Origin of the sequence: Vibrio rotiferianus CAIM 577 = LMG 21460, assembly GCF_002741985.1 — a bacterium.
GTDB classification, from domain to species: Bacteria; Pseudomonadota; Gammaproteobacteria; order Enterobacterales; family Vibrionaceae; genus Vibrio; species Vibrio rotiferianus.
The window spans coordinates 1-115,343 of the sequence record NZ_APHW01000020.1 but is presented as its reverse complement, the minus strand read 5'-3'; the positions used below and the strand labels follow the sequence as shown (position 1 = coordinate 115,343).

95 protein-coding genes, 4 tRNA genes, 5 pseudogenes and 1 other annotated feature (1 of these 105 running past the window's edge) are annotated in these 115,343 nt (G+C 45.2%); of the genes and pseudogenes, 58 read left to right on the top strand and 46 right to left on the bottom strand.

Annotation, left to right across the window (positions count from 1 at the left end):
• On the bottom strand, window positions 1–503 hold the beginning of the coding sequence (locus B853_RS09335) for a paraquat-inducible protein A (protein WP_038885083.1). The gene continues 829 nt to the left of window position 1, outside the view; only the first 503 of its 1,332 coding nucleotides appear in the window; it begins with the start codon at window positions 501–503; its stop codon lies beyond the left edge, outside the window.
• A 71-nt stretch (window positions 504–574) separates the two neighbouring features.
• Here B853_RS09335 and B853_RS25995 point away from each other — a divergent pair, with 71 nt between their 5' ends.
• Together B853_RS25995 and B853_RS09325 are read left to right on the top strand one after the other, a co-directional pair.
• Window positions 575–781 carry a hypothetical protein gene (locus B853_RS25995; RefSeq protein ID WP_038885082.1) on the top strand — a complete coding sequence of 69 codons (207 nt, stop codon included), beginning with the start codon at window positions 575–577 and terminating at the stop codon, window positions 779–781.
• Between the two features lie 178 nt (window positions 782–959).
• Window positions 960–4,094 (top strand): HD domain-containing phosphohydrolase, encoded by a 3,135-nt coding sequence (locus B853_RS09325; protein ID WP_038885110.1) that lies wholly within the window; start codon window positions 960–962, stop codon window positions 4,092–4,094.
• A 66-nt stretch (window positions 4,095–4,160) separates the two neighbouring features.
• Here the strand turns inward: B853_RS09325 and B853_RS09320 are convergent, their stop codons facing one another.
• Complete coding sequence (locus tag B853_RS09320) at window positions 4,161–5,066, bottom strand: LysR family transcriptional regulator (RefSeq protein WP_020197191.1); 906 nt, start codon at window positions 5,064–5,066, stop codon at window positions 4,161–4,163.
• Window positions 5,067–5,205: 139 nt separating this feature from the next.
• Between B853_RS09320 and B853_RS09315 the strand changes: the two genes are divergently transcribed.
• From B853_RS09315 to malE, 16 genes are all read left to right on the top strand, one after another.
• Window positions 5,206–5,604, top strand: a complete 399-nt coding sequence (locus B853_RS09315; protein WP_005431160.1) for a hypothetical protein — start codon at window positions 5,206–5,208, stop codon at window positions 5,602–5,604.
• A 62-nt stretch (window positions 5,605–5,666) separates the two neighbouring features.
• A complete protein-coding gene (locus B853_RS09310) occupies window positions 5,667–7,778 on the top strand; it encodes a protein-disulfide reductase DsbD family protein (RefSeq protein WP_038885081.1) in 2,112 nt (703 codons plus the stop codon).
• On the top strand, window positions 7,775–8,287 hold the full coding sequence (locus B853_RS09305; protein ID WP_038885079.1) for a protein disulfide oxidoreductase: 513 nt from the start codon (window positions 7,775–7,777) through the stop codon (window positions 8,285–8,287). The genes B853_RS09310 and B853_RS09305 overlap by 4 nt, the downstream gene beginning before the upstream one ends.
• Window positions 8,288–8,400: 113 nt before the next feature.
• A complete protein-coding gene (locus B853_RS09300) occupies window positions 8,401–9,156 on the top strand; it encodes a class I SAM-dependent methyltransferase (protein WP_038885109.1) in 756 nt (251 codons plus the stop codon).
• 17 nt (window positions 9,157–9,173) lie between these two features.
• Window positions 9,174–9,608, top strand: a complete 435-nt coding sequence (locus B853_RS09295; RefSeq protein ID WP_038885078.1) for a GNAT family N-acetyltransferase — start codon at window positions 9,174–9,176, stop codon at window positions 9,606–9,608.
• The gene (locus B853_RS09290; protein WP_038885077.1) at window positions 9,605–10,138 is read left to right on the top strand and encodes a GNAT family N-acetyltransferase; all 534 of its coding nucleotides are present in this window, start codon (window positions 9,605–9,607) and stop codon (window positions 10,136–10,138) included. The genes B853_RS09295 and B853_RS09290 overlap by 4 nt, the downstream gene beginning before the upstream one ends.
• Entirely contained in the window at window positions 10,135–10,548 is a 414-nt protein-coding gene (locus B853_RS09285) for a hypothetical protein (protein WP_038885076.1), read from the top strand. The genes B853_RS09290 and B853_RS09285 overlap by 4 nt, the downstream gene beginning before the upstream one ends.
• Window positions 10,549–10,822: 274 nt before the next feature.
• Complete coding sequence (locus B853_RS09275) at window positions 10,823–11,671, top strand: MBL fold metallo-hydrolase (protein WP_038885075.1); 849 nt, start codon at window positions 10,823–10,825, stop codon at window positions 11,669–11,671.
• 448 nt (window positions 11,672–12,119) lie between these two features.
• On the top strand, window positions 12,120–13,256 hold the full coding sequence (locus B853_RS09270) for an efflux RND transporter periplasmic adaptor subunit (protein WP_038885074.1): 1,137 nt from the start codon (window positions 12,120–12,122) through the stop codon (window positions 13,254–13,256).
• Window positions 13,249–14,520: a TolC family protein gene (locus tag B853_RS09265; protein WP_038885073.1), complete on the top strand. Its 1,272-nt coding sequence runs from the start codon at window positions 13,249–13,251 to the stop codon at window positions 14,518–14,520. Before B853_RS09270 ends, B853_RS09265 begins: the two co-directional genes overlap by 8 nt.
• Window positions 14,517–15,731 (top strand): ABC transporter permease, encoded by a 1,215-nt coding sequence (locus tag B853_RS09260; protein ID WP_038885072.1) that lies wholly within the window; start codon window positions 14,517–14,519, stop codon window positions 15,729–15,731. The genes B853_RS09265 and B853_RS09260 overlap by 4 nt, the downstream gene beginning before the upstream one ends.
• Window positions 15,732–15,733: 2 nt before the next feature.
• A complete protein-coding gene (locus tag B853_RS09255) occupies window positions 15,734–17,017 on the top strand; it encodes an ABC transporter permease (protein ID WP_038885071.1) in 1,284 nt (427 codons plus the stop codon).
• A gap of 22 nt (window positions 17,018–17,039) precedes the next feature.
• On the top strand, window positions 17,040–17,732 hold the full coding sequence (locus tag B853_RS09250; protein WP_038885069.1) for an ABC transporter ATP-binding protein: 693 nt from the start codon (window positions 17,040–17,042) through the stop codon (window positions 17,730–17,732).
• Window positions 17,733–18,013: 281 nt separating this feature from the next.
• Window positions 18,014–19,024: a substrate-binding domain-containing protein gene (locus tag B853_RS09245; protein WP_081641190.1), complete on the top strand. Its 1,011-nt coding sequence runs from the start codon at window positions 18,014–18,016 to the stop codon at window positions 19,022–19,024.
• A 29-nt stretch (window positions 19,025–19,053) separates the two neighbouring features.
• Window positions 19,054–20,301, top strand: a complete 1,248-nt coding sequence (locus B853_RS09240) for an alpha-amylase family glycosyl hydrolase (RefSeq protein WP_050568966.1) — start codon at window positions 19,054–19,056, stop codon at window positions 20,299–20,301.
• A 15-nt stretch (window positions 20,302–20,316) separates the two neighbouring features.
• Complete coding sequence (malE, locus tag B853_RS09235; protein WP_038885067.1) at window positions 20,317–21,498, top strand: maltose/maltodextrin ABC transporter substrate-binding protein MalE; 1,182 nt, start codon at window positions 20,317–20,319, stop codon at window positions 21,496–21,498.
• 192 nt (window positions 21,499–21,690) lie between these two features.
• On the opposite strand, the gene B853_RS09230 is transcribed toward malE, so the two are convergent.
• The 4 genes from B853_RS09230 to B853_RS09215 form a co-directional block, all read right to left on the bottom strand.
• Entirely contained in the window at window positions 21,691–22,305 is a 615-nt protein-coding gene (locus tag B853_RS09230) for a 3'-5' exonuclease (protein WP_038885066.1), read from the bottom strand.
• Between the two features lie 281 nt (window positions 22,306–22,586).
• Entirely contained in the window at window positions 22,587–23,540 is a 954-nt protein-coding gene (locus B853_RS09225; protein ID WP_038885065.1) for a DUF2860 family protein, read from the bottom strand.
• Window positions 23,541–23,669: 129 nt separating this feature from the next.
• On the bottom strand, window positions 23,670–24,605 hold the full coding sequence (locus B853_RS09220) for a LysR family transcriptional regulator (RefSeq protein WP_038885064.1): 936 nt from the start codon (window positions 24,603–24,605) through the stop codon (window positions 23,670–23,672).
• A 7-nt stretch (window positions 24,606–24,612) separates the two neighbouring features.
• The gene (locus B853_RS09215; protein ID WP_265101999.1) at window positions 24,613–25,530 is read right to left on the bottom strand and encodes a LysR family transcriptional regulator; all 918 of its coding nucleotides are present in this window, start codon (window positions 25,528–25,530) and stop codon (window positions 24,613–24,615) included.
• A 198-nt stretch (window positions 25,531–25,728) separates the two neighbouring features.
• Here B853_RS09215 and B853_RS09210 point away from each other — a divergent pair, with 198 nt between their 5' ends.
• The 7 genes and pseudogenes from B853_RS09210 (at window position 25,729) to B853_RS09180 (ending at window position 31,650) form a co-directional block, all read left to right on the top strand.
• The gene (locus tag B853_RS09210) at window positions 25,729–26,367 is read left to right on the top strand and encodes a hypothetical protein (RefSeq protein ID WP_128826865.1); all 639 of its coding nucleotides are present in this window, start codon (window positions 25,729–25,731) and stop codon (window positions 26,365–26,367) included.
• A 4-nt stretch (window positions 26,368–26,371) separates the two neighbouring features.
• Window positions 26,372–26,791: pseudogene (locus tag B853_RS09205) on the top strand (alpha/beta hydrolase fold domain-containing protein); the annotation flags it as partial.
• Between the two features lie 622 nt (window positions 26,792–27,413).
• Window positions 27,414–28,388: a DUF1852 domain-containing protein gene (locus B853_RS09200; RefSeq protein ID WP_005443333.1), complete on the top strand. Its 975-nt coding sequence runs from the start codon at window positions 27,414–27,416 to the stop codon at window positions 28,386–28,388.
• A gap of 30 nt (window positions 28,389–28,418) precedes the next feature.
• Window positions 28,419–29,447: a methionine synthase gene (locus tag B853_RS09195; RefSeq protein WP_038885061.1), complete on the top strand. Its 1,029-nt coding sequence runs from the start codon at window positions 28,419–28,421 to the stop codon at window positions 29,445–29,447.
• Between the two features lie 735 nt (window positions 29,448–30,182).
• Complete coding sequence (locus B853_RS09190; RefSeq protein WP_038885060.1) at window positions 30,183–30,536, top strand: hypothetical protein; 354 nt, start codon at window positions 30,183–30,185, stop codon at window positions 30,534–30,536.
• Window positions 30,537–30,832: 296 nt separating this feature from the next.
• Window positions 30,833–31,249 carry a GNAT family N-acetyltransferase gene (locus B853_RS09185; protein ID WP_038885059.1) on the top strand — a complete coding sequence of 139 codons (417 nt, stop codon included), beginning with the start codon at window positions 30,833–30,835 and terminating at the stop codon, window positions 31,247–31,249.
• A gap of 53 nt (window positions 31,250–31,302) precedes the next feature.
• The gene (locus B853_RS09180) at window positions 31,303–31,650 is read left to right on the top strand and encodes an SH3 domain-containing protein (protein ID WP_038885058.1); all 348 of its coding nucleotides are present in this window, start codon (window positions 31,303–31,305) and stop codon (window positions 31,648–31,650) included.
• 77 nt (window positions 31,651–31,727) lie between these two features.
• On the opposite strand, the gene B853_RS09175 is transcribed toward B853_RS09180, so the two are convergent.
• The 7 genes and pseudogenes from B853_RS09175 to B853_RS09145 all read right to left on the bottom strand — a co-directional run bounded on the left by B853_RS09175 (window position 31,728) and on the right by B853_RS09145 (window position 40,474).
• The gene (locus B853_RS09175) at window positions 31,728–33,362 is read right to left on the bottom strand and encodes an FGGY-family carbohydrate kinase (protein ID WP_010447431.1); all 1,635 of its coding nucleotides are present in this window, start codon (window positions 33,360–33,362) and stop codon (window positions 31,728–31,730) included.
• A gap of 11 nt (window positions 33,363–33,373) precedes the next feature.
• Window positions 33,374–34,334, bottom strand: a pseudogene (locus tag B853_RS09170) (ABC transporter permease).
• A 3-nt stretch (window positions 34,335–34,337) separates the two neighbouring features.
• Entirely contained in the window at window positions 34,338–35,336 is a 999-nt protein-coding gene (locus tag B853_RS09165) for an ABC transporter permease (RefSeq protein ID WP_038885056.1), read from the bottom strand.
• Window positions 35,329–36,822 (bottom strand): sugar ABC transporter ATP-binding protein, encoded by a 1,494-nt coding sequence (locus B853_RS09160; protein ID WP_038885055.1) that lies wholly within the window; start codon window positions 36,820–36,822, stop codon window positions 35,329–35,331. The genes B853_RS09165 and B853_RS09160 overlap by 8 nt, the downstream gene beginning before the upstream one ends.
• A gap of 62 nt (window positions 36,823–36,884) precedes the next feature.
• A complete protein-coding gene (locus B853_RS09155; protein WP_038885054.1) occupies window positions 36,885–37,859 on the bottom strand; it encodes an autoinducer 2 ABC transporter substrate-binding protein in 975 nt (324 codons plus the stop codon).
• A gap of 524 nt (window positions 37,860–38,383) precedes the next feature.
• Window positions 38,384–39,400: a DUF2955 domain-containing protein gene (locus B853_RS09150; RefSeq protein ID WP_038885053.1), complete on the bottom strand. Its 1,017-nt coding sequence runs from the start codon at window positions 39,398–39,400 to the stop codon at window positions 38,384–38,386.
• Window positions 39,401–39,409: 9 nt separating this feature from the next.
• Window positions 39,410–40,474: an HlyD family secretion protein gene (locus tag B853_RS09145; protein WP_038885051.1), complete on the bottom strand. Its 1,065-nt coding sequence runs from the start codon at window positions 40,472–40,474 to the stop codon at window positions 39,410–39,412.
• A gap of 114 nt (window positions 40,475–40,588) precedes the next feature.
• Between B853_RS09145 and B853_RS09140 the strand changes: the two genes are divergently transcribed.
• Both B853_RS09140 and B853_RS09135 read left to right on the top strand, forming a co-directional pair.
• A complete protein-coding gene (locus B853_RS09140; RefSeq protein WP_038885050.1) occupies window positions 40,589–41,449 on the top strand; it encodes a LysR family transcriptional regulator in 861 nt (286 codons plus the stop codon).
• 123 nt (window positions 41,450–41,572) lie between these two features.
• Window positions 41,573–42,115 carry a hydrolase gene (locus B853_RS09135; protein WP_038885049.1) on the top strand — a complete coding sequence of 181 codons (543 nt, stop codon included), beginning with the start codon at window positions 41,573–41,575 and terminating at the stop codon, window positions 42,113–42,115.
• A gap of 19 nt (window positions 42,116–42,134) precedes the next feature.
• Here B853_RS09135 and B853_RS09130 read toward each other — a convergent pair whose 3' ends face one another.
• Window positions 42,135–43,031: a 1-aminocyclopropane-1-carboxylate deaminase/D-cysteine desulfhydrase gene (locus B853_RS09130; protein WP_038885048.1), complete on the bottom strand. Its 897-nt coding sequence runs from the start codon at window positions 43,029–43,031 to the stop codon at window positions 42,135–42,137.
• Window positions 43,032–43,286: 255 nt separating this feature from the next.
• On the opposite strand from B853_RS09130, the gene B853_RS09125 reads away from it, so the two are divergent.
• Window positions 43,287–44,525 carry a leucine-rich repeat-containing protein kinase family protein gene (locus B853_RS09125; RefSeq protein WP_038885047.1) on the top strand — a complete coding sequence of 413 codons (1,239 nt, stop codon included), beginning with the start codon at window positions 43,287–43,289 and terminating at the stop codon, window positions 44,523–44,525.
• Between the two features lie 138 nt (window positions 44,526–44,663).
• Here the strand turns inward: B853_RS09125 and B853_RS09120 are convergent, their stop codons facing one another.
• Both B853_RS09120 and B853_RS09115 read right to left on the bottom strand, forming a co-directional pair.
• The gene (locus tag B853_RS09120) at window positions 44,664–45,941 is read right to left on the bottom strand and encodes a sensor histidine kinase (protein ID WP_038885046.1); all 1,278 of its coding nucleotides are present in this window, start codon (window positions 45,939–45,941) and stop codon (window positions 44,664–44,666) included.
• Window positions 45,938–46,615 (bottom strand): response regulator transcription factor, encoded by a 678-nt coding sequence (locus tag B853_RS09115; protein WP_010447445.1) that lies wholly within the window; start codon window positions 46,613–46,615, stop codon window positions 45,938–45,940. Before B853_RS09115 ends, B853_RS09120 begins: the two co-directional genes overlap by 4 nt.
• Before the next feature lie 153 nt (window positions 46,616–46,768).
• On the opposite strand from B853_RS09115, the gene B853_RS09110 reads away from it, so the two are divergent.
• The 7 genes from B853_RS09110 to B853_RS09080 all read left to right on the top strand — a co-directional run bounded on the left by B853_RS09110 (window position 46,769) and on the right by B853_RS09080 (window position 54,129).
• A complete protein-coding gene (locus B853_RS09110; RefSeq protein ID WP_038885045.1) occupies window positions 46,769–47,809 on the top strand; it encodes a glycosyltransferase family 2 protein in 1,041 nt (346 codons plus the stop codon).
• A gap of 2 nt (window positions 47,810–47,811) precedes the next feature.
• Window positions 47,812–49,230, top strand: a complete 1,419-nt coding sequence (locus B853_RS09105) for an ArnT family glycosyltransferase (RefSeq protein ID WP_038885044.1) — start codon at window positions 47,812–47,814, stop codon at window positions 49,228–49,230.
• Window positions 49,223–49,609 carry a GtrA family protein gene (locus B853_RS09100; protein WP_173399865.1) on the top strand — a complete coding sequence of 129 codons (387 nt, stop codon included), beginning with the start codon at window positions 49,223–49,225 and terminating at the stop codon, window positions 49,607–49,609. The genes B853_RS09105 and B853_RS09100 overlap by 8 nt, the downstream gene beginning before the upstream one ends.
• 597 nt (window positions 49,610–50,206) lie before the next feature.
• A complete protein-coding gene (locus B853_RS09095) occupies window positions 50,207–50,875 on the top strand; it encodes a helix-turn-helix transcriptional regulator (protein ID WP_038885041.1) in 669 nt (222 codons plus the stop codon).
• Between the two features lie 24 nt (window positions 50,876–50,899).
• Complete coding sequence (locus B853_RS09090; protein ID WP_010447452.1) at window positions 50,900–51,283, top strand: RidA family protein; 384 nt, start codon at window positions 50,900–50,902, stop codon at window positions 51,281–51,283.
• 40 nt (window positions 51,284–51,323) lie between these two features.
• On the top strand, window positions 51,324–52,730 hold the full coding sequence (locus B853_RS09085; RefSeq protein ID WP_038885039.1) for a cation:dicarboxylate symporter family transporter: 1,407 nt from the start codon (window positions 51,324–51,326) through the stop codon (window positions 52,728–52,730).
• A 76-nt stretch (window positions 52,731–52,806) separates the two neighbouring features.
• Window positions 52,807–54,129 (top strand): CoA-disulfide reductase, encoded by a 1,323-nt coding sequence (locus B853_RS09080; protein ID WP_038885038.1) that lies wholly within the window; start codon window positions 52,807–52,809, stop codon window positions 54,127–54,129.
• An 84-nt stretch (window positions 54,130–54,213) separates the two neighbouring features.
• Here the strand turns inward: B853_RS09080 and B853_RS09075 are convergent, their stop codons facing one another.
• Entirely contained in the window at window positions 54,214–56,577 is a 2,364-nt protein-coding gene (locus B853_RS09075; RefSeq protein ID WP_038885037.1) for a YgiQ family radical SAM protein, read from the bottom strand.
• A 282-nt stretch (window positions 56,578–56,859) separates the two neighbouring features.
• Here B853_RS09075 and B853_RS09070 point away from each other — a divergent pair.
• From B853_RS09070 to B853_RS09060, 3 genes and pseudogenes are all read left to right on the top strand, one after another.
• Window positions 56,860–59,318, top strand: a pseudogene (locus tag B853_RS09070) (EAL domain-containing protein).
• A 71-nt stretch (window positions 59,319–59,389) separates the two neighbouring features.
• Window positions 59,390–60,100, top strand: a complete 711-nt coding sequence (locus tag B853_RS09065; protein ID WP_029560957.1) for a hypothetical protein — start codon at window positions 59,390–59,392, stop codon at window positions 60,098–60,100.
• 184 nt (window positions 60,101–60,284) lie between these two features.
• On the top strand, window positions 60,285–60,485 hold the full coding sequence (locus B853_RS09060) for a DUF4250 domain-containing protein (protein ID WP_005445023.1): 201 nt from the start codon (window positions 60,285–60,287) through the stop codon (window positions 60,483–60,485).
• Window positions 60,486–60,507: 22 nt separating this feature from the next.
• On the opposite strand, the gene metR is transcribed toward B853_RS09060, so the two are convergent.
• Window positions 60,508–61,419, bottom strand: a complete 912-nt coding sequence (metR, locus tag B853_RS09055) for an HTH-type transcriptional regulator MetR (protein ID WP_038885034.1) — start codon at window positions 61,417–61,419, stop codon at window positions 60,508–60,510.
• Window positions 61,420–61,683: 264 nt separating this feature from the next.
• Between metR and metE the strand changes: the two genes are divergently transcribed.
• Window positions 61,684–63,966 carry a 5-methyltetrahydropteroyltriglutamate--homocysteine S-methyltransferase gene (gene metE, locus B853_RS09050; protein ID WP_038885033.1) on the top strand — a complete coding sequence of 761 codons (2,283 nt, stop codon included), beginning with the start codon at window positions 61,684–61,686 and terminating at the stop codon, window positions 63,964–63,966.
• Window positions 63,967–64,061: 95 nt separating this feature from the next.
• On the opposite strand, the gene B853_RS09045 is transcribed toward metE, so the two are convergent.
• The 15 genes from B853_RS09045 to trpL2 form a co-directional block, all read right to left on the bottom strand.
• Window positions 64,062–64,463 (bottom strand): GspS/AspS pilotin family protein, encoded by a 402-nt coding sequence (locus B853_RS09045; RefSeq protein WP_038885032.1) that lies wholly within the window; start codon window positions 64,461–64,463, stop codon window positions 64,062–64,064.
• 3 nt (window positions 64,464–64,466) lie between these two features.
• Window positions 64,467–64,763 (bottom strand): YciI family protein, encoded by a 297-nt coding sequence (locus tag B853_RS09040; protein ID WP_038885030.1) that lies wholly within the window; start codon window positions 64,761–64,763, stop codon window positions 64,467–64,469.
• Window positions 64,764–64,875: 112 nt separating this feature from the next.
• Window positions 64,876–65,271: an acyl-CoA thioester hydrolase YciA gene (gene yciA, locus B853_RS09035; RefSeq protein WP_010447478.1), complete on the bottom strand. Its 396-nt coding sequence runs from the start codon at window positions 65,269–65,271 to the stop codon at window positions 64,876–64,878.
• A gap of 110 nt (window positions 65,272–65,381) precedes the next feature.
• Window positions 65,382–65,945: a septation protein A gene (locus B853_RS09030; protein WP_038885028.1), complete on the bottom strand. Its 564-nt coding sequence runs from the start codon at window positions 65,943–65,945 to the stop codon at window positions 65,382–65,384.
• A gap of 120 nt (window positions 65,946–66,065) precedes the next feature.
• Window positions 66,066–66,308, bottom strand: coding sequence for a hypothetical protein (locus tag B853_RS09025; protein WP_010447482.1), 243 nt, complete (start codon window positions 66,306–66,308; stop codon window positions 66,066–66,068).
• Window positions 66,309–66,398: 90 nt separating this feature from the next.
• Window positions 66,399–68,954, bottom strand: a complete 2,556-nt coding sequence (locus tag B853_RS09020) for a hybrid sensor histidine kinase/response regulator (protein WP_038885027.1) — start codon at window positions 68,952–68,954, stop codon at window positions 66,399–66,401.
• Between the two features lies 1 nt (window position 68,955).
• Window positions 68,956–70,125, bottom strand: coding sequence for an acyl-homoserine-lactone synthase (locus B853_RS09015; protein ID WP_038885026.1), 1,170 nt, complete (start codon window positions 70,123–70,125; stop codon window positions 68,956–68,958).
• Between the two features lie 304 nt (window positions 70,126–70,429).
• The gene (locus B853_RS09010; RefSeq protein WP_038885024.1) at window positions 70,430–71,689 is read right to left on the bottom strand and encodes a dicarboxylate/amino acid:cation symporter; all 1,260 of its coding nucleotides are present in this window, start codon (window positions 71,687–71,689) and stop codon (window positions 70,430–70,432) included.
• Window positions 71,690–72,026: 337 nt separating this feature from the next.
• On the bottom strand, window positions 72,027–72,833 hold the full coding sequence (trpA, locus tag B853_RS09005; protein ID WP_038885022.1) for a tryptophan synthase subunit alpha: 807 nt from the start codon (window positions 72,831–72,833) through the stop codon (window positions 72,027–72,029).
• Complete coding sequence (gene trpB / locus B853_RS09000; protein WP_005376781.1) at window positions 72,833–74,023, bottom strand: tryptophan synthase subunit beta; 1,191 nt, start codon at window positions 74,021–74,023, stop codon at window positions 72,833–72,835. Before trpB ends, trpA begins: the two co-directional genes overlap by 1 nt.
• 64 nt (window positions 74,024–74,087) lie before the next feature.
• Window positions 74,088–75,527, bottom strand: a complete 1,440-nt coding sequence (trpCF, locus tag B853_RS08995) for a bifunctional indole-3-glycerol-phosphate synthase TrpC/phosphoribosylanthranilate isomerase TrpF (protein ID WP_038885020.1) — start codon at window positions 75,525–75,527, stop codon at window positions 74,088–74,090.
• 13 nt (window positions 75,528–75,540) lie between these two features.
• Window positions 75,541–76,551: an anthranilate phosphoribosyltransferase gene (gene trpD, locus B853_RS08990; protein WP_038885019.1), complete on the bottom strand. Its 1,011-nt coding sequence runs from the start codon at window positions 76,549–76,551 to the stop codon at window positions 75,541–75,543.
• 64 nt (window positions 76,552–76,615) lie between these two features.
• On the bottom strand, window positions 76,616–77,197 hold the full coding sequence (locus B853_RS08985; RefSeq protein ID WP_038885018.1) for an aminodeoxychorismate/anthranilate synthase component II: 582 nt from the start codon (window positions 77,195–77,197) through the stop codon (window positions 76,616–76,618).
• A gap of 16 nt (window positions 77,198–77,213) precedes the next feature.
• A complete protein-coding gene (locus B853_RS08980) occupies window positions 77,214–78,779 on the bottom strand; it encodes an anthranilate synthase component 1 (RefSeq protein WP_038885017.1) in 1,566 nt (521 codons plus the stop codon).
• Window positions 78,780–78,905: 126 nt separating this feature from the next.
• Window positions 78,906–79,009 (bottom strand) — a sequence feature (Trp leader region).
• A complete protein-coding gene (gene trpL2 / locus B853_RS08975) occupies window positions 78,956–79,081 on the bottom strand; it encodes a tryptophan operon leader peptide (RefSeq protein ID WP_010447500.1) in 126 nt (41 codons plus the stop codon). (Overlaps the previous feature by 54 nt.)
• A gap of 94 nt (window positions 79,082–79,175) precedes the next feature.
• Between trpL2 and rnm the strand changes: the two genes are divergently transcribed.
• A complete protein-coding gene (gene rnm / locus B853_RS08970; RefSeq protein ID WP_038885016.1) occupies window positions 79,176–80,054 on the top strand; it encodes an RNase RNM in 879 nt (292 codons plus the stop codon).
• A gap of 39 nt (window positions 80,055–80,093) precedes the next feature.
• On the top strand, window positions 80,094–80,714 hold the full coding sequence (locus B853_RS08965; protein ID WP_038885015.1) for an L-threonylcarbamoyladenylate synthase: 621 nt from the start codon (window positions 80,094–80,096) through the stop codon (window positions 80,712–80,714).
• 67 nt (window positions 80,715–80,781) lie between these two features.
• Here B853_RS08965 and B853_RS08960 read toward each other — a convergent pair whose 3' ends face one another.
• A complete protein-coding gene (locus tag B853_RS08960) occupies window positions 80,782–81,507 on the bottom strand; it encodes a calcium-binding protein (RefSeq protein ID WP_038885014.1) in 726 nt (241 codons plus the stop codon).
• A gap of 351 nt (window positions 81,508–81,858) precedes the next feature.
• On the opposite strand from B853_RS08960, the gene rluB reads away from it, so the two are divergent.
• The gene (gene rluB, locus B853_RS08955) at window positions 81,859–82,797 is read left to right on the top strand and encodes a 23S rRNA pseudouridine(2605) synthase RluB (RefSeq protein ID WP_010447509.1); all 939 of its coding nucleotides are present in this window, start codon (window positions 81,859–81,861) and stop codon (window positions 82,795–82,797) included.
• Window positions 82,798–82,943: 146 nt separating this feature from the next.
• Here rluB and B853_RS08950 read toward each other — a convergent pair whose 3' ends face one another.
• A complete protein-coding gene (locus B853_RS08950) occupies window positions 82,944–83,264 on the bottom strand; it encodes an HI1450 family dsDNA-mimic protein (RefSeq protein WP_005431208.1) in 321 nt (106 codons plus the stop codon).
• A gap of 2 nt (window positions 83,265–83,266) precedes the next feature.
• Window positions 83,267–83,833 (bottom strand): elongation factor P-like protein EfpL, encoded by a 567-nt coding sequence (gene efpL, locus B853_RS08945; protein WP_010447515.1) that lies wholly within the window; start codon window positions 83,831–83,833, stop codon window positions 83,267–83,269.
• Window positions 83,834–84,052: 219 nt separating this feature from the next.
• Between efpL and B853_RS08940 the strand changes: the two genes are divergently transcribed.
• Window positions 84,053–84,820, top strand: coding sequence for a nucleotidyltransferase family protein (locus B853_RS08940; protein ID WP_038885013.1), 768 nt, complete (start codon window positions 84,053–84,055; stop codon window positions 84,818–84,820).
• Between the two features lie 27 nt (window positions 84,821–84,847).
• Here the strand turns inward: B853_RS08940 and B853_RS08935 are convergent, their stop codons facing one another.
• The 3 genes from B853_RS08935 to B853_RS08925 all read right to left on the bottom strand — a co-directional run bounded on the left by B853_RS08935 (window position 84,848) and on the right by B853_RS08925 (window position 89,691).
• On the bottom strand, window positions 84,848–87,211 hold the full coding sequence (locus B853_RS08935; protein ID WP_038885012.1) for a DNA polymerase II: 2,364 nt from the start codon (window positions 87,209–87,211) through the stop codon (window positions 84,848–84,850).
• A gap of 75 nt (window positions 87,212–87,286) precedes the next feature.
• On the bottom strand, window positions 87,287–89,140 hold the full coding sequence (locus B853_RS08930) for an Lnb N-terminal periplasmic domain-containing protein (protein ID WP_038885010.1): 1,854 nt from the start codon (window positions 89,138–89,140) through the stop codon (window positions 87,287–87,289).
• 68 nt (window positions 89,141–89,208) lie between these two features.
• A complete protein-coding gene (locus B853_RS08925) occupies window positions 89,209–89,691 on the bottom strand; it encodes a DUF3015 domain-containing protein (protein ID WP_038885009.1) in 483 nt (160 codons plus the stop codon).
• 514 nt (window positions 89,692–90,205) lie between these two features.
• Between B853_RS08925 and uvrY the strand changes: the two genes are divergently transcribed.
• The 10 genes from uvrY (at window position 90,206) to nspC (ending at window position 100,349) form a co-directional block, all read left to right on the top strand.
• Entirely contained in the window at window positions 90,206–90,850 is a 645-nt protein-coding gene (gene uvrY, locus B853_RS08920; protein ID WP_010447546.1) for a UvrY/SirA/GacA family response regulator transcription factor, read from the top strand.
• Between the two features lies 1 nt (window position 90,851).
• Window positions 90,852–92,684: an excinuclease ABC subunit UvrC gene (gene uvrC / locus B853_RS08915; RefSeq protein ID WP_081641188.1), complete on the top strand. Its 1,833-nt coding sequence runs from the start codon at window positions 90,852–90,854 to the stop codon at window positions 92,682–92,684.
• Between the two features lie 46 nt (window positions 92,685–92,730).
• Complete coding sequence (gene pgsA / locus B853_RS08910) at window positions 92,731–93,288, top strand: CDP-diacylglycerol--glycerol-3-phosphate 3-phosphatidyltransferase (protein ID WP_005445072.1); 558 nt, start codon at window positions 92,731–92,733, stop codon at window positions 93,286–93,288.
• Window positions 93,289–93,689: 401 nt separating this feature from the next.
• Window positions 93,690–93,763, top strand: a tRNA-Cys gene (locus B853_RS08905).
• Window positions 93,764–93,800: 37 nt separating this feature from the next.
• A tRNA-Gly gene (locus tag B853_RS08900) sits at window positions 93,801–93,876 on the top strand.
• 78 nt (window positions 93,877–93,954) lie between these two features.
• Window positions 93,955–94,041, top strand: a tRNA-Leu gene (locus B853_RS08895).
• Window positions 94,042–94,052: 11 nt separating this feature from the next.
• Window positions 94,053–94,128, top strand: a tRNA-Gly gene (locus B853_RS08890).
• Window positions 94,129–94,815: 687 nt separating this feature from the next.
• Window positions 94,816–97,707: a pyridoxal phosphate-dependent class III aminotransferase gene (locus B853_RS08885; RefSeq protein WP_038886857.1), complete on the top strand. Its 2,892-nt coding sequence runs from the start codon at window positions 94,816–94,818 to the stop codon at window positions 97,705–97,707.
• 18 nt (window positions 97,708–97,725) lie between these two features.
• Window positions 97,726–98,979, top strand: coding sequence for a carboxynorspermidine synthase (locus B853_RS08880; protein ID WP_009706907.1), 1,254 nt, complete (start codon window positions 97,726–97,728; stop codon window positions 98,977–98,979).
• A 236-nt stretch (window positions 98,980–99,215) separates the two neighbouring features.
• On the top strand, window positions 99,216–100,349 hold the full coding sequence (gene nspC, locus B853_RS08875) for a carboxynorspermidine decarboxylase (protein ID WP_038886860.1): 1,134 nt from the start codon (window positions 99,216–99,218) through the stop codon (window positions 100,347–100,349).
• Between the two features lie 73 nt (window positions 100,350–100,422).
• Here nspC and B853_RS08870 read toward each other — a convergent pair whose 3' ends face one another.
• Window positions 100,423–100,935: a glycine cleavage system transcriptional repressor gene (locus B853_RS08870; RefSeq protein ID WP_010447563.1), complete on the bottom strand. Its 513-nt coding sequence runs from the start codon at window positions 100,933–100,935 to the stop codon at window positions 100,423–100,425.
• A gap of 240 nt (window positions 100,936–101,175) precedes the next feature.
• Window positions 101,176–102,078 (bottom strand): DUF3943 domain-containing protein, encoded by a 903-nt coding sequence (locus B853_RS08865; RefSeq protein ID WP_010447565.1) that lies wholly within the window; start codon window positions 102,076–102,078, stop codon window positions 101,176–101,178.
• 199 nt (window positions 102,079–102,277) lie between these two features.
• Between B853_RS08865 and B853_RS08860 the strand changes: the two are divergent.
• Window positions 102,278–103,512: pseudogene (locus B853_RS08860) on the top strand (CinA family nicotinamide mononucleotide deamidase-related protein).
• An 88-nt stretch (window positions 103,513–103,600) separates the two neighbouring features.
• Here B853_RS08860 and yfaE read toward each other — a convergent pair.
• The 4 genes from yfaE to ubiG all read right to left on the bottom strand — a co-directional run bounded on the left by yfaE (window position 103,601) and on the right by ubiG (window position 108,585).
• Window positions 103,601–103,879 (bottom strand): class I ribonucleotide reductase maintenance protein YfaE, encoded by a 279-nt coding sequence (yfaE, locus tag B853_RS08855; protein ID WP_038886855.1) that lies wholly within the window; start codon window positions 103,877–103,879, stop codon window positions 103,601–103,603.
• Window positions 103,879–105,012 (bottom strand): class Ia ribonucleoside-diphosphate reductase subunit beta, encoded by a 1,134-nt coding sequence (gene nrdB / locus B853_RS08850; RefSeq protein ID WP_010447569.1) that lies wholly within the window; start codon window positions 105,010–105,012, stop codon window positions 103,879–103,881. The genes yfaE and nrdB overlap by 1 nt, the downstream gene beginning before the upstream one ends.
• Before the next feature lie 80 nt (window positions 105,013–105,092).
• A complete protein-coding gene (gene nrdA, locus B853_RS08845) occupies window positions 105,093–107,375 on the bottom strand; it encodes a class 1a ribonucleoside-diphosphate reductase subunit alpha (RefSeq protein WP_038886854.1) in 2,283 nt (760 codons plus the stop codon).
• 502 nt (window positions 107,376–107,877) lie between these two features.
• Window positions 107,878–108,585 carry a bifunctional 2-polyprenyl-6-hydroxyphenol methylase/3-demethylubiquinol 3-O-methyltransferase UbiG gene (gene ubiG, locus B853_RS08835; RefSeq protein ID WP_010447571.1) on the bottom strand — a complete coding sequence of 236 codons (708 nt, stop codon included), beginning with the start codon at window positions 108,583–108,585 and terminating at the stop codon, window positions 107,878–107,880.
• Between the two features lie 309 nt (window positions 108,586–108,894).
• Between ubiG and gyrA the strand changes: the two genes are divergently transcribed.
• The 3 genes from gyrA to B853_RS08820 all read left to right on the top strand — a co-directional run bounded on the left by gyrA (window position 108,895) and on the right by B853_RS08820 (window position 112,875).
• The gene (gene gyrA, locus B853_RS08830) at window positions 108,895–111,534 is read left to right on the top strand and encodes a DNA topoisomerase (ATP-hydrolyzing) subunit A (RefSeq protein WP_038886852.1); all 2,640 of its coding nucleotides are present in this window, start codon (window positions 108,895–108,897) and stop codon (window positions 111,532–111,534) included.
• Between the two features lie 121 nt (window positions 111,535–111,655).
• Window positions 111,656–112,279: a TPR domain-containing protein gene (locus B853_RS08825; RefSeq protein WP_038886851.1), complete on the top strand. Its 624-nt coding sequence runs from the start codon at window positions 111,656–111,658 to the stop codon at window positions 112,277–112,279.
• A gap of 41 nt (window positions 112,280–112,320) precedes the next feature.
• Window positions 112,321–112,875, top strand: coding sequence for a hypothetical protein (locus tag B853_RS08820; protein WP_038886849.1), 555 nt, complete (start codon window positions 112,321–112,323; stop codon window positions 112,873–112,875).
• Between the two features lie 114 nt (window positions 112,876–112,989).
• Here the strand turns inward: B853_RS08820 and nrfA are convergent, their stop codons facing one another.
• Window positions 112,990–114,417, bottom strand: a complete 1,428-nt coding sequence (gene nrfA / locus B853_RS08815) for an ammonia-forming nitrite reductase cytochrome c552 subunit (protein WP_038886848.1) — start codon at window positions 114,415–114,417, stop codon at window positions 112,990–112,992.
• Between the two features lie 451 nt (window positions 114,418–114,868).
• Here nrfA and B853_RS08810 point away from each other — a divergent pair.
• A pseudogene (locus B853_RS08810) lies at window positions 114,869–115,343 on the top strand (multiheme c-type cytochrome); the annotation flags it as partial.

Here is a 115,343-nt window from a genome sequence, read left to right as displayed (position 1 = left end):
AGGCTAACCAATACACCAATGAGAAATACATCGACCATTAGCCAAGGTTCCACCCGGAATAAAATCCGGCACAGCACTTTTGCCATGCGCGTTTTCTTTTTGCTTAATGGGTGCTTCGTTGATTTCAATGCTTCCAAGTGAAGGAACAATATCAGACCGACATAAATGGCAGGTAACACGACTACGGTAGCCAGTAAAAGGACACCAAGTAAAACGTTGTGAAACTCAGCCAGCATTTTGGCTGCATGCATTAACGTTATTTCTTGTGTGAGCCCTTGAACGCTAAATGACATGAATGGAAATGAAATGCTCAAAACCAACATGATCAAACTAGCGATCGATACCGCCACTACACTTTGATAGGGTTTAGCGTTAACTTTTGTTAGTGAGTGCTCGCAGCGTGGACACTGTGCTTTTTGACCTTGCTGTATATCTGGAATACGGACAACTAGGCCGCATTCTTCACAGGCAATCAATTGGCGAGAATTAGGTTGAATGCTCATTCAATTATTATTTCGTACTTTTAATAACTAAGAATAACCCTTTTTATCGATATGCGCTTGTTTTAGCGGAGATGTTTTACAAGCTTCTAACCTGTTTAAATGAAAAAAACAGCCTCGGAGACTGGTTTGAGCTTTATTTGATGCTGCCAACGGAAGAGCGTCTGACCAAAATTGGCATGATTTACCAACGTTACTACCATCTACACGAAGGCTTCAACAAAGAAGAAGCAGAGCAACAAACTCAAGTTGAAAGCGAAAGCGTTCCAGCACAAGCATAATTGTTACGTTTTCACTTAAGTACCCCAACTCAATTTAGTCACTAAGATAAAGCGCCTCCCGATGGAGGCGTTTTCGTTTGCTTCGACAAAATTTAGTAATTGGCCGAAACTCAATTTTTAGACAATAATTTCAGTTGGTTAAAGGATTAAGGTGTTTGGGTTACTCCAAGATGAAACGATGAAAAAACGTAAACGCATTTCGTTAAGGACAGTGCTAGGGTTGATGTTTGTCTTCTGTACCCTAGTGACAGCAGGTGTGGCGATTACTTTGCAATACCATTTTGCAAGGAAAACTGAGCTGCAACACACCCTCACCCGATATCAAACCATCGCGACAGGTGTATCGAGTCATTTATCTAATCTACAAAATTTAGCTGAGAACGTGGCACGAAGCGGCGCGCAGCTAGTGTCGCTCATCGGGGTAGATACGCCCGAAGAGAGCATCATTATTCCTTTGTCTAAATTGTTGGTAAGAGAACCCGGCATTCATAGTATTTTTGTTGCCAAAGCGAACAATGACTTCTTCCAGCTGATCAACCTTTCCTCAGAGGACATTCGTTCACGCATAGATGCTCAACCAGGGGACAAGTGGTTGTTAATCGCGCATAGTGGAGTGAAGCGAGAGCGTCGTAAAGTCAGTATTTACTATGATGAAAACTTTGTATCACGCCATGCTTTAGATGAGTTTAGTAACTTCATCCCGACTCAACGCAGCTGGTTTGAAAATGCTGACCATGATGACATTTACAATACTTCTCCTTATTTGTTCAACACTCTAAAAGTATCTGGGGAAACCTTTTCCATTAAGGTGCCAGAATCCGATACTGTGGTGGGTGTAGACATTCTTCTCTCCTCGTTAGAGGCGCAACTCACCAACCGTTTTGTCGAAAACAAGAAAGCGCCAGAAGCGGAGGCGTTTATCTATCAAGCGAACGGTCGATTGATTGCGACCAACAAGATGATCGATATCGAAGAGCGCTTGCCCTTGGTTTCACCTGTGAACTTAACGGATGAGCAGCGAGCACTGGTCGCCCAAACGCCAGAGTTGAAAGTGTCGAACCAAAATAACTGGGCTCCGGTTGATTACACCGTTGGTGGTCGCCCTAACGGCTTCTCAGTTGATCTGTTTAAGATGATTTCGGAAATGACCGGCTTAAAGTTTAAGTTTGTGAACGGTCGAAGTTGGAATGAGCTCGTCAACGACTTTAAAAATGGCAATATCGATATTCTTCAATCGATTGCTGACCAAGATGACCTTTCGAGCATCGGTGTAGTGGGTGAACCTCTTTATCACGCAAAGTTTGCGTTGCTCACTACAGAAGAGAACAAGCACATCAATACCTTAGAGCAAGTGAAGAACGAAAGAATTGGCTTGCTGAAAGGTTGGAGCATTCAAGATGACTTGTTAGAGGCTTACCCGCAAATGACCATCGTCAATTACGCTTCTTTGCACGATGCGATCGACGGGGTATTGAATGGAGACATCGTCGCTGTGCTCGACATTCGTCAAATATTGGTCAACAAAATACGCGAAACATTTCGTCAGAACTTAGCCATCACTTTGGTTAAGGATTCAAACCTCTCCAACGCGTTTTACTACTTGGCGAATGAGGAACAAAGGCCTCTAGTTGAGATCATTAACCGAGCCATTGATGCGATTACGCCAGAGCAAAGAAAAGAGCTGCGCGAAAAATGGTTTGAGGGTAAGGCAGCAGTGTCGACCTATACCTTTACTCCATACGAAGAGCTGGTCAAATTTGCCAAAGATCCTGAGTTCATCAACTCCGTTCAACTAGTGACGATCAATGGGAAAGACAAGTATGTTTTTGTCTCCAAACTCACTCATAAGGAAGAGCGTTACTTTGCTGTCGTGATTCCACAGGCTTACGTCATGTCCGGCGTAAATGAAGTGACGCTATATGCTGTGGGCGCATCCTTGTTTGTTCTTGCGTTGTTGATTCCCGTTGCATGGGAGATGGCGAAACCAATCTCACAGCCAATCAATATGTTGAGAAAGCAAGTCAGATTTGTACGCGATCGCGAATACGACAAAGTGCAGCGTGTTCACTCTCGTATTGAAGAGATTCACCAACTTGGTCTTTCAGTGATGCGAGGCAGCAACTCGCTTAAGCAGTTTGAACAAAGGCAAAATGAGTTCTTTGAATCAGTCATTCAGCTTATCGCACGTGCGATCGATGAAAAGTCTCCGTACACGGCAGGGCACTGTAACCGCGTGCCGGAGATTGCTTTGATGCTGGCCGAAGAGGCCGAGAAGTCAGAGCAAGGGGCGTTTGAGTCGTTCGCTTTTGAAAGCGATGAAGAGCGTCGTGAGTTCCGCATCGCAGCTTGGCTTCATGATTGTGGCAAGATCGCGACGCCTGAGTATGTGGTTGATAAAGGCAGTAAGCTAGAAACCAACTACAACCGCATTCACGAAGTTCGCATGCGATTCGAAGTGCTGTGGCGAGATGCGCAGATTCAATATCTACTCAAAAAGCTAAAAACTATGGGTGTCGATGAGCAACCCGAGCAAGCACTGGAACAAGAATTTGCGTCGCTGAAAGAAGAGTTCGAATTTGTCGCCAATGCGAACGTGGGGGCGGAGTTTATGTCGGATCAAGACATCGAACGTCTACACAAGTTGGCTGAGAAAGAGTGGACGCGTTACTTCGATTGTGGACTTGGTTTATCGCCATTAGAAGAAACGCGCTACCAACCACAAACAACGCCAGCAACAGAGAAGCTGCTTTCTGATCGTCCTGAGCATGTGATTGAGCGTGAACAGCCGTTTGATCTCGACCCTGAGTTTGGCATCAATATGACGGTGCCAGAAAAGCTCTACAACCATGGTGAACTGTATAACTTGGCCGTGCAGCGCGGTACGTTGTCAGCAGAAGAGCGCTTTAAGATTAATGAGCACATGATCAGCGGCATTAAGATGCTCGAAAGCATACCGTTCCCACCTGAACTTGAGCGCGTTCCTCGTTACGCTACTACGCACCACGAGGCGATGGAAGGCTTCGGCTATCCGAGAGGTTTGATGGGAGAGGAATTATCGATCCCTGAACGCATTCTGGCAGTAGCAGACATTTTCGAAGCGTTAACCGCGGCTGATCGACCTTACAAGAAAGCCAAGTCCTTGAGTGAGGCAATCAGTATTATGTCGAAAATGGCACTCGGTGGGCACATTGATAAAGACGTATTTAAGCTGCTGTTAACCAGTGGCACTTATCTAAGTTACGCCAAGCGCTATCTGCCAAATGAGCTTATTGATGATGTCGATATTGAGGGCTACATAGAGAAGCTATCTTAACCCTCATCAAGTCTGAAAAATGTGCGTAAGCGCTTCGGTTCTTACGCACTTTTTTATGCGCTAAACTTAAACATCAAAGTCTTGTTCAAATTTGGTTTTGACGAAATCGATGAAGGTACGAAGGCGTTTAGGTTGGTAGCGATCACGATGGAAAATGGCGGACAGCGGCACAGACGGGATCTCCCATTCCGGCATCACTTTAACCAGTTGGCCTTGCTCGACTTCCTCGTCACAGTAACTCAATGGCACACGAATAATTCCGTTACCGTGTAGTGCGCCCATCACAAGTGCGCGGCCGTTCTTGCAACGCAGATTGCCTTTCACTATTACATCGCTGTGCTCTTTCGGGTTAGCAACGTTACGATAACTCCAACGAGTGACTGAGCCCGTTAGCGTGCGATGCTTGGCTAACTCTTTTGGTGTGACGGGTTCGCCATAAGTCTTCAAGTATTTCGGGCTTGCAAGCGTCACCATATCAATCATCATCAGCTTACGTGCGACAAAGCCTGCGTCTTCCAACTCGCCCATACGAATCGCAACGTCGAACTGATCTTCAATCAAATCAATCCGCGGTGAAGAGAAGTCGAGATCGACCGTAATGTTCGGGTATTCCAACATGAACTCATTGACGTATTTAGCAATGATGTCTTCACCGATATAACCACCCACGCAGTTTACGCGAATCAAACCGCGCACTTCTTGAGTGTCGTCGACCGCGGCGATCAACGCTTGGTCGATATCGTGCAGTGCCTTTTCACATTCTTGATAGAAACGTTCTCCGGCATGAGTCAGGCGCAGCGTCCTTGTCGTGCGGGTCAGTAAGGTCACGCCCATTTGCGCTTCGAGCCCACTGATTTGGCGAGACACATGAGAACGCGACACCGAAAGGGCTTCTGCCGCTTTGGTGAAGTTACCCAGTTGAGCGATCAAAACGAACGAGCGAATATCAGCAAGATTAACTTTATTGAGCATGTTGAATTATTTACAGAAACGGTAGTCATAAGACTATCACAGTTAGTTACGAAAACGCGCTGTTCAAAAAATCATACTACTTGAGGTTTATGCTAACTTGCGTATGATTTCCCGCGTTTCCACATTTATCGAAGTTAGAATGCACTCATCCACTTTACAATCTGCTGCGTCCCGACAACAGGGCAAATGGCTCCTAGCGCTAATAGGCTGGGTGATTGTGGTGTGCCTGATGAAAAATTCTGGTTTGATGTTCAGTTGTGCCATGCAATATGACGCAAGCTCGACTTCTGCGGTTGTCGGCGATGAAGTTAAAATCGTAAAAGCAGAAAGTGGGCATGACACGAGTAAATGTGAATTGTCTGAAAAGCTGATTCAATTTGCTCAACAACAACTGGAAACCTTGGTCGTTGTATTATTTGTTGGCATTTTCGCGCTTGTCGTGTGGCGCTGTTGTGCATTCGCCAGCAAAAGACAATGGACCGAACCGATAGTCCAAAAGTATCGAGTCCATCTCACCCTGTGTGTATTCCGCGAATGACAAGTGATTTCTGACGAGTTTCGTCAGCGATTTTCTACACTTGTTTTTAACTAGGAATAACTATGAACCACATGAAAAAAACGACTCAAGCCGCGTTGATGCTTATCATGACGCTGGCGCTGAGCTTATTCTCGCTAATTGCCCAAGCACAAACGACAGACACGGGATGGCTGACCAACCCGCAGCATCCACCTGTGCAAACGCGCTTTGTCTTAACGGGCCAGCAAGATCCAAATACCAACACACTCACTGGTTACCTTGATGTCAAACTGACCGGTGATTGGAAAACTTACTGGCGTTCGCCGGGTGAGGGTGGCGTTGCGCCATCTATTGATTGGGAAAAATCACAAAACCTAACCAAAGTGGATTGGCAATGGCCGTACCCGCAGAAATACGAGCTGCTTGGTATCGAGACGCTAGGCTACAAAGGTGACACCGTCTTCCCAATGACGCTGCACGTCGAAGACATGAACAAACCAGTGACGATTGATGCGACGCTGACCCTGTCTTCATGTACCACCATTTGTGTACTAACCGATTACCACATTCAACTGTCTTTCCTACCTTCCGACCTACAAGTTGATGAAGGAGTGATGTTCACTTACGCGCAAGCGGTCAGCAGTGTGCCTCAAGCGTCGCCATTTGTTGAGGTGACAGAAGCAAATTGGGATGCAAACCAATCTAAGCTACAAATCAAACTGACTAACTCACAAGGTTGGCAAAAACCAGAAGTGTTGGTTGATGGTGTCGATGAAGCAACCAGCGATTACAGCTTCAAATTAGAAGGGCTGCATCAAGAGGGCAACACGCTTACCGTAAACTACCTCGTGAATACTTGGTTGGGTGATGTAGAGCTGGATAACCAATCGGTTTACGTCTCAATCAAAGACAATAACTTACTGGCGCAAGAAACCGCGCAAGCAAAAGCAGGTGTGATCACAGAAGCCTTGCCAAGTACATCACTGGTGAACATTTTCTTGTTCGCGTTACTCGGTGGTTTGATTCTCAACATCATGCCTTGTGTATTGCCAGTTCTCGGCATGAAGTTAAGCAGCATCGTAGCGGCACAAGGCGTTGAGCGTCGTCAAATTCGCACTCAGTTCGTGGCTTCTTCGCTAGGTATTCTGACGTCGTTTTGGTTACTGGCTGGCTTTATCTTAGTGCTGAAGCTCACTGGTAACGCCATCGGTTGGGGCGTTCAATTCCAAAGCCCTTGGTTCTTAGGTCTAATGCTGTTGGTGACCGGATTGTTTGGTGCCAACATGCTTGGCTTGTTTGAAATTCGCTTGTCTTCGGGTACGAACACTTGGTTGGCTTCAAAAGGGGATAACTCACTACTTGGGCATTACGTTCAAGGTATGTTCGCGACTCTGCTAGCAACGCCTTGTTCTGCACCTTTCTTAGGCACTGCGGTGGCGTTTGCACTGGGTGCAGACGTGGTGACTCTGTTTGCTATCTTCACTGCGTTAGCGCTGGGTATGGCACTGCCTTGGATCTTAGTGGCTATCTTCCCGGGGATTGCACTCAAGCTACCAAAGCCAGGCCAATGGATGAATGTCGTGAAGATCGTATTCGGCATCATGATGTTGGCAACCAGTGCGTGGTTGTTGTCATTGATGGCGAATCACTTGCCGGTATTTTGGGTCATTCTGATTGGCCTAGTTGCGTTCATCGTCATTATGGCGCGTGTTAAGCGTATTTATGGCAATAAAGCGTTGGCGATTTCTGGCACGGTTTCGTTGATTCTGATTGCTGGTGGTCTGGTACTAGGCAGTGTGACTGCAAATCATTGGGCGACGCCATTGCCAGAAGATTTGGCTTGGGAAAAACTGTCAAACGAAGCGATTGCCGACCACGTGAAGAATGGCCGTGTGGTGTTCGTCGATGTGACCGCAGATTGGTGTGTGACTTGTAAAGCCAACAAGATCGGCGTGATCTGGCAAGATCCGGTTTACTCACTGTTGCAAAGCCCGAACGTGGCGACACTGAAAGGCGATTGGACACATCCGAATGGCTCAGTGACCGATTTCTTGCGTGCGCACGGTCGCTTTGGTGTGCCATTTAACATCGTGTATGGCCCAGCAGCACCAGAGGGGATTCCTCTGCCAGTGATCCTGACTGACGATGTAGTGGTGAAAGCAATCGAACAGGCAAGTGGAGGCGCAATTAAGTGAACACAGTAAAAAAGCGCAAGTCGCTCAAATACTGGCTCAGTCAAGCGCTACAACTCGTCCTTATGGTGACCGTGATTTCGGTCGCCATGGATTGGTATCGCACTAAAGACATCCCTAAAGAGCAAGCACCACCTCTGAGTGCGATCATGGCCGATGGCGAATTTGTCGATGTGATTGCCAAAAGCCATGAAGAACCCGTCGTGGTGTACTTTTGGGCAACGTGGTGTCCGGCATGCAAGTTTGTTAGCCCAAGCGTGAGTTGGTTGAGTGATTACTATGAGGTGGTTGCGGTATCTGGCGCGTCTGGCCCGCAAGAAAGGGTGCAAAAGTTCATGCAGTCTAAAGACTACCAGTTCGACAACATCAATGACCCGAAAAGCGCCATCATGCAAGAATGGAGCATTAGCGTGACCCCGACCATCTATGTGTTAAAAGATGGAGAAGTGAGCTCAATTACCACAGGCGTCACAACGCCAATGGGCATTCTGGCAAGGATCTGGATGGCTTAAACTAATGCGTAGCACGTCGACTTTTTTCACGCTTTTACAATGACATAAGTGTTCAGGTGAGTATGGCGTGCTACATTCGGGCTCTTGATGTAGATAATAAACAAGGACTGTTTTTGAAGACACAAGACCTGAGTGAGTTCGCATCGGGCATGGAATACGATGCACAGTATGATAAACATTACGATGATGATATCGCTCTGATACAAAGCCACATTACCGCGATGGGTGCTCGAAATTTGCTGGATGTGTGCTGTGGTACGGGTATTGTCACCATACCTGTCGCGAAGAAGCTCGATAATGCTGTCGGTATTGATATTGCCGAGGGGATGTTACAACAGGCTAAACGAAAAGCGCAGGAACTAGATAACCTTTCCTTCTTGCAACAGGATGCCACTCAATTCTCTCTCGATAAACGCTTCGACATGGCGATTATGACGGGCAACGCTTTCCAAGCTTTCCTCTCCGATGAGATGCTAGTTGGCGTCCTTAATTCGATTTCTAATCACCTTAACAAAGGTGGGCGTTTCATCTTTGATACCCGTTTACCAACGCCCGATAACTTGGAAACTGATGCTGAAATGTCGCTGTGGCAAACCTATGAATTGCCCGAAAAAAGCGAAGTGAAGTACATGGGGATGAGCGAACGTTATGACGCTGAAAGTGCAATCCTTTATTTGAAGAAAGAACGTCACTACCAAGATGGTTCAACAATTCACTCAAGCATTGATTTGAAGTATCGAAAGTTATCTGAAATTGAAGCGTTTCTTGCTAAGGCGGGTTTATGTACCACCGAAAAATACAGCTCTTGGGCAGAAGAGAAGTTTTCTGAAAATTCAAACAACCTAATTTGCGTCGCAGAGAAGCTTTGATTTATTGGGAGAACACCATGCAAGGATATCGTATTAGCACTGCCTTTGAGGATATGGATCTGGATTGCATCCATCAGTTCATTTCACAGAGCTATTGGGCGAAAGGCGTGCCGAGAGACACGCTAGATAAAGCGGTGCGAAACTCCTTTTGTTTCGGAGTGTTCTCTGAGTCGAATCAACAAGTCGCATTTGCTCGTCTAATCACAGACAAAACCACCTTCGCTTATCTTGCCGATGTTTTCGTGCTCCCAGAGTTCCGTGGGCAACGCATTAGTAAATGGTTAGTTTCTGAAATTGTGTCCCATCCAGATCTTCAAGGTCTACGTAGAATGATTCTCGCGACGCGTGATGCTCATGGCCTGTATGAACAGTTCGGCTTTAAGCCTATCGAGCCCGTCGAGAACTTTATGCAGATATGGAACCCAGACGTGTATCAAGGTGAGAGTCAGTGAGATTAGAAGCGCAAGATGTGGCAATCAGGTACCTTGAAGAATCGGACGCGGTGCCTTTGTTTGAAAACTACCTTGGTGATGAGCAAACGTGTTTGTATCTCAATCGACAAGCACATCAAAGCCCAATTCAAACGTTACAAGCGATCGGTCGATGGCGAGCTCAGTACGAGTTGGCTCACCCTAATATTTTGGTACTCGTAATCGAAGAAAGCGCGACTCAAATTCCTATCGGGTGCTTAGTCTTAATCCCTGAAAGCAATCATAGCGAAATTCACTTTGGGATCTCTAGAAATTATCAAGGTAAAGGGTATGCGACTCAGGCGTGTAAGCTTGGCACTGAATATCTGAAAAGCATCGGAGTCGAGCAGATTCATACAGCTCCACATATCGACCATCAGGCCAGTATTCGCGTGCTCGAAAAGTGTGGATTTAAGAAACAAGGCGTGTTGAAAGAGTATTCGGTATTTCCTGCCCTTAGCGACGAACTTCAGGATTGTTGGGATATGCGGCTAAAAGAGTTGAAAGCATGAAATGGCTAATATGTTTAATGGTGCTCATCGGATATGAAGCAGTAGCAAATGAGAGGCTTCAAACTGCGGTTGAAGAGACTCCATACTCGGCTGTTGTAGTACTAACTGGTTTTGAGGGATCGGGGAAAGACGGTGGAGATAACTACTATAAGGTTCAAGCTAAGGTGCTGGATGGAGTTCGAGGCCACATTACTACCAACATTACTTTCGATATGTACACAGAGGTTGGAGATAGCCCTAAAATTGGAATTGATCCAATAATCATCACTCTCTGTCATGATGAGCAAGGGTACTACTGGCCCGGAACAGGCTCTGAATTCAAAGCTACCCAAGAACAAGTTTTGATAGCGAAAGAAGCCGCTAAGAATCTATCTGACGAACAAATAGTTTTTGCACATTGTGAACAGTAGAATCTTATACACCTAAGCCCAAAATATGTGTTTTGGGCTTTTGTTATTTAGGCTTTATTGCACCTGCTCGTCTGGGTGACTCCACATCAATGGATCAGAAAAAGGTCCCTTGATGGGCTAAGTGGATTAAAAATAGAGTAAGAATCGAAGGTGATTGAAAACTGATGTCGCAAACCTCTGTCTAATCACACAATTAGCATTACTTTTTTCTAGAAGTATCAAATCTCGTTATTGTCCCTCCCACTAAAGCTGTTCAACGTCACTAGGAGACACCATGATCGTTACCACTCTCGTTGATAATTCTCGTGTTGAGGACAGAACCGATCTCTGTGTCGAACGCGGTTTATCACTGCATATCGAAACTTTAGGTACAAAGCTGCTCTTCGATATGGGCAGTGGTAGAACGTTTTGCGATAACGCGCCTTTACTAGATATTGATATTCAAGAAGTGGATCTCGCCGTTATTTCTCATCGACATCATGACCATTGCAACGGAGCGTCCCACTTCTTGAAGCAGAATGACACCGCTCGCATTTACTTGAAGGCATGTAAAGAACAGGATTACTACTTTCGCGCCTTTGGTTTTAAAAGCGATGTTGGCATCGACAAAGCTTTGTTAGACAAAACAAATGACCGCATAGTGCAAGTACGCGAAACGACGAAAGTTGCCCCGAATGTTCATGTTATTACCAAGATCAGCGACAAGTACCCACAACCTAAAGGCAATCAGTACCTTTATACCCAATCGAAAGTTGGCAGCTATGAGCAAGACGCTTTTGAACACGAGTTACTTTTGGTGATCAAGGAAGAAGATGGCTTGGTTGTGTTCACGGGATGTGCCCACAGCGGAGTACTGAACATGGTTGAAACCGCCATAGCGTTGTTTCCAAACTGCACAATTAAAGCGGTAGTTGGTGGCTTTCATCTCGTAGGCCTGCCCGTTTTGAATGGTATTGGTGGCACCAAAGACGATATTAGAGCATTGGGTAGAGCACTATCAGAGTATTCGATTGATAAGTTTTATACGGGGCATTGCACCGGTACGAAGGCGTACGGGCTGTTAAAAGAAGTGCTAGGGGATCGTCTAGAACATTTACCGACAGGTCGCAGTGTAAACCTATAAATTGTCATAGTGATTTACTAGGGTCTGTTGTTCTTTCGTGGTTAAACTTTGTTCGGATGGGGACGCCTAGTCAGAATCGTTTTAGGCGAGGCAAGGAGTGTGTAGCCTAGTCATTCTAAGCAAATACTCCTTAACAAAGCATGAAGCGATTTTAGCCGAACCCCTAGGGCTGCGCTTGTTGGCTATTTCTACTGCGTTATCGACTTCTCATGTAGGCTAGCTACACAGCAAAGTCTCTGCCTTGTATAAATAGCCAACAATTCGCTGCAAAAATCAGCACGAAAGGTCAACAGGCCCTAAATCCAGTTATTCATTTTGTTTATTGTCAATTCTGCCTTACATAGCCATACCAAATGCGACAAATTCAGAGCGTTAAAGCCGATATTATCCCAGAACTTTGTGTTCATCAGATGGTCACAAGACTACAAAACAATAATTGGTATCAATAATGGCAAAAACTTGGCTTATCGCTGCTGTGAGCGTTGCATTGCTTGGCGGCGGTGCGTATTTCTATCTGCAATCTTCGGCTCAACCAGAGCCGTTTCCGACTCTGGTAGTGGAAAAGGGAACCATTGAAAAACAAGCGGTGGCAGTTGGTAACATTGTCCCTGCACATTCGGTTTCTATTAAGTCACAAATTGATGGTATCGTCGGCGAGATATACGTCAAAATCGGCGATAAAGTGATGCAAGGCCAGCCATTGATTAAGGTTCGTCCAAATCCAACTCCGAAAGCATTGACTGAAGCGTCTACAGACTTAATGAGTAGTGAAGCGGATCTTGAGTCAGCTAAACAAAAACTCGCTAACCTAGAAAGCTTGGTTCAACAGGATATTATCCCTAAGAATTTTGACTCGTACGTAAGTGCGCGCTCATCAGTAAAAACTGCACAAGCCAATGTATTGCAAAAACGTCAGAACTTAGAGCTAATTCGCAGCGGTGAAGCGTCGATTGGCAACGCGCGTCTGACCTCTACCATTTACGCGCCAATTGATGGCACGGTACTAAATCGTAAAGTGGAAGTCGGTGAGCCAATTATCTCAACCGAATCGAGCCAAGCCGCGACAGAAATGATGTCTCTGGCCGACATGAACAGCCTGATCTTCAAAGGCAGCGTAAGCGAGCATGATGCCGCGCAGCTTTCTCCGGGCATGCCGGTATTGCTGACCGTTGCGCCGTATCCTGATGTGGAAATCTCTGGCGTGCTGACCAAAGTTGCGATTCAATCAGAGAACCTAAACTCGCCAGAAGGCAATGCATCGGCAAAAAGCTTTGATAACGGATTTGGGGTTGAAGTGGGTGAGTTGGAAATCCCTAAAGAAGTGATGCTGCGTTCGGGATTCTCATCGACAGCGCAAATCACGCTGAAGAAATCAGAGAACGTTTTAACGCTGCCAGAGCGAGCACTTCAGTTTGATGGTGATGCGCCGAGCGTGTTGGTTCCAGATAGCTCTGAGCAAGGCTTCCATACACAGAAAGTGAAGCTTGGTTTGTCAGACGGCATTAATGTAGAAGTATTGGATGGTGTTGAGCTGAACGAAGAGATCATCGATAACAGCATGATGATGGGAGCGGCGCATGGCTAAGCTGAATTTGTCCAAAATTGGCTGCGCGATATTAGCCGCAACACTCAGCTTACCAAGCTATGCGATTTCGATTGAGCAAGCGTGGCAACAAGCGAAACAGAGTGACCCAAATTACGAGAAAGCCAAGATTGGCGTGCAACTCGGTGAAGTCAGTGTAGATGCGAGCCGCAGTTCATTATTGCCAGGTTTAAGTGCGACTGCATCTATGAACTGGAGTGAGTCTGCGGATAATACTAATAGTTATAGCGCAACGCTTTCTCAAACAATATGGGACAGCAGTTTGTGGTCAAATTTGGATCAAGCCAATGCCAACTACATCAAGGCTCAGCTTGAACTGGTTCAATCACACAATGAATTAGCACAAAGACTGCTTTCGTCTTACTTAGACGTTGCCAGCGCGCAGGGTGACCTTAAGCTGGCGCAATCTAAGTTGGAAGAAGGCAATGAACTGCTGAAGATCATCGAGAAACGTTACCTTGCGGGTAAAGTGAAATCAGTGGACGTTGAAGAGATCCGTGCCACTCAAGTTGCAGACAAAGCTGGCATTTTGAGTGCGCGCTCTGATCTGGAAATCAAACGCGCCGCACTAGCTGCACTGATCAACCACATCCCACAAAGTGTTGATCAAATCCGTACCGATTCCCTTATTCAGCCGCCAATGATGGTGGACACTCAAGAAAAATGGTTAAAGCTCGCTAAAGACAGTAGCCCTGCGCTATTAGTGGCAGCGCAAAACATGAAAGCGAGTGAATTCGCTAAAGATTCAGCTCAAGGTGGTTACTATCCGACTATCAAAGGTGATTTTGGTTACAGTGATAGTGACCGACAGTCTAATGGTGAATTCAACGCGGGCATTACCCTAAGCGTGCCGATTGATTTGAATGGTGCAACGCGCGCAAGAGTCGATGAAGCATCACTGAATATTCTCAGTGCCAAGCAAGATTTTCGTAGAGTTGAAATTGATATTCAAAAGCGAGTTATTCAGCAGTTTACTCAAGTCGACATCAACTGGAACCAAGTCTTGATTGCGAGCGAACTCGTCACCTCGCGAGAGAAAATACTGCGTAGCAAAGAGAAGCTTTACGATGCCGGTATGTTAGAAGTATCGGAAGTCATCAGTGCACATAACAGCTTGTTTGAAGCGAAAAACAGCCTTCAAAACAACTTGTATAACTACTGGCGTCAGCGCATTGGTCTGCTGCAAACGGCAGGAAAATTGGACGACGACACTATCGCACTGATCTCCCGAGCTTTTAATTCATGACCAGTTTATTGCAACAAACATGGCAAACGCTGATGGCGCATCGCATGAAAAGCATGCTCGCCATCATTGCCATTGCTTGGGGCGTGATATCCGTGGTGGTGCTGATAGCGCTAGGTGAGGGCTTTTATCGCCATCAAACCCAGCAGCTGTCGTTTATGGTCAACAACGTGCAGATCGCGTTTCCGTCGAGCACCAGCAAACCATGGCACGGCTTACCCTCAAGGCGTCAAATTCAGATCCCGCAAGACAAAGTCGATATGATTAAGCAGTCCGGTTTTGTCGAAGCGGCATCGAGCGTTTATGCCAAATGGGATGCGAGCGTCACCAATGACAAAGGGCAGAACTTGACCAGTAACGTCAGCGGTATTGACCCGTCTTACTTCTCCCTTATTCAACGTAAGTTGGAGTCTGGCTCGCGCAACCTGTCACCAACTGATATCGCTAACCACACGCGTGTTGCCGTGCTTGGCGATCAAATTGCCAAGATGGGTGAAATCGGCATTGGGCAAATGGTTAAGGTTAACGGTATCCCTTTCTTGGTGATTGGCATCATTAAAGACGAAGATACAGGCATTTCATTCGGCGATAGCCGCAAAGTCTTCATCCCGCAAACCACTTATCTCGATTTGTGGGATGCCAAACCGTGGATGCTACTACTTAAGCCGACTGAAGGTATGGATGGTCCCGCTTTCCGACAAGCGATCGTGAACTTCTATGCTAAGCAATTGCACTTCGACCCAACCGATAAAGAAGCGATCAACCTACCAGATTTTAGTGAAGGTGCAGCGCTAATCACGGGTATTTTCCGAGGCATTCAAATCTTCCTTGGGGCAAGTGGCGCAATGACCATGGCTGTTGGGGCGCTCGGTGTCGCGAACATCATGTTCCTCTCAGTGACAGAGCGAACGCGAGAAATCGGCGTGCGCTTGGCAATAGGCGCGACACAAAAATCGATCCTCAGTCAGTTCATTCTTGAAGGCTTGTTCTTGGTGGCTGTCGGTACGGCACTTGGCCTGTTAGTCGCGTATATGGTGGTGGCGTTGTTAGGCTCCATCACCTTACCGGAGTGGTTAGGTTTTCCTGTAATCACACCGGATTCCATTGTTTGGTCACTGTTAGTCACGCTAGTGCTTGCATTGTTGGCGTCTTACTTCCCAGCGAGACGAGCATCGCGACTCACTCCAGTAATCGCTTTGAGCGCGAGGGCATAATCATGTTGCTACCAATGAGACAAATCTTTCAGGAAATGGCGGCAGAAAAGCTTCGTTTAGGCTTAACCATTCTTGCTGTGGCATGGGCGACCTTATGTATCGCGGCAATGCTGGCCGTGGGCGAGGGCATTCGTCAGGGGGTATTAAGAACCGCGCAAAATGGTAATGGGAACCTGATTTACCTAACGGGTGGTATGGCGACGGTCGATTATGGCGCTTTTCACCAAGGCAAGTTCTTAACCTTAAAAGTCGACGATACCGATGTGGTCAAAGCCCTTCCAGAAGTAAAGAACGTTGCACCCACCGCTATTTGGAATGAGCGCATTACCGTCGGCGACCGAGGTTCATGGCAAGAACCATTAGCCGTCACCACAGATTTTGCATCAATGACCAATCTAACGCCAATGGATGGCGGACGTTGGTTAAATCCACTCGACCAAAAGCAGATGCGCAAAGTGGTCGTATTAGGCTATTCGCTCGCGGCAGACTTGTTCAACCCTGTCGATGATTTTAACTGGTTCGCACCAGTGACACTGCAAACCGATCCCGTGGGGGAGAAGGTCAAGATTGGCAGCGAAGAATTCACCGTGATTGGTGTATTGAAGAAAAGCAGCGCCGAGATTGAGCAGGGCGACCAAATCAACTACTCCAGCTTTGTACCGTTAGCAACGTGGCAGCGCTTTCATACTAACGGCGATATTGGTGGCATCAACGTCGAGCCACAAGCTAACACTGACCGCAAAAAGCTCGCAGATACCATTCGCCAAGTCATAGCTCGCAAACATGGCGCTAGTGTAAGTGATGAGCAAGTGGTGCAAGTGGAAGACATGTTCCTCAAACAGAAAAGCATGCAGCAGTTTTTGATTGGCCTGCAAAGTTTCCTTGGCATCATCGGTTTTGTCACGCTTGCCGTAGCGGGTGTGGGGATCGCCAACGTTATGTACGCAACCGTGAAGCGTTCAACCCGAGACATCGGCGTGCGAATGGCGGTCGGTGCTACGCCAACGGCGATTCGCTTGCACTACTTGGTGCAATCACTGATGACCATGATGTTAGGTGGCGTGTTGGGGTTAGGGGTGACTTACGCATTGGTATCGGCAATCAGCGCCATCAACCTAGAAGGCAACGTATTCTATGAGCACCTTGGCAAACCTGTCCCAGAGCTGTCATGGATTGTGGTCGCGATTGTGATTACCACCTTAGTGATCATCGGTGTTGCATCCGCTTGGTTGCCTGCAAACCGAGCTGCTAAAGTGAGCCCGTTGGAGGCACTACAAAGTGAATAATAATAAGAATTCTGGAGAGAAGATGTCGAACAAACCACTTGTTGAGCTAACTAACATCTGCAAATACTACTCAAGCGGAGAGGCGGAAGTGCGCGCGCTAGACGGTGTTGACTTAACCATCAATCAAGGTGAGTTTCTTTCGATTCTTGGCCCGTCTGGTTCGGGTAAATCCACATTGATGAACATGCTCGGCTGCTTAGATAAACCGACCGATGGTGAGTACCAACTGGGTGGTCAAAACGTGGCAAGTCTAAGCGCGAACGAGCTAGCGGGTATTCGCAACCAAAAGATAGGGTTTGTCTTCCAAAGCTTTAACTTGTTGGAATACGCGACAGCATTGGATAACGTGGCGCTGCCATTGGTTTACTCTGGTATCAAAGCCAAAGAGCGCCGTCAACGTGCCGCGAAGTTGTTAGAACAAGTGGGGCTAGGAGACCGTCTCGACCACAAACCAAACCAGCTTTCTGGCGGTCAAAAACAGAGGGTCGCGATTGCAAGAGCCTTGGTCAACGATCCGCAAATCATCTTAGCGGATGAACCAACAGGGGCATTGGATTCGAAATCCGGCGCAGAGATTGAAGCCTTGTTCAATCAACTCCACGCCGAAGGCAGAACCTTGATCATCGTGACGCACGATAACGCCCTAGCAGAGCGCACTAAACGCATCATCACCATCAAAGATGGCAAGGTGATTTCAGATAGAGTTCCGACTTAAGGTCTTTCTACAGACTTGAGTTCCTCTAATAAATAGCTCTAAACAAGAAGCAATTTTGGTTGGTTAAATCAGAATTGCTTAACCCTTTCTTTCTATCCTTATCGCAAAGTTCATAAATTGTCGCCTAACTATCGGCTAATCATTTTTGTTCGAATACCTACAAATTAAACCGGTTTAAATTTCTTGCGCAGTTAGAGGTGGCGGTCACAATAAGTGATTGTTCTTATTGTCCTAAATTGTTCTTAGCTCTAAATTTAAACCGGTTTAAATATTTGGCGAAAATGATGACGACTATCAAAACACTTTCCGAACATCTTAAGTTATCAAAGGCGACAGTAAGTCGAGCTCTAAATGGTTACCCTGAAGTAGGAGCGAAAACTCGTGAACGCGTTCTTAAAGCAGCTAAAGAGCTTGGCTACTCAGCAAACGCAAGTGCAAAACAACTGGCTACTGGCCGTTCTGGGATGATTGGAATGATTTTGAAATCAACGAACGAACTAGTCGATGCTCCAACCTATGTTGAAGAGCTTGCCTCGATCAGTTCTTACCTTGCGGAATTAAATCACCATCTACTCATCGGTTCTTCTGTGAAAGGCGACGCGCTCTCTACCATTAAACAATTTGTCTCCAAAAAAACGGTTGACGGTTTGATTTTAAAAGCACCAGAAGTTGATGATCCGCGAATCAAATATTTACTGGAAAAAAACTACCCGTTTGTTGTTCATGGTCGCTCAGAGGCTAACCCTAACTATGCTTTTTACGATATTGATAATGAACAAGTCGCCACACTTGCAGTGGACCATCTCATAGAGCTTGGTCACGAGAAGATCGCGTTCATAAACGCACCAACACATTTAGCGTTTGCTCAGCAGCGTCAAGCGGCTTTTGAAAGAAGAGTCGCAAATATTGAAAGCAAGGTTGTCAACGTATCCGTTGTTGAACATGAAGGTTTTGAAGCCACAATGGCACTGCTTAACCCCAACAATCATTTCATTCCGACGGCAATCGTATGCTCAAGTGTCAGCTTGGCCTTGGGATGCTATCAAGCAATTAAACAAAGCGGACTGGAAGTTGGAAAAGACATATCTGTCGTTGCACATGATGACGTGCTAGCTCACCTTAACAGCGCCAAATTCAATCCTCCGCTCACAGTGACATTGTCTCCAATTAATGGCTCTTCAAAGCCATTAGCAGAAAAAATGAAATCTCTGCTTGATGGTAAACCGATCGAAGAGCTTCAAACCATATTACCCGTCGAGCTCATTAGACGTAGTTCGACACAGCAACGATAAAAATTTTAACGTTTACACGGAGAGTTAAATTGGCAACTGTAAATACAAGCTTTCAGCATCCTGAGTGGTCAAAATCGGCCAATATTTACCAGGTCAACCTTAGACAATATTCAGAAGCAGGAGACATTCAGTCATTTAGACAAGACCTTCCGCGTCTGAAAGAGTTGGGTGTAGATATTATATGGCTAATGCCCATTCATCCTATTGGTGAAAAAGAGCGTAAGGGGAGCTTGGGAAGCCCATATTCTGTAAAAGATTATTATGGAGTTTGTCCAACGCATGGCACTTTAGATGATTTCAAAGTTCTAGTGGATGCCGTTCATGAGTTAGGAATGTACATCATTATGGATTGGGTCGCTAACCATTCATCTTGGGATAACCGTTGGGTTACTGAGCATCCTGAATGGTACCTAAAGAATGCCCAAGGAGAGATCCATTCGTATGTCTATGATCACGGTGAAGAGCTTGAGTATTGGGATGATGTCGTGGGCTTCGATTACACTCAGAAGCCACTCTGGGACGAAATGGAAAACGCTCTTAAGTATTGGATTCAAGAGGCTAACATTGATGGGTATCGCTGTGATGTCGCGGGTCTTGTTCCAACCCCATTTTGGGAGCGCGTAAGAGCAACGTTGGATGAAATTAAGCCAGTCTTCATGCTTGCTGAATGGTCAACGGTGGAGCTACATGAAAAGTCGTTTGATATGACTTATAACTGGGATTTCTACGACGTGATGAAATCGGTGGCTGCCGGTAAACCGATCATCACATCCTTCCAAGAGTACCTATCAAAAGAGGTGTCTCGTTACCCATATGACGCCTATCGTATGGCTTTTACTACCAATCATGACAAAAATTCCTGGGATGAGTGCGATGTGAAAATCTTCGGCGATGCATTGAAAGCGTATTTGGCGCTGACGATGACATTCCACGGCATGCCATTGATCTATAACGGGCAAGAGTCGGGATTAGGCAAAAAGCTCGCTTTTTTCGAAAAAGATACCATCGATTGGAAGACATTCGCCTTTACACCGCTAATCAAAGAACTGTTTTTCCTAAAGAAAAACAACCCAGCATTATGGAACGGCCAATACGGTTCTGTACCAGAGATTCTAGAAGCTTCAAACGGTGAAGTTATTGTTTTTTCTCGTGAAAAAGAAAACAACAAAGTCATTATTTGCATTAATTTTTCATCGAAACAAGCTGCAGTTACGTTAAATAAAACAGTCATTACTTTGGAACCTTATGGATTTAAAGCAGTGGTTGAACAACAGTAATAATAAGGTGAAACAATGAACAAACTAAAAGCGCTTAGTATCGCTACATTATTGGCAATAACTTCTTCAAACGCTGTCGCTTTCTCAGAAGACACAATTACAGTGTGGGTGCCGAGTGACAAAGGCTACAACGGCATTATCGAAATTGGTAAGAAATTCACTGAAGAAACGGGTATTAACTTAGTTGTGGAATACCCTGACAAACTAGAAGTGAAATACGAGAGTCGTGCTGCGGTTGGTCAGGGGCCAGACATCATGATCTTTGCCCACGATCGATTTGGTGGTTACGCTCAAGCTGGCCTTGTTCGTGAAGTTAAGCCTAGCGAGGAATACAAAAGTAAATTTGAAGCCTTTACTTGGAGTGCAATGAACTTCAATGGTAAGTATTTCGGATACCCGATTTCGGCGGAAACGCTTTCACTCATTTATAACAAAGACATTATTTCAGAGCCAATTGAGAACTGGGAAGATGTTTACGCCCTAGATAAAGAGCTATCCAAACAAGGCAAGAAAGCCATTATGTGGGATATTAAATCTCCGTTCTTTACTTGGCCATTGTTAACCACTAATGGTGCTTATGCGTTTGGTATAAATGACAAAGGCTACAATGCAAAAGATGTAGGGGTAAACAACAAAGGTGCTCATAAGTCGATGGCATTTTTGAAAGAGCTCGTCGATAACAAGATCATCATCGCTGATGCCGATTATGCTAATGCTGAGTCTGCCTTCAATCAAGGCAAGGTAGCTATGACGATCAATGGCCCTTGGGCATGGGCTAACTTGGACAAAAACGGAACGAACTATGGGTTGGCTGTCCTTCCCAAACTCAACGGTAACCCATCCAAGCCATTTGTGGGGGTTCTGACCGCCGGCATTAGTTCTGCCACACCAAATGAAGATTTGGCAAGAGAGTTTATCGAAAGCTACCTTCTGACCAACGATGGTCTTCGCTACATGAATAACGACAAACCCATTGGTGTACCTGCATTGAAATCATTCAATGAAGAACTGAAGAAAGACTTTAGAGTGGCCGCAACCTATGAGAATGCGATTCAAGGTGAGGTAATGCCTAACATCCCTCAAATGATGCCATTCTGGTTTGGTCAACAAGCTGCAATTGCGGATGTACTTACGGACAGACAATCGATTGAGGATGCACTTGCAACCGTTGAAAAACGCATGTTGGCGAATAAGTAAGGCACTTATTCAATACTACATGAGCAGGTTCCAATCTGCTTAAGTGAGTTTGAATCATATAAGATGAACGCTTGATAACAAGACGAAAATCTCAATGTCGTTATCAAGCGTTATCAAAATTTGTCTGTCCAATAGGGCAGTATCAGAATGGACTAAATGGAGGCAAGTAGGGGCATACACCAAGAAGTCGAACTAAGCGCGGTTTTTAGCCAGTAGCTGATCCACTTTTCCTTTTGCTGTCTTACTTACCGTCTGCATAAACTTGAAGCTTGGCGCTGCAATACCGGATTGCTCAAGCTCTTTTACCATCAACAACCACAGTTTTGCCGTTACCTGTGCATCAGCTAACGCGCGGTGGAATACACCGTCGTTTTCGATGTTTTTGTAACGAACCAACTCACCCAACTTGTGTGACGGCGCATCTTGAATCAGGCGTCTTGCCACCAATAGAGAACACGCGAACTCGCCAGAGTAACCGCAGTCGATTCGCTCCAGTTCCGCATCCAGAAAGCGCTTATCAAAAGACGCGTTGTGCGCGATAAGATTCTCACCCGCAATAAACTCACTGAACGAAGCCATCACTTCATCGCAGCTCGGCGCGGTACGCAGCATGTTATTGGTAATGCCTGTGTAGCCCTCAATAAATGAGCTCACACGAAAGCCAGGATTCATAAGTTGTTGAAAACTATCGACCACCTCACCATCAACGATCTTAACCGCACCGATTTCTATTGCGCGATCCCCCATATTCGGAGACAGACCTGTGGTTTCAAAGTCGAGTACGACAACGGAGTTAGCTTGAGGCATGAAGTTTTCCAACTGAACAATAAGGCGCAAGAGTATCGTTGAAAGTATGGGAAAAGGGAAGGAGTGGGTTCTTCTCTGTTAAATATCCTATGTGATTTAGAAACTCAAAAGCTATGCAATCTCATATGGAACGTCCGTCAATTAATAGATCAGCCAAAATAAATAATATTCTAACAACAGGAAATTGAATTAATTTGTATTTATGGTCGGCGGGATTTGTTTGCTGTTTGTTGGAATAGTCTTTAGGCCCATCAGATTGATGGACCCGAACATAAGAAATATTAGAACTTGTAGTTCATACCAATAGACATCAGTAAGCTATCGCTACTATAGAAGTCGATGTTTGAATCATTGATAGTACCGCCAACAAATGATGTGACACTCCAGTTATCCCAACCTGAGATATTGCTATACTCGTAAGCGAGAAATAGTCGGTACACATCATCACTTCGCGTTTTGGAGAAAACAGGGTTTTCTGCTGAAAAGTCTCGTAGTGTATAGCTTCCTGTTAGCGCTAGCTTATAGTTGCTTGTTAGGTAGAAATAACTTAGTTCCCCCTTATAGGCGTTAAACGATGCAGCGCTACCATCAGCGTCATGGTCAGTGTAGCTAAAAGCGGTAATGTAGCCTGAGTTGGCGTTAAGCATTGTGCGGTACTGACCTTTTATGTAATAGGTTTCACTATCTCGTAATAATTCCGCGTGATTAATTCCTTCATTGTCAATCTCAGCAGTCGCATACGCCATATCAAATGACACTCCGCTGTTCCACAGATTAGAGAGCTTCAATCGATATGCGTTGCCTTGACGATCGGTTGTTTCCCTTTCTTGTTCAGTTAGGTATGGATTCGTCCATACTTCATCGGCGAGAACGGTAGGAAGATAACCGATGTCGAGTTTGGTGCCATTTAGGAAGTCATATTGATACCCAAGCTCAAATGCGAGCGTACCAACGGCCAAATCATCGCGAGAAGTACCAAGATATAGGCGCTGGTTATTTTGCTCGTTAAGCGCGTAGTAAAGGTTGCCCAGAGGAGCAATAAATGCACTGCTAGAGCTACCACCTTTACCTAAGTGGTTAATTTGTTCAGAGCCATTGGTATCTAGGTTTGAGTTCGTTGTGCTAAAACCAGAGTTTAAAGAGATTTCACCAGTGAAACGTGAAGAGTCAAATGCACTAGCTGAAGCGATAGAAATTGGTAATAGTGAGAATACAGAAAGTAGTGTTTTGTTCATTGGTCGTTCTCATCAACATAAGTTAAGCCTTTCCTATAGCAATAATTCCTTAAGTTGATGAGAAGCTTATAGCGAGTTATTTTTCCTTGCTATGAATTAGAGAAATGCATTTCTGAATTTTCTGATTCATTAAGTGACAATGGCAGTGACTAGCTCATCAAAATATGACTGGATAACTTGGTGTAGATGCTGATTAAGTGGGTAGCCACGCTTTGTTTGCAGGTAGCCACCACAGATTTTAATCTTCCTCATCTGTACTGGGAGCTCGGGTAGTGGGTAACTTGTCAGGCGTTCGTCAAGTAAACTCATATACTTGCTACCGTACATTATCGCATCTGATGTACTTAATTTGTTGGTAAGCACCCGAATGCTGTGGGTAACCAACGATACTCGCGGCTGAAAGCCTTTGGCTATATAGATCTCTTCTACAGGTGAACGTTTGGAGTTGATACCATCGATGATCACTCGGGCTAATGGTAAATGATAGATTGATTCCCAGTCAGAACTTTTTCTCAACACTGGGTGATCTTTACGTGCGACTAAGCAAAGATCTACTTCTTCGAGTGTATGGCTGTAAATCTCTTGCGGTAAAGGATAGCCTTCAAAGTGAATTAGATAGTCAATACTGCCATTTAAAACCTCAGATAATGACTGTTCCTGCCAATAAACCAAGCTGAAATTAGCGTTGGGAAAGGTATTGCTCAGAGCATTAAAAATGCCCTCACCGTGTAGCTCTAAGAAAAAGATATTCATGGCGATTTTAATCTGGCCATTAAACTCTATAGGGTCAAAGCTCTGGTAAGACTCTACCACTTTCATTAGTGGTGTGAACATCTGATCACTTGCTTCAGCTAACTTCTCGGCAAGCTCTGATGGCTCAACACCATGTGCTTTGCGGATAAAGAGCTGCTCTCCGAATACATCACGAAGTTTTGAAAGTCCACGGCTGACGCTTGTTTGTGAGATTCCTAATCTGTCAGCAGCAGCATGCGTGTTACGAGTCTCTACTACAGCTTTTAAAAGCTTTAATAAGTTCAAATCGAGATCTTGGAGTTTCTTTCTCATGCTACGCTCACTGGGTTAATAAGGTTTCATCAAAAAAGGATTGGATAGTTTGATGGAGATATTGGCTGAACGGGCTGCCACGCCGTGTTTGTAGATAAGAGCCATTAATGTCGAGAACATTATGTTGTTGGATATTGGGTGGTAGAGAGTAGCATTCAATCTCAGGTGCAATTTGTTTTACGAAGCTGCTCGAGTACATGATCGCGTTGCTATTTTTGACCAATTCAACCGCTGTCCTGACACTGTGTGTAGTCAGCAAGAAGTTTGCTTGGTAGCCCTGTCTTTCATACAGGTGTTCAAGGATTCCTTTTCTTGGGTTAATACCATCGAGATAGAGCCTGACTATTGGCAATGGGTGAATCGATCCCCAATCACTACCCTTGGATAGAATTGGGTGGTTCTTTTTAGCCAATATAACATTCTCAATTTTGGCCAAGTTTCGGCAGAACACATCTTGAGGCATGGAGTAAGACTCAAATTGAATTACATAGTCAACGCCACCTTGTAATACATCATAGAGAGAGTCTTTTTGCCATTGAGAAATATTGAAACTCGCGCTAGGTAAGCTGGTTCGTAAAGCAAGAATTAGACGTGGGCCAAAGAACTCGAGCAAAAAAGTATTGATCAATATGCTGATTTTTCCGGCATACTTTTTTGGATCAAAAGTAGAGTAGTCTTCAATCACCTTTTCGACCGGATGCAGCATTTCTACTGAAGCATCTGCCAACATTACGGCTAGCTCAGAAGGCTCAACGCCGTGAGCTTTGCGAATGAACAGCTGTTCTCCGAAACACTCTTTTAGCTTCATCAAAGCACGACTGACACTGGCTTGTGATATGCCTAGTTTTATCGCTGCTGCGTGAGTACTTTGAGTTTCAACTAACGCTCGTAGTATTCGAAGTAAATTAAGATCTAAATCTTTGATGTTAATAGTTAACTCTCCCTATCGTCCTTAGTTTAATCCTAGCAGGCAACCTGTGGCTGTGAAGTCTTTAAGTTCACTTTATTTGTAGTGGGTTGTAAAAATGAATTTCTCTAATTCATACACTTAGCAAATCGGTTTGTTTATCGTACTTCCATCGCGGCAAGGAGTGCTTTTGTATCAAACTGTATAGGTGACAAAATGAAACCACGTAATCTCTTCCTTTCTTTTATAGCAACAAGTTTTTTAAGTGCTGGCGTCATGGCTAATACAGGTAAAGAGGCATTATCACTTTCTTCACAGCCAGTACCTTTAACAACAGCCGTTAGCCCTGAGTTTTATGAGTTTTCGAAAAACTTTCCGGCAGCGAATGTAGCGGCATTGCAGAAAAACTTACCCAAAACAGAAAGCGAGTGGCGCGCTTTCGTTGATGCACGTGACACGCCGGCCATCGAACGTGCAGGATCGTTAGCTAAGATGTTAGAGGTAACCATTGAAAAAGATTCTATTGGTGGTGTTGATGTGTATTGGGTCACGCCAAAGACGATAGCGCCAGAGCTAAAAGACAAGCTCTATGTCGCGGTTCAGGGCGGTGCCTATATGTTGAATAGTGGTCTAGCATCAACCTCAGAAGCCTCTATCATCGCTGCTAAGATGCAAATTCCAGCACTAGCCATCGATTACACTAAATCGATAGATGCACCTGCACCAGCAAGCCGTAATGATATTGTTATGGTGTGGAATGAGTTACTAGAAACACGAACAGCAGACTCCATGGTTATGGGGGGGGACTTCTGCTGGCGGTGCTTTAACGTTAGCGGTTACACAAGAGCTCAATAGGAAGGTTTTACCTGTGCCAGCGGCACTCTACGTGGGGACGCCGGGGGTTGATATGACGATGACTGGAGACAGCCGTTATATCAATGAAGGACTAGACCATATTTTAGGTAGCTGGCGTGGAATGTCTTCTGAGTTAGTCAATGTCTATGTGGGTGAGCTAGAACTAACAGATCCTATCGTATCGCCAATTAACGGCAGCTTTGAGAACTTTCCGCCAACTTATTTGATCACTGGCACGCGCGATTTGTTATTGAGTGATACTGTACGAGTGCATCGCGAGCTTAAGCGTGCAGGGGGTGAAGCGGAACTTAATGTCTATGAAGGTCAATCTCATGCCGATTACGCTGTAGCTTTTGGTACCCCTGAATCTGAAGAGCATTATCAGGCACTGAGTGAGTTCTTTTATGGAAATTTGATGAAGTAGAACTGAGTTTGTACGGAACCGTAATCACCTTAGAAAAGAGGTAGGTGTGGATTTCATTGTTGTTACTTTTAAAAATCAGGCTACTCAAGTGGTCTGATTTATAGTAGTAAACTGTTATAGGAAGGAAAGGTGGAGCATTGTGGATGTCAGAACACAATACAACGGAGAGTCGTTAACTAAACTCCGCATCTGTGTTCTCGTATTTTAGAACACTAGCTGTATTCCGGATAATACCTTTCTACTTTCCATTTTATAAAACAATGAACTGCTAGAGTTAAATTCAATCTATTAGTAGCTCCTCTGATGGCTCTAGCAGTTGCTAGTAACGAGGCTTGAACATTCGTTCGCCTCGGAATTGTAACTCAGTCGGAGTTACGTACTCAAACCATGAAATTCCTTCATGTTCAACGTGAAGTATTACCAATGTTATTCAAGTAACGAAGCAAGTATAAAAAACAGACTGCTCTGGTGTTAGGCACTGTGACAGCTGTTTTTGAACTGAATTTTCGAAGTAAACGCTGCACACACTGACGATTGGGAAAATCAAAAAACACAACCATCCCCAAGAACAGAGTTAGGAATCAGTCAGCGTTTATCTAAGGAAATAGGATACCAACTCACCATGAATAACGATTTCAACTTTGCTATTAAGAGCATCCGTTTTGATGAGAACTACCAACCATCAGACAGCACGCGCATCACTACCAACTTTGCTAACCTAGCTCGTGGTGACAGCCGCCAAAATAACCTTCGCAATGCACTGCGCATGATCGACAATCGTTTTAATGCTTTGGCACATTGGGATAACCCAAATGGCGATCGTTACAGTGTCGAGTTGGAAATCATCTCTGTGGATATGGATATTCAAGGCAGTGGCGAAGCGTTCCCATCCATTGAAGTGCTTAAAACCAACATTATTGACCGCAAAACCAATGAACGCATCGAAGGCATTGTGGGTAACAACTTCTCTTCTTATGTGCGCGATTACGACTTTAGCGTTCTGCTGTTAGACCACAACAAAGACCAGCCTCAATTTAGCATTCCTGCCGATTTTGGTGAGTTGCACGGTAAGCTGTTTAAAGCGTTCGTGAAGTCGGAATCGTACCAACAACATTTCCAAAAGCCGCCAGTGATTTGCTTGAGTGTGTCGGACAACAAAGTTTACCGCCGTACTGACAACCAGCATCCAGTGTTGGGTTTTGAATATCAGCCAAACGAATCGTCATTGACTGAGCAGTACTTCAAAAAGATGGGCTTACAGGTGCGCTACTTTATGCCGCCAAACAGTGTCGCTCCGTTGGCGTTTTACTTCTTCGGTGACTTGTTGAATGACTACTCGAATCTAGAGCTGATCAGCACCATCAGTACCATGGAGACGTTCCAAAAGATTTATCGCCCAGAGATTTACAACGCGAACGCGGTAGCCGGCCAGTGCTACCAACCGAACTTGAAGAATCTTGATCACTCGTTAACCCAAATCGTTTATGACCGCGAAGAGCGCAGCCAGCTTGCAAAAGAGCAAGGGAAGTTTGCTGAGGAGCACTTCATCAAGCCTTATCAAGCGATCCTTGAGCAATGGTCTGCAAACTACGCGTAATCGAAAACGAGAATCTAGAAGGGAATGACGATGAAAACACTATTACCGACTTCAACGGCGGGCAGCTTACCTAAGCCTTCTTGGCTGGCTCAACCAGAGACGCTTTGGTCTCCGTGGAAACTGCAAGGCGACGAGCTTATTGATGGTAAACGCGATGCGCTGCGTGTCTCTTTGCAAGAGCAAGAACTGGCAGGGGTCGATATTGTCAGTGACGGTGAACAAACTCGCCAACACTTTGTGACGACCTTTATTGAACACCTTAGTGGCGTAGACTTTGAGAACCGCAAAACCGTGACCATTCGTAATCGTTATGACGCGAGTGTACCGACGGTTGTTGGCCCAGTAAGCCGAACCAAACCTGTGTTTGTGGAAGGTGCGAAGTTCTTGCGTCAGCAAACCAACCAACCGATCAAGTGGGCGCTGCCGGGGCCAATGACGATGATCGACACACTGTATGATGATCACTACGGTAGCCGTGAAAAACTCGCTTGGGAATTTGCAAAGATTCTTAACCAAGAAGCCAAAGAGCTTGAAGCGGCAGGTGTCGACATTATCCAATTTGATGAGCCCGCATTTAACGTCTTCTTTGATGATGTGAACGAGTGGGGCATTGCCTGTCTAGAGCGTGCTATCGAAGGGCTAAAATGCGAAACGGCTGTACATATCTGCTATGGCTACGGCATCAAAGCCAATACGGATTGGAAGAAGACGCTGGGCTCTGAGTGGCGACAATACGAAGAGGTGTTCCCAAAGCTACAAAAGTCCAATATCGATATTATCTCACTTGAATGTCATAACTCGCGTGTACCTATCGAACTACTTGAACTTATCCGCGGTAAGAAGGTGATGGTTGGTGCAATTGATGTAGCAACCAACGAGATTGAAACGCCAGAAGAGGTTGCAGAAACACTGCGCGAAGCACTTAAGTACGTCGACGCCGACAAACTTTACCCATGCACCAACTGCGGCATGGCGCCTCTATCTCGCGAAGTCTCAACTGCGAAGCTCAATGCACTCAGCGCAGGCGCAGAGATTATCCGCAGAGAGTTGGCTGATTAATATCAAAACTTAGGTTCGACACAATAAACTCAAGTTAGGGGCATTCCAGAGAGTCCAAGAGTCTGCTAACAACTCGCTGGGAAATGGCGATAACCTTCGAACTTCACAGCACTCTGCGGGTAGATCCTGAATCATGCTCGTCCCTCGCTGTTCAGGATGACGGACGTTGATAGATACGGTGCTCCCGATATTTTTATATTTGGTGTGTATCCAAAATTGGGTCATTCCAGCGAGTTTAAGCGAGACTAGGAATCCGCTAACAACTCGCTGGGACATGACGATAACCATAGAACTTCACAGCACTTGGTGGGTAGATCCTGAATCACGCTCGTCCCTCGCTGTTCAGGATGACGTAAGTTGGGAGATACGTTGCTCACCTACTCAACTATTCGCTTTGTACCCAAGGTCGGGTCATTCCAGCGAGTCTAAACGAGACTAGGAATCTGCTAACCACTCGCTTGGAAATGGCGATAACCCTTGAACTTCACAGCACTTGGTTTTTTTGTTTATTAAATCAACAGTATAGATTGGTTGTATTTTATGAAAGTTAGTATTAGATAAGGCATCTAATAAAATTTGGTCCCTTTGTGATTTTAATTCGGAAACAAAAAATGCCTATTTAATCAACTAGAGCTGAATATATAAAATCAGTATATTAATCACGATTCATATGTAGTGGCTAAATTATTTGTGATGAAGCCACTTGGATAGATAAGTGATTATATAGAGGAAACAATGAAAAAATTATCACTGTTGTTATCGCTTTGTTCGCTAGGTTTGGTTGCTAATGGCTGTTTTGCTGCTGAATGGTTGGAAGGGGTTTATGTTAACCAAGATGAGTCATCTTTGATGGATGAAGCTATCTTCTGTGATAGCGGTAAAGCATACGCTGGCATGGCTCCAAGATTGTACCAAATTGAGGAGAAAGACGACGGTAACTACGTCGTGTTGAACTCGAACGGCAAGTTCACTTTTAAGATCTCAGACGACAGAACAGAGTTATTTCCTGCTGATGGATTTACCTCACAGTGGTTCACTGAAACCAGCCTAAAGCTAGATCCAAAACGAAACGATACTTGTAACTGGTAATCGCGTTAACAGGTAAGTGCATCACGCTATGTTCTTACTTGCACTTGAGCCTATTGCGCTTGCAAAAAGACTTTCTGATTGCGCAAAAACAATAGCTTAATAGGCTCAAATATCTCATCTTTTATTCGACCGAATTCAAGCACCCTCAAGTTAAACCTGCATTTTCGACTCCTTCGTATTGATGCGTGACTATTGGCATTTTATACAAAACTGGCTGGTAAGCCGCTTGATGTGTCTATAGAGTAAAGAGCAATTGCATCATTTTGTTTTTAGGGAAGTTTACTGTGATAAGAGAAATGGAAATCTCAGACTATGATCAGGTTATTGCGTTGTGGTCTGAAACAGAAGCCATGCTGCTAAGGGATGCCGATTCCAAAGAAAATATCGCCAAATATCTAGAACGCAATCCTGGTTTGAGTTTTGTCGCGTTGGATGATGATGTGGTTGTCGGCGCCATTTTAGTCGGGACAGATGGGCGTAGAGGTTATGTTCAACATTTAGCGGTTAAGCCTGAGTACCGAGGCTTGGGTACTGGTGCTCGACTTATCTCAAGTGCAGTGGATGCGTTGTCACAAGTAGGGATTGCGAAAACTCACCTTTTTGTTGCTAATGAAAACCTTAATGCGCAAGCATTTTATGAGAAGTTGGGTTGGTTCCCACGTGATGAAGTCCGTATGTTTTCCTTCAATTCCTCTGAGCTAAGCAACGTTTAGGTTGCATTGCTAACCCAATCAACAGACGTTAAGAACCGATCAGGAATAAAACCATGAAATATAAGGTAATCAAAGAGTACACAGATGCACCAAAGGATCCGATACAGGTGTCTGAAGGTGAACAATTACAATTTATTGAAGAGTCCGACCCAAATGGGGATTGGGCCAATTGGGTATTCTGTAAAGGCGTCGGGAAAGAAGGCTGGGTGCCAAAGCAAATACTTACAATTGAAGGCCGCGATGTTCTGGTGCGCAAAGATTACTTTGCAAAAGAACACACGCTGTCAGTGGGCGATGAACTTGTCGAAGAATATGAGCTAAATGGCTGGATATGGTGCGAGAAGGTTGGGGCGTTAGGTGAATGGGGATGGGCTCCTTTAAATCATTTATCTAAGGGATGAGTGAGCCAATGTGATGGTATGGCTTATCTGTACCCAGAATTAGAAAACCCAAGGTGATGAGCCTTGGGTTTGGTGTTTTAAAACGCTTCCATTAGACGTTTGTATTGAGCATCGTCCTCATACATTTTGTGGAAAATTTTGTACTTCGCATCATAGAAGTGTTTTATTTTCTCTGTCTGAGGCATCACGCTTTTGCTTATCCGACTCATCGCATTCATCGCATCTGGAATATCACTGTAGAACCCTGCAGCCACGGAGCCTAACATTGCAGAGCCAAGAAGTACGGCTTCACTCTCTTCTGGCAGTAGGATCATACAGCCAGTCGCGTTGGCATGCTCTTGTAGAAAGACACTGTTTTTCGTACCACCGCCACAGGCCATAATGGTATCGATGTCATAGCCTGAGTCATTCATCACTTCGATAATATGGCGTGTGCCGAGTGCGATGCCTTGAATGGTTGCAAGGTACTGCAATGCCATATCATCCAACGTTTTTGACATTTTTAGTCCGGTGATTGTGCCAGTCAAATGAGCATTCGCTCTCGGTGAGCGGTTGCCATGGAAGTAAGGCAGAACATGGATGTCTTTTGTCAAAAATGCGATGTCTTCTTTATTGCCAGCAAGTTCCAACAAACGATCGTTTAATAGTTGATAAACGGTTTTGCCTTGTTTATCGGCTAGCTCCTTCGCGTTTTCATACAGTGGGTGAGAGGTGATGATGTGGTCGATCAAAGCACCGGTAGCTGATTGTCCACCTTCGTTGAGCCAGTAACCTGGGATCATTGCACTGTAGTACGCTCCCCAAACACCATCAATGAATCGAGCAGTCTTTGATGCTGCCATATGACAAGACGAGGTACCGCCGATCAAAGCGAGGCGTTTGTTAAAGTCGGCTTTCTCACCCGTCATCCCTGAGGCACCAAGAACACCAATACCACCGGCATGGGCGTCGATGATGGATGTGCCCACGGCTGTTCCTGGGGTTAAGCCTAAGTCATCGGCAGCGTGCACGGTTAGACCGTCACCGACAGGCTGACCCATAGGTAGAATTCTGTCACCAATGGTTTTTGCATTATCTTCCAATAGGTCTTCCAAACCAATCAGTTCGAAAAAGCCTCGATCCCATTTGTTTTCATGGCCAAGGTATGTCCATTTACATACGGTTGAGCAAAGGGAGCGACTGGCATCGAATGTTGCTTTCCAAGTTAAAAAGTCGGGCAGGTCGAAGAAGTAACCTGCTTTTGCCCATGTATTTGGCATGTTTTGCTTGAGCCAAAGCAGCTTAGGTGTTTGCATCTCTGGTGAGATACGGTTGCCCACATAAGCCAATACAGGATGCTGAGTTTTGTTGATCCGATCGGCTTGCGCAATAGCGCGATGGTCCATCCACATTACGACGTTTTGTTCGCTGCGCCCAGTAGGGCTCACCGTTAGCGGCTGGCCGCTTTTATCCAACACGACTAATGAACAAGTTGCATCGAAACCGATGCCTTTGACTTGGATAGGGTCGATGTTGGCTTGAGAAACCGCATCTTTAACCGCAAGACATACACATTGCCAGATGTCATCGGAAGATTGCTCAACGAAGTTAGCTTGAGGTTTGAACATCATGGTGTCGCGTTTGGCTTCGCCCACTTTACGACCTTCTGCGTTAAAGACACCCGCACGCGCGCTGCCACTGCCTACATCAACGCCGATAAAATAAATACTCATATACTGCTCCGTTAAGCCTTATTTTTTTGTAAGAAGATAAATAAGATCAAGATGCCGCCCCATAGCGCCATAGTGAGATAGCTGCTCACTCCCAGCAAATTAAAGCCACTTTCTAATGTTTGTAATACGATAAGCGCAAGACCAATTCCGATAATGCGTCCAAAACCACCGTCTGGGTTAATTCCCCCCCAGTACTGAAGCGAGAATGGCCGTCAAAAGATAGGATTCTCCGTAGCCAGCCTTCGCAGAGTTGAATTTTGCCATCATCACAATGGCTGCGACCCAGCAAAGCACAGAAGAGGTGACATAAACGTACAAGGTCGCTTTTTGTGTGTTGATACCAGAGAAACGAGTGGCTTTTTCATTGGACCCCATCAGGTAGATGGTTCGACCTAAACTGGTGTGTTCCAATAGTGCCCATAAGCCGATTGCAAAGCCAACGAACAAGATCAGCGGCATAGGTACACCAAAGATAGAGCCGTTGCCGAGTACCAAAAGGGCTTCTGGGAAACCAGAGATAACACTACCGCCAGAGATCAACACGTTCAGACCGTTAATCAGGGTCATTGTCCCTAAGGTCGCGAGTATTGGTGAAACGCCAACGTACGCGATCAATGCACCGTTGAGCAAACCGATAACCGTAGCGGTAATGAGGCCTCCGAAGAGCGCCAAGACAAGCATTGTTGAGCTATCAGGAGCTTGAGTAATGATGCTCGCCATTACCAAACCACACGCGTTGGTTGTTGCAATGATCGATAGGTTGATACCACCAGTCAGCATGCACACGGCCATTGCCAGTGCCAGTAGACCGAGCAGTGGCATTTGCGATGACATCGATTGTAAGTTATCAATGGAGAAGAATGCTTGCCCACTTGAGAACGCCATAACGGTGAGAATGCCAACTAAAATCACCAGTAAGTAACGAATGTTCTTGTCTGTCGGTAGCTTTAAACTATTTAGCACTTGTTCCATGGTTTATGCCTCTTGTAGCGCTTGTTTTTTCTCATTGATTGCCGTCATGCTGATGCTGCAAACAATGATTAAGCCAGTTACCACCGTGTGCCAATATGAAGGTACACCGAGCAACGTCAGGCCGTTCTTAGCAACGGCGAGCAAGATAACCCCAAGGACCACGCCAAGCAGCGTACCTTTGCCTCCTGTCATACTCGTGCCACCAAGTACAACTGCAGCCAGTACCGTAAGCTCAAACCCCATAAGAGAGTTAGGAGCGACTGATTGGGTAATTTGGGTTTGAACCACTGAAGCAATGCCTGCTAGTGCTCCCATGTAGCCATAAACGAACAGATTAATACCAAAGAGGTTAATACCAATACGACTCGCCGCGTCTGCATTGCCGCCTACCGCGTAAATCTGACGACCTAAGCGGGTTTTAGACATCAGGAATGAGGTGAGGGCAATCATTGCCACTAAGGTTAAGATTGGCAGTGATAAACCATAGTCATAGCCGTCACTACCGGTAAACGTGAACAGCTCAATACCATCCATAAACCAGTCAGGAAAACCGTACAACCATTCACCGTTACTAAAGTAAATCAGTAAGCCAAAGAACACGTTCAATGTTGAAATGGTAATGATGATCGCTGGCACCTTGAGTTTGTATACCAGTGTGGCGTTGATCATGCCAAGTAACACACCCACAACCGTTGCAATAGCAAACGCAATCATGAAGTTACCACCAATCGTCAAAATATACGTCGCGGTGATGTACTGCGCAATCGCAGCGGTTGCTGGGAATGAGATGTCGATGCCGCCAGCGATAAGCACGACAAACAAACCACAAGCCATGATGCCTAGCAATGCAGAGCTGACTGACATATCAAAGATGTTGCCAAGAGTGAGGAAATCTTCAGAGGTAAAAGTCAGCACTGCGACAATCAACACAATCATCAATGAGAGGTAGAACTCATGACGCTTGGTGAATGAAGATAAGGAACAACGAAACTGGTTAAGCATTGACTGCCTCCATGATTTGTTGCTCGGTAGAGTGAGCGGGTTGGAAGTCATGAGTAAAACGTCCTTCTTTCATCACAATCACGCGGTGACTGTTGTAGAACACTTCTGGGATTTCATCGCTGACCATGATGATTGCCATTCCTTTTGCGGCAAGGTCTTTTGCGATGGTGTAGATTGCTTCTTTGTTGGCAACGTCGACACCCACGGTCGGAGAGTCAAGGATGAGCACTTCTGGTTCTGCGGCAATCCATTTTGCGATAGAGATACGCTGCGCATTACCACCGGATAAACTGGTTACCGGGAGTTTTGGATCCGCGACTTTGATGGACAATGAATAAATCAATCTATCGACGAGCTTGTTTGCCTTTAGATGGTCAAGAAAACCTGAGGGCTTCTTCAGTCTGTGCATGACTGAGGCGGTAATGTTGTCTTGAATCGCTTGTTCCATCACCAACCCAGTCGACATGCGGTCTTCAGAGACATAACCGATGCCTTGAGAAATCGCGTCACGGTTAGATTTGAATGTAGTTGGTTGGCCGTTTATGCGGATAACGCCGCTGTCTGGTTGAGTCATGCCGAACAGTGCCATGCACAATTCGGTTCGGCCTGCGCCAAGTAAGCCGGTGATGGAGACGATCTCTCCCGCACGAACTTGAAATGAAATATCGTCAAACTGGCCACGTTTTGACAGCTTTTCGACTTCAAGTTTGACGGCACCTTGCTGGTGGTAATCGGCAAGAGGAGTGAATTCGAATCGTTGTCCGGTCATTAGAAAAGCCAATTCGTCACTGTCGACTTCATCAGCTTGATAGGTCCCGATGGTGCGGCCATCACGAATGACAGTGATTCGGTCGGAGATCTCCATTACTTCATCAAGCTTGTGGCTCACAAATACCACAGTGACGCCTTTGGATTTAAGGTCTGCGACCACTTCGATGAGGTGATTCACTTCGGTGCGAGTGAGTGAGGCGGTTGGCTCATCCATGATCATTAATTTGGCATCAGATGCCATGGCTCGGCAAATGGCGACGAGCTGACATTCGGCAATTGAAAGCTGCTCAACGCGTTTATCCAGTGGTAATTTGACACCGACTTTTGCCATTGCTTGAGTTGCAATGCTTTGGATACGCTTTTGTTGCACCAGCCCTTTTGTCCATTCAACATGATCCTGAATGGCAATATTCTCAGCGACAGTCAAGTTTGGGAATAGGGATAAGTCTTGATAGATAACTTGAATGCCGTGTTCTATTGATTGCTGTGGAGTGAGTCGAGAGTAGCGTTTGCCCGCTAATGTGATTTCAGCGCCTTTCTCTGGTGCGTGAACGCCAGATATCACTTTAAATAGTGTGCTTTTCCCACAGCCATTTTTGCCGGCTAAGCAGTGCACCTCACCCTGATTGAATGTTAGGTTTATCCCATCCAATGCCTTCACGGAACCAAAGTGCTTGGATACTTGCTTGAGGGTAATAAAAGGAGTTCCAGACATGATCATTTCCAATATGGTAGGGCGGCGTTGCACCGCCCAATTTAGAACAGAGTTTGTTTAGCTTAGAAACCAAGCTGACGTGCGTTGGTTTTATCCACTTCTAGAATCTTGTTAAACTTGATCACGCGGTTTTGCGTATCGATTTCTGCATCGCCCAGCCCTTGGACAGTGACCCCTTGAGATACGTCTTTGCCTTCGAGCATTTGCTTAGCAACGGCAACCATGGCGTAGCCTGCATCTGCTGGGTTCCACAAGAAGCCTTTATCAATCTCGCCACGAGCTAAGTACGGAGCAGCTTGGCTTGGCATCATAATACCCACGACGCTGATTTTGTCTTTTGCGCGTTTTTTCTTAATGGCTTCACCTGCGCCGATGCCACCTAATGAACCGTAAGAAACGATGCCTGCCATATCTGGGTGTGCTTTCATCAGGTCATTCGTTGCGGCATAAGATTGATCGATGCTTTCAGCAACTGGCATACGGCTAGTGACTTCATACATGTCTGGGTAGGTTTTCTTTTGGTAATCGATGGCTAGATTTGCCCAGTTGTTATGCAGTGGCACCGTTAATGAGCCAACATAAACCGCGTAACCACCTTGCTTGTCCATATTTTTTGCAAGCTCATCCATGGTTGCTTTCGCGTAGGCTTGGTTATCAATCGTTTCGATATCCCAATCCGCGCCATGTCCATCTGGTGACTCATGGGTTAATACGATAATCCCTTTCTCACGAGCTTTTTTAAATACTGGCTCCAATACAGTTACATCATTCGGTACCACAGTAATTGCATCAACGCCTTTGGCAATTAAGTCTTCAATAATTTTAACTTGTTGCGCTGGATCTGGAGTGGAAGGACCAAGCTGGCGAGCTGTCACGCCGAAATCCGTAGCTGCTTGCTCGATCCCTTTATTCATTTGGTTAAACCAAGGAATGCCAGACACTTTAACTACGTTTACGATTTCATAATCTTTAGCTTGAACGCCTGCAGCAGCAAGGGCTAGCGTTAAAGCTGCCGCTTTTAGTAAGACCTTTTTCATCTTCATCAATCCTTTATTCGTTATGTGTAGGGTAAGTTGAATCGATGAGGTGATCTTAAGGTGTATTTCAATAGAAGATTGAGCACCAGAGATTGAAGTGTGATTTACACACGTTAATGAAAAATTCTCTAGCGTTTTGTGTTAATAAATTGTGATCATGAAAGTATGACGTAATTTAAGGATCAGTTGTTGCCATCGTAGTTATCAAAAATATAACAACTAGATCACGTTGTTTACATATTTGTTGAGTTTTGAAAATGCAGGCAGATGGTGACGAGCAGAACTGGCTCTTAATGAGAGATTAATTGATAAATAGTGACGTTCAATCACAATAAATAGCAATCAAACAGTTTGTTACATGGCTTGCAGGTGATGGTCATCACCTGCGTTCATGATAAGAAAAAGAGAGAACGCAGGCAGTTTGTAATTATATAACGAATAATAGTGCGCAGTTTTCACAAGCGGCTACTGACGTAAACCGTCCAGAACCAGAACCAGAACCAGGTTCGGTTCACCATGCACAACTACATTTCCACATGTTGAATCTCTGGGTGCTTCAATAACATCACTCGAATCCAGTGGTGTACGACCCACATCACCATGGCAGTGAGCAACACCGCAATGAAGATAGAGCTAAAGCGGTACAAGATGGAAAAGAACGCGTCTTTTTGCTCGGGTACTAACGATGTTGTTAGTGGCACGGATAGAGCAGACATGGCCGAGAATGCAATGGCGGCTTTGGCTTGCCCCTTGGTGAGCCACAGACAAAATGGTCCCATCGCGATGGTAAATGCTAGCCAGAACAACAACCCGTGCCCAAACCAACTGCCCAAAATTAACTGTACTGTCATACCCGCAATACAGCCTAGTGCGGTGCCGATGATGCGTATCTTTGCCATTGCCAGTGAGCCAGCCAGTGTCATTGGCGTTAGGATAATGAGTATCGAAGCTTGTGCAGAGAGTGAGTCGTACAAATCACCCACTTGGAACACCACAAACGCTGCCATAGCGACGACCCAACCCATTGCAACTTGGCTAATGTAGTCGATATCGCTTTTCACTGGCGTGGTCATTTCTGTTTGCAGGATCTTTGATTCAGGCTCTGGGAACAGCCAGTAGGCAAGGGCGCAAACAAAGATATTGCTGAATGAGATCACCCAAAGGTTGACGTTGAACTCTTCAATATCCATGAAATCGTAGCTTGCAAAGTTAAGTACGATAGAGCCGACCAGCAATCCCATATAACCAAACAAGTAGGTTTTCTGGTTCATCATTGCAATGCATTTGAACATCATCATGATGCCAACAGCAGCAAACATCAGGGTGGGATGAAATTGCAGGTATTCAAGAATAAAGGTGGCTTGAACCGTGGTCCAAACCGCAGAGAACAGCACCATCAATACTAAGGGCAGACTGAAGTGATCCATGCGGCCGAGCACGAACAGTGGCAGCATGACGGCAAAGAAACCGTATGACCAACCAAAGATCATGCTCAATGCCAACCCCATTGAGCAGCCGAACCAAATACGTAAGGTTTTCATCGTAGCCGCCTAGTAGATAAAGTGGAACCAGCTAGCAAGATAGATTTGTACTTGTGCCATCAGCGCCCAGAACGGGCTGTTGTCTGGATAAAGCACGATGGTTGCTCGCGAGCCGACAAATAGCGATGAAGGCAGTGCTTCTTCACTGGTTAGATTCACGCGAGTGCGCTGTGCATCTCGTACCCAACGGTTGTTTACTTCGACTTTGGTTAGCGCGCCATTGGGTGTTTGTTGTGCTGCAGCGACACCGTAATCTCGGCTGGACAGATCGAAGTCGTAGACTGAGCCTGGATTAGCATCAAACGCGACCATTGCGTGATAGCTGTTATTGACGTTGGCAACCGATTTCTCGCGGAAATCAGCCACCACCCACATTGAACCTGTTGGAACGAATGTCAGTAGTGGCATGTTAGTGTTTGCCATGGTTCCCACTTCCAACTGCAGGTTAGTCACAACACCGTCACTTGGTGCAAGTACTGAGGTATTTGCAAGATCGAGCTGTGCTTTCTCGATACCATTTTTAGCAATGCGCACAGCGGTGCTTTGGCCTTTTTTATCGCCAAGTTGAGCTTCAATCACTTTCAGGTTTTGCTGCTCTGCCTTTAGGGCGGCACGCGATACTTGGTTTTGTGCGTAGGCGTTGTCTAAGTTCGATTGTGAAATGACTTTCTGTTGAGACAGCTTCTGCAGACGGGAGTATTCATTGTGCGCGTTGTTGTAAGTTGCTTGAGCGCGCGCAATGTTTGCCAGTGCAGCTTCACGTTGTGAGTAAAGGGTGGCTTCTTTCTCATAGGCCGATTGCAGTGACAACTCGGCTTGCTCTAGCGCTATTTTGTATTTTCGATCGTCAATCTTGAACAGTACATCGCCTTTGTGTACGGCTTGGTTGTTGTCGATCATAACATTGGTAACTTTCCCCGATACTTCCGGAGCAACCTGTACTACGTAGCCTTGAACTCGCCCTTCGGTGGTGATTGGCGCGTGTCGGTCAGCAATGATGATGTAGAAAAATAGTACAATGAACAGGACAATAAGTGTTCGCATCCAGTGTTTGAATTTATGATCCGCTGTCATAAGGAAATCCTGAATTTATGGGGCTATAAAGCAAATAAGATAACGAATTATAGAGAAGTTGATCACAATTCAGTAGAATGACAATAAGCGCACAAATGACCTAAAAGTAGGACAATGAACGTAAGTTTTGATGATCTTCATCTGTTTAGCCAAACTGTCGTGCACGGCGGCATCAGTGCTGCGGCAGAAGCTAACCAGCTGCAACGCTCTAAAGTGAGCCGTCGATTGCAAGAATTAGAGAAAGCCATGGGTTGCCAACTGCTGATTCGAACCACGCGAACTATTGAGCTTACCGAGCACGGCAAGCGTCTGTTTGAGCTGGTGGGGCAGCCAATTGAACATATTCAACAAGGGTTGAAGGTGATGCACGAGTATCAGCAAGAGCTGACGGGTAAAGTACGGGTTGCTATTCCTTCTGCGTTGATGAGCTCAGCGGCGTTCAATTGGATCATCAACGAATACACCACGCGCTACCCGGAGATGTCGGTGGAGATTGAAAACCATCAAGAGAGTGTCGATCTCAAACGCCAAGCATTCGACCTTCAGCTTCTTCCGAGCGTTGCGAAAGTCTCGGATGACAGTTATGTTCAGTTCAGTTTATTGCCGTATCGTAGTCATTTCGTGGCATCCCAAGCCTATCTTGATGCACATCCACCGCTGAAAAACATGGATGACTTAAAACATCATCGGTTGTTGACCAATAGATACAATGCAGATTTATTGGACCCAGAATTACACGTGGCGGTTAGGTCAGATGATTTGAACTTGCTGCGTCTAATGGCGATTGCAGGAAACGGCATCGCATTCATACCTCAAGTGCATTCAAAGCCTGCCTTGGAGGACGGGCAGTTGGTCGAAGTGTTGCCAGAGTTTACTCATCCTAAACAGCATCTGACTCTGATTTATCCATCCAACCTGTTTTTACCAAACAAGGTTAAAGCCCTGATTGAGCTGTTTAGAGAAAAATTTCAATAGCAATAGCGTGAGCGGGCAATAACTTTGCGAATTTGCTCATCTGATTATCTGGTAGATCTGGTAGATTTATCTTAATCAAACGCTTGAATATGTCGATTCTCAAGCGACTCATAGGAGATGAGAATGTTATCGAAAAATGCCACGGGTCTGATTGTTGTCGATGTACAAGGTAAATTGGCAACGCTCATGCATGAAAGCGAAGCGCTGATTGAAAGCACCACCAAACTAGTCAAAGGAGCGAAAGCACTCAACTTACCTATTATTTGGCTAGAGCAAAACCCAGAGCGCTTGGGGCCAACGGTAGAGCCTATTCGTGAAGTGTTAGCGAAAGATCATCTGCCGATCGCCAAGTACACGTTTGATGGTTGCAAAGAGCCGACATTCAAACTCGCTGTAGAAAATGCCAAAGTCGATACGTGGTTGGTTTGTGGCATCGAGGCACATATTTGCGTGTATCAAACAGCGGTCTCGCTGCGGCAGATGGGTTACCGAGTGGAACTTGTGACTGATTGTGTTTCTTCCCGAACACCAGCTAACAAAGCGCTGGCGCTAGCCAAACTGACCGCCAATGGTGTTGGTTTAACTGGTGTGGAGATGTGCTTGTATGAAATGGTTGAAGATTGCCGCGCGCCAGAATTTAAATCAATCCTAGCACTCATTAAGTAACCAGATTGCGCTACTAAGTTTATTCGAATTCTCGTTGATATCTTGGCAACATGGACTCGTTGCCAAGTAATCCACCTTGATGGATATAGATGAGAGTCTTGTCTTTATTTTCTGCCAACCACGGCTGTAAACACTGCCACATGTAAGGGTCATAAAGCAGGTCAAACTCAAGGTTAGTTTGGTCGTGCAACGCGTTCCATGTTTCGTAATCGCTTTGGTATAAACGGCCGAAGTGGTGCTTATCGCGCACGGATAAAATGGTCGGATGGTTATCCGTTTCTAGAGTATTGAATTGTTCAGTCAGGTATTGTGCGTCACCTACGCAAGCACAGGTTACTACGTCAATTCCGTGTGGTTTTAAATGCTTACTCAAATAGAGTGCGGTTGTGCCCGTTCCGGATGGTAAGGCGATGACAAACTGTCTACTGCCTTCAAAACGCGTCCACTCAAGGATTTCCATTGCTAGCTGTTTCACACCCGATTCGGCAATGGAAGCTCGTCCGCCTTCAGGCACCACAAGGGTGGTTTCGTCCATGCCACGCACTTGTTCAATATACTCCAGAGGGTGAAGAACAGAGCCAATGTTTTGCATTGCGGTGATGGTCATTCCCAGATCAAGTGCGCCACGATAGTTACCAATCGGCGCGTCTTGGAGCCAAGAAGGAATGTGGTGAACGTAGAACTCGAAGTTCCAGCCTTTGATTTGTGCCAGTGCAGCAAGGGAATACATCGCATTGGATTGGGCTGAACCATAACTGATAAGCGTTTTGATATCGCTATTCTGCGTTTCCATCAACGCCATAAACTTACGTGCTTTATTCCCAGAAAAGTGAGAGTGCAGCATGTCATCACGCTTTAGGAAAAAGGTATGACCGTTAAAGTTGTGTTGAGTTATCGGGCTTTCAGAGAGTTTCATGCTGCTGCTGACGTGTCCAACCACGTGACCTTGCCGTAAAAAAGGGCGCGTAGTGTAACGCTATTAAACTCAGATAAAAAGTCCGTGTTTCAATACAACCTTTTCGATTATTCCTGATGGTCATGGGAGTCTTAAAAGGTTTCATATCCAACAAGGTTTACAGCTTAAATGAACCAAGCGGTATCACGACTCGCGTTTCTTCTTCAAGCCACGTAAACTACGCCGCTTATTTTCATTCAATCAGAAGGCTTGGTTTTGCAGACTCTAGAACTATTACAAACAGGACAATTAGTAGGAATCAAACAACTGAAGTTGGCGGAAGGGCTAACTGAGTTTCCGATGGAAATTTTAGAGCTTGCAGAAACGCTTGAAGTATTGGATTTATCCGGCAACGCACTGTCAGATTTACCTCCAGAATTGGAACAACTGACCAAGCTGAAAATCATCTTTGCTTCGAATAACCAGTTCACCCATTTGCCAGAGGTTCTGGGCAAGCTACCAAACCTTGAGATGGTTGGGTTTAAAACCAATAAGATCAAAATGGTGAGTGAAGCCTCGCTGCCAAGCCAGTTACGTTGGTTGATTCTGACGGATAACGAGATTGAAGCTCTCCCAAACAGCCTTGGTGAAAGACCGCGCCTAAGAAAGCTGGCATTGGCGGGGAACCGTATCAAGCAACTGCCTAATAGCATGGAAAACTTGGTCAATTTGGAGTTGATTCGTTTATCTGCGAACCAGTTAGAGCAGTTCCCGGACGTATTGATGAAGCTGCCTAAGCTGGCGTGGTTTGCGTTCGCAGGTAACCCATTCTGCAAACATCTATCTTCTCTAGACAGTGTGCCGAAAGTGACGACAAACAGTTACTCGCTTAACCATGTTCTCGGCCAAGGAGCGAGTGGCGTGATTTCTCATGCTACCTGGACTGACACTCAATACGACTTCCCGAGTGAAGTGGCGGTGAAAGTGTTCAAGGGCGAAGTGACAAGTGACGGTTACCCACATGATGAACTTGAAGCGTGTCTGCAAGCGGGACATCACAACAACTTGGTGAAATCCATCGCTCAAGTGGATGACGGTAATGAGTTAGCGTTGGTGATGGAGCTGATCCCAAACAGCTACTACAACTTAGGTTTGCCGCCAACTTTGGAAACCTGCACACGAGACACCTTCCCACAAGGGTTTACCTTAACTGTCGAGCAAGTAAATGCCATTGTTGAACAGATGGTGGATGTGTTTAATCACTTGCATGACAACAAGGTGTGTCACGGTGATTTGTATGCACACAATACCTTGGTGAATGAACAAGGTGAGATGATCTTCGGTGATTTTGGTGCGGCGAGCATTTACGGCTATTTATCTGAAGAGCAACAAACTGCGATTAGAACCATTGAAACCAGAGCGTTGACGTACTTTATCGAAGACTTGTTTTCTGTGTGTGAAGAGTCGGCGCCTACGTCACAAGCATTCAAACGATTAGCAGCGCTCATCGCATAGGGTGTCAATTAAGCGAATCAGAAAGAGGTATCAGATTGCCTGTGTTGATACTAAGCAAGTAAGATACCTCTCTGATTGACTCTTTTTCTTAGCAAGTTACGCCTAAGCAATTCGCGTTACTTAGGGTGGAGCTATGATCTACTCTTTATACTCTGAAGCGAGATCAATCAGTGCTTCACATCCACCCTCTGGATGTGTGCCAATCTTAAATTGCCAGCCATAGCGTTGGCATAAGTCATCCACAATCATCAAGCCCAAGCCATGACCATCAGAATGAGGAATACTTGAGAAGCCTTCCCCTTCGTCACGGACTGAGATGGTGTTTTTATCCATGCTTATGTGAATCGACCCTGATGGTGTTGCCGCAATGCCGTTGCGAATTAGGTTGCCAAGAATAATAGTGAGCACCGCTTTGGTGGCTCGCGTTGTTGGATTACCGTTTACCTGAACATCAAATTTGAGCGCTTTTTCATCCGCTTGAGCTTGGCTTTGGGAGATGATTTGGCTGAGTTCCTCTTCGGTAATGCTTCGCATAGGAGAGTCATCTGCATTGCGCTCGTATCGCACTAAACCGAGTAGGGCATCCACCATGGTTGACATCTGTTGCGTGGCATCCTGAATTCGATTCACTTGGCGTGTTTGGAAATCTGTATTCGCACTTCTTGCCAATAAGCTGCTTGAACCTTTCATTACCGTTAGAGGAGTACGAAGCTCGTGACTCGCATATCGAGCAAACGCTTGTTCACGCTTGATGGTTTTATTAATTTCACTTCGGTATTCGTTTAGGTGCGAAGCCAGTTTCTGGAATTCTTGTGCTGATCCGGCTGGAACTAAAAAAATCTGCGTTGGGTCACCATGATGTTGATCCAACTGGCTTTTCAATGAATTTACAGGCTCGATTAGGCTTTGAGATAGTCGCAATAAGAGACTGCCAAACAAAAAAATGAGGACGGCAACGACACTGAGTACTAAAGCGACGACGAAGATAAATTCATCGTAGGTGATTTCAATTTCATCAATGAGCGAAATGAGGATGACTGGGTACTCAACACCATTATGTGTATAAGTACTCATGTAGACCATACGTGATGATATTTCGTCACCGACTTCATCGAGAAACTGTTTTTTTCCTACTAAGTATTCTTGATATTCGGCTGGAACTAACTCTATATCGTTGTACGCGGTGGTTAGCAGGTCGAGTTTAATGATCCCTTCATCAGGATAGAGTTGAAAATGCTCTATGGCTTCTTTTTTGTCTATCATGATGCGACGCTCACCGACACGATCTTCAGACCATAGTAGTGACGCTGTAACTAATAGGAAGCAAAATATACCGATGACGATTGAAACCAAAGAGAAAAACAGAGCTAACCGCCCAGTCATGCTCTGTGTGTTGTCAAGCAGTCGGCGTATCATTCACCACTCTCCAATCTAAAGCCGACTTTCGGTATTGTCTTTAACAGATGTGACTCGAACGGTTTATCGAGTTGATTTCTCAGCTGGTAAATATGGCTGCGTAACACATCATTATTCGGCTCATTTTCTTGCCACAAGCTAAATGCAATATCCTCACGCGTAACGATATCCGGGGCACTTTTTACCAGCATTTCTAAGATGGTGTATGTGGTTGGATTGAGCGCCAGTAACTTGTCTTGCCTGTAAGCTTTTCGTGTTTTCTGGTCAATCGACACTTCACCGTACTCGAGTTTGGCTGAAGCTACAGTCCCACGATAACGACGGATGAGTGCTTCCATTCGAGCTTCTAAGATATCCAAGTCAAATGGTTTGGTTAGGTAGTCGTCTGCGCCATGCTGGAAGCCTTTAAGCATATCGTCACGGCTATCAAGTGCGGTCAGCATCAATACTGGAGTATTGTTACCAGCATCTCTAAGTTTGTTGCATACCGTTAAGCCGTCCATTCGTGGAAGCATCAAATCGAGCAAAATAATGTCGAAGCTGTTTTCCATAGCAAGTTTCAATCCCAACTCACCATTATCTGCATAATCGAGATCCATTCCTGCACACTCGAAATAATCGAAAAGCATGCCGGCAATTTCTCGATTATCTTCGACTAAAAGTACGCGTTTCATGTATTGCTCTCCATTTTTTGCAGATTTTAGAAAATCGCTTTCTGTTTTAACCGAACATTATGCACTAAGGGCGTGAAAAAGATGTCGACAACAACTCTTTCACATTGCAACAAGTAGATTAGTGCAACTAAAAGATTCCAGTGGAAGAGTAGCATGTCGACTTTAAACATTCACGCCGCAACCTTTTCAAAGGTCAATCAAGACTCTGACCTTAAACCGGTTTTGTCTGTCATTGTGCCTTTTTACAATGAACAGGAAGTCCTTCCTGAGTTTCATCGCCGCCTAACTGATGTATTAGATGCTATGCCAGAGCATTGCGAAATTATCTACGTTGATGATGGTAGCCAAGATAGCAGTTTAATGATCGCGCAAAACTTTTCTCAATCCTCTAGCGTGGTTCGTTGTATTGCTCTTAGCCGTAATTTTGGAAAGGAATCTGCCATGAGTGCAGGCCTAGAGCATTGTAAAGGTGAGGCTGTCATCGTGATCGACGCCGACCTGCAGGATCCGCCAGAGTTGATTCCTAAGATGGTCTCCAAATGGCGTGAAGGCTATGACGTGGTGAACATGCAACGCAGTGAGCGTCATGGTGAGACGTGGTTTAAACGTTTCTCTGCGGCTTGCTTCTACAAACTCCTAAACAGTATGGCGAAGCTTGATGTGCCGGAGAACGTAGGTGATTTCCGTCTGTTGAGTGCAAAAGTGGTAAAACACATCAACGCCTTACCAGAGCGTAACCGTTACATGAAAGGTATTTTCTCTTGGCCTGGTTTCAAGCAAGTCACGGTTCAGTTTGAACGCGATGCTCGTCATTGCGGAGAAACTAAGTGGAACTATCTCAAGCTAATCGGGCTTGCTATGGATGGCATCACGTCCTTTTCAATCCGTCCTCTTCGCTTGGCGACGTTGGCGGGTGCTTTAGTTGCGTTTAGTGCATTTCTTTACGGTGCTTTCATAGTGATGAAAACCGTCGTATTCGGTGAGCCCGTCACCGGTTATCCATCCATGATGGTGGTTCAACTCGCATTGGGTGGCGTTCAACTTCTGTCTATTGGCCTTTTGGGCGAATACATCGGGCGTATTTTCGTCGAGACCAAGCAACGTCCTCTCTATCTTGTTCAGTCTGTTTACGAGCAGCCAGCAAAACATCAATCCATCCAATCTCTGAAATTTAAATTGGGAGAAACCGCGTAATCATGAGTATTAATAAAACCCACCTGTGGTTGTTATTGGCGTTTGCTCTTTTACTCCGTCTTATTTCACTAGCTACTTATCCTCTAATGGACACCACGGAAGCCCGTTATGGAGAAATGGCGCGCTTAATGGTGGAAACTGGGAATTGGTTAACCCCGCAATTTGACTACGGTGTGCCTTTCTGGGGTAAGCCACCTTTATTTACTTGGATGAGTGCATACGGTATTGAGCTATTTGGCTTGAATGAATTTGCAGTTCGTGCGCCCCATTGGTTAGCGGGTGTACTGACAATCGGCCTTATTGCGTTTATGGCTCATCGAGCAGGTTTCAGTGCGCTGATCGCTTCTCTCGTCTTGGCGACTTGTGGCATTTTTTCTATCGCAGCGGGAGCGGTCATGACAGACATGGCTCTTACCCTTGCGATGACAATAGCTATGATAGGTTTCTATTACTGCTGGCTTGGAAAAGATAAGTACAGCCGACTTTGGGGCTATTTAGGCTTCTTTGGTTTAGCGTGCGGTCTGCTAGCTAAGGGACCAGTGGCGATTGTGATCATGGGTATCGCTGTATTCCCCTGGCTTATCATCCAGCATGGTTTTTTGGGGGCTTTCAAAACGTTGTGGCAGCGTTTCCCAATTGTTTCCGGATTGGCACTGATGCTAGCAATTGCATTGCCATGGTACATCATGGCAGAGATGGCGACCCCTGGCTTTATTGATTACTTTATCGTTGGTGAACACTTTAAGCGCTTTGTGGTAAGTGGTTGGGAAGGGGACTTATATGGCTCTGCCCACGACCAACCTCGCGGTATGATTTGGTTATTCTGGCTACAATCAGCTGCGCCATGGTCTATCGTTTTACCCGTTTTAGCTTTGAAGCGTAGAAAAGCACTGAAGGAGATCGAAACCGATCATCAGGGTTTATTTACCTTTTTGCTTTGTTGGCTAATTTCCCCAATGATTTTGTTTACGATGGCAGGCAACATCTTACCTGCATATGTGCTTCCAGGAGTTCCCGCGCTTGGGTTAATCATCGCGATGCTAGTCGACAAGCAAGACCTCAAGTGGCTTTCTGGGACCGCAGCTGTTCTGCCGGTTCTTCTGATGATCGCGATGCTAGTTCTGAATCTTGGTAAGGCGGATAGCCGCAGCGATCGAGTGATCTTAGAGCAGGTAAAAGATGACGTTCCTGTCTTCTACGTTGGCAAGCGTCCATTCTCTGGACAGTTTTATAGCCAAGGCCAAGCGAAACAACTCGAAGATCTTGCCGTTCTAGAATCATTACCTCGTTACCATTTAGTTGGTAAAGATCATGAAGTTGATGTTCTCATCAAGAACAAATCATTAAGTTGCATGAACGAGTTTACTGCCAATTCTAAGCGCTCCCTATATAGCTGTATTACTAGTGAAGCGAATGGCTAAATTTGCTCGGTTTGCTTTTGTCGGTGGTGTTGGCTTTGTGGTCGACACCATTATCTTTGCGTTGCTATTCCATTTTATTGGCTTGGATCTAATGATTGCCCGTAGTATTGCCTTTTTGTTTGCGGCCACCACAACCTGGCTTGGTAATCGCTGGCTTACATTTTCCCAATCCAACAAAGCCAATCCTTTACGACAATGGCAAAAGTTTATGATGAGTGCTTGTATCAGTGCGTTACCAAATTTCATTGTTTTCAAAGGCGTCACTTTATTCTTAGGAACTCAAGGTTTCATGGTGTACGTTGCATTAGTTTTGGGAATACTGACAGGCATGGTGAGCAACTATTTGTTGAGTTCAAAGTGGGTATTTCGCCAGGGGTGAGGTTTCAGCACATTCCCAGCTCTGCCTAGAATTAACCAAGCGACTTATTCTCATCACAGTTCAAGCTTTCTTATTCTCTCTTTTACTGAGTTATCGATAAGCCGAGTGTGTAGTGCACTCGGTTTTTTTGTCTGTTCTCTTCCGTTTTTTTCTTTAATTTGCGTCTTTTTGAAATTTGCTACGTCCTACAAGTATGAATTGGGATTAATTCAATGATGCTTGGTGATGTTTTATGCACATTCAGTGGTTTGGTGAATGCTTTAATTGACTGGATTTTATAAATCAATTCGTGCTTCTAAGGAGTCATTACCGTATGAAGTGTTTACTGTGTTTTAGAACTTGCTCTAGATCATTAAAGTGTTCAAAATTGCAATCTTTGATTTTAAATATTTAAACTTTGATGTGGTTTAAGAAATTAAACCGGACTCATATGTTTTTGGTGATCTTGTTCAACTATTGCGCGTGATTTCGATCAATTCTTCGATTTTTGTTGGTGTTTTAGGCGTGAATTGATGGTTTACAGAAGTTTACTCTGTATTGCTCAACTAACCCGAAAGAAGTAATTTACAGTCATTGAGTTCAAAAATGTAAACCAAGATGAAGAGTGTAAAGCAAGTTCGATTCACCGATGAAGACAGAGAATGTTTAAGCAACTACTTTCGTTTGGCAGACACGATTGCCGATTTGATCGGACCGTACTGCGAAGTGGTTATTCATTCATTTGAAAGCTTAGAAAATTCAGTCGTGAAGATCGTGAATGGTCATCATACCGGCCGCGAAATTGGCTCGCCAATCACCGATTTGGGTCTACGTATGTGGAGCACATTCGAGAAAACGGGCGAGGTCTCTCCGAAGAGTTATTTCACCAATGCAGCCGATGGCTCGCTACTGAAATCGACCACGTGCATTTTGGCTGGTCCAGAGCAAAAGCCGATAGGCATGCTGTGCATCAACATGAACTTATCTTTCCCATTCCCTGAAATCGTTAAAACACTGATGCCGCAATGCAATGTATCGCAAACTCTAGTCAGCGAAACGTTCAGCAACAACGCGAATGATGTCATCAAGCAAGCGTTGAGTGCAGCGATGCAAGAAGTGGATCAAGACGAGACGATTTCAACAAAAGGTCGCAACAAAGCCATCATTCGTTGTCTGTTTGATAACGGCGTATTCGAGCTTAAAGAGACGACCACACAAGTATCAGAGCTACTTGGGATCAGCCGTCAGGCGGTTTACAAGTTTATCCGTGAATTTAAATCAGAATAAAATTAATAACTTAGGAGTTACATCGTGAAACAGATCATTGCCACTGAACAAGCACCAGCAGCTATCGGCCCTTACTCTCAAGGTACGGCTTATGGCGACATGGTTTACACATCAGGCCAACTACCACTGGTTCCAGAAACCATGCAGTTTGTTGAAGGCGGCATCAAAGAGCAAGCTCGTCAGTCTCTAGAGAACTTAAAAGCGGTTCTAGAAGCAAGCGGTGCGGGCCTAGACACAGTATTGAAGACAACATGCTTCCTATCAGATATGGAAAACTTCGCCGCATTTAACGAAGTGTACACAGAGGTATTTGGTACAGAAAACGCACCAGCTCGCTCTTGTGTTGAAGCAGCAAGACTACCAAAAGACGCATTGGTTGAAGTTGAAGCCATTGCATACAAAAAATAACCGATTTTCGGACATAAATGGGTATCAATAGGAGATTCTCATGAGCGTTTCATTTATTGGATTGAGCATCCTGTTCTTTGGGTTCTACGCATTACTTGCGAACTTCAAAAAACAAAAGAAAAGCTTTAACTTCCGCGTACTGAGTGCGCTTGCTGCTGGTCTGTTATTCGGCGGTGCGATTCAACTCGTATTCGGTGTTGGCAACGTGGCAACGGCAGGTTTTGCTGAACTGATTTCTGTGTTCGGTAAAGGCTACATCAAGCTTCTACAAATGATCGTAATCCCACTAGTATTTGTGGCGATGATCTCTTCGATCATGAACGTAGAGGGTGGCGGTGCACTTTCGCGTATCGCACCAAAAATCATCGGTATTCTACTTTTCACTTGTGCTATCTCTGCGGCAGTGGGCATCGCAAGTATTTACCTATTCGGTATCGATGCAAACGCGCTAGTGAGCACAATTGGTACCAACGGTGCGATTGAAGCTCGTGGTGATGCACTAGTAGCGACGCAAGATGCAATGGCGAGCAGCGGTCTGTCAGGTATGGCGCTGTCTATCATTCCAACCAACATCTTCGACATGCTAACGGGTTCTGAGCGTACATCGACACTATCGACAGTATTGTTCGGTATGTTCCTTGGCTACTGTATCCTGCAAGTGAAAAACCGTAAGCCTGAGAAAGTGCAAAACTTCGTTGATTTCATCAACTCTGCGAAAGAAGTAGTTCTTTCAATGGTACGTGAGATTCTTAAGCTGACGCCTTACGGTGTATTCGCTCTGATGACCACGTTCATGATGACAAACGATTTGTTCGCACTAGCAGAAATGGGTCGCTTCCTACTAGCAAGCTACGTGGCAATCGGTGTAATGTTCGCAATCCACTTCGTGATGGTGTCTATGTTCGGTCTGTCTCCTGCGAAGTTCATGAAGAAAATCTGGCCAGTGCTAGTATTCGGCTTCGGTTCTCGCTCAAGCATGGCGGCAATCCCACTAAACGTTGAAACTCAAACTCAACGTCTAGGTGTGGACGAAGAAACAGCAAACATGTCAGCAACATTCGGTACCAGTATCGGTCAGAACGGTTGTGCGGGTATCTACCCAGCAATGTTAGCTATCATGGCGGCTCAAGTAATGGGTATGCCAGTAGACCTAGGCTTCATCGTACAACTGATTGCTGTAATCGCGATTGCTTCATTCGGTATCGCAGGTGTTGGTGGCGGTGCAACGTTCGCGGCGGTAGCGGTGCTGACTATCATGGGTCTAGATATTACGGTTGTGGCGATTCTGGTTTCTATCGAAGCACTTATCGACATGGCTCGTACCGCGCTTAACATCTCTGGCTCAATGTTGTCAGGTGTACTAACCGCGAAGAAGAATGGCTCACTAAACACTGAGCAATACAATGCTGACGTTACTGCAACAGTAACAAAAGAAGCAGCAGTGTAATTTCCAAACTTAATAAAGAGCACCCAACGCGGGTGCTCTCCGTTTTTCCTGAGTTCAGGTTATTTAGGTAATAAATATGAAAGTTGTTGTCGTAGGCGGTAGCGCTGCAGGTATGAGTTTCGCAGCGAAATACAAACGTAATCAGCCATCAGATGAAGTGATTGTGCTGGATAAGCGCGATTACATCTCGTTCGGTGCGTGTGGTTTACCTTATTTTGCTGGTGGCATGTTTGATGACACTGAGCGCATGATTTCTCGTACGCCAGAGCAAGCGATTAAATCTGGCTTGGACGTGCGTATTGAAACCGAAATGGTGGCACTAGACCGCACAGAAAAGCAGATTAAAGTTCGTCACCAAGAGGAAGAAAGCACCATCGATTACGATATGTTGGTGATTGCCACGGGCGCACGTCCAATCGTGCCATCTTTCGGTGAGTTCAACCCAGAGCACGTATACACGCTAACCAGCATGGAAGATGGCTTGGCAGTAAAAGAAGCGCTTAAGGACAGCAACAAACAACGCGTTTGTGTGATTGGCGGCGGCTTTATCGGCCTTGAAGTGTTCGATGCCGCACACTTACTGGGTAAGCACGTCACCATCATTGAGCGTGAACAACACGTGATGAGTCGTCAGTTCAGCCCTGAGATGATTGAAGTGGTAGAAGGCGCGATTCGTGAATCTGGCGCTGAGCTTAAAACCGGTTGCAGCGTATCAGCCATTCGCGACGCAGAGCAGGGCGGTTACATCGTAGAAACCGACAACGGCAATGTTGAAGCAGACGTTGTGATCATGTCACTTGGCTTCAAACCAAACACAGAAGCGTTGGAGTTACCAAAAGCCGCGAACGGCGCATTGCTAGTCGATGAGTTTGGCGCAACAGAAGATGCGCACATTTACGCTGTTGGCGACTGTGCCGTGGTTCACCATATGGCGCTAGGCAAATCAGTGTATGTTCCACTGGCAACCACAGCGAATAAGCAAGCGCGCATGATGGCCGACAAACTTGCAGGCAAAGACACTTACATGAGTGGCTTCTTGGGCTCGTCTTGTTTAAAAGTGCTGGACTACGAACTGGCATGTACAGGCGTATCAGAACTTCTAGCTAAAGAACATGGTTTGGAAGTGAAGGTTTCAACCATTTCAGATAAGAACCAAACCGACTACTACCCAGGCCAAGAAGACATTAAAGTGAAGCTGGTTTACCACCCAGAAACTAATGTGCTGCTTGGTGGCGAAATCGTTGGCAAGAAGGGCGCAGTGGGCCGAATCAACGCACTCGCTGTTGCTATCACTGCGAAGATGACCACACAGCAACTAGGTTACATGGACTTCTGCTACGCACCACCATTCGCACGTACTTGGGATGCACTAAACGTTGCAGGTAACGTAGCGAAATAAGTTAGCTATCCGCGTAATTAAAACAAAACAAAAGGGCTCCAGAGTTATCTCTGGAGCCCTTTTTAGTATTCAAGTCATATTGAATTAACGGCGTTTCGGTTTGCGTTGACCAGCCGGTTTGCCTTGTCCTTGAGGACGACCTTGACCTTGTGAGCCCGCACCGTTTGAACGGTTTTGGTTGTTGCTACCAGGACGTGATCCCGTATTAGGACGCTGACCGTTTTGGTTGCCACGACCTTGGCCGTTTTGACCACCTTGCGCTTTACTTGAACCGTTGCGGTTGCCAGATGGCTTGCCATCACGCGAACCACCTTCAGAGCGTTTATTCAAGTGACCACCGAAGCCCGGTTGGTTCTTGGTGTGTTTGGTCGCAAAACGGTTTGCACCGTGACGACCAGACTTACGACGCTGTGCTGGAGTTTGCGCATCAATGTCTTCTGCTGGAACCAGACAGTTCGGCTTATCACCAATCAGGTGCTTCTTGCCCATGTTGATCAACGCTTCACGGATCATTGGCCAGTTATCTGGATCGTGGTAGCGAAGTAGCGCTTTATGTAGACGACGTTGACGTTCACCTTTTGCTACTGGCACATCTTCACGTTGTTTGTACTTCACGCGTTTCAGAGGGTTTGTCTCTGAGTAGTACATTGACGTTGCGTTACACATCGGCGATGGGTAGAAGTTCTGTACTTGGTCACACTCGAAGTTGTTTTTCTTCAACCACAGCGCCAAGTTCAGCATGTCTTCGTCTTCGGTACCTGGGTGTGCTGAGATGAAGTAAGGGATCAGGTATTGCTTCTTACCCGCTTCCGCGCTGTACTTCTCAAACATCTCTTTAAAGCGGTCGTAAGTGCCCATGCCCGGTTTCATCATCAGATCCAGTGGACCTTTCTCGGTATGCTCTGGAGCAATCTTCAGGTAACCGCCTACGTGGTGAGTTACAAGCTCTTTCACGTACTCTGGTGATTCAATCGCTAGGTCGTAACGTACGCCTGATGCGATCATGACTTTCTTCACGCCTTCCACTTTACGCGCGGCACGGTAAAGATCGATGGTGTGTTTGTGGTCCGTGTTTAGTTTGTTACAGATACCTGGGAACACACAAGAAGGGCGACGACAGTTTGCTTCTGCTTTTGGATCGCTACAGCCAAGACGGTACATGTTTGCTGTAGGGCCACCCAAGTCAGAGATTGTACCGGTAAAGCCCGGTACTTTGTCGCGGATCTCTTCCAGCTCATTGATGATTGAGTCTTGTGAGCGGTTTTGAATGATGCGGCCTTCGTGCTCGGTAATCGAACAGAAAGAACAGCCACCAAAACAGCCACGCATGATGTTAACCGAGGTCTTAATCATGTCGTAAGCAGGAATTTTTGCTTTGCCGTACATTGGGTGGGGAACACGTGCGTACGATAGGCCGAACACGTAGTCCATCTCTTCTGTGCTTAGCGGGATCGGAGCTTGGTTTACCCAAAGCTCACGGTCACCATGACGCTGAATCAGTGCGCGGCCAGAGTATGGGTTGGTTTCCAAGTGCATCACACGGCTCGCGTGCGCATAAAGAATACGGTCGTTGTTGAGTTTTTCAAAATGAGGCAGGCGGACAGCGGTCGTTGCTGCATCGTGACGCGATGGACGAATCGTGATCGGCTGTGCGACGGGCTCATCTTTTTTGGTATCGCACTGAGTTTCCACTTCGTAAGGGTTCTTAGGTACGAACGCTTCTTTACGAGGTTTCTCAATACGAGAAGAATCGATAATGGTGTAGCCTTCTGGCTCAGCCGCAAGGTTTACCGCAGTACCGCGAATGTTGGTCATGGTCGAAATGTCTTCGCCATCGGCAAGACGGTGCGCGACTTCCACTAGGGCACGTTCTGCGTTACCAAAAAGAAGGATGTCCGCTTTTGCATCGAACAGAACAGAGCGGCGAACTTTATCAGACCAGTAATCGTAGTGAGCCACACGACGCAAACTTGCTTCGATACCACCAAGAACGATAGGTGTGCCTTTATAGGCTTCACGACAACGCTGTGAATACACCAAGGTTGCACGATCAGGACGTTTACCGCCTTCGTTGTTTGGCGTGTACGCATCATCGTGACGAAGCTTTTTATCCGCCGTGTAACGGTTGATCATCGAGTCCATGTTACCCGCGGTGATCCCGAAGAACAGATTTGGCTTACCAAGCTGCATGAAAGCATCTTTGTTGTTCCATTCTGGTTGAGCAATGATACCAACACGGAAGCCTTGTGCTTCCAGAAGACGACCAATGATCGCCATACCAAAGCTCGGGTGGTCCACGTACGCGTCACCCGTGACAATGATAATGTCACAACTATCCCATCCTAGGGCGTCCATTTCTTTGCGGCTGGTCGGCAAGAAAGGTGCCGTACCAAAACACTCAGCCCAGTATTTTTTGTACTCATGAATAGGAGTAATGTCGTTGGTCATATTTTGCTCTCTGTTCCAGGGAGCGCGAATTATAGCGATTTGGTGATCAGGTATCTACAGGCAAGTGACATATCTCTCTTAGTTCTAATCGTATTGCCAATAGAGAATTGAGCAAGTTGGTTCTTAAGTGAGCGGTTCAGCAATTTTGTCCTTATTTCATATAGGGTTAAAGGTGTTGATCGAACTCAAACTTTAGCCAAAAGCTATGGTGTTCATGTTATGGAGTTTGTCTATACTCAAATTGACGCATAGTCTGTGCTAGGGAATAAGTGAGGTTAAGTGATGACAGAACTACTTAACGCGGTGTCGCAATCTGAGCCCACACTAAAAAGTGAAACAAAGGTCATAAACTGGTCGTTGAATATCGATACGCAAGTATTTGAGTGTGATCAGCAAGCCTTAATGAAAAGTTGCGAAATAATGGTGCCGTTGACCTGTTTTGAACAGTTGTTCGATTACATGTCGCCAGAACAAAAAGAAGAGGCGTCAATTCGGTTTAGTAGAGTGAAAGCATTAGGTGGGGAAGAGTTTTTTTCGTGCTGTATTACCCCCCCCAGCCTGATGTTTTTGTTCATATTGAATGTCGGTTCGAAAAGATAAATAGCGCTTATATTCAGGGGTCATTGATTCCTCAAATCAAAGTCAAAGGGCAACAAGAGCAAGCCAAAATTTTAGAGACGCTTTTCAATTTACCAAACGTGGGTGTTTTGGTTGCTGACTCCGAGACCAGAATACTGGGGTGTAATTCCGCATTTGAAAATCAGATGGGTTACCAAAACCTTGATATTGTTGGCTTAAAAACTCAAATCTTCAGTTCAGAGTTACACAGCAAAGAGTTTTACGAGAATATTTGGCGAGAGGTGGAAACAGAAGGGGTCTGGAGTGGTAATTTGCTCAGCCTGAATGCTTCCGGTGGCGATCAGGCTCACCATCTTTGTCTCTATAAACTTGCTTTATCGAATGAACGCGTTCTCTATATTGGCTTTTCAACAGATATATCCGCTGCTTTATTCAGGCTTACAAATGCTAAAGAAACCAACTCCCATTGGATCAGTTATCTACCAAATAAAAATGAGTTTGAGAAGAAACTCACCGCTTTGTGCACTGACGATATAAAGAACGATATTAAGATTGTTATGACTATCGCACCTAACTTTAGCTCTCAATTTATGGTTGAAGAGCAACTGGGTCTATCTGATTTCTTAATGCGTAGTAAACATGTCAGTCTAGCGAGTCAGCTTACTAAAAATGTCTTTTCTATTTGTATACAAACACCTAAATGTCGATGGCTTAGCCCTTTACGATTGATACAAATTGCAATTCGAGGATTCTTCGCTGAACTAAGGGCGGAAGTGGGTTCTGAAATGCACGATTCCGTTGTCGCAGGTCGTACTGGTGTTTCGGTCATCGGATATGATACAGACAGCCCAACCAAAGCGATTGTGCAAGCTGCACAAGCAATGGTTTCTGCTAAATCTGGGATTGAGAATTACTTCAATTTTTACAATAGTGATTTGCACACAGAGTTGGTAAAACGACTGCAATTAGAAAGTGTCTTGAGAGAGAAAATTGCCAGTAGGGAAGTTGATGTTTATTTCCAACCAATCATAGAGGCAAGAACTGGTCGAGTGGCTAAGTTTGAGGCGCTTGCTCGCTTTCATTTACAGACTCAGCAATGCAGTACTCAAGAGGTGATCGCCATCATTGAGGATTTAGAGCTGGTCTCTGCACTTGATGATCTTGTGTGTCAAATAGCCATTGAGAAGTTTCCACACTTGCAGCATGTTTACGGCGAGGACGTAGGCTTAACGATTAATCGTTCGTTGAATACGCGGTTGGATTCTCTCCAGGTAATACAAAATTCCTTTGAAATTATCCAATCTAGTAAGGTTGATCCTAGAGTGGTAACAGTGGAGTTGACCGAAACCGCATACTTTGAACAAGATGTTGAGCATAAGCTGGCTTTGGAGCAAATACGTCAGCACGGTATCAGTATTGCTATTGACGATTTCGGGACGGGTTATTCTTCTTTTTCATACTTAGAGGATGGTCAATTTGATGTCCTTAAAATTGATAGAAAATTTGTTCAGAACCTAACGGAAGGTAGTACCAAATACAATATTGTCAAAATGATCACTCAACTCGCTCATAACCTGAATGTAAAAGTGATAGCTGAAGGTGTTGAAACCGTGAGTGAGCTGAGGGCATTATCCAGAATTGGCGTGGACTATATGCAAGGTTTTGTGTTCTCAGAGGCATTACCTTTGTTGGCGTACGATAAAGCTATCAGTTATGAGCATCTGTTTGAGGATGTGCAATCAAAGCCAAACCCAAATGCAACATTGCTTTCGCTGTGTCATTCAAACGTTCACCACCTTGACCCGGGTGATCCGTTGTCTCTTGCGGTAGAGTTTATGAACTTGAACCCTGACTCTCCACTCGTGGTTGTGGACGAGAAGCAATGTGTAGGAGTGGTATTAAGAGAGCACATAAGTTTGCACTTGACGCCCTCTATGGGAACCGATTTAGAAACAGAGAGAGAAGCTAGAGTTTGGAAGAAACCTGTCAATCAAGTGATGAGTACCAAATTCCAGAGTGTAGAAGCAAGTACACAACTCAAAAATATTCCAGAGTTGCTGCAAGCAGACATTGCCTTTCCGTGGGTGGTATGTGACGAGAAGCATCACTATCGAGGTGTTATTACACAAGCTGACGTCTTACATTACTTAGCAAATAGTTAGCAAACCATTACTCGAAGGGTGGCGAAGCAGTAGTCTGAACAAAGGCTATTTGCTATTATCGCCACCCCAAAATGACTTTTGAGTTTGCATTCAACATGATTCAACAACTGCTGTTAACTTTTCCTCCTATGCTATTTGGCGCCCAAGCGCTGTTGACCTTGCTTTTGATTAAGGGCGATATCTGTCCGGGTCAACGTGGTCGTCTGCACAAGATGTTGCCATCAATTGGCATTCTTTGGTTAGCAGTAGCATCGCTTCGTATTGAAGCATTCATGATTGTGTTCGCTATCTTCTATTTTTACTCACAAGTTCAAACCAAAAAAACACGTGAAAAAGGTCCTTTATGGGCGCTGCATCTTGCGAACGGTTTGGCGTTTGCTTATGTGAGCATTCAAGTGATAGAACAACCGCACTGGGCTGCTTCCGCTTCTATGGCTCTGATGGTTTTCTTCTTAGGGGCAGTATTTGCTCAGCTTCTACTTGTAATAGCGCGTAGTCGTTTGCAAGCTTTCCATCGCATTCTTCCAGTGACAGGCGTGGTATCAGGTATGCTGTTGGTTGTGATGAGCCTGTTCTCTGCCTATCAATTAGATGAAGTGACGCTTAACTCTGTTACTCAACATATCTTGGCGTCATTGGCGATGCTGATTATGGCGATCGTGGTTTGGTGTTGGCATATCTTTACTCATAAAACACCAAACAAAGTTCAGGTTGCAGCGGCATTGTTACTTGCTCTTGCTTCAATGACCAGCCTTCAAGGTCTATTCCTGCTTAGCGCATAAGCCTATCTGTTTAACACTCCTATCAGAATTCTTATTGATGAGCTCGGGATTTAGACCGAGCTCACTTTCAAATCATTAGATTAAGTCTACGCTTTAGATATAGCCTCTATTGGTTTAGAGCGCGCCAAGACGTATTTGCTCAACAGAATTGAGGCAAAATACCTTGTTTTAGAGGAGTGTCGCTATGGACTTAAGCAATGTGAGTAACTGGGACAGCATTATCTTGCTGGGTATCGTGAATGAAAAGTTGCGCTTAGAGTGCGACAGCTTTGAAGAACTGGTTTCTATGTATGAGATGGACGTGGAATCGGTGGTGGGCAAGCTTGACATGCTTGGTTACCAATACGACCCACTTACCAATCAATTCAAATCCTACGAACGTTAATTTCGTTTCTATATCCCATATTTTAAGCCATCTTGATGCCGTCAAGGTGGCTTTTGCATTGTTGGCGCGCGGTGGCAAAGAAGGCTTGCAGGTAACGCTTATCCTTTTCTGAGTTGCGTGTTGCTGCAAACAAGCGACGCCACAACCCATCCCCAAATGGCTTGCTGGTGATGAGCCCTTGTCGCGAAAACTCCGAAATAGCCCAATTAGGCAACGCCGCGACGCCCAATCCTGCTGACACCATTTGCACTAGCATCAAGGTATTATCTGCCTGTTTCCATTTGGCTGGTTCCACACCTGCTGGTTGCAAAAAGTGTTTTACCACATCCAACCTCTGTTTCTGAACCGGGTAGGAGAGCATGGTTTGATCGGCAAGATCTTCTGGTTCAATGATCTCTTTATTGGCAAGCGGATGGCTGGTGGACGTGATCAAGCGCATTTCGAAATCAAACAGTGGCTCATAATGCACTTCAGAGCGTGGCTGAATATCGGAAGTGATGACTAAATCAAGTTCTCCAGCGAGTAAGGCGGGAAGCGGCTCAAAACCAAAGCCAGAGGAGAAATCGAGCGTGACACTTGGCCACGTCAACTGATATTCCTTTAGGGCCGGCATCAACCACTGGAAGCAAGAATGGCACTCAATCGCCATGTGCAAGCGACCGTTAACGTCCTCTTTTAGGCTGGCCAGCTCGTTCTCGGATCTGGCGATCTTTGGCAATATTTCATCAGCAAGACGCAGTAGGATCTCTCCTTCAGAAGTGAATTTTACTGGGCGAGTTTTTCGTAAAAACAGCTGACCACCAATGCGAGATTCTAGGTCTTTGATTTGGTGTGAAAGGGCGGATTGCGTTAAGTGCAATGCCGTCGCGGTCGCAGTGAGTGACCCAGTATCTCTTAACGAGGTGAGGGTACGTAAGTGTTTCAACTCTATCATGAATCCCTTTCATCCTTATGTGTCTTCCATGAGCCATATTAACTTACCGATAAAAAATGGATATGTAAACGTCTAGACGTCCATTTATATCAATCTAGTGCGAGTGAGATCGCTCACTATGAATTTTTTTAATAAACAAGTTGAATAATTGGATGTTGTTCAATTCATGCATGAGAGAGATAGTTTTAGCCATCCAGACATCTTGGTGAATTTCATTCCCGATGTGCTGACCTCAATATCAGAAAATGAATAAGGAGTACGGACATGGCTACGACAACGCATATTCTTGGCTACCCACGCATTGGCGAAAATCGCGAACTGAAGTTTGCACAGGAGGAATACTGGCGAGGTGAAATCGATCAAGCTGAGCTTAAAAGAGTCGGCGCGGCACTACGCGAGAAAAACTGGAACACCCAATCAGAGGCGGGACTGAGTTTCGCAACTGCCGGAGATTTTGCTTGGTACGATCACGTATTAACCACGACGCTGCTTTTGGGTCATGTTCCTAAGCGTCATGCAGCTGGCTTCCCAGATCTGGATACCTTATTCAAAGTGGGTCGTGGTCAGTCTCAATCGGGGTGTGGCTGTGCAGGTGCAGCGGCCTCTGACATGACTAAGTGGTTCAATACCAACTATCACTACATTGTTCCTGAATTCAGTAAGGACGATACATTTGAAGTCAGCTGGCCGCAGTTGTTTGAAGAAGTGAACGACGCAATCAAAGCGGGGCATAAAGTAAAGCCTGTGTTGCTTGGTCCGCTTAGCTATCTGTACTTGGGCAAAGAAGTAGAAGAAGACTTTGACCGCCTTACCTTACTGCCGAGATTACTAACAGCGTACCAAGCGATTTTGTCTAAGTTGGCAAGCCAAGGTGTGGAATGGGTACAAATTGATGAGCCAATTCTTTCACTTGAACTTGAAGATAAGTGGGCTGACGCGTTTAACTTGGCTTATCAAGTGATCCGAAGTGATGTGAAGGTGCTTCTCACGACCTATTTTGATTCTGTTACTGACACGATTGATAAGGTTATAGATCTGAAAGTCGATGGCTTGCATATTGATTTGTCAGCCGCTCCAGAGCAGCTAGAGGAAGTTGTCGCTAAACTACCACAAGGTTGGGTACTTTCTGCTGGTGTGATAAACGGCCGTAATGTTTGGCGCTCAGATTTAAGCTCCCAGTTAGAGCGCTTGCAGCCAATCAAAGACAAACTTGGTGATAGGCTTTGGGTCGCGAGTTCTTGTTCACTTCTGCATAGCCCTGTGGATTTGGAATTGGAATCAGCGCTAAGTGATGAGGTGAAAAGTTGGTTTGCGTTTGCAAAACAAAAAGTGACTGAAGTAGCGCTACTTGGACGTGCACTCGATGGTGACCGCAATGCGATCCTCGCTTGTGATACATATAGCCAGCCAATAAAAGCTCGTAAAACCGCGACTCACGTAAACAAGCCACATGTGCAAAATCGTTTGAAAGGGATTTCGGCTTCTTTGACGGAGCGCAGTGTTCCTTATGTCGAGCGTGCGGCGCATCAAGCCGAGGTGCTAGGTTTGCCATTGTTGCCTACTACGACTATCGGTTCTTTTCCCCAAACCGGTGAAATACGTGTTCAGCGCAGTGCGTTCAGAAGCGGTCAACTTTCAGAGGCTGAGTACCATCAAGCGCTGAAAGGTCACATTGCCGACGCGGTAAAGCGTCAAGAAGCGCTCGACCTTGATGTATTGGTACACGGTGAAGCTGAACGTAACGATATGGTGGAGTATTTTGCAGAAAACTTAGCTGGCTTCCAAACCACCAAGTTTGGGTGGGTACAAAGCTATGGATCCCGCTGCGTGAAACCTGCGATTGTGGTCGCTGACGTAGAACGTGAAAAGCCAATTACGGTAGAGTGGTCGACCTACGCGCAATCACTAACGAGTAAGCAAATGAAAGGTATGCTTACTGGCCCTGTGACGATTTTGTGTTGGACATTTCCTCGTGAAGATATCACTCGCAAAGAAATTGCAAACCAGCTCGCCCTTGCGTTGCGCGATGAAGTATCAGATTTACAAGATGCTGGTATCAATATTATTCAAATTGATGAACCTGCGATTCGTGAAGGCTTACCTCTGAAAAAACGCGATCATAATGAGTACCTCAACTGGGCCGTTGATGCATTTAAGATCTCGGCAGCTAGTGCGAAGCCAGAAACTCAAATTCATACCCATATGTGCTATAGCGAATTCAATGAAATTATTGACTCTGTTGCGGCAATGGATGCGGATGTCATTACTATTGAGACGTCTCGTTCTAACATGGAGCTACTCAAAGCGTTTGAGGATTTCAATTATCCAAATGAAATTGGACCTGGTGTGTACGACATTCATTCACCTAACATCCCTACAGAAGATTGGATTGAAGGCTTGATCAAAAAAGCGGCAGAGAAAATACCAGCGCAGCGCTTGTGGGTGAACCCAGACTGTGGCTTGAAAACTCGTAACTGGACAGAAACCGAAGCGGCATTGGCCAACTTAGTGTCAGCGACTAAAAAGTTGCGCGCAGAGTTAGCATAAACCAGTTATGTAAGTATCTTAGAGAAACAAAAAAGCGAGGACCGTTGTCCTCGCTTTTGTATCCCTGATTGGTTTTAGGTAAACCAATCCAGCAATTACTGTGGCTTTTGAGTCGCAGTACAAGTTTGTTCAGATACCAACTCATCTGCTATTAATTGGCCACGAGAGTTGCGGATCTTAATTCGGTACATCAATCCCATATCGATTTGCTTACGTACTGCAGGTGTATTGCAGTATGTGTAGATACTGGTGTTGAGTACTTGATTTAACGGCTTAGCACCTAGCGCATCGTCGTTATAGATCATCATCATCTCAACAACATTTTTATTGGATGAAACGCGCAAGATCTTCAGTGGGCCATACTCAACAGGCAGGCCTGCAGATAGAACGCCTGCTCGGTTTGATGCCATCAGTTCAAGCTGACGTTGTTGGTCATCGTTAGATGTACAACCGGCTAACGCACCAAATACAAGGAAGAGACACAGTAATTTTTTCATAACTTAAAATACTTTCTTAAACGGTTTTACGATCACGTTTTCGTAAACACCCGCCGCAATGTAAGGGTCAGCGTCTGCCCATGCTTGGGCATCTTCCAAACTAACAAACTCTGCTATCACGGTTGAGCCAGTAAAGCCTGCTTCACCGGGATTATCGGAATCGACCGCTGGCATTGGTCCTGCTGTAAGTAGGCGACCTTCATCTTGTAATTGTTGTAAGCGCTCAAGGTGTTGAGGGCGAACACTCAGACGTTTTTCCAACGAATTCTCAATATCCTGAGAAAAGATGACATACCACATAGCATAGTTCCTTAATTGGGAGGGTAAAGTGTTAATTTAACGCCTTTTTTATACCACGAACAAGTTTACATGCGAAATTGTGAAGCAATTCCTAGCATTTAAGTACAATAGATTACTTTTGAATCGGGCGTGGTTTACCGTCACTATCGATGGCTACGTAGTTGAATGTGGCATCACAAACCATGAAGCGGTCTTCAACACCGTGTACTTTGACTGGTTTTACCCAAACCTCTAGATCAACGCTCATTGAAGTACGACCAATTTTACTGCATACGCCGTAGCAACATACAACGTCTCCAACGCTAACCGGCTTTTTAAAGGTAATACTGGAAACTGAAACAGTAACAACGCGGCCGGAAGATATTTCTTTGGCCAAGATTGCACCAGCTAAATCCAATTGAGACATGATCCAACCGCCAAAGATATCGCCGTTGGCATTTGTGTCGGCTGGCATAGCCAAAGTACGAAGCAGTAATTGCCCTTTAGGTGAATGACCTTCTTCACTCATGATGACATCCTAATATTTCTAATATGCAAAAAATGGAGCAAACAACAAAACAGCGACCCAAGGGTCGCTGTGAATAATCAATGTGCGCGGATTATAGCAAAACTGAGTTTTTAATCATCAACCGATACATCGGATGAGTCTTCTTTCTGCTCTTTGGGCATGTGTTTGTAGATGTAGAAACCTGTCGCGATCATGTACGCAAACGTTGCAATCAACAAGCCAAATACTTTGAAGTTTACCCACACATCTAATGGAAGCTTAAAAGCAACATAAACGTTTAAGCCCGCACAGAGAGAGAAGAAGCCAACCCACGCCCAGTTGATCTTCGTCCAGACGGCTTCTGGTAAGGAGATCTCTTTACCCAACATGCCTTTGATTGCTGATTTACCCATCGCATGGCTAACTGCTAGACCAATGGCGAAGATCATATAAACGATGGTGACTTTCCACTTAATGAAGTTTTCATCGTGTAGGAAGATAGTCATGCCACCGAAGATTGCGACCATAGCAAACGTAATGAGCTGCATCTTTTCTACTTTTTTGTATAAAGCGAACGTCAACACAATCTGAATCGCGGTTGCGACGATAAGTGCCCCAGTCGCAACATATATATCGTACATCTTGTACAGGGCAAAGAAGACTATGAGGGGAATAAAATCAATGATTTGCTTCATATTGCAGAAAAACCGAGTTGTTGAGTTGAGGACAGTCTAGCGGAATCTCGGGCAATGTGAACACTTGAAGGTGTTTAGAGACAAAAATTGCCACGGTTACGCGGCAATTTTCTACTTTGGCTAAGCTACGTTTTGGTACTGGGAGACCAGTGATTTTACGTCTTCTAAGTAGCCTTCGTGCAATAAATTGTGGACCGTCATTTCAAGCTCTTCTTCAGACATTGTGAAGCAGGTTGATTTCCCTGTCATGATAGACAAATATTGATGGTATTCATCTTCAGTAAAGTGCCCAACTCTGTCTAACAACAGTGCTTTTATACCGTGGTGTATCAATCCGTAGTAAGTATGTCTCTGCATTAGCATATAGCCTCCTCACAGTACCAATAACTTAATGTATTAATTGGTACCGTAATGTTCCTATTGCTGACGATGTTGCATAACAAGTGCCATGTTTTATATCTTTTCTACTTCTTGTTCTCTTGTATGCTGATTATTGAGCCATCGATCAAGAATATTGTTGAGGGCAGTTATGGTCGTAGGTTTTGAAAGGCGATCATCCATCAACTCGTGAATCAGCTCTAGTTCACGAGCTCCTGACTCTCCTGATAAAGCAATAATAGGGGTGTTTGGAGATAACTCTTTGATTTTTTTGCTTGCTTCAAATCCATTCATGATTGGCATCTGTACATCCATCAATACCAAGTCAATATGATTTGATTTGAATATATTGACGGCAGTTTCACCGTTGTTTGCTTGAATAGTATTGACCTTAAGTTTATCAAGATACATCTGAACCAACGCACGTTGGACTTCTTTATCATCGACGACAAGAATCGTTGGGGCATTAATTTTGACGTTGTTAAATTGAAGCCCGTCACGACTCGTTATCGCTTTACTCGGTTGAGCTGACAGTGACTGTAGGTTGGTTATCTTCTTGGCGATAGGTTTGATAGCATTTGGTACCACTGGGAAATATAGATAAAACTCAGTGTATTGCCCTAAGACCGATTGACACTCGATTCGGCCTCCAAACGAGCGCATAACACGTTGACAGTAGCCAAGACCAAGTCCGCTACCACCGCTTTTTTGGTGGCTGAAAAAGTCCTCAAATACTCTGTGCAGAATATTTTCGTCAATGCCAGGCCCGGTATCACGAAAGACGAGAGTGTTTTCATACTGGCCAATCTCATATTGAATCTCAATTTGACTCTGAGGGTAAGAATCGAAGTAGTAAATCGCATTTCGCAAAAGATTGAAGATGACAAAGCTAAACAGTGTTTCGTTTAAGTTGGCAATAAAATCATTATTCTCAGATAAGTGAATACGTTGACTTGTTTCAGCACTTTCAAACCCATAGCGCTGTACCGCTTGCTGAACAGCCGCCTGAATGGAGACTTGTGAGCTTGGCTCATGCTCTTGAGCGTTGTCGCTCACTTCGCGCAGAATAATATCAATAAGCTGGCGACCTCTTTGAATTGCGCCTTGTCCTTTTTCTATATCAACTAACGTATCTGCTGTTTCTGATTTCTTTTCGATATTCTGCTTTAGCTTTTCAAACTGGAGCTGAACTTGCGCTAATGGATTTCGCATTTCATGGGCAATCGAATTCGCCAGAGCACGACTCTGTCTGATCTTCCTGTCGGCTTCAATGGTTGTCTGGACGCGGTTTAATAGCGTTTGCAGTGCCGAAATTTCTTCGTTGGAGAAGAGTGCATTATCGATTTTGTGAGGAGAGATAAGCAAGTGAGTCACTGACTTTCCTTTTCCAAAAAGCGGTAATACGAGTGCAGTCTTATTCGAGCTCATTTTCTCATGCAGCTGTTTTAGTTCGCGTTCAGTTGAATAGGACTGCTCCAGCCGTTCCACCAACTCGTCAAAAACCAGTGCAGATTTCTTATTAGGCAAGTAGTTTTCATAAACGGTTTCGGTATAACTGCTGGTCACTAGACGAAGCTTCTCACTTGATATATTCAGTAAAAAAGCTAATTGATGCATTGCATCATCGATTGAGTCTTTAAACTCACTTTCTAGAGAAAGAATTTGCTGGACGGGGGTTAGAACTTCCCCATAGATGAGGAAGGAGGTATAGCGACTTACCTGTTTGAATACAGCTTGCCAAGTTATGCCTATGAATGAACAGATGAAAGCAGCAGTGACCAATTGGTGACTTTCTGATAACGGGATGTATAAGGCAACGAGGGGAATAGAGTACATTGCTGCAGTAAACACCGCGGTGATTACCATGTATGTCAAATACCTAGCGCTGTAAAAACGTGATGTCAGCAATGCATATCCGACAAAGAGCATTTCGCTGATGGATAGGGCTGGTGGAAGCCAAGTTAGCGAAAAGTCATTAAGGAAAAAAGTCATTCCAACCTGAATTGTTAGCGTAGAAAGCATAAAGATAACAATCCCGGCAATCATGTAGTTAGAGCGGACTTTGATAAGCCTAAATTTACTTCCTTTAATATAAAACAGGTTTTTTAGCGTAAGGATGATCAACACAAAAACCAAGGTGAAAAATAAGCTAGTTAATGGGCCAAACTGAATTGAAAACTCACTAGGTGCTGCAAAAGCAACATCAATGACGGTAAGTCCTGGTACTAGATTTATTGCTATAGCGACTGTACTAAAGGCTAAGAGCACCAACTTTTGGCTGGACTTTAGCTCTGGTTTTGATATTCCGGCACTAAGTAAACACGAAAACGTATAAGCAAATGCAAATGCCGAGTAAGCAAACAAATTCGACAATACGGCTAAACCAATAGATAGTGTTTTTCCGAGCAATAACGGCAACTCGGTGTGAAAGTACACATTGGTTAGTATCCACAGGCATAGACTGAAAGAGTAGCCGATGTAATAGAGATAATACCCAGATTTAAAATCATAGTGCTTACGAACTAATGAGTTGATGAAGTATCCGATCCATGCCAATACAAAGCCAGCAGTCACGACCAGTGTTATTGCTTTTGGATACGTCATTACGTCAAAGAGATTCAAAATATCCATATCAATTTTGACTCCGTTTTTCTGCTAGGACTTTTGTTTTATAGCTTCGAAAGTCCGTTGTCTCGAAGTCTCTCCGGACATTGGGCAAATACCACATACCTTTATTGATTTGCTCTGTACCGGAACTGAAAAATGCCAAATTTGTGTAGCTTTTCTGCGACATCGATTGATAAAAATAGAGCATGGCCGGATTTTGCGTAATGATGAAAGCCGTGCAGAACTGATTCTCGTCTAGCACTTCAGCTAAACGTTTTTGGCTAAGGTACAAGAAATACAGCCCAAGTGAACGTGGGGCAGAAATTGCCAGTCTTATTATTTCGCAAATGGCATTTTTGTTCAGTGTGTGGTGATGTAATTGATGTTGTAAGGAAGCGTCAGAAGTCGTTGCTTCAGAGGTCACTTTTTGTTGAACAAGAAGCTGCCCCAATTCATTAGAGTTTTCAGAATGCCACAAAGGGTTATTGAAGTAATGAGAAAAGAACAACCATTCAGAAAGTGATTTCCCGCACTGAATTCGAGCGCTTGATATAAGATGCTTATGTTCTGAATCGATGCTCTGGGCAGTTAATACAAAATGTGTCTCATTTTGGGATAACTCCAAGTCCAACAAAATCTCATACCATTGCTCTTTGCGGACAAGGGTTTGTAAATTGCTCATTAGTATGGCATCAGCAAGTCTCATCGGTTGGCTGCAATATGGTGTGAAAACTAACTCGGTATTGCTGGAGACGTTTACGAGTTCAGATTTGTAATACCCATCGACTCGTGGCATGTAAGCGTAGGTTGGAGCTTGCTCTGGACAGCAATACCCTTGGTAACTCTTGCAAAGCTTATAGATGAGATAATCACACCAAAAATCGAGCCACGATGGGTAGTGTTGGTGAATTGTGCTTTCTAGCGCTTCGAGCTCAATGGCTATACTTCCAAGTGAACTCGAACGGCATGCTTTCTCATATGCATTGGAGGTGATTATTTTGAGCAAATTACCGCTTTCTAGCGATGGGTCTATTTTTCTTGCATCAGAAATACGTTTTCGACAAACCTCTTCAATTAGGTGTTTGCCTTGAATAGTTTCAAGCCTAATAAATGCTTCAAAAGCTCTTTCTTTTTTGACTCTTGAATCAAGATGAAATTCTAGGCTCGACTCTACTTCAGTCGAGTATTGCGCCATCCTAGCCTCGTTTGACGTTTCAATCAGGTGTTTGCCAAACCACCCTTATCATTATGTTTGTGTCGAATTGATTGAGCATACTGCTAGTTGTGTCTAACGCACACTCTAAAAAGCAGTTACTTAAGGTCTTGTTCTATATCGACTCTTATGCTGAATATACTAATCGTATTAAAACAGGTTTCATAGTGAGAAGGGGCATAGGGCTAGGACTCTTTTGCCATATTGTGAGAGGAGGCGAAGAATTAAGGCGATAAAAAACCGGGACGAATCCCGGTTTCAATTAAATACAAAATAAAGTAGGTAATTACGCTTCTTGTTTTTGAAGCTCTACTTGTTCTGCTTCTTCTTCCACTAGCGCATCAACGATAACAGCACATGCTGCGTCACCGGTGATGTTTAGTGCTGTACGGATCATGTCAAAGATACGGTCAAGAGCGAACAATAGTGGTAAGCCTTCGATTGGAATGCCCGCAGCAAGCAGTACAGCTACAACTAGGAATGAAGGGCCAGGGACACCAGCTTGGCCTACCGCACCTAGTGTAGATGTCACGATGATAGCGATGTAAGCGCCCATGCCTAGGTCAATGTTGAATAGCTGAGCAAAGAATATTGCCACTAGACCGTAGTAAATCGCGTTACCTGACATGTTGATGGTCGCGCCAAGAGGCAGAACAAACGACGCCGTCGAGTTCTTAACGCCTAGCTCTTTTTCACACGTATCCATCGTCACTGGCAGTGTTGCCATTGAAGATGCTGTAGACAGTGCAACCGCTTGTGGTTTCTTCATTGCAGATACGAACTTCTTCGCTGATGTTTTAGTGAAGATGTGTACCATTGCTGGGTAAACCACGAAACCAAATACTAGAATTGCAGCGACGTAAACGACGAACAGTTTGAACACCACCATTAGGGCACCAAAACCAAACGTACCTACCGCTTCTGCCATCAGACCAAATACGCCGATAGGTGCGATGATCATCACTTTGTTGATCATCCAAACCATCGCGTCAACGATGCAGTTAACACCATTGATGATTGGTTCGCGGCGAGCTTTCTCTTGCTTTGAAATCGCGATGCCGAAGAACATACAGAACACTAGGATTTGAAGGATATTTGCTTCGTTTAGTGATTGAAAAACGTTAGTTGGGATCATACCAGTGATGGTTGCCCAGAAAGTAGGTAGTTCACCTTTTGAAGCGTATTCTGCCGAGAACATGCCTTCAACGCCAGAAACGTCGATACCCATGCCTGGTTGGAATACTTCACCCATAAACAGTGCCAGTGCTACTGCCAGAGCTGATGTTAGACCGAAGTAACCTAGGGTTACTAAGCCCACTTTACCAGCAGATTGACTATTGCCCAGACCTGCCGCACCTGAAATCAATGCAACAGCGACCAATGGGATCACTAACATTTTGATTAGGTTGATAAAGATAGCACCTAGTGGCGCAAATACAGTTGCACTGTGACCCATGAAGGCACCAACGGCAGTACCGACGATCATTGCAATGACGACTTGCACGCCAATGTTGTTTAGCAAACTCTTTTGTTCTAACACTTCCATAACCTCTGTGCTAATAATATGTAAAATCCTAAAATTACCCACCAATCTAAAGTTGTTATTTGGATAATTATATCGCCTTGCTTTTTACACTTATCATTCACAATTAGCAATACAATTTCAGTACAAAATGACTAGCTAATAAGTAATTTATTGACTGGTGATAATTTTTTAACCAACAGCAAACGTTTGCTATTGGTGTTGATCATGTTCGAGCTTGGATGTGTTTATAAAATTAATGGTAAAGGAAGGGGCATTTTAGAAAGTGAATGTTAAAAAAAAGATCGATTCTTATCGCTTAATAAGGAATCGATCTCATATTGATTAAATTAGTGATACGTTATTTTTGTGTTGCAGCTTTCATTGCAGAAACGAACTCGCTTAGCTTGTCGAGCATGGTTTGTGGTTGCTCAACGTTCGCTTCGATAATTTTTACAACGGCTGAACCAGAAATTGCGCCTGCTGCTCCAGATTCTAGAGCTTGTTTTACCTGCGCTGGCTCGGAAATACCAAAACCAAGTAGCGCTGGTGGCGCGTCAAATTGATTCAGTCTATCGAGCATGTGACCAACAGGCATGTTTGCTTTGGTTTCCGCGCCAGTCACACCTGCACGAGATAGTAGGTACGTGTAGCCACCACCTAGCTCTGATACTTGCTTCAGTGTCTCGTCACTTGCCGTTGGTGGTGCGATGAAGATTGGGTGAATACCAAACTTCTCTGCAGCAGCAACAAACTCTGCACTTTCATTGGTTGGTACGTCTGCAATCAAAACCGAATCGATGCCCGCTTTTGCGCAGCGCTCATAGAAGTTTTCGATACCACGAGAGTATACAAGGTTCGCGTACATCAGAAGGCCAATAGGTAGCTCTGGGTACTTGGCTCGGATCTTACCAATTTGCTCGAAGCAGATATCAGGCGTAGCACCAGAATCTAGAGCACGAATGTTCGCACCTTGGATAGTCGGGCCATCCGCAAGAGGATCTGAGAATGGAATACCGAGTTCTAGGGCATCTGCGCCCGACTCAACCAATGTTTCCATGATCTTGTAAGACTGTTCTGCGTTTGGATCGCAAACCGTTACGAACGGTACAAACGCGCCTTGGTTTTTCTCGTTTAGGCGCTCAAACATCTTTGCATAACGGCTCATTAGATCGCTCCTTTTTCTTCTAGGATGGCATGTACAGTGAAGATATCTTTATCACCACGACCTGATAGGTTCACAACTAACAATTGTTCTTTTTCTGGATTCTCACGAGCCATACGCAGTGCATGTGCTACAGCGTGAGAGGACTCTAGAGCTGGGATGATGCCTTCGTGACGCGCAATTTCTTGGAATGCTTCTAGTGCTTCATCGTCCGTTACGTTGTCGTATTCAGCACGGCCGATTGCGTTCAGGTGTGCGTGCTGTGGACCAACTGAAGGGAAATCAAGACCAGCAGAAACAGAGTATGACTCTTCAACCTGACCATTTGGATCTTGCATCAATGGCGCTTTCATACCAAAGAAGATACCCGTTTTACCATGTTTAAGTGGCGCGCCGTGTTGGTCGGTATCGATACCTTTACCTGCTGGCTCAACACCAATTAGGCGAACGCTTTCTTCTTCGATGAAGTCAGCAAACATACCGATAGCGTTTGAACCACCGCCCACACATGCGATAACTGCGTCAGGAAGACGACCTTCACGTGCCAAAATCTGATTCTTCGTTTCTTCACCAATCATGCGTTGGAAATCGCGCACGATGGTTGGGAATGGGTGAGGACCTGCCGCTGTACCTAATAGGTAGTGCGCGTCTTCATAAGTTGCAGACCAGTCGCGTAGTGCTTCGTTACATGCGTCTTTAAGTGTTGCGGAACCAGAGTGGACAGGAATAACTTCTGCACCCATGAGCTTCATACGGAACACGTTCGGACTTTGACGCTCAACGTCTTTTGCACCCATGTAAACGCGGCACTTAAGGCCAAGCAGTGCACATGCTAGTGCGGTTGCAACACCGTGTTGGCCTGCGCCAGTTTCAGCGATGATTTCGTTTTTGCCCATGCGTTTCGCAAGTAGCGCTTGACCTAACACTTGGTTGGTCTTGTGCGCACCACCGTGAAGCAGGTCTTCACGTTTTAGGTACAATTTGGTTTTCGTACCTTTGGTTAGGTTACGAGTTAGAGTTAAAGCCGTTGGGCGGCCCGCATACTCTTGAAGAAGCGTCATGAATTCGCTGCGGAATTCTGGATCTTCTTGCGCGTCGATAAACGCTTGCTCTAGTTGCTCCAGTGCTGGAACTAGAATTTGCGGAACGTACTGACCGCCGTATTCGCCAAAGTAGGCATTCAGTTTTGCCATGGTGATATTCCTTCTCGTATTTTTCGCTACGAATAGCTTTAAATTTTTTAGCTGATATCCAGCTTTAGTAGTTGCGAATGGCGCTGAATGCCGCAAGCAACTTCTGTGAATCTTTTTTGCCTGGTGCGCTTTCTACACCAGAGTTTAAATCCAATCCCAAGCAACCTAGTGTCGCAGCTTGTTGAGCATTTTCTGGCGACAGTCCGCCCGCTAGCATAATTTGACTTGGGTCGCCGATCAGTGACCAGTCGAACACTTGACCGGTTCCACCTGTTTGAGAGCCAACTTGCGCATCTAACAGGTGGCGGTCAATGTTGTCCGAAAGCAGTTCTGGCTTCGCATCTGTCACACCGTAAGCTTTCCAGATTTCAACACATGCTGGCAGCTCTGCTTTTAGCTGCTTAACGTAAGCTTGGTCTTCTTGACCATGCAATTGCACCGCTTTCAAACCCAGAGAGGTCACAACGGAAGCAACAAAATCGATATCATGATTTTGGAACACGCCTACATAGTTCAGTGGAGCACCGCTCATGGTTAAGCGCGCACCTTCAAGATCAACGGCGCGTTTCGACTTTTCGACAAAAATCAGGCCACCGAACACTGCACCAGCTTGATACGCTTTCGCTGCGTCATCTGGATGAGTGAGACCACAGACTTTGTTTTCGCCCAGCGTAACTTTGCGCACTGCAAGCTCTAGGTTCTCTTCTGCCATCAGCGAACTACCAATCAAGAAGCCGTCTGCGTATTCGGCTAAATCACGGACTTGTTGATGCGTATAAATGCCAGACTCTGAAATCACGGTCGCGTTAGGTGCTAATTCGCGAATTGTCGGCGCCAGTTCTTTCGTACGATTCAAGTCGGTACTTAGGTCGCGTAGGTTACGGTTATTGATGCCGATAACGCGTGCGCCTAGATTAACGGCACGATGAAGCTCCTCTTCGTTGCTCACTTCGGTTAGGATGCCCATGTTCAGGCTGTGTGCTGCTTCTTCTAGCGCTTTGTACTCTTCGTCATTTAGGACAGACAGCATTAGCAAGACAGCATCAGCACTGTAATGACGCGCTAGGTAAACTTGGTAGGTGTCTACCATGAAGTCTTTACACAGAACGGGCTGTTTGACTTGGCCACGCACTTGAGGAAGAAAGTCAAAGTTACCTTGGAAGTATTTTTCGTCTGTTAATACCGAAATTGCATTAGCATGGTTGTTATAAACCGATGCAATGTAATCCAAGTCGAAATGATCACGAATCAAACCTTTAGAAGGAGATGCCTTCTTACATTCGGTGATGAACGCCGTCTTTTCGCCACTCAGTGCATCGTAGAAGCTGCGGTCCGATGGCAGCAAATCAGACTGAAATGTGCTTAGCGGTTGAGACACCTTACGGTCTGCTACCCACTGATATTTGTCGCGGACAATTTTCGCCAGTACTTCTGCCATTTCTGCTTCTTTCTTAGAAACGTGTTCAGACAGGTTGCCAGCTTGCTGAGTGTTGAAGTCAGTCATCTTCTTCAATTCCTTAAGCGTGTGCGGCAAGTTGTTGTACCAATTGGTACGCCTTGCCTGAATTCATTGCCTCAATCGCTTGTTGCGTATTGGCTTTTAAATCTTCGTGGCCGAATAGACGCATTAGCAGAGCAACGTTCACCGCTACAGCACCCAATTGTGCGTCTGTACCTTTACCCGTCAGGATATTGGTAATGATCGCTTTGTTTTCTTCAGGATCACCACCTTTGATCGCTTCTAACGGATGCGCTTGTAGACCGAAGTCTGCTGGTGTTAGCGTGTACTCAGTGATCTTGCCATCTTTGATTTCTGCAACCGTTGTTTCACCGTGAATCGCCACTTCATCCAAACCACTACCGTGTACTACTGCTGCGCGCTTCATACCCATTTGTAGCATGGTTTCTGCTATAGGACGAACCAGTTCTTCACTGTATACGCCCATCAATTCGATGTTAGGACGAGCAGGGTTAATCAGTGGGCCAAGAATGTTGAAGATGGTGCGTGTTTTCATGGTTTGACGCACTGGCATCGCATGGCGCACACCACCGTGGTATTGAGGTGCAAATAGGAAAGCAACACCTATATCGTCTACTGCTTTGCGCGTATCTTCAGCGCTCATGGCAAGGTTGATACCAAACGAGTCAAGAAGGTCAGAAGAGCCCGATTTGCTTGAAACGCTGCGGTTACCGTGTTTCGCCACTTTTAGACCACATGCTGCAGCAACAAACGCTGCTGTGGTTGAGATATTGATGGTGTTGTGACCGTCACCGCCAGTACCTACGATATCTGCGAAATCGTAATCTGGGCGAGGGAATGGGTTTGCATTTGCCAGCAGTGCTTTTGCCGCACCCGCAATTTCATCCGGCGTTTCGCCTTTGATTTTTAGTGCAGTCAGTGCTGATGCCATTAAAATTGGGTCTAGTTCACCACGGATAATGATGTCGAATAGCTGTTGGCTCTCTTCCTGAGTAAGCGACTCTTGCTCGTACAGTTTGGTAATAATAGGGTTGATGATTGCTTCCATATTTCCTCTCCTAAATTTCTTATGTGCCAAGTGCTTTTTAAGCAGTGAGTGGGTTTACTGAAGTTTATTCTTCAAGCGCCCATTCAATGGCATTGGCCAACAGTGTTGCTCCGTAGGTCGTCATAATAGATTCCGGGTGGAACTGGAACCCGCAAACTTTATCTTCTTCATGTACAACAGACATTACCAAGTCATCCACTTCTGCTGTGATGGTTAGGCTCTCAGGAACCTTGGTCGCAACCAGCGAGTGGTAACGTGCAATAGCAAGTGGTGATGGTAGGTTTTGGTAAATCGCATGGTTTTGGTGCTCCATCATAGAGACCTTACCGTGAATGATTTCGCCTGCGCCAGCAACGGTGCCGCCGTATGCTTCAACAATCGCTTGGTGACCAAGACAAATGCCGATCATCGGCACTTTGCCTTTCATGCGTTGGATAAGCTCCGGCATTGAGCCTGCCTCTGACGGTGCACCTGGGCCTGGTGATAGCAGGACCACTGGGTTTTCAAGCTCGTTTACCGCTTGTTCAATGGTTTCTGCTGGGATGTTGTTTCGGTAAATCTTGACTGAGTGACCTAGCGAGCGGAATTGATCCACAAGGTTGTAGGTGAACGAGTCAAAGTTGTCGATAAAAATGATATTAGCCATCTCTGAACCCTATTCCTTATTGTGACTTATGCGCTGCTTGGATAGCAGAGATTACCGCTTGTGCTTTGCCGCGCGTTTCGTCTGCTTCCGCTTGTGGATCAGAGTCGAACACCACGCCAGCACCAGCTTGAACTTGAGCAATGCCGTTCTCAACGTACGCTGAGCGGATCACGATACAAGTATCTAATGTTCCTTCGCCGGTAAGGTAACCCACAGCGCCGCCGTAGCTACCGCGTCGTGCGCCTTCTACATCGCGAATCAACTGCATTGCACGAATCTTTGGTGCACCAGTTAGCGTGCCCATGTTCATACATGCTTGGTATGCGTGCAGCGCGTCTAGGTCTTCACGCAGTTGACCAACCACACGAGATACCAAGTGCATTACGTGGCTGTAGCGGTCCACTTTTAGAAGGTCTGCTACGTGGCGTGTGCCAGCTTGAGCAATACGAGCAACGTCGTTACGTGCTAAGTCAACCAACATCATATGTTCTGCGTTTTCTTTCATGTCAGTACGCAGTTCAAGTTCGATGCGGCTATCTAGGTCGAAATCAATCTCGCCGTTAGGGCGCTTACCGCGGCGACGAGTGCCTGCGATTGGATAGATTTCAATTTGGTTAGTGTCGGTTTCGTACTTAAGCGCACTTTCTGGTGATGCGCCAAACAGAGTGAACAGCTCATCTTGCATGTAGAACATGTAAGGGCTTGGGTTACTTTGTTTAAGTTCTTTGTAAGCCGCTAGTGGAGAAGGGCAAGGTAGAGTGAATCGGCGAGATGGTACAACTTGGAATACATCGCCTTTCACTACGAACTCTTTTAAGTCACGAACGATTTGGCAGAAGTCTGAATCAGATACGCTAGGTTCAACCGTGACGTCGGCGATTTGCTCTGCACTTGGCAGCAGTTTTGGCGCCGCACATTGAGCGCTGATTTCTGCGATGCGAGTTTCTAGTGTTGTTTTTTCTGAATCATCGACAAACAAAGTCGCTTGCAGCTGGCAAGATTCGGTTTGATGATCCACAACCAACAGCGTTTCCGCTACGTAGAAAACGTAATCTGGGCATTGATTGGTTGCTTCCGCATTGCCCAGTGGTTCGAAGTTCGCGACCAAGTCGTAAGCAAACAAACCACCAAGGAAAATCGCGTGCTTATCTTGCTCTGAAATATCGAAGCTGTGTTGCACTAAACGCAGCGCATCGAAAGAAGAGGCTTCACGTAGGCGAGAGTCTTCATCTAGTGTGTCGCACGGTTGAGTGAATTCCAAAGTCAGCGTTTCGCCATCGAAACCACTCTCAATGTCACCACGAATGTTCTGGTTTAAATGGGAAAGTAGGTTTTTACCGTTGTTGGTCAATGCCTGCATGCTGACGCTATGACCAAAGCAGACGAGACGCACGGCCGAATCGACAATCAGTAGTGATTTTAAATCTTGCTTTGAATCGATCTCAGCGGATTCTAGTAATAGGCTGTCAGTCTTGTTCTCACATAATGTGTGGAACAAGCGAGTCGGGTCTTGAGTATAAGGGACGGAGGCCGTTAGCACTTCAAGCTGTCCAAGTTTCTGAATATCAATGGCCTTATTCACAAGACCTCCTTATAGCTGTTTTATATCTTCCTGCCGTACATAGTGGCATAAAGCAAACGTTCACCCAATCAAGTTTTGGTCATATTCGATGAATGTTTAAGCAGTTGAATGTGAGATGAACGACAAAATAAAAAGCCCGCTGAAGTAGCGGGCTTTGTGTTGTTTAATTCTATAAACTAGAAGTACACGTTCGCCCACCAAGAACTTGTCCAAGTGCGCCACCAAGCAAGATCAGCAGAATTCATCTTATTCGTATGAACTGCAACTTTCGCTTCCTGGTTTTGGTTAAATTCTTGTAACATGGTGAGCCTTAATTAGGTACTTCGTATTTGTGTACTAGTTAACTAGTGCAGAGATAAAAAGTCAACCCCAAAACAGCATTAAAACGACAAAAAGATGAGAATTGATTTACACAGCCACACCACCGCTTCAGATGGTCGCTTTGCACCACATGATTTAGTGGATAGGGCATTGAGTTTTGATATCGAGGTTTTGGCGATCACGGATCATGATACGGTTGACGGCTTAGCTCCGGCCAAGCAATACGTTGAAGAGAACAATCTCCCGATAAAAATCATCAACGGTATCGAGATCTCTACCGTTTGGCAGAACAAAGACATCCATATTGTGGGGCTGAATATCGATCCAGATAGCCCAGCATTGACGGAGCTGATTGAGCAGCAGAAAACGCACCGCGTGGTTCGAGCTGAATTGATCGCGGAGCGTCTACAAAAAGCCACCCGTGAGGGCGTACTAGAAGAAGTCCAGCAAATTGCAGGTGATGCGCCCATTACACGAGCTCACTTCGCCAAATGGCTGGTGGACAATGGTTACGCCAAAAACATGCAGATGGTGTTTAAGAAATTCCTGACGCGCTCTAACCCTGGCTATGTTCCACCGAATTGGTGTTCCATGAAAGATGCGGTTGACGCGATTCATGCCGCGGGTGGTTCTGCTGTATTGGCTCATCCGGGTCGTTATCAGCTTACCGCAAAGTGGGTAAAACGCTTGTTAGCGGCATTTGTCGAAGCAGGCGGAGATGCCATGGAAGTTGCGCAACCTCAACAAGCGCAACAAGAAAGACGCAACTTGGCCGATTATGCTATACAATACAAACTATTAGCTTCTCAAGGCAGCGATTTTCACTATCCATCACCGTGGATGGAGTTGGGAAGAAACCTCTGGTTACCTGCGGGCGTAGAACCAGTTTGGAAAGATTGGGGTATTGATCCTTCGTTGGACAATAAGCAACAAGACGAAGTCGAAACTCCCTAAAAAATATAGAGCCGAGAGGTTCGATAATGAGGAATTACAATGAGCCAGTTTTTTTACGTTCATCCAGAAAACCCACAGGCTCGCTTGATTAATCAAGCAGTAGCAATCATTCGTAGTGGCGGTGTTGTGGTGTACCCAACCGATTCCGGTTACGCACTAGGCTGTCAACTGGAGAACAAACAGGCGTTGGAACGTATCTGTCAGATCCGTCGTCTGGATGACAAGCATAACTTTACTTTGTTATGCCGTGATTTATCGGAGCTTTCTCTGTACGCGCGAGTTGATAACACCGCGTTTCGACTATTGAAAAATAATACACCAGGGCCTTACACATTCATCTTTAAAGGCACGAAAGAAGTGCCTCGCCGTTTGATGAACGCAAAACGCAAGACCATTGGTATTCGTGTACCAGATAACCGTATTGCGCTAGACCTTTTGGAAGCGCTTGGTGAACCAATGATGTCAACGTCGCTTATCCTTCCGGGTAATGACGTGACAGAATCGGATCCAGAGGATATCCGTGACAAACTAGAGCACGCGGTAGACGTTATCCTTAACGGCGGCTATTTAGGTGAACAGCCAACGACGGTAATTGACTTTAGTGAAGGTGAAGCCGTTGTTGCACGTGTTGGCTCTGGCGACCCTGCACCATTTGAATAATTGGTTTGCTGCTAAAGAAATAAGAAAGGGAGGCGTTATCGCTTCCCTTTTTTGATTGTGGGACTATTTAGGTGAAATCAAAAATATTAATGTCGTTGTTACTCATGTAGTCAACGTACGCTTGATCAACACCTTTCAACGTTACTTCAATATTGAACTCGTCACTTGAGTAAACCGCCCATCCATATTCATTGAAGGAAAGCTCAAGCTGTTCCTCAGACTCAAGAAAGGAGTCTCTCTTGCCATCGCCATCAGTATCTCTTCCAAGATCAAAGGTCAGCTTGTCTTCAAAGATATTGAAGTCGAGCACTTCCGCCTTGATTTCAATCTCATTGCTGGTGATGATGCCCTCAGGCGTTTTGACGGAGAGGCGATTAGAGAATACAAACTCGTCGTTGCCTGAGCCTCCAGCGAGCGTGGAGTTACCATCACCCACGATAAGCTTGTCGTTTCCTAGGCCCGCATTGAGAAAGTTGTTTCCAGAGTAATCGAATAGAATGTCATCACCTTCTCCACCGTAAAGGAAGTCATCCCCTAATCCTCCAGACAGATAGTCTTTGCCACTTCCGCCAGAAACATGATCTTCGCCCTTGCCACCTAGTAGATAATCATTACCACCGTTGCCATCGATATAATCATTTCCGCCAAAGCCGACGAACTTTTCATCTCCGCTATCGCCTACGAATACATCTGGCGTAAAAGAATCGACCGTTCCTTTAACATCATCTTCCTCAGACGTTCCAAAAATCCAATTATAGTCGGGAGCCGTTGAGCTGCTTTCTGATCGAGACATATCTTTTCCTTTTGATTGTATGCGTCAAAGAGACTAGTGACACTGAAATACGCCCTAGCTGTGAGAAATCCTGATAATTTTATCAAGGTAAGGCTGAAGTGGTGGGTTATTAGCGTTTGAGTTTAGGCCGAATTTTTCTGATTCGTTTTAGTACTATTGGGTTATTTGCTGGAGGAATTGGAGTGGAATCCTAATCTGCAATTTCATCAACCAAAGCACGAAATGCTCTTACAATAGATTTAAGAATCTCGTATAATGTCCGACCGAAAAAATCCCATTCATGTGGGTAACTTGCAAAATGATGACCAATTCTGGTCTCGACGTCTGTGAAGACGACACATAGGTAGATAAATGAGCGAAAAGTTACAAAAAGTATTAGCACGTGCAGGTCACGGTTCTCGTCGTGAGATTGAATCGTTAATTAAATCTGGTCGCGTTAGCGTGAACGGAATCGTAGCTAAACTTGGTGAAAGACTGGAAGATGAGAACAGCGTAGTTCGTATCGATGGTCACGTTGTGTCTGCAAAGGCGCAAGAAGAAGTGATCTGTCGTGTTTTGGCTTACTACAAGCCTGAAGGTGAACTATGTACTCGTCACGACCCAGAAGGTCGTCGCACTGTTTTCGATCGTCTGCCAAAGATCCGTGGTTCTCGTTGGATTTCAGTAGGTCGTCTTGATGCGAACACATCAGGTCTACTGCTGTTTACAACAGATGGTGAGTTGGCAAACCGCCTTATGCACCCAAGTCGTCAGGTAGAGCGTGAATACCTTGTTCGTGTTTTCGGCGAAGTAACTGAACAAAAAGTGAAAAACTTGGTTCGTGGTGTTGAACTTGAAGACGGTATGGCGCGCTTTGAAGATGTGGTATATGCGGGTGGTGAAGGTATGAACCACACGTTTTATGTTGCAATCAACGAAGGTCGTAATCGTGAAGTTCGCCGTCTGTGGGAATCGCAAGATACGACGGTTAGCCGCCTAAAACGTGTTCGTTACGGTGATATCTATCTGGACAAGAAACTGCCTCGTGGCGGTTGGATGGAACTTGATCTTAAAGAAGTAAACTACCTACGAGAATTGGTAGAGCTTCGTCCAGAAAAAGAAACCATGCTTGATCTGAACAAAGATAACACTTCACGCAAACGTGAACGTGCTCGTAGCCAAAAAATCCGTCGCGCTGTTAAGCGTCACGAAGAGCGCGTAAATACGCCTAAAGGCCGCAGCAACAACCCTTCTCGCCGCAAGCCAAAGAAGAGCGCTGGTGATCAGGGTGCACGTAACAAGCATCGTTAATCGATAGCGAAAATTAGAAAGGCTTGCCTACTCGGCAAGCCTTTTTCTTGTCTGTCTTATTAAAAGAGGACAGTTACGTAAGTCGGTTTCATACATAAAAAAACACCAGCGCAAGGCTGGTGTTTTTGATCATGACGAGGAAATCGTTAATCACGTTTCCAAAGCATATGGCAGAACTTATGTTCAGGGTCTCGACTGATTAGCATACGAGCAAAAACGTCATCAAGTACGTCATTTTCCTCGTTTACTAAGCCGATTCGAACTTCTGCATACACTTCTTTGTCGATGTCAAAGCCAACATGTTCAACCCAGTCATCACCAGTTTCAACAAGCTCAGCGGCACCACGATCTTCAAATTGCGCAGTAAACAGAATGACATCAGCTGGCTCTAGGTTGTCTGGAGCCATCTCAAGGAAGATGTCGTACGCAGCGTCGATAACGTCGTCGTAAGAAATCAAATCAGACATGCTTATGCTCGGCTCATGAACTTACGTTCAGTAGTGTTCACAATTACACGTTCGCCAGTTGCGATGTATTCTGGAACTTGAACAACAAGGCCAGAAGCAAAGCGAGCTGGTTTAGTACGCGCAGATGCAGATGCACCTTTGATTGATGGATCAGTTTCTTCAATCACTAGTTCAACAGACGATGGTAGTTCAATACCAACTGCAGCGCCGTTTACAAGGATAATATGGATACCTTGTGTATCTTCGTTGATGAACAGCATGTCATCTTCAACTTCAGCGTGCTTGAATGTGTATTGTGAGTAGTCTTCGTTATCCATGAAGATGTGCTCATCACCGTCAGCGTATGAGTACACAACTGCACGTTTGTTCATTTCTACTGTTTCAACAACGTCATCAGACTTGTAACGCTCATCTACACGAGCACCAGTGTTTAGATCTGTACAACGCATTTTGTAGATTTTAGCGCCGCCACGACCACCAGGAGTCGTTACTTCGATGTCTTTTACTAGAAGAGTTTTACCATTAGACTCGATTGCGAAGCCTTTTTTGATTTCACTTGCCTTTGGCATTGTATTTTCCTATTTACACTTATTAAGCAAAACTTGGAGATTATAGCGCTAAGTTGTCTAGCTGACATCAAAATATTTACCTCCATATAAGCTAAACCTTAGCTTCGAAGTCATGTGGTTAGCTGAAACCTAGATGTATAGTACCGATAAACTTGATTCGTTACAGAAGCTGATCGATCATAGGCTATATTCCAATTAACTCTTTTTATTTCCTGATACATGTCTCTACCTGTTATTGATCCAAGCGAACCTTGCCAACCCCAATTTGAAGCCCTGATTCGAGAAGTTTTAATGTGCTTAAAAGGGGGCTTAGGGCCAAATCTCCATAGTGTTTATGTCTATGGCAGTGTGGCGCGTAAAACCGCAGTTGTAGGCAAATCAAACCTTGATATTGTTGTGGTGACTAAGACTGGGTTTGAAGACAATAGAGTGACTTTGCTCAATACCATCCGCTGGCGTGTGCAAAAAGGTTATCCCCAAGTGACAGGTGTTTCTATACGAACAGCCCTGACTAAAGAAGTTGCAAACCTAGATAGTATTTTTACCTGGGGTTTCATGCTCAAGCATTGCTGTGTTTGTGTCTACGGCGATGATCTTGCGGATTGTTTTGGCGACTACATTCCAAGCTGGGAGATTGCCAAGCATTGGAACATGGATGTAGAAGAGTGGGTGTCGATATATAGAACCAAAATAGTGCAAGCCAAGGACACCGACGAGCTGATTCGCGCTCAGGTTACTATCGCGAAGAAGCTATTACGGGCTTCCTATTCTGTTATTATGCACAAAGACCGACGCTGGTTTGATGACCCCGAGGAGTGTGGCAATGTATTTCTTCAGTACCACCCAGAGAAAGAGACGGAAATTGCTCGATTGGGAATTTTGCTTTCTGGACGTTCGATTCCCAAACGCTCGGTGCTTGGCTTGCTGGATGGATATGGACAATGGCTAGTGAAGGAATATCAGAAGACGGAATTTCGAATCGGATAACCTTAATAAAGAACATTGATCGTACTTTTAAAACAATCCCATTTGTGGTGCAGAGAGTTGCTCAAAATTAGTACCAATAAACGGTAATATCGCATCCGCAACAGGTTTTAACTGCTTATCAATATAGTGTTGATAGTCGATAGGACTATTACGGTATTCGTGTGGCTCTGGCCCGTTTACGGTAATCAAGTACTCGATTCGACCACGATTTTGATACTGCAATGGCCTGCCTAGTTTCGCATTGATGTCATCGGCCAAGCGCGCAGCACGTACTTGTGGCGGAATGTTCTTTTGATATTCGTGCAGCTTACGGCGTAATCGCTTTTGATACACTAACTGATCATCAAACTCACCATTATTGGTTTTTTCGACCATCTCTCGCACATAGTCACTTGGGTCTTCACCGTGGAAGACCATTTGATACAAGGTGTTCTGGAATCGCTGTGCCAGTGGTGTCCAGTCAGTACGTGCACTTTCTAATCCTTTGAAGATGATGCGCTCTTGTTCGCCTTCACCAATTAAACCGGCGTAGCGTTTCTTGGAGCCGGTTTCCGCGCCTCGAATGGTTGGCATCAAGAATTTGCGATAATGGGTTTCGTATTCGAGTTCAAGAATCGAATTGAGGTTGTACTCACTACGTAAATGGTCATTCCACCATTGGTTAATGTAGTCGACCAGTTCATTACCAATTTTATCTGCGTCTGCTTGGCTAAAGGCGCCGTTTAAAGAGACAAAAGTTGAGTCAGTATCGCCATAAATAACTTGATAGCCTTTGTCTTCAATCAGGACCTTGGTCTGCTTCATGATTTCATGCCCACGCATAGTGATGCTGGAAGCTAGGCGGGTATCAAAGAAACGACAGCCAGAAGAACCAAGCACGCCATAAAATGAGTTCATGATGATTTTGATCGCTTGTGAGAACGCTTTTTCATTGTTCTTCTTTGCGACATCGCGTGCTGCCCAAAGTTTTTCGATCATTTCTGGCAAGAAGTGTTTCGAGCGATGGAACTGACCGCCACGGAATCCGGGTACCGCTTCATCGTCTGCTGTGCCGATTTGAAGCTGCAAACCTTCGACTAAACCCATAGGGTCGATCAAGAATGAACGAATAATCGAAGGGTACAGGCTCTTAAAATCTAGCACTAATACCGAGTCGTAAAGGTTTGGGATGGAGTCCATCACATAGCCGCCCGGGCTGGCAATCCAGTTTTCTGGATGCAGGTTTGGCGCAACATACCCTGCTCGGTGGATCTGCGGCAGATACAAATTAGTAAACGCTGCCACTGAGCCTCCAACGCGATCCAGTTCCACTCCCGTTAAGCGAGAGCGTTCGATAGCGAAGTCGAGTAGGTGAGTGTGGTCAAAAATCTTGTTGACCAACACACAGTCTTGCAAGTTGTATTTAGCGAGAGACGGTTTGTCTGAACGGTACATGCGATTGATTTCGTCCATTCGATCATGAACGTTATGAATCTCTTTACCTTCGCCAAGGAGTTCTTGTGAAACAGACTCAAGTGACCAAGAGCGGAAATGGTATGTCGCGGTTTTGAGCGTATCGATACCATCGAGTACCACACGACCAGGAATAGAGATAAAGCCCTGTTGGCTTTGCGCGGAGCTGCGGAAGAAGCTCGGTTGGTCAGCACGGCCTAGCACCAGCTTCATGTTGTGCCACTCGGCACGCTTGTGCAGTAGACGGAAATCAAAGTCGATAACGTTCCAGCCGACAATCACATCTGGATCAAATTGCTTAAACCAAGCGATTAGCGCCTGAAGCAGCGCTTTCTCATCTTTCACCCATTGGATTGGTGTGTCTGCCGGTTCAGGTTCGCCAATCATGATTACGCGTGAATCAGCAGGGCTATCTAAACCAATCGAATAGAGGATGCCTTTCTCTGAGCACTCTAAATCGAGCGAAACGACATGCAAACTAGGAATATAGTCGCCTTGACGGCACTGGGCTTTAGATACTTTAGTATGATTCTTTTGAGCCTGAAACTGACCAGTAAACTCAATGCTTCCCTTAATGAAGCGTTCCATGAGAAAGCGATCGGCAAGTTTTATATCGGCTTCCAGTGTCATGATGTCATCTTTAGCGAGCAGATCAGACAAGGTGTATGAATCTCTGATCGTTTGACAGTAGCAAGCACTGAGGGGGATGAGTTCAAAGCTTTTTAGGTTGAGTGGTTTGATTTCTAAAGGAATATGATGTTGCTTAGCTAGCGTACTAGCATGATCTTGATGACTCTGCTCAATAAAAAAGACAGGCTTTTCGCCTTGAATGGTCAGGTTTACGGGCCCGTTATTAGTCGCGACCCAAAGATCGATTTGAGTTTGCCCTGAAAGGTCCCGAGCTTGTCTGGTGAGTAAAAAGCCTTGCTGAATCGCCAACGAATATTTCCTTTAAAAACCAAAAAGGCCACATTTGGTAGCCTTTTTACTTAATCAGAGGATATTAGCAAAAACTCAGTAGTAAAAATATCCCGTGAGCTTCGCTGTGGTGTTTTCTCTAGACCAATGCTGGTACTCGACTTCGCTTCGAATTGCCCAGTTTCGACTCAACGCCCAGTTCCAACTCGCTGTTGCTTTAGCATTTTGATCTACGAGTGAGTCAAACAGATATAGATACTGACCTTGTAAGGCTAAGCGATGATTGTGAGTGGCTTGCCATAAAACACCAGCTTCAACGCCAGAGCCCACGGTAAGATCGTATTCAGTGAGTTCTCCTGCGCTAACATCTAAGGAGAAGAGAGTGTATAGATGAAGCTTGTCTGACTCGCCCCAAGCTTTACCAGCACCACCTTGAGCAAACCATCGACCGGCAAGTTTGCTCTCTGCCGGCATTCGGTCGAAGCCACCACGGATGTTCCACGCTAAGCTGTCAAAAACACGATTTCCCGGTGCTAAAGCCATCGCATCTAAAAGTTGAAAGGTCTCGAGTCTGGCGTTTGACGCTTGGTCGATACTCAATGTGGTATCTAGAAAGCTAATTTTCGCTCCCGGAATAAAACCCGCTTGAGAGTCGAGCAAATCATGGTAGGCAGCACGCCAATGGAAGAGTGTTCGATTTGTTGCCCCATCATTATATTGGTAGCTCAATCCAACTCGAGCAGAAGCATGGCCTTTTTCAGGGGATACTTTAGGCGCTTCCACAGGAGAGAAGGGAGAGTCAGCTTTGATTCGACTGCGCTGATAGAGAAGTTGAGTCAGCTGTTTTGCTGTTGGATCTCTTTCTAAACCGTCGTCGTAAAGCTCATAGTTTAGCCATTCGTAAGCGAACTCAAGTATCGCTGCTCGCTCTTCATCCGTAAATTTTGCAGCGCTAGGGTATTCTCCTTGCTTAGCCTTGACTGCAGCTTGAAAAAGGTCTTCGTCTATTTCGTTAGATTGATGAAGCAGTCGAGTGCCAAATGCAGCACGATATTCAGGCTCATCTAAAAGGTGACTGTCTGCGAGTGTTGCTACCGTATCTGATGGAATTGCGTGAACTGGGAAGTCGGCAACTAAAGATAGATCATCTCTTGCCAGTTCAAGTAGCGCGAGCAATTGATAAGAGCAGTTTTCATCAATGAAGTAGTAATCGAATTCAGCAGTTTGCATTTCCCATAGGTGCAATAGCACACGATTTACTTCTTCTTCTGATAGCTTGAGCTTGTACTCCCAGATATCACGAGATTCAATATCGTTGTATTCACGGACTTTGCGATAGTAGGGCATGACGGTAAATCGACCTGGATAGCTGCCTGCTAAGCCTTTGAGAGCGTATAAAGCGGCATTATCATTGGTCTGAGGCTCAGCAGCAAAATTAACAGCAAACGCCACGAGTTCCTTGTGTCTTGTTTGATCCTTTGCATCGATTCTTAGCAATGTATGGCCAAACATGGAGGAAGGGTTGTTCATAAAGGCGGTAGGGAAAACTAACGTCATGCCTGCAGGGTCTAGTACTTCTTTCCAGTCATTCATTTCTGGGCAGTTTAGTATCGCCACACGATCCTGTTGTTGTTCAAGCCAAGTAAAGCGGGCTGGGTAACGACAACGCATTTCAGCCTTTGTTGTGTCATCGGCGTTGTAAAAGGCATTAAAAGTAGCGATCAACTCAGCTTCTGGGTTTGTTTTGCCGTCCACTGATAAAAAAAAGGCTTTCGAGTCAACGGTGCTTTTATAATCACTCAAAGTCACAGGAAGGTAATGCCCCAACTTTAACCAGTAAGGCTCCTCGGACAATTGTTGCAAGTCTATCTGGTGAACATGAGCTGAGAGTGGGGAGGCAAAGACACTTGCCGAGAGGATTAAAGCATGTGTGCAAAAAGGGAACTTCATCGAATACCGCGAAAATATAGCATTAAAAAAGTGTCCAAAAGGACACTTTCTATTAGGGGGTCCGGTGCTTAGATAGTGTAAGCAGCTAGAGCGTTGTTTTCAGCAACCAAGTCATTTAGGTTAGCGAAGACTTCTTGTGAAGTCACATTCTCAGATTTGAATACTTTCGCAAAGTTTTCTTGAGCCATTTGGTTGAAAGCCGCTTTATCGGCTTCTTGAATGCCCCAAACTTCAGAAAGCGTAGCAAGAGTCTCACCTTCGCCTTTCGCGATATCACGAGCTAGGTTATCCATGTTGCCATCGATAAATAGTGCTAGTTTTTGTGCTGAAGTAATAGTGCCGTTACCGTCACAACCTAGCGTACCGAAAGTGATGCCGAACGTTTGGTTACCAGAAGTACCGTTAGTTGTTGCACCTAGTACTTTAAATACTTTGCCAGACTTTCCGTCGAAAATCATAGTACCTAAGCCACAACCGATGTCAGAGTCAGCCATTGCAACGTTTGAAAGAGGAAGAGTAGCTAGCGCTGCCACTGCTAAAAGCTTTTTCATTATATTTTCCTGATATTTAAGTTATATCCAATTTAGAACTGCAATATAAAATTGCGGCGGCCATAATAATGAAACAATATGCATTTGCAAATCTAATTTAATGATGAAATTGAATTATAATTAAATATGAGACACTGGTTCCTACCCAATTTCTGTCCGGAGTTAAGATATTGATAATGTTGTTAAATTGACCAGTATCACATTGTGGCACGCTTCTTTCGGGCATTACTTGTTTACATTTTCGTTGTGAGGACAATTTGCTGTATGGCTGTCCCAATGATGTGGGAAGCGACTTGTTGATGTTTTTTTGTTCGGCTAAGGTTGTGATAAATATGCAAATTCAGCCTTACTGACCAGATATAGAAATAAGTTCTTGCTAAACTTTGCGTTTCAGCACATATTCATATAAAGCAATTTTTGCCATATACGGTATTATATAGGCACTCATACTGATATCCGCATTGAATAAACTGAATGTGGGTGCAGAGCCAATTAAAAGTGTGGAGATACAAGTTTGATAAATGTTTTCCTTGTAGATGATCACGAGCTGGTTCGCACAGGGATACGACGTATTATTGAAGACGTCCGTGGAATGAACGTAGCAGGAGAAGCTGACAGCGGTGAAGATGCAGTAAAATGGTGTCGCAGTAATCATGCTGACGTCGTTTTGATGGACATGAATATGCCGGGAATCGGTGGCTTGGAAGCTACTAAGAAGATTCTTCGAGTGAATCCTGATGTCAAAATCATCGTTTTAACCGTTCATACTGAAAACCCGTTTCCGACAAAAGTCATGCAAGCGGGAGCTTCTGGTTATTTAACGAAAGGTGCAGGACCTGACGAAATGGTGAATGCCATTCGAGTGGTTAACAGTGGACAGCGTTACATCTCACCAGAGATCGCGCAGCAGATGGCGTTGAGTCAATTCTCACCAGCCTCAGAGAATCCATTTAAAGACCTTTCAGAACGTGAATTGCAGATCATGATGATGATCACCAAAGGGCAGAAAGTAACGGATATTTCTGAACAACTTAATTTAAGTCCAAAAACAGTCAACAGCTACCGCTACCGTCTGTTTAGTAAATTGGACATCAATGGTGACGTTGAGTTAACACACTTAGCGATCCGCCACGGAATGCTGGACACCGAGACTCTTTAGTGTGAATCAACCCTTCGATTCGGCTTCCTTTCTCAAGACAGTAACTCATCAGCCCGGCGTTTACAGAATGTACAACGCCGAGGCTGTTGTTATTTATGTCGGCAAAGCCAAAGATCTAAAAAAGCGCCTCTCAAGTTATTTTCGTAAGAAACTCGACAGTGAAAAGACCCGCGCTCTCGTAAGTAATATCGCTAAAATTGACGTCACGGTGACCCACACCGAGACGGAAGCGCTCATCCTTGAGCACAACTACATCAAGCAATATTTACCGAAATACAACGTACTCCTGCGTGACGATAAGTCGTACCCTTACATTTTCATCAGTGGTCATAAACATCCGCGATTGTCTATGCATCGTGGTGCGAAAAAGCGCAAAGGTGAGTACTTTGGACCATACCCGGATTCTGGTGCGGTACGAGAAACTTTGCACCTTTTGCAGAAAACACTCCCTGTTCGTCAGTGTGAAGATACGGTTTATTCCAACCGTACTCGCCCTTGTTTGATGTACCAAATTGGTCGCTGTGCGGGGCCGTGTGTTAGCACCATAATTTCTGATGAAGAATATGCCGAGCTGGTGGGCTTTGTTCGCTTGTTTTTGCAGGGCAAAGATAAACAAGTGCTTGAGCAACTAATCGAGAAGATGGAAGTGGCAAGCCAGCAGCTCCGCTTTGAAGATGCAGCGAAATTTCGTGATCAGATTCAAGCGATTCGACGCGTACAAGAACAGCAGTACGTTTCAGAAGACAGTATGGATGATATGGACGTACTTGGTTTTGCACAAGAAAACGGTATCGCTTGTATCCATATCTTGATGATTCGTCAGGGCAAGGTGCTAGGCAGTCGCAGTCATTTTCCTAAGATTCCACAGAACACCAGTCAACAAGAAGTCTTTGATAGCTTCCTTACTCAGTACTATTTGAGCCATAACGAGGCACGCACCATCCCGTCTCGTATTATTTTGAATCAAGAGCTGAGTGGCGATATCGAGCCGATTCAACAAGCCCTGAGTGAAGTGGCAGGCCGTAAGGTTCAGTTCCATACCTCTCCAACAGGGTCACGTGGACGTTACCTCAAACTGTCGAATACTAACGCTTTGACGGCAATCACCACCAAGATCAATCACAAGATGACCATCAATCAGCGTTTTAAAGCTCTGCGAGAAGTCTTGGGGATGGAAAGTATCGCTCGTATGGAATGTTTCGATATCTCGCACACGATGGGCGAGAGTACCATTGCCTCATGCGTGGTGTTCAACAGTGAAGGCCCTGTTAAACAGGAGTATCGTCGTTACAATATTACTGGCATTACTGGTGGTGATGATTACGCAGCAATGGGACAAGCTCTAGAGCGTCGTTATTCGAAGCAGCTTGATGTAGAGAAGATTCCTGACATCATCTTCATCGATGGTGGTAAAGGGCAGCTCAACCGAGCGCATGAAATCATATCCCACTACTGGGGAGATTGGCCGAAGCGTCCAACTATGATTGGTATTGCCAAAGGTGTGACCCGCAAACCTGGTCTTGAAACCTTAATTACCGTAGATGGTGATGAGTTTAATTTGCCAAGTGACGCGCCAGCACTTCACCTCATTCAGCACATTCGCGACGAAAGCCATAACCACGCAATTGCGGGGCATCGGGCTAAACGGGGAAAAACCCGACGAACCAGTGCGTTAGAAGGAATTGAGGGCGTGGGTCCAAAGCGTCGTCAAGCCTTGCTCAAATACATGGGCGGTTTACAGGAATTAAAGCGCGCAAGTGTTGAAGAAATCGCCAAAGTACCGGGAATTAGTCACTCTTTGGCAGAAATTATTTTCCAAGCATTGAAACAATAAGGAAAATCCCGCAACATTAAGCCGCAATGTGTAAGAGAATAATAAAATGCGTTTGAATATCCCGAACATTCTATCTCTACTAAGACTGTTCCTAATCCCAGTTTTTGTGGTTGTCTTCTATCTACCTTACTCTTGGGCGCCTTTTGCAGCAGCAATGGTTTTCTGGGTCGCAGGTTTTACTGACTGGCTAGATGGCATGCTTGCTCGTAAGCTAGGCCAAACGTCTCGTTTTGGTGCTTTCATCGACCCAGTGGCTGATAAAGTGCTGGTTGCGACGGCGTTGATTTTGATCACTGAGCATTACCACACGATTTGGGTCACGATCCCTGCGGTTACTATGATAGCGCGTGAAATCATTATCTCTGCATTGCGCGAATGGATGGCCGAGATCGGGAAACGAGCCAGTGTGGCGGTTTCTTGGGTGGGCAAAGTCAAGACTGTCTCACAAATGTTTGCTCTGTGGGTTCTGATTTGGCGTTATGACGATTGGATGGTGTGGTTAGGCTTTGGTGCCTTGTATGTGGCAACCTTCCTAACGTATTGGTCAATGGTTCAGTACCTGGCTGCTGCAAAGGATGATTTGCTCAATGAAGAGCACCATTAAAAGAATCCAACACAAATAGCATTTTAAGAAGCAGGCTTGATAGCCTGCTTTTTTGTGCCTCGGATTCATGATGAAGAAAAAATGTGACATGAGTCTTGTTTTTAATCCTACTAAACGCGTAATGCGGTTTGTTCCTTTAATTATCGATAGTTAATACAAGAAGGAATGCCAGAGGGTAGGTGAACGGCGTAGCGCAATATTCATGATAAACACGAGTATTTGGGCTAATCTCAGTATTAAAACTAATCAATTTACCGTCTTTCGCACAAATTCTGGTCAAACGATTTAAAAAAATAAAAATAGTGTTGACTCGATCGTCCGAATCCGTAGAATGCATTCCGTACCCAAGAGAGCACGGCTTGAAAGGGTGGTGAGAGAAGTTAAGCTTCCTTCACAAATGAGGCGCCTTGGCAGAGTGGCTATGCAGCGGATTGCAAATCCGTGGACCTCGGTTCGACTCCGGGAGGCGCCTCCATTATTCTTTTGAGAGCGAATGGCTTTCGAGAATAAATGCGACACTAGCTCAGTTGGTAGAGCGCAACCTTGCCAAGGTTGAGGTCACGAGTTCGAACCTCGTGTGTCGCTCCAAATTTAAATGATATGGCGATTAGCGGTATCAGATGGTGTTTTACTTTTCTGTAAAGGCATCACAAAGAATATTTGTGTGCCCTGGTGGTGGAATTGGTAGACACAAGGGATTTAAAATCCCTCGACGTTCGCGTTGTGCCGGTTCAAGTCCGGCCCGGGGCACCATCTCAAAATCTGCGACACTAGCTCAGTTGGTAGAGCGCAACCTTGCCAAGGTTGAGGTCACGAGTTCGAACCTCGTGTGTCGCTCCAGATTATAAGCCCAGCATTTATGCTGGGCTTTTTCTTTTCTCGTTTGACACTATCCCAATTACTAGCCCTAAACTGCAGCTTAGACGATGTTGGTCGGCTTCTAGTTCTGCTTATTTCTTTCTGCTTACACACCTCTAATGCACTTTTCTGCGAGACAGATCCATATTGTGGCAAATCCCTTAGCACTCGGTTTATTGTTATTGTGATCTTAATCAATATGAAACTGATGAAAACGTATTGCCAGACGATTTTATTCTGTGATAAATTCGCGCGCAATCTCGGAGCGTAATTTTACGTCATTTGATTCTCTGGGGGATACGCGCAGCGACCATTCAAGCTGATTGTGACACTGCGTAGGGTAGGTATCGACAAAGCCTTTTGTTGATAGACGGGATACTAGTGCTGTAGAAGCGGCATGTTAATGGGAAACCCAACATTGAAACCTTTAAATAAACACACACTAATCAGCTTCATACTACCGAAATGTCCTGTTTTACAAAACGGGTGCATTACGGAGCCTTGATTACTTCCCAAGCTTAATAAAAGTCACGCTTTTTGTGACGGGTTATCTGTATTTGTCGTTTAATCGATGACGAATGCGGAGGTGTATCTGTATCTCCTGTTATTTAATGCTAACGATAATAAATACAGGATAGAGAATCATTCTAATTCAAGGGGTCATGTAGTATGAGCACTGCCTTTGAAGTCGATAATACTATCGCAAACACTTTTTCTACTCAGGTTCCAGTTGTTGATGGAACGTATGATTTAACGCCAGATCAAATCCTTATTGAACAGGCGGAACATGAATCTGAGGTTCGTTCTTACCCACGTCGTTTACCAATAGCGATCAAGCAAGCTTATGGCTGTTTAGTTGAAGATACGCGTGGTCAAATCTTCCTAGATTGTCTTGCAGGGGCCGGCACTTTGGCTTTGGGTTACAACCACCCAGAAATCAACCAAGCGTTAAAAGAACAATTGGATTCTGGTCTGCCGTACCAAACTCTGGATATCGCGACATCTGCGAAAACGCATTTTATTAAGTCTGTTAAAGGCTTTCTTCCTCAAGAGCTGAGTGACAACTGCGTGATTCAGTTCTGTGGCCCTTCTGGTGCAGACGCGGTTGAGGCAGCAATCAAGCTGGCCAAACAAACCACGGGTCGTAACACCATGTTTGCTTTCCGCGGTGCCTACCACGGCATGACAAACGGTACCATGGGTATGATGGGGAACTTGGGCACTAAAGCTCGCCGTACTGGTTTGATGTCAGACGTACACTTTATGCCTTTCCCTTACAGCTTACGTTGTCCATTTGGTCTAGGCGGTGACGAAGGGGCGAAAGCGAGTATTCGTTACATCGAGCGTCTGCTCAACGATGATGAAGCGGGTATCATGAAGCCTGCTGCGATTATCGTGGAGCCTGTGCAAGGTGAGGGTGGTGTTATTCCTGCGCCTGCATTCTGGCTACGTGAGTTGCGCCGCATCTGTGATGAGCACGGTATCCTTCTGATCTTTGATGAAATTCAATGTGGTGTGGGTAAATCTGGTTACAACTTCGCATTCGAAGAAGCAGGGATCGTTCCTGATATTTTGTGTTTGTCTAAAGCGATTGGTGGCGGCTTACCAATGTCGCTGCTTGTGATCAATAAGCAACACGATACATGGAAGCCAGGCGAACACACCGGTACGTTCCGTGGTAACCAACTTGCTATGGTCTCAGGTGCGAAAGCACTCGAAATCATCCAACGCGACAGTCTTGTTGAGCACGCAAACGTTGCAGGCCAGTATCTACGCTTTGGTCTTGAGAGCATTCAAAAACGCGTTAACTGTATCGCAGACGTTCGCGGTAAAGGCTTAATGCTGGGTGTAGAAATTAAGAATCCAAACGGCGAATTGAATAAGTTCGGAGAGCCTCTCGCTGATGGTCAGCTTACTCTTGCTATCCAACGAGCGGCACTTGAGCGTGGCTTGATGGTAGAAAAGGGTGGTCGTGATGGCTCTGTAATTCGCTTCCTTCCTCCGCTTATCATCTCTTTCGAGCAAATCGACTTTGCTCTACGAGTTCTTGAAGATGCGATCATCGCAGCAGGCGGTAGCCATGTTGAAACATCGCAACAAGAAGAATGGAAAAAGCACTTCATTCATACCGGTGAACTTGGCAGTGCTGAATTTGCGTCTGTAATGAATCACACGACAGCGGCGATGAAGTCGGTATTCGAACAAGTGAACGCACCATACTCAGGTATGAATCCTCAGTTTCTAGAAGCTGCAATTAATGCTGTCGATCTGGATAACAAAAATGCATCGCTGAAATCGGTGATTGATGAAGCGGCAGAACTTGTTGCTAAAAACGCGATCTTCACTCAACACCCTGATTGTATTGCTCACTTGCATACGCCTCCTTTGATGCCTGCAGTCGCGGCAGAAGCGATGATTGCAGCGTTGAACCAATCAATGGATTCATGGGATCAAGCATCTTCTGCGACTTACGTAGAGCAAAAAGTGATTAACTGGCTGTGCGATAAATACGAGCTTGGTGATAAGGCAGATGGCATCTTCACTAGCGGTGGCACACAAAGCAACCAAATGGGCCTAATGCTGGCGCGTGACTGGATTGCTGACAAGCTAAGTAACCACTCAATTCAGAAGCTGGGCCTTCCTGATTACGCCGACAAACTTCGTATCGTATGTTCGAAGAAATCGCACTTCACGGTTCAAAAGTCAGCATCTTGGATGGGTCTAGGTGAAAAAGCCGTGATGACCGTCGATGCGAACGCTGACGGCACAATGGACATTACTCAGTTAGATCACGTTCTAACTCAGGCAAAAGCAGAAGGTTTGATTCCATTCGCTATTGTTGGCACTGCGGGTACGACCGATCACGGCGCAATTGACGATCTTGATTTCATTGCTGATATGGCAGCGAAACATGAGATGTGGATGCACGTGGATGGTGCTTACGGTGGCGCATTGATTCTTAGCAGCCACAAATCACGCCTGAAAGGTGTAGAGCGTGCACACTCGATCAGTGTCGACTTCCACAAACTGTTTTACCAAACAATCAGCTGCGGCGCGTTGCTGGTGAACGACAAGTCTAATTTTAAGTTCCTGCTTCATCATGCTGACTACCTAAACCGTGAACATGATGAGCTACCAAACTTGGTCGACAAATCTATCGCAACGACGAAGCGTTTTGATGCATTGAAAGTCTTTATGACGATGCAAAACGTTGGTCCTAAGGCACTTGGTGATATGTACGATCACTTATTGGTACAAACGCAGCAGGTTGCCGACATGGTTCGCAACCACGAGCAGTTTGAACTTCTTGCTGAACCAGCACTTTCAACGGTTCTATTCCGTGCAACCAATGTACGCACAAACAACGCATCTGCAGATTTAGATGAACTGAACAAAGCATTGCGTCTTGAAGCGTTAACTCGTGGTATCGCGGTACTTGGTGAAACCATCGTTGATGGTAAAACCGCTCTTAAATTTACGATTTTGAATCCTTGTCTAACGACAGCGGACTTTGAATCTTTGCTCTTGAAAATCAACACGCTAGCAGTTGAGCTAGTTTAATAAAGGTAACGGAAAACTATGGCAGTTCTACAGATTGGTGCAGGCGGCGTTGGCTGGGTTGTTGCACATAAAGCAGCACAAAACAACGACGTTCTGGGTGATATCACAATCGCATCACGTACTATCGGTAAGTGTGAGAAGATCATCGAATCGATTCAGAAGAAAAACAACCTGAAAGATTCAGCTAAGAAACTAGACGCGCGTGCAGTGAATGCTGACGACGTAGATTCTCTGGTTGCTCTTATTGAAGAAGTAAAACCGGATCTAGTGATCAACGCGGGTCCTCCGTGGGTTAACATGCCAATCATGGAAGCGTGTTACCGAGCAAAAGTTTCATACTTAGATACATCAGTAGCGGTTGACCTATGTTCTGAAGGTCAGCAGGTTCCTGAAGCTTACGATTGGCAGTGGGGCTACCGTGAGAAGTTCGAAGAAGCGGGCATCACGGGTATCCTAGGCGCGGGTTTCGATCCAGGCGTAGTATCAGTATTCGCGGCGTATGCAGTGAAGCATCTGTTTGATGAAATCGACACGATTGACGTAATGGACGTGAACGCAGGCGATCACGGTAAGAAGTTTGCGACGAACTTTGACCCAGAAACGAACATGCTTGAGATCCAAGGCGATTCATTCTACTGGGAAAACGGCGAGTGGAAACAAGTACCTTGTCACTCTCGTATGCTAGAGTTCGATTTCCCGAACTGTGGTTCACACAAAGTGTACTCAATGGCACACGATGAAGTTCGCTCAATGAAAGAGTTCATCCCTGCTAAACGCATTGAATTCTGGATGGGTTTCGGTGACCGTTACCTTAACTACTTCAATGTAATGCGTGATATCGGCCTATTGAGCCCAGACCCGCTAACGCTGCACGATGGTACAGTCGTCCAACCTCTTCATGTACTAAAAGCGATGCTACCAGATCCAACGTCTCTAGCACCAGGCTACACTGGCCTAACGTGTATTGGTACTTGGGTTCAAGGTAAGAAAGACGGCAAAGAGCGTAGCGTGTTTATCTACAACAACGCAGACCACGAAGTGGCTTACGAAGATGTAGAACACCAAGCGATCTCTTACACTACGGGTGTTCCTGCTATTACTGCAGCGCTGCAATTCTTCCGTGGCGAATGGGCAGATAAAGGTGTGTTCAACATGGAACAGCTAAACCCAGACCCGTTCCTAGAAACAATGCCAACTATCGGCCTTGATTGGCATGTTCAGGAATTAGAAGCAGGTCAAGGTTTGCCGCTGATTCACGAACTGAACAAATAAGTTTAACGTCAAACTTATTTAGATTACTCGAGCAGTCATGGCGTGAAGCCGTGGCTGCTTTTGTCGTATTTAAGGTTAACCCCTCCCAGCCTCCCCTTAAAAATGGAGGAGCAGAAACAGACCGAGCTTAGTTTTAAATCTTCCACTTTTTTGGCAAGAACAGAGGTGGCTTGGTTTAGTCCTCTCCCTTTTTAAGGGGGAGTTAGAGGGGGTTAATGGTTGATAAATGGTTAGTTATGAACAAAGAACAGCTTAAAACCCCGTACTTCATGATCAATGAAGACAAACTGGTTGAGAACTTAGAAAAAGCGAAGCAGCTGAAAGATATTTCTGGTGTGAAGCTTGTGTTGGCGCTTAAGTGCTTCTCAACATGGGGCGTATTCGACATCATCAAGCCTTACTTAGATGGCACTACCAGTTCAGGTCCGTTTGAAGTGAAGCTTGGCTACGAGACTTTTGGTGGTGAAACGCACGCATACAGTGTTGGCTACAGTGAAGATGACGTACGTGAAGTAGCAGATATCTGTGACAAGATGATTTTCAACTCGCAGTCACAGCTAGCGGCTTACCGCCATATCGTTGAGGGCAAAGCGTCTATTGGTCTTCGCCTTAACCCAGGCGTAAGCTACGCAGGTCAAGACTTGGCTAACCCTGCACGTCAGTTTTCTCGTCTAGGCGTACAAGCTAACCACATCAAGCCGGAAATTTTCGATGGCATTGATGGTGTGATGTTCCACATGAATTGTGAGAACAAAGACGTGGACGAGTTCATCGGCCTGCTGGACTCGATCTCCGAACAGTTTGGCGACTACCTAAATAAACTCGATTGGGTTAGCATGGGTGGCGGTGTGTTCTTCACATGGCCAGGCTATGATATCGAGAAGTTAGGCCTAGCGCTGAAAGCGTTCTCTGAAAAGCACGGTGTACAAATGTACCTAGAGCCGGGTGAGGCAATCATCACTAAAACGACGGATCTTGTCGTGACCGTGGTAGATATTGTTGAGAACGTGAAGAAGACTGCAATTGTGGATTCGGCAACGGAAGCGCATCGCTTAGACACACTAATCTACAATGAACCAGCGTCAATCCTAGAAGCGTCAGAAAATGGCGAACACGAATACGTGATTGGTTCTTGCTCTTGCCTAGCGGGTGATCAGTTCTGTGTGGCGAACTTCGAACAGCCATTAGAGATTGGTCAGCGTCTACACATTCTGGACAGTGCGGGTTACACCATGGTGAAGCTAAACTGGTTCAATGGTCTGCGCATGCCATCTGTGTACTGCGAACGCTCAAACGGTGATGTACAAAAACTGAATGAATTTGATTATTCAGATTTCAAGCGTTCTTTGTCTCAATGGACAGTGAAGTAATCCTATTTCATTTGGTTGAACGTAAAAAGAGCAGCAAAACGCTGCTCTTTTTTAATTTATAAGCTAGGGCGTGTTAGCTTTCGATAATCACACGAGTATCTTCACTGAGCGACTCAAGCTCATTCACCACATCATCCACTTCAACTTCACTTGGTAGTTTGATCGCCAGTTTCGCGCTGAACAGACTTGAGCTTATACCGCCGCCGCCTGCAATGAACACCCGTTGACAGTCCATATCTAGGATAGAGATACCTTGGTTATCAAGCACATGAGTGATCTCATTGACAATACCTGCGCGGTCATTGGCGTCTAAACGTAACTGGAATATTGTTTCTTCACGATGTGAGTGTGGTTCTGAGTCAACAAACTTAACCACTAAGGTTTGACAAGCTGTGAACGCATCTTTAACGGTATCTACGTTCTCTTCAGGGAGCTCAACTTTAATTACGCCAGCGACTTGGTCTTCGATAAAGTTCACTTTACTGATTAACCATTTCCCACCATTTTCATGGGTAGCTGCGGCGAGTTGTTTGATGGTAGCTGGCGAAGCCTGACCGACAAAATTAACGATAAATACTGTGTTCATAATGTCCCCTCCCGGAATAAGGTTTGGGTGCGGCACTGTATACGTAATGCTGCAGTTATTGGACCTTCAGTGATCGATACTTAAGTCCTTGGAATAATGCCTTTTATTTCAGTGTAGGTGTCGCTGGGAGGTTATGTTTGACTAAAGTCAATTTTTGACGCTAATTCGTGATGCAAATAATGAAAATTATGCTCAGGGCACAAAAAAGCAGCCGTTCGGCTGCTCATTGGAGATTTTATTTTAGAAGGTAACCTTCATTTCAAAACCATAGAAGACGTTGTCATAGCTAGCGCCGGCATCCATCGCAAACTTAGCGGCGTCTTGGTTTCCGAACCAAGGAGATGAAGCAAACTGGAACTCTGCGCTGCCGCCCCAAGCATCCGATACCCAATAATGAATATGACCAACCGGGTTAAGGAAGAAAAGTGACACGTCGCCCATTGTTTCTGAGCCCATCACTTCACCACCATTGGCAACAATGTCTTGCTCAGCTGTCAGCATCATTTCACCGACAACCGCACCGAAGAAAGGTGTGATAAAAATGTCTTGCCACGATGGAACTTCTGCAAAGGCTTCTACACCGTATTCCCAAAAGAAAGTCGACATAGTTGCAGAGTACAAGAAGGATTCGAACTCGTTGTAACCTGCGTGTCGTGCTGCCGTGTAGTATACGCCACCGAAGTATGGGTGCATGATGTAGTTAAGAAAGTGTTCATCACGATCCCAAACTGGACCACTTGAAACGTTGTCTTTCCATTTGCTACCTAGCTTACTCATGTCACGATCTTCTTCGTCCCACTTAGTAATACTTTCTGGTAGAAAAGTCATCAAACCTACTGTCGCCACACTTAAACCAAGGATGGTGTAAGTTTGACCCATAAGGTAATCCCAATCTTTGTCAGTTGGAACAATAACGTGTTTTGGTTGAAGACCTGCGTCGAGGTTTAAAGAATCATCATTATCCAGTCCCATAGCAAAACGACGATTTTGTGGTTCGAAGCTATACAGAGTGGTCGTTTCGCAGTAACCTGACAAGCAATCAGGCTTGTAAGAGAACTCAATATGGTTGCTCATATCGTACTGACTTGCATTTGCCGCAGCAGATGCTGTCAGAACAAGACCACTTAAAGTTTTCTTGAACATGGATGATTTTGACACAAAGGTCTCCGAGTTGTTGGTTGGATGATCGAGTTCACAATTATCCCTCAAAAGAACAGCCATTTAAATACTTGACCTACATTTAATCTCAACGAATTGACTAAGAGATTAGTCCAATAAAATGAAAACGATATAGGGACAATGTCGAAAAAAAGTGAATTTTGCCTAATTTCAGGAGTCAGTTGTGAAAATTGCAATGCTTAGTACCGGTGAAGAGGTGCTTCACGGTGATATTGTTGATACAAACGCAGCTTGGTTGTCGAGCTTATTTTATCAACATGGATTTGGCTTAACCAAACGATCGACAGTTGGAGATAGCCTTTCAAGCTTACTCGAAGAGTTTTTGATGCTTAGCTTCAATAACGATGTGGTTATTGTAAACGGTGGTTTAGGACCAACAACGGACGACATGAGTGCCGCAGCGGCAGCAAAAGCGGCAGAGTGTAAGTTAGTGCTATTTAAGGACTGGTTAGATTATCTAGAGGCAATGTATGCCCGTCGTGGTATACCAATGCCAGACAGTAATTTGAAGCAAGCGATGTTGCCGGAAACTGCAGAGATTGTTGATAACCCAATTGGTACGGCTTGCGGTTTTAAAATGCTGATCAATGATGCCGTGTTCTATTTTACGCCGGGAGTTCCAAGTGAATTTAAGTTGATGGCGGAAGCTCAAATTCTGCCAGACTTAAAAAAATGCTTTCCAGACGTAGAAAGCTCATCATGTAGTCGAATTTATACCTTTGGTCTTTCTGAATCCGGGATATCTGACAAACTTGACCAAATGAAGCTACCTCAAGGCTATGAACTTGGGTATCGCTCTTACTTACCTTTCATCGAAGTAAAATTGTTTGGCCCATCCAATCAATTGGAACAGCGTATGAAGCTAATGCAGCTTATTCATAAACACTTGGAAACCAATACTGTAAGTGTTGATGTACCGATGGTTGAGCATATTGGTCGCTTACTGTTAGAGAAAGGGCTTACCTTATCCGTTTCTGAGCAAAGCAGCGCTGGGCACCTGACTTATTGGCTTAATGGCGATGAAAATGTAGGGAAGCAATTTGGTCATGGCTGGGTGCTGCCTGGGCAAAATAAGACAATAATGGATGAAGGCGATACGTTGGCTGCGACTTTTGCCCTTGCCGGAGCGACACGAGAGAAATGTGGCACAGATTTAGCGTTAGTAACGGGGAAACTTGATGATGGTGTATTTTCCGTCGCTCTTTCTACCTCTGTGGGAGAGTGGGGGGGGCGCTCTATAAGTTATCGAGAAAGTACCAGCGCGATGATCAAGTAAAAGTTATCAGTGCCGCAGCGTTAGATTTATTACGCCGTTACTTAGAGCGCAAGCCAATGGCAGCTCAATATGCATTTTTAGAAAAAGTCAAAGAGATGCACATTCCAAACAGTGTGCTTTAACTTCTTGATGCAAATAAGATAAATATTTCTAGATGACAAAAAGCCAAGGCGATTGCCTTGGCTTTTTTATGTTCGGTAGGGCGGTAATCTACGCGCGTTTTTCTCTCATCGCGTAGTTCACACCGCTAAGCGAAAGGTCAGATTTTGCCTTACAAATACAGAGTAAGATTTCGTCTGGCTGGATGTAAGCCATTGCAAAACCAACATACTCCACTTCACCCGACTCCAACTTACAACGACAAGCACCACAGTGCCCGTCACGACAGTTGTATTCAGGTAATAAGCCTGCTTGTTCCATCGTCTCCAAAATCGTATTAGATGGGTTGGATTCAATGCTCACGAGTTTGTTGATTTTGATATTTGGCATTACAGCTCAAACCCTTCGAAGTCGTCTGCACTTACTTCATTGTCAATCTGACCAACAAGGTATGAAGAGATTTCTGCTTCTTGCGGTGCCACCTGAACGTTATCCGATGACAACCAAGCGTTGATCCATGGGATAGGGTTTGACGTCGCTTCAGGGTACGCTGCTGGCAGACCTACCGCTTGCATACGGATGTTAGTGATGTACTCAACGTATTGGCTCAGAATGTCTTTGTTCAGACCGATCATTGAACCATCTTTAAATAGGTACTCAGCCCACTCTTTTTCTTGCTCAGCCGCTTCTTTGAATAGGTCAAAACACTCTTGTTTTGCTTCTTCAGCGATTTGCATGAATGAGAAGTCATCTTGACCGTTACGTAGCAGGTTGATCATGTGTTGCGTACCGTTCAAGTGAAGTGCTTCATCACGAGCGATAAGCTTGATGATTTTCGCGTTACCTTCCATAAGCTCACGCTCTGCGAAAGCAAATGAACATGCAAAACTTACGTAGAAACGGATTGCCTCTAGTGCGTTAACTGACATCAAACACACGTACAGTTTCTTCTTCAGATCGTACAGGCTAACTTTAACCGTTTCACCATTAAGAACGTGTTCGCCTTCACCGTAACGGTGATAGTCGTTTGTCGCTTGGATCAGATCATCGTAGTAGTGTGCAATGTCTTTCGCACGCTTAAGGATGTGTTCGTTTTCAACGATATCGTCAAATACCACACTTGGATCATTCACGATGTTACGGATGATGTGTGTGTACGAGCGAGAGTGAATCGTTTCAGAGAAAGACCAAGTCTCAATCCATGTTTCTAGCTCAGGCAGAGAAACAAGTGGAAGCAGTGCAACGTTCGGGCTACGGCCTTGAATTGAGTCAAGCAGCGTTTGGTACTTCAGGTTTGAGATGAAGATGTGCTTCTCGTGGTCTGGTAGCTTGTTGTAATCGATACGATCGCTTGAAACGTCAACTTCTTCTGGACGCCAGAAGAAAGACAGTTGCTTTTCGATTAGTTTTTCGAAGATCTCGAATTTTTGTTGGTCGTAACGAGCAACGTTCACTGATTGACCTAGGAACATTGGTTCCTTTAGCTGGTCGTTTTTGTTCTGGTTAAAAGTACTGTAAGCCATAATGCCTCAATTCCTTTTAGACCTCCCAAAAGGGGAGGTATTCGATTGTTTGTTTCTACGGATTGTTAGGGTGCGGGAGATTAAATCTTACAACCGCCGCCTGCACAATCGTCATCCTGTGGTTGAACTGCGTCTTTCTGATCGTCTTTCGCGCCGTCACGAGTGTTATGGTAGTAAAGTGTCTTCACACCAAACTTGTACGCAGTTAGAAGGTCTTGAAGAAGTTTCTTCATTGGAACCTTACCGCTCTCGTAACCAGAAGGGTCGTAGTTTGTGTTTGCAGAGATCGCTTGGTCAACGAATTTCTGCATGATGCCCACAAGGTGTAGGTAACCGTCGTTAGAACCGATGTTCCAAAGCAGTTCGTAGTTGTCTTTCAGCTCAGCAAAATCTGGCACAACTTGCTTCAGGATGCCGTCTTTCGACGCTTTAACAGACACGAAACCGCGTGGTGGCTCAATACCGTTTGTTGCGTTAGAGATCTGAGAAGAAGTCTCAGATGGCATTAGCGCAGTCAGTGTTGAGTTACGTAGGCCGTGCTCCATGATTTCTTGACGTAGGCTGTCCCAATCGTAGTGAAGCTCTTCTTCACAAATTAGATCAACGTCTTTCTTGTAAGTGTCGATTGGCAGTAGACCTTTCGCGTAGTTCGTTTCGTGGAACGAAGGACACTTACCTTGCTCTTTCGCAAGCGCTACAGAGGCTTTCAATAGGTAGTACTGAATCGCTTCAAATGTACGGTGAGTTAGGCCGTTTGCGCTGCCGTCAGAGTACTTAACGCCATTCTTCGCTAGGTAGTATGCAAAGTTGATAACGCCAACACCCAGCGTACGGCGGTTCATTGTCGACTTGTAAGCTGCTGGTAGTGGGTAATCTTGGTAATCAAGTAGAGCGTCTAGCGCACGCACTACAAGCTCAGATAGCTCTTCGAAATCATCTAGCGATTTGATAGCACCAAGGTTAAACGCAGACAGCGTACATAGTGCGATCTCACCTGAATCATCTTCAACGTTTTTCAGAGGCTTAGTTGGCAGAGCGATTTCCAAACATAGGTTTGATTGACGAACTGGCGCAACTTCTGAATCGAACGGGCTGTGAGTATTACAGTGGTCCACGTTCTGAATGTAGATACGGCCTGTTGATGCACGCTCTTGCATTAGCAGAGTGAACATCTCAATTGCTTTAACGGTCTCTTTCTTGATTGAAGGATCGTTTTCGTATTTCACGTATAGACGTTCGAATTCTTCTTGGTTTTCGAAGAATGCGTCGTATAGACCCGGTACGTCAGACGGTGAGAATAGCGTGATGTTGCCACCTTCCACTAGACGTTGGTACATCAGTTTGTTCAACTGAACACCGTAGTCCATGTGACGAACACGGTTCTCTTCTACACCACGGTTGTTCTTAAGTACCATTAGCGAGCGAGCTTCGCCGTGCCATAGCGGGTAGAACACCGTTGCTGCACCGCCACGAACACCACCTTGAGAACAACATTTCACTGCTGTTTGGAAGTATTTGTAGAATGGGATACAACCTGTGTGGAATGCTTCACCACCGCGGATTTCAGAACCTAGTGCACGGATACGACCTGCGTTGATACCGATACCTGCACGCTGAGAAACGTAACGCACGATAGAGCTTGCTGTTGCGTTGATAGAATCAAGGCTATCGCCACATTCGATCAGTACACATGAGCTGAACTGACGAGTAGGCGTACGTACACCAGACATGATCGGTGTAGGCAGAGAAATCTTAAATGTCGATGTCGCATCGTAGAAACGCTTGATGTAGTCAAGACGCGTTTCTTTCGGATAGTTAGCGAACAGGCAAGCAGACACTAGAATGTACAGGAACTGAGCACTTTCGTAGATTTCACCTGATACACGGTTTTGTACGAAGTACTTACCTTCTAGCTGTTTTACTGCAGCGTAAGAGAAATCGAGATCGCGCTTGTGGTCGATGTACGCATCAAGCTCATCTAATTCTGCTTTTGTGTAGTCTTCTAGGATATGTTGATCGTACTTACCCATATCAACAAGACGAGACACGTGGTTATAAAGCGTAGGCGGCTCATATTGACCGTATGCTTTTTTACGTAAGTGGAATACCGCTAGGCGAGCAGCTAGGTATTGGTAGTCCGGAGTCTCTTCAGAAATCAAGTCTGCAGCAGACTTTATCATCGTCTCATGGATATCTGACGTGGTGATGCCGTCGTAAAACTGGATGTGAGCACGTAGTTCTACTTGTGATACTGAAACGTTGTTAAGACCTTCGGCAGCCCAAGTGATAACGCGGTGGATTTTCTCCAGATCGATATTTTCTTTGCGGCCATCACGCTTAGTGACGGTAAGTTGTTGGTTCATTCTGCTTTATTTCCCTAAGAAAACTGATAAAAGCCGTATTTTTGTTTGTTTATGTGCAAAACTTGTAAAATTTGCGGCGGCTTTGTGATCAAAGTCTATCTATATATTGTAGCTTAAACACAACATATAGGGGTTAATTTGTTTGCGGGTTACAAGATAGTGCTATTGCCCCAATTTTTCAAGGCACAGGCAGGGGATGACTTGTGGATAACTATGAGAACGAAAAAAATCAGTAAGTGAACACTAACCGATGAGAAAAGGGGGAGATTGATTGGAGAAAATTGCAGTTTTCAGATCGGTTTACAAATAACCGCATGTAAAAATATTTTCCTTGATCTTTGACAGTTTTTGTTTGTTAAAAATAGATTGGTTAAAATGGAATCTAGTGCACGAAAAATGTACCAACAGAAACTAAAAAAGGCAGTAAACCTATGCTACTGCCTCTCTAACGAACCCTTCTTTTATAGGCTCATTTGGTTGATGTGATTGCTATGTAATCAGACTAGTATTTTTGAGTATGGACGATGTAGTTTACATCGACATTACGGCCTAGTTTGTAGCTATCGTTAAGAGGATTGTAGTGCAAGCCAGTGATACCCATTTCGGTTAGGTCTGTTTGGTCAATCATCTTCATCATTTCTGCTGGTTTGATGAATTTCTCGTGGTCGTGAGTGCCTTCCGGAACGATTTTCAATAGCTTCTCTGCGCCAACAATGGCAAATAGGTATGACTTGATATTGCGGTTTAGTGTAGAGAAGAAGACATGGCCGCCAGGTTTGACCAACGCTGCACAAGAGCGAATCACAGAGAGTGGGTCAGGGACGTGTTCAAGCATCTCCATGCAAGTCACGACATCGTAAGTCCCGGCATTTTCCGCTGCGTGGTCTTCGATGGTGCTTTGGATGTAAGTCAGCTTAGTTCCTGTCTCTAGTGCGTGCAGGCGAGCGACTTCTAAAGGTTCCTTACCCATATCTAGGCCAGTTACCACTGCACCTTCTTTTGCCATGCTTTCTGCAAGAATACCGCCACCACAGCCCACATCGAGCACTTTTTTGCCAAATAAACCGTCGGCTTTCTCCAGGACATAGTTCAAGCGAAGCGGGTTAATTTGGTGAAGTGGTTTGAACTCGCCTTCTAAATCCCACCAACGAGAAGCCATCTCCTCGAATTTCTTAATTTCACTTGGATCGACGTTTTGTGCTTTTGTCATGATAGTAATATCGCTTCGCTAATAGTCCTTTGGAAGGCGCGATTATACTCCAATGGTACGATACGTTAAAACTGCTTCTTTTCTCACAATCGCAATAGGGGACATTTTTGAACGATATTGGTGGAAATATAGTCAGTTTTCAGAAAGATATGGGATGAATGTGCAAATTCTCTTCATTTAACCCATAACCAAGCTCACAACCTGATAAAAGGAGCGGGAAAGTGATGCCCCGTTGATGAATTGTGTGTTATATTTTTGCACCTTACACGTATCGTAATTACGATCAGATAATAGAGGGATAATGGCTCTATGAGCGATTTAGCTAAAGAGATCACGCCCGTAAACATTGAAGATGAGCTTAGAGGTTCATACCTAGACTACGCGATGTCAGTAATCGTGGGTCGTGCTCTTCCAGATGTGCGTGATGGCCTAAAACCAGTACACCGCCGCGTTTTATTCGCGATGAACGTACTAGGCAACGATTGGAACAAACCATATAAAAAATCAGCCCGTGTTGTCGGCGACGTAATCGGTAAATATCACCCACACGGTGATAGTGCTGTGTACGACACAATCGTACGTATGGCTCAGCCGTTCTCACTTCGTTACATGCTGGTCGATGGTCAAGGTAACTTTGGCTCGATCGATGGCGACTCTGCTGCGGCAATGCGTTATACCGAAGTACGTATGGCGAAGATTGCCCACGAACTTCTGGCTGACCTAGACAAAGAAACCGTAGACTATGTACCTAACTATGATGGTACTGAGCAGATCCCTGCGGTTCTTCCTACGAAAATTCCTAACCTACTGGTAAACGGTTCTTCTGGTATCGCGGTAGGTATGGCAACCAACATCCCGCCACACAACCTTGGCGAAGTGATCGATGGCTGTCTTGCGTACATCAATAATGAAGAAATCACTATTGATGAGCTAATGGATTACATTCCTGGTCCTGATTTCCCTACAGCGGCGCTGATCAGCGGTCGTAAAGGCATCGTAGACGCGTACAAAACAGGTCGCGGCAAAATCTACATGCGTTCAAAAGCGGAAATCGAAGTGGAGAAGAATGGTAAAGAAACCATCATCGTCACTGAAATTCCTTACCAGGTAAACAAAGCTCGCTTGATCGAAAAGATCGCTGAGCTGGTTAAAGATAAAAAAGTAGAAGGCATTAGCGCGCTACGTGACGAGTCTGATAAAGACGGTATGCGTATCGTAATTGAATGTAAGCGCGATGCTGTGGGCGAAGTGGTTCTAAACAACCTTTACGCACAAACCCAGCTTCAAACGACTTTCGGTATCAACATGGTTGCGCTAGACAATGGCCAGCCAAAACTATTCAACCTAAAAGAGATGTTGAAGTGTTTCGTTGACCACCGTCGTGAAGTTGTTACTCGTCGTACTATCTTCGAACTACGTAAAGCTCGTGAACGTGCACATATCCTTGAAGGTTTGGCGCTTGCACTAGCGAACATCGATGAAATCATCGAACTTATTCGTAAAGCTCCAACACCTGCAGAAGCGAAAGCTGGCCTTGTAGCGCGTGGTTGGGACCTTGGCAACGTAGCGGCAATGCTAGAGCGTGCAGGCACCGATGCTGCTCGTCCAGAATGGCTAGAAGAGCAATACGGCATCCGTGACGGCCAGTACTTCCTGACTGAAACTCAAGCACAAGCTATCCTAGACCTACGTCTACACAAGCTAACTGGTCTTGAGCACGAGAAGATTCTTGACGAATACAAAGCACTTCTAGATGAAATCGCAGAGCTAATGCACATTCTTGCAAGCACTGAGCGTTTGATGGAAGTGATCCGTGAAGAACTTGAAGCGGTTCGCGATGGTTTCGGCGATGCACGTCGTACAGAAATCACAGCAGCTAGCCATGACATTGACATGGAAGAGCTGATCGCTCGTGAAGACGTAGTAGTAACTCTGTCTCACGAAGGTTACGTTAAGTACCAAATTCTAAGCGACTACGAAGCTCAGCGTCGTGGTGGTAAAGGTAAGAGTGCAACGAAGATGAAAGATGAAGACTTCATCGAACGTCTACTTGTTGCAAATACCCACGATAACATTCTATGTTTCTCAACTCGTGGTAAGACTTACCGTCTGAAAGTTTACCAATTGCCTCATGCAACTCGTACTGCACGTGGTAAGCCAATCGTAAACATCCTTCCGCTAGAGGAAGGCGAACGTATCACCGCAATTCTTCCAGTTGATGAGTTCTCACCAGAGAAATTTATCTTCATGGCGACAGGCGATGGTACGGTTAAGAAGACCCCACTGAACCAGTTTGCAAACGTACGTTCAAACGGTCTAATCGCTGTGAACCTACGTGATGATGACTCACTAATTGGCGTTGATATCACAAATGGCGATAGCGACATCATGCTGTTCTCTAAAGCAGGTAAAGTGGTTCGCTTCAGCGAAGACAAAGTACGTGCAATGGGTCGTACAGCGGCGGGTGTTCGCGGTATGAAACTAGCAGACGAAGACCAAGTTGTGTCTCTAATCGTTCCGTCTAACGAAGGCGATATCCTAACGGTTACACAAAACGGCTACGGTAAGCGTACTGAACTAGCGGAATACCCAACGAAAGGTCGTGCAACTCAGGGCGTTGTGTCTATCAAGGTTTCTGAGCGTAACGGTCCAGTTGTTGGCGCAGTACAAGTAGAAGAAGGCGACGAGATGATGATGATCACCGACGCTGGTACTCTAGTTCGTACTCGTGTAGCTGAAGTAAGCCAAGTAGGTCGTAACACTCAAGGTGTAACGCTGATCCGTACAGCAGAAGATGAGTCAGTAGTTGGTCTACAACGCATTGACGAAGTTGAAGAAGTTGAATTACCTGAAGGTGAAGAAGCGGAAGCAACAGAAGCAAATGTTGAAGGTCAAGCGCCTGAAGCACCAGCAGCGGACGATACAGCTGAAGGTTCTGAAGAAGAATAATCTTCTCAGTCACTGCTAAATTTAAAAGCCGAGCATTACGCTCGGCTTTTTTGTACTTGTATCAACGCAATTAAAGCTCTAAACCAGTAGACTGAAACTCTCTTGTTTTATGGAATGCACTATGTCGGTTTGGTTTTTTGTTGCCATCACTTTGATGGGTTTATTCATTGTGGCTTTGTCGCTGAGCGCCGCCAAAGTAAAGCCAGCGCAATGGTTTAGCTTCTGCGCGTTGGTGCTCGTGCTGACGAGTGCTAGCTTTTTACTTTTTCGTCAATCTGCTCCTCAGCCAATACAAGCCGAAGCATCGCGGATGATGACTGCTCATGACATCATTGAGGAAATCCAAGACCAATTGCGTGAAGACCCAAATAATGCTGAGCTATGGTTTCAGTTGGGGCAGGGATATCTGGTCGAAGGAGAGCTTGATGGAGCACTGATTTGCTTCGATTATGCCATTCAGTTGACAGACCCAGTCAATGCAACTCAACTTGCCGCTAAAGCAACCACCCTGTATTACATCCATAAACAAGCGATGACGAGTGAAGTCAGTTTATTGCTTGAACAAGCGTTGCAGTTAGAGCCTCATAATGAAGCTGCTTTGTCTTTGATCGCAAATGATCATTTTTTGTCATTCCGTTTTCAGGAGGCGATTGATGCTTGGGTACTATTACTAGATTCTAACGATCCCAACTTAGATAGAGTGCAAATTATTAACTCTATCAACCAAGCGAAAGAGCTGTTGTAGACGTAGAATTTAATAAGCAGTAGACGAAAGGTAGGCGACGAATGAAGAATAAAGCGTTAGGCATTTTGGTGGTGCTGTGCGGCTCCGTACTGGCAGGCTGTACTTCTTCCGAACATTCTGGCTCCTCATCTACGGTTTATTACTCTTCCGGTTACTACGATCCATGGTGGTATGATCATGACGATTACTGGATCTACTATTATCCGGGTTGTTGTGACAATGATGATGAATACAAAGAGAAATTGGAAGAGTGGTGGAATGGCTTGGATGAAGACCAACAGCAATCCATCAAAGACAAAGTTGAAGATTGGAAGGATGATGATATGTCCACCAACATTGACAACATGAAACGCCAACTTGACGACCATTGGCAATCTCTACCTGAAGAGCAGAAGCAGGAGATTCAAACCAAGTGGGAGAATCGTCCAGAGCGAAGCGAGCCCGCGGCTTTACGAGACAAAGCACTGAAAGAAAAGGCGCAACAAAGAAAAGCACTGCCAGAGACGAAGGTTCAGCGTCCTGCGGAAAGACCTAATGTGCAAATGCCTAAAACGCGCCCAAATATTCAGTCTAGGCCGAGACTTCCTCGTCGTTAGCACATTCGATTTTTGTCTCTCGATAGAATCGAGGACGAAGAAATAAAGATAACAAAGAAAGGGGCGTTCAGTACGCCCCTTGTTGTATCTATTAATTAATCTTCACCAGTTAAATTAGTACTTGGCTTCGCGTTCAGCCGCTGCTTTATCCCACTCTGGTGCCACCGTTTCTAGGAAGTGTTTCTTATCTGAGTTCATTTTCTCCATATCCATACCTAGTGCTTGTTGTGCCTTAGCTTTGGTCGAGATATCAGGGATTTGTACTGGTTCAGTAATGCCTTTGGTTGCAAGTAAACGAACCAGCTTAGTGCGTGCGTCCGCCGCACGGTCAACCGCAGTACCTAACACCTCTAGCGCAACTTCAGGCGCGTGCATGTGGACACCATGAGACGCAATCGCGTAGTCCCAACGCCATTGTGCATGGCGGATATCTTGCAGGATCGGCTGCATTTCATCTTCGGTTGCGCCGGCTTTCCATGCTGCACCCGCTTCAAAGTGCGCTGCTACGATTTGCTTCTCGGCTGTTAGCTTCATGTTCAGTACTTGAGCTTTACGCGTTGAAACGATGCCTTGTAGCTGCTCTTTGGTTTGGGTATGACATTGTGCACAAGTGTCTTCGAAGCGATCAAACGGATTGCCCACTTTGTGGTCGGTGTAAACGGTGCCGTCTTCTTTAGTTACTTTTGGCATGTGGCAGTCCACACATACGACTTTATTCTTGCCGTGGATGCCATCACGCCATGTTTCGTAACCTGGGTGCTGTGCTTTCAACATTGGTGCCTTCGATACTGCGTGTGTCCAATCTTTGAAGTTCAATGCATCGTAGTACTGTTCCATATCGTTCACAGTGGTCCCCATGTCCCATGGGAATTTCACGGCTTTGGTTGGACCGGTAAAGTAGTATTCAACGTGGCACTGCGCGCAAACAGACGCTTGTTGATCTAGGCGAGATTGGTCATCAAACTTTTTGCCGATGGCATCGAAAGCGCGTTCTACATAAGGGCGAGTTATTGCCAGCGCTGGTTCACCGTTTTTAAACTCATCAGAGCGAGTGTCGTGACAGTCAGAACAACCAATAGGGTTAACGACCTCCGATCCTAAGCGTGCCCATTTTCCTTCGAAGTAGCCATCTTCACCGCGTTCATCAATTACGCGAGCCACATCTGGGCTTTTACAGCTCCAACACGCCATCGGCATAGGTCCGGATTTTTCGTCTGTCGGTGCACCGGTACGTAAGGTTTGGCGAACATCATCCAATGCGTAGAAGTGACCGCGGGCTTTATTGTAATCTTTCGCAAAGCCATAGCCTGCCCATAGAATCACCATGTTTGGGTCTTCACTTAAGGCATCTTCAATATGTTCACTTTCTGATGTTGCTTTCCAAGAATGATATTGGTCAGGGTGGTTTTGTTCAAAGGCATCGTTGCGTGGATCGACGAGTCCTTTATCTTCCGCTGCCATAGGAGCGCCTACCAAAAATAATTGGCTGGCGAATAAGGTCGCAACCGCGATGGGTGCGCTCATCCAGTGTTTTATGCTCACGGTGTTATCTCCATATTTGTTTTTATAAGCAGCGTTGTGAGGAGCTATTCCAAATAAGAACCGGAGATCTAAGATTAATAATATGGCTTAATCAAATAGATGAAATAGTGAGCGATACTTGTCTTGTTTTAGATCAATTTACGCCAGTGATCTCAGTCATGTTTATATTTATATACCCCTAAAGTGGTATGGTGTAACTTATTGTGTGCTAAGGTTTTAGCTTTCTGTCTGTTTAAAAAATAGGGTGATTAAGCTCGCTTTTTGAGCGGTTGTTTCTACCCCTTATGGAGAATAGGGGTATTATAAATATAGGTTTAGCGTTGTGGCTTTCCGAAATAAGAATTGATGTCATTTGAAGGTTTGTAAAAATATCTTCAGAGGAAATTAATTGTCGCTCAAATAAATAATTGAGAATGGTTATCAATTATTATCGAGCTAAGGAAAGAAAAATATGGGCAATATAAAATTGACCATAGAGACAATGCTGAAATTTCTCTTCATCTTTGCCTTCTATGGTTTTTCCATCGCCGCCCATGCGACTTCTTCAGAGTCAGTTGAAGGTGCTCAGGCCGAGCGTCATCAAGTCGAACTGATCCGAGACCGAGACTATAAATGTCTTCAATGTCATAAGGACGCCAAAGACACTCTGAATCTATCGCATGATCCACAAGCGTTATTGAGCCAAGGAAAGCAACTTAATTGCACCAACTGCCACAGCATTATTGGTCCTGACCACCGTGAAGGGGCGCCGGATGTTATTAAGTTTTCTGCTGCGCAATCAAAAGCAGTGCACGATAAGGTGTTCCTCGATCCGAGTTTGATCCTCAAAGCTAATAGTCAGTGCGTGGATTGCCATGCGCCTACTGAGCTAAGAGAAAGCCACTGGACGCACGATGTATGCAAAGAATCTTACTTGCTCAATTGTC

Bases quoted from the DNA above. Each gene is read 5' to 3' on its own strand.
- B853_RS09080 (WP_038885038.1), top strand. From the start codon at position 52,807: ATGAAAGTTGTTGTCGTAGGCGGTAGCGCTGCAGGTATGAGTTTCGCA.
- B853_RS09220 (WP_038885064.1), bottom strand. From the start codon at position 24,605: ATGAGAAAGAAACTCCAAGATCTCGATTTGAACTTATTAAAGCTTTTA.
- nspC (WP_038886860.1), top strand. From the start codon at position 99,216: ATGAACAAAGAACAGCTTAAAACCCCGTACTTCATGATCAATGAAGAC.
- B853_RS08925 (WP_038885009.1), bottom strand. From the start codon at position 89,691: ATGAAAAAGCTTTTAGCAGTGGCAGCGCTAGCTACTCTTCCTCTTTCA.
- B853_RS09095 (WP_038885041.1), top strand. From the start codon at position 50,207: ATGAAGAGTGTAAAGCAAGTTCGATTCACCGATGAAGACAGAGAATGT.
- B853_RS09135 (WP_038885049.1), top strand. From the start codon at position 41,573: ATGTTATCGAAAAATGCCACGGGTCTGATTGTTGTCGATGTACAAGGT.
- B853_RS08985 (WP_038885018.1), bottom strand. From the start codon at position 77,197: ATGGCTAATATCATTTTTATCGACAACTTTGACTCGTTCACCTACAAC.
- metR (WP_038885034.1), bottom strand. From the start codon at position 61,419: ATGATAGAGTTGAAACACTTACGTACCCTCACCTCGTTAAGAGATACT.
- trpCF (WP_038885020.1), bottom strand. From the start codon at position 75,527: ATGACTGACTTCAACACTCAGCAAGCTGGCAACCTGTCTGAACACGTT.
- B853_RS09320 (WP_020197191.1), bottom strand. From the start codon at position 5,066: ATGCTCAATAAAGTTAATCTTGCTGATATTCGCTCGTTCGTTTTGATC.
- B853_RS09140 (WP_038885050.1), top strand. From the start codon at position 40,589: ATGAACGTAAGTTTTGATGATCTTCATCTGTTTAGCCAAACTGTCGTG.
- B853_RS09150 (WP_038885053.1), bottom strand. From the start codon at position 39,400: ATGAAAACCTTACGTATTTGGTTCGGCTGCTCAATGGGGTTGGCATTG.
- B853_RS09100 (WP_173399865.1), top strand. From the start codon at position 49,223: ATGGCTAAATTTGCTCGGTTTGCTTTTGTCGGTGGTGTTGGCTTTGTG.
- B853_RS09105 (WP_038885044.1), top strand. From the start codon at position 47,812: ATGAGTATTAATAAAACCCACCTGTGGTTGTTATTGGCGTTTGCTCTT.
- yciA (WP_010447478.1), bottom strand. From the start codon at position 65,271: ATGAGTGAAGAAGGTCATTCACCTAAAGGGCAATTACTGCTTCGTACT.
- trpA (WP_038885022.1), bottom strand. From the start codon at position 72,833: ATGAGCCGTTATGCAAAGATGTTTGAGCGCCTAAACGAGAAAAACCAA.
- B853_RS09115 (WP_010447445.1), bottom strand. From the start codon at position 46,615: ATGAAACGCGTACTTTTAGTCGAAGATAATCGAGAAATTGCCGGCATG.
- rnm (WP_038885016.1), top strand. From the start codon at position 79,176: ATGAGAATTGATTTACACAGCCACACCACCGCTTCAGATGGTCGCTTT.
- nrdA (WP_038886854.1), bottom strand. From the start codon at position 107,375: ATGAACCAACAACTTACCGTCACTAAGCGTGATGGCCGCAAAGAAAAT.
- B853_RS09015 (WP_038885026.1), bottom strand. From the start codon at position 70,125: ATGGCGCAATACTCGACTGAAGTAGAGTCGAGCCTAGAATTTCATCTT.
- pgsA (WP_005445072.1), top strand. From the start codon at position 92,731: ATGCGTTTGAATATCCCGAACATTCTATCTCTACTAAGACTGTTCCTA.
- B853_RS08965 (WP_038885015.1), top strand. From the start codon at position 80,094: ATGAGCCAGTTTTTTTACGTTCATCCAGAAAACCCACAGGCTCGCTTG.
- trpD (WP_038885019.1), bottom strand. From the start codon at position 76,551: ATGGAAGCAATCATCAACCCTATTATTACCAAACTGTACGAGCAAGAG.
- B853_RS09165 (WP_038885056.1), bottom strand. From the start codon at position 35,336: ATGCTTAACCAGTTTCGTTGTTCCTTATCTTCATTCACCAAGCGTCAT.
- B853_RS09160 (WP_038885055.1), bottom strand. From the start codon at position 36,822: ATGTCTGGAACTCCTTTTATTACCCTCAAGCAAGTATCCAAGCACTTT.
- nrdB (WP_010447569.1), bottom strand. From the start codon at position 105,012: ATGGCTTACAGTACTTTTAACCAGAACAAAAACGACCAGCTAAAGGAA.
- B853_RS09030 (WP_038885028.1), bottom strand. From the start codon at position 65,945: ATGAAGCAAATCATTGATTTTATTCCCCTCATAGTCTTCTTTGCCCTG.
- B853_RS09325 (WP_038885110.1), top strand. From the start codon at position 960: ATGAAAAAACGTAAACGCATTTCGTTAAGGACAGTGCTAGGGTTGATG.
- trpB (WP_005376781.1), bottom strand. From the start codon at position 74,023: ATGGCAAAACTGAATGCCTACTTTGGCGAATACGGCGGTCAGTACGTT.
- B853_RS09075 (WP_038885037.1), bottom strand. From the start codon at position 56,577: ATGACCAACGACATTACTCCTATTCATGAGTACAAAAAATACTGGGCT.
- trpL2 (WP_010447500.1), bottom strand. From the start codon at position 79,081: ATGTTACAAGAATTTAACCAAAACCAGGAAGCGAAAGTTGCAGTTCAT.
- B853_RS09245 (WP_081641190.1), top strand. From the start codon at position 18,014: ATGATGACGACTATCAAAACACTTTCCGAACATCTTAAGTTATCAAAG.
- B853_RS09315 (WP_005431160.1), top strand. From the start codon at position 5,206: ATGCACTCATCCACTTTACAATCTGCTGCGTCCCGACAACAGGGCAAA.
- B853_RS09110 (WP_038885045.1), top strand. From the start codon at position 46,769: ATGTCGACTTTAAACATTCACGCCGCAACCTTTTCAAAGGTCAATCAA.
- yfaE (WP_038886855.1), bottom strand. From the start codon at position 103,879: ATGCCAAATATCAAAATCAACAAACTCGTGAGCATTGAATCCAACCCA.
- B853_RS09195 (WP_038885061.1), top strand. From the start codon at position 28,419: ATGAAAACACTATTACCGACTTCAACGGCGGGCAGCTTACCTAAGCCT.
- gyrA (WP_038886852.1), top strand. From the start codon at position 108,895: ATGAGCGATTTAGCTAAAGAGATCACGCCCGTAAACATTGAAGATGAG.
- B853_RS09130 (WP_038885048.1), bottom strand. From the start codon at position 43,031: ATGAAACTCTCTGAAAGCCCGATAACTCAACACAACTTTAACGGTCAT.
- rluB (WP_010447509.1), top strand. From the start codon at position 81,859: ATGAGCGAAAAGTTACAAAAAGTATTAGCACGTGCAGGTCACGGTTCT.
- B853_RS09145 (WP_038885051.1), bottom strand. From the start codon at position 40,474: ATGACAGCGGATCATAAATTCAAACACTGGATGCGAACACTTATTGTC.
- B853_RS09210 (WP_128826865.1), top strand. From the start codon at position 25,729: ATGAAACCACGTAATCTCTTCCTTTCTTTTATAGCAACAAGTTTTTTA.
- B853_RS08930 (WP_038885010.1), bottom strand. From the start codon at position 89,140: ATGAAGTTCCCTTTTTGCACACATGCTTTAATCCTCTCGGCAAGTGTC.
- B853_RS09020 (WP_038885027.1), bottom strand. From the start codon at position 68,954: ATGGATATTTTGAATCTCTTTGACGTAATGACGTATCCAAAAGCAATA.
- B853_RS09225 (WP_038885065.1), bottom strand. From the start codon at position 23,540: ATGAACAAAACACTACTTTCTGTATTCTCACTATTACCAATTTCTATC.
- B853_RS09025 (WP_010447482.1), bottom strand. From the start codon at position 66,308: ATGCTAATGCAGAGACATACTTACTACGGATTGATACACCACGGTATA.
- B853_RS08870 (WP_010447563.1), bottom strand. From the start codon at position 100,935: ATGAACACAGTATTTATCGTTAATTTTGTCGGTCAGGCTTCGCCAGCT.
- B853_RS09285 (WP_038885076.1), top strand. From the start codon at position 10,135: ATGAAATGGCTAATATGTTTAATGGTGCTCATCGGATATGAAGCAGTA.
- B853_RS09045 (WP_038885032.1), bottom strand. From the start codon at position 64,463: ATGAAAAAATTACTGTGTCTCTTCCTTGTATTTGGTGCGTTAGCCGGT.
- B853_RS09065 (WP_029560957.1), top strand. From the start codon at position 59,390: ATGACTTTTGAGTTTGCATTCAACATGATTCAACAACTGCTGTTAACT.
- B853_RS08960 (WP_038885014.1), bottom strand. From the start codon at position 81,507: ATGTCTCGATCAGAAAGCAGCTCAACGGCTCCCGACTATAATTGGATT.
- B853_RS09040 (WP_038885030.1), bottom strand. From the start codon at position 64,763: ATGTGGTATGTCATCTTTTCTCAGGATATTGAGAATTCGTTGGAAAAA.
- B853_RS09230 (WP_038885066.1), bottom strand. From the start codon at position 22,305: ATGCCTCAAGCTAACTCCGTTGTCGTACTCGACTTTGAAACCACAGGT.
- B853_RS09190 (WP_038885060.1), top strand. From the start codon at position 30,183: ATGAAAAAATTATCACTGTTGTTATCGCTTTGTTCGCTAGGTTTGGTT.
- B853_RS09200 (WP_005443333.1), top strand. From the start codon at position 27,414: ATGAATAACGATTTCAACTTTGCTATTAAGAGCATCCGTTTTGATGAG.
- efpL (WP_010447515.1), bottom strand. From the start codon at position 83,833: ATGCCAAAGGCAAGTGAAATCAAAAAAGGCTTCGCAATCGAGTCTAAT.
- B853_RS09270 (WP_038885074.1), top strand. From the start codon at position 12,120: ATGGCAAAAACTTGGCTTATCGCTGCTGTGAGCGTTGCATTGCTTGGC.
- B853_RS08940 (WP_038885013.1), top strand. From the start codon at position 84,053: ATGTCTCTACCTGTTATTGATCCAAGCGAACCTTGCCAACCCCAATTT.
- metE (WP_038885033.1), top strand. From the start codon at position 61,684: ATGGCTACGACAACGCATATTCTTGGCTACCCACGCATTGGCGAAAAT.
- B853_RS08865 (WP_010447565.1), bottom strand. From the start codon at position 102,078: ATGTTCAAGAAAACTTTAAGTGGTCTTGTTCTGACAGCATCTGCTGCG.
- B853_RS08950 (WP_005431208.1), bottom strand. From the start codon at position 83,264: ATGTCTGATTTGATTTCTTACGACGACGTTATCGACGCTGCGTACGAC.
- B853_RS09180 (WP_038885058.1), top strand. From the start codon at position 31,303: ATGAAATATAAGGTAATCAAAGAGTACACAGATGCACCAAAGGATCCG.
- B853_RS09085 (WP_038885039.1), top strand. From the start codon at position 51,324: ATGAGCGTTTCATTTATTGGATTGAGCATCCTGTTCTTTGGGTTCTAC.
- B853_RS09255 (WP_038885071.1), top strand. From the start codon at position 15,734: ATGTTGCTACCAATGAGACAAATCTTTCAGGAAATGGCGGCAGAAAAG.
- ubiG (WP_010447571.1), bottom strand. From the start codon at position 108,585: ATGACAAAAGCACAAAACGTCGATCCAAGTGAAATTAAGAAATTCGAG.
- B853_RS09295 (WP_038885078.1), top strand. From the start codon at position 9,174: ATGCAAGGATATCGTATTAGCACTGCCTTTGAGGATATGGATCTGGAT.
- B853_RS09260 (WP_038885072.1), top strand. From the start codon at position 14,517: ATGACCAGTTTATTGCAACAAACATGGCAAACGCTGATGGCGCATCGC.
- B853_RS09275 (WP_038885075.1), top strand. From the start codon at position 10,823: ATGATCGTTACCACTCTCGTTGATAATTCTCGTGTTGAGGACAGAACC.
- malE (WP_038885067.1), top strand. From the start codon at position 20,317: ATGAACAAACTAAAAGCGCTTAGTATCGCTACATTATTGGCAATAACT.
- B853_RS09120 (WP_038885046.1), bottom strand. From the start codon at position 45,941: ATGATACGCCGACTGCTTGACAACACACAGAGCATGACTGGGCGGTTA.
- B853_RS08820 (WP_038886849.1), top strand. From the start codon at position 112,321: ATGAAGAATAAAGCGTTAGGCATTTTGGTGGTGCTGTGCGGCTCCGTA.
- B853_RS09185 (WP_038885059.1), top strand. From the start codon at position 30,833: ATGGAAATCTCAGACTATGATCAGGTTATTGCGTTGTGGTCTGAAACA.
- B853_RS09265 (WP_038885073.1), top strand. From the start codon at position 13,249: ATGGCTAAGCTGAATTTGTCCAAAATTGGCTGCGCGATATTAGCCGCA.
- B853_RS09155 (WP_038885054.1), bottom strand. From the start codon at position 37,859: ATGAAAAAGGTCTTACTAAAAGCGGCAGCTTTAACGCTAGCCCTTGCT.
- B853_RS09010 (WP_038885024.1), bottom strand. From the start codon at position 71,689: ATGGAAGTGTTAGAACAAAAGAGTTTGCTAAACAACATTGGCGTGCAA.
- B853_RS08885 (WP_038886857.1), top strand. From the start codon at position 94,816: ATGAGCACTGCCTTTGAAGTCGATAATACTATCGCAAACACTTTTTCT.
- B853_RS09310 (WP_038885081.1), top strand. From the start codon at position 5,667: ATGAACCACATGAAAAAAACGACTCAAGCCGCGTTGATGCTTATCATG.
- B853_RS08825 (WP_038886851.1), top strand. From the start codon at position 111,656: ATGTCGGTTTGGTTTTTTGTTGCCATCACTTTGATGGGTTTATTCATT.
- B853_RS09060 (WP_005445023.1), top strand. From the start codon at position 60,285: ATGGACTTAAGCAATGTGAGTAACTGGGACAGCATTATCTTGCTGGGT.
- B853_RS09175 (WP_010447431.1), bottom strand. From the start codon at position 33,362: ATGAGTATTTATTTTATCGGCGTTGATGTAGGCAGTGGCAGCGCGCGT.
- B853_RS08880 (WP_009706907.1), top strand. From the start codon at position 97,726: ATGGCAGTTCTACAGATTGGTGCAGGCGGCGTTGGCTGGGTTGTTGCA.
- B853_RS25995 (WP_038885082.1), top strand. From the start codon at position 575: ATGTTTTACAAGCTTCTAACCTGTTTAAATGAAAAAAACAGCCTCGGA.
- B853_RS09250 (WP_038885069.1), top strand. From the start codon at position 17,040: ATGTCGAACAAACCACTTGTTGAGCTAACTAACATCTGCAAATACTAC.